This window comes from Streptomyces sp. SID13726 (assembly GCF_010548375.1).
Classification (GTDB): Bacteria; Actinomycetota; Actinomycetes; order Streptomycetales; family Streptomycetaceae; genus Streptomyces.
On the sequence record NZ_JAAGLY010000020.1, the window covers coordinates 1 to 115,343 of the forward strand.

The 115,343-nt window shown below is 67.7% G+C and carries 96 protein-coding genes and 2 pseudogenes; 37 read left to right on the forward strand and 61 right to left on the reverse strand.

What is annotated here, in order from left to right:
• The 4 genes and pseudogenes from G3I78_RS36040 to G3I78_RS36055 form a co-directional block, all read right to left on the reverse strand.
• A pseudogene (locus G3I78_RS36040) lies at window positions 1–1,258 on the reverse strand (hypothetical protein); the annotation flags it as partial.
• A 158-nt stretch (window positions 1,259–1,416) separates the two neighbouring features.
• Window positions 1,417–1,827: a DUF6113 family protein gene (locus tag G3I78_RS36045; RefSeq protein ID WP_164432615.1), complete on the reverse strand. Its 411-nt coding sequence runs from the start codon at window positions 1,825–1,827 to the stop codon at window positions 1,417–1,419.
• A complete protein-coding gene (gene mshB, locus G3I78_RS36050) occupies window positions 1,827–2,681 on the reverse strand; it encodes an N-acetyl-1-D-myo-inositol-2-amino-2-deoxy-alpha-D-glucopyranoside deacetylase (protein ID WP_164432624.1) in 855 nt (284 codons plus the stop codon). Before mshB ends, G3I78_RS36045 begins: the two co-directional genes overlap by 1 nt.
• Window positions 2,682–2,724: 43 nt before the next feature.
• Window positions 2,725–2,919 (reverse strand): hypothetical protein, encoded by a 195-nt coding sequence (locus G3I78_RS36055; RefSeq protein ID WP_164432626.1) that lies wholly within the window; start codon window positions 2,917–2,919, stop codon window positions 2,725–2,727.
• 188 nt (window positions 2,920–3,107) lie between these two features.
• On the opposite strand from G3I78_RS36055, the gene G3I78_RS36060 reads away from it, so the two are divergent.
• Entirely contained in the window at window positions 3,108–5,258 is a 2,151-nt protein-coding gene (locus tag G3I78_RS36060) for a prolyl oligopeptidase family serine peptidase (protein WP_164432628.1), read from the forward strand.
• Between the two features lie 372 nt (window positions 5,259–5,630).
• Here the strand turns inward: G3I78_RS36060 and G3I78_RS36065 are convergent, their stop codons facing one another.
• From G3I78_RS36065 to G3I78_RS36085, 5 genes are all read right to left on the reverse strand, one after another.
• Complete coding sequence (locus G3I78_RS36065; RefSeq protein ID WP_164432630.1) at window positions 5,631–6,668, reverse strand: dipeptide ABC transporter ATP-binding protein; 1,038 nt, start codon at window positions 6,666–6,668, stop codon at window positions 5,631–5,633.
• Window positions 6,661–7,635, reverse strand: a complete 975-nt coding sequence (locus tag G3I78_RS36070; protein ID WP_164432632.1) for an ABC transporter ATP-binding protein — start codon at window positions 7,633–7,635, stop codon at window positions 6,661–6,663. The genes G3I78_RS36065 and G3I78_RS36070 overlap by 8 nt, the downstream gene beginning before the upstream one ends.
• A gap of 151 nt (window positions 7,636–7,786) precedes the next feature.
• Window positions 7,787–8,758, reverse strand: coding sequence for an ABC transporter permease (locus G3I78_RS36075; protein ID WP_164432634.1), 972 nt, complete (start codon window positions 8,756–8,758; stop codon window positions 7,787–7,789).
• Window positions 8,751–9,674 carry an ABC transporter permease gene (locus G3I78_RS36080; protein ID WP_164432636.1) on the reverse strand — a complete coding sequence of 308 codons (924 nt, stop codon included), beginning with the start codon at window positions 9,672–9,674 and terminating at the stop codon, window positions 8,751–8,753. The genes G3I78_RS36075 and G3I78_RS36080 overlap by 8 nt, the downstream gene beginning before the upstream one ends.
• A 7-nt stretch (window positions 9,675–9,681) precedes the next feature.
• The gene (locus tag G3I78_RS36085; protein ID WP_164432638.1) at window positions 9,682–11,319 is read right to left on the reverse strand and encodes an ABC transporter substrate-binding protein; all 1,638 of its coding nucleotides are present in this window, start codon (window positions 11,317–11,319) and stop codon (window positions 9,682–9,684) included.
• Between the two features lie 477 nt (window positions 11,320–11,796).
• On the opposite strand from G3I78_RS36085, the gene G3I78_RS36090 reads away from it, so the two are divergent.
• The 5 genes from G3I78_RS36090 (at window position 11,797) to G3I78_RS36110 (ending at window position 17,902) form a co-directional block, all read left to right on the forward strand.
• Window positions 11,797–12,786, forward strand: coding sequence for an ABC transporter permease (locus tag G3I78_RS36090; protein ID WP_164432640.1), 990 nt, complete (start codon window positions 11,797–11,799; stop codon window positions 12,784–12,786).
• 82 nt (window positions 12,787–12,868) lie between these two features.
• Window positions 12,869–14,635 carry an ABC transporter substrate-binding protein gene (locus G3I78_RS36095; RefSeq protein ID WP_164432642.1) on the forward strand — a complete coding sequence of 589 codons (1,767 nt, stop codon included), beginning with the start codon at window positions 12,869–12,871 and terminating at the stop codon, window positions 14,633–14,635.
• A 123-nt stretch (window positions 14,636–14,758) separates the two neighbouring features.
• Window positions 14,759–15,739, forward strand: a complete 981-nt coding sequence (locus G3I78_RS36100; protein ID WP_164432644.1) for an ABC transporter permease — start codon at window positions 14,759–14,761, stop codon at window positions 15,737–15,739.
• A 52-nt stretch (window positions 15,740–15,791) separates the two neighbouring features.
• The gene (locus G3I78_RS36105; protein WP_164432646.1) at window positions 15,792–16,829 is read left to right on the forward strand and encodes an ABC transporter ATP-binding protein; all 1,038 of its coding nucleotides are present in this window, start codon (window positions 15,792–15,794) and stop codon (window positions 16,827–16,829) included.
• Window positions 16,830–16,855: 26 nt separating this feature from the next.
• Window positions 16,856–17,902, forward strand: a complete 1,047-nt coding sequence (locus G3I78_RS36110) for a dipeptide ABC transporter ATP-binding protein (RefSeq protein WP_164432648.1) — start codon at window positions 16,856–16,858, stop codon at window positions 17,900–17,902.
• A gap of 129 nt (window positions 17,903–18,031) precedes the next feature.
• Here G3I78_RS36110 and G3I78_RS36115 read toward each other — a convergent pair whose 3' ends face one another.
• Window positions 18,032–18,535: a DinB family protein gene (locus G3I78_RS36115; protein WP_164432650.1), complete on the reverse strand. Its 504-nt coding sequence runs from the start codon at window positions 18,533–18,535 to the stop codon at window positions 18,032–18,034.
• Between the two features lie 154 nt (window positions 18,536–18,689).
• Here G3I78_RS36115 and G3I78_RS36120 point away from each other — a divergent pair, with 154 nt between their 5' ends.
• On the forward strand, window positions 18,690–19,421 hold the full coding sequence (locus G3I78_RS36120; protein WP_164432652.1) for a class I SAM-dependent methyltransferase: 732 nt from the start codon (window positions 18,690–18,692) through the stop codon (window positions 19,419–19,421).
• Window positions 19,422–19,494: 73 nt separating this feature from the next.
• Here G3I78_RS36120 and G3I78_RS36125 read toward each other — a convergent pair whose 3' ends face one another.
• The 7 genes from G3I78_RS36125 to G3I78_RS36155 form a co-directional block, all read right to left on the reverse strand.
• Window positions 19,495–20,607: an oligopeptide/dipeptide ABC transporter ATP-binding protein gene (locus tag G3I78_RS36125; protein ID WP_164432654.1), complete on the reverse strand. Its 1,113-nt coding sequence runs from the start codon at window positions 20,605–20,607 to the stop codon at window positions 19,495–19,497.
• A gap of 10 nt (window positions 20,608–20,617) precedes the next feature.
• Complete coding sequence (locus G3I78_RS36130; RefSeq protein ID WP_164432656.1) at window positions 20,618–21,679, reverse strand: ABC transporter ATP-binding protein; 1,062 nt, start codon at window positions 21,677–21,679, stop codon at window positions 20,618–20,620.
• 10 nt (window positions 21,680–21,689) lie between these two features.
• A complete protein-coding gene (locus G3I78_RS36135) occupies window positions 21,690–22,667 on the reverse strand; it encodes an ABC transporter permease (protein WP_164432658.1) in 978 nt (325 codons plus the stop codon).
• 104 nt (window positions 22,668–22,771) lie between these two features.
• Entirely contained in the window at window positions 22,772–24,568 is a 1,797-nt protein-coding gene (locus G3I78_RS36140) for an ABC transporter substrate-binding protein (protein ID WP_164432660.1), read from the reverse strand.
• Window positions 24,569–24,666: 98 nt separating this feature from the next.
• The gene (locus G3I78_RS36145) at window positions 24,667–25,701 is read right to left on the reverse strand and encodes an ABC transporter permease (RefSeq protein WP_343243947.1); all 1,035 of its coding nucleotides are present in this window, start codon (window positions 25,699–25,701) and stop codon (window positions 24,667–24,669) included.
• Window positions 25,702–26,351: 650 nt separating this feature from the next.
• Entirely contained in the window at window positions 26,352–28,259 is a 1,908-nt protein-coding gene (typA, locus tag G3I78_RS36150) for a translational GTPase TypA (protein WP_164432670.1), read from the reverse strand.
• Window positions 28,260–28,387: 128 nt separating this feature from the next.
• On the reverse strand, window positions 28,388–30,622 hold the full coding sequence (locus G3I78_RS36155; protein ID WP_164432672.1) for an ABC transporter family substrate-binding protein: 2,235 nt from the start codon (window positions 30,620–30,622) through the stop codon (window positions 28,388–28,390).
• A 302-nt stretch (window positions 30,623–30,924) separates the two neighbouring features.
• Here G3I78_RS36155 and G3I78_RS36160 point away from each other — a divergent pair, with 302 nt between their 5' ends.
• From G3I78_RS36160 to G3I78_RS36175, 4 genes are read left to right on the forward strand one after another with little or no spacing between them, the layout of a single operon-like run.
• Window positions 30,925–31,212, forward strand: coding sequence for a hypothetical protein (locus G3I78_RS36160; RefSeq protein ID WP_164432875.1), 288 nt, complete (start codon window positions 30,925–30,927; stop codon window positions 31,210–31,212).
• A 19-nt stretch (window positions 31,213–31,231) separates the two neighbouring features.
• The gene (locus G3I78_RS36165) at window positions 31,232–32,068 is read left to right on the forward strand and encodes a hypothetical protein (RefSeq protein WP_164432674.1); all 837 of its coding nucleotides are present in this window, start codon (window positions 31,232–31,234) and stop codon (window positions 32,066–32,068) included.
• Window positions 32,068–33,996, forward strand: coding sequence for a fumarate reductase/succinate dehydrogenase flavoprotein subunit (locus G3I78_RS36170; RefSeq protein WP_164432676.1), 1,929 nt, complete (start codon window positions 32,068–32,070; stop codon window positions 33,994–33,996). Before G3I78_RS36165 ends, G3I78_RS36170 begins: the two co-directional genes overlap by 1 nt.
• Entirely contained in the window at window positions 33,993–34,763 is a 771-nt protein-coding gene (locus G3I78_RS36175) for a succinate dehydrogenase/fumarate reductase iron-sulfur subunit (protein ID WP_164432678.1), read from the forward strand. Before G3I78_RS36170 ends, G3I78_RS36175 begins: the two co-directional genes overlap by 4 nt.
• On the opposite strand, the gene G3I78_RS36180 is transcribed toward G3I78_RS36175, so the two are convergent.
• Complete coding sequence (locus tag G3I78_RS36180; protein ID WP_164432680.1) at window positions 34,744–35,052, reverse strand: hypothetical protein; 309 nt, start codon at window positions 35,050–35,052, stop codon at window positions 34,744–34,746. The genes G3I78_RS36175 and G3I78_RS36180 overlap by 20 nt on opposite strands.
• A gap of 124 nt (window positions 35,053–35,176) precedes the next feature.
• Complete coding sequence (locus G3I78_RS36185) at window positions 35,177–36,247, reverse strand: glycosyl hydrolase family 18 protein (RefSeq protein ID WP_164432682.1); 1,071 nt, start codon at window positions 36,245–36,247, stop codon at window positions 35,177–35,179.
• 79 nt (window positions 36,248–36,326) lie between these two features.
• Here G3I78_RS36185 and G3I78_RS36190 point away from each other — a divergent pair, with 79 nt between their 5' ends.
• Window positions 36,327–37,688, forward strand: coding sequence for a hypothetical protein (locus G3I78_RS36190; protein WP_343243948.1), 1,362 nt, complete (start codon window positions 36,327–36,329; stop codon window positions 37,686–37,688).
• A gap of 16 nt (window positions 37,689–37,704) precedes the next feature.
• Here G3I78_RS36190 and G3I78_RS36195 read toward each other — a convergent pair whose 3' ends face one another.
• The 6 genes from G3I78_RS36195 to G3I78_RS36220 all read right to left on the reverse strand — a co-directional run bounded on the left by G3I78_RS36195 (window position 37,705) and on the right by G3I78_RS36220 (window position 44,179).
• Window positions 37,705–40,329 carry a SpoIIE family protein phosphatase gene (locus G3I78_RS36195; RefSeq protein WP_164432689.1) on the reverse strand — a complete coding sequence of 875 codons (2,625 nt, stop codon included), beginning with the start codon at window positions 40,327–40,329 and terminating at the stop codon, window positions 37,705–37,707.
• A gap of 272 nt (window positions 40,330–40,601) precedes the next feature.
• Window positions 40,602–41,009 (reverse strand): ATP-binding protein, encoded by a 408-nt coding sequence (locus G3I78_RS36200; protein ID WP_343243949.1) that lies wholly within the window; start codon window positions 41,007–41,009, stop codon window positions 40,602–40,604.
• 125 nt (window positions 41,010–41,134) lie between these two features.
• Entirely contained in the window at window positions 41,135–41,527 is a 393-nt protein-coding gene (locus tag G3I78_RS36205) for a (deoxy)nucleoside triphosphate pyrophosphohydrolase (RefSeq protein WP_164432690.1), read from the reverse strand.
• 25 nt (window positions 41,528–41,552) lie between these two features.
• Window positions 41,553–41,744, reverse strand: a complete 192-nt coding sequence (locus tag G3I78_RS36210) for an SPOR domain-containing protein (protein WP_164432691.1) — start codon at window positions 41,742–41,744, stop codon at window positions 41,553–41,555.
• Window positions 41,745–42,058: 314 nt separating this feature from the next.
• Complete coding sequence (locus tag G3I78_RS36215; RefSeq protein WP_164432692.1) at window positions 42,059–42,811, reverse strand: GntR family transcriptional regulator; 753 nt, start codon at window positions 42,809–42,811, stop codon at window positions 42,059–42,061.
• Window positions 42,812–42,958: 147 nt separating this feature from the next.
• The gene (locus G3I78_RS36220) at window positions 42,959–44,179 is read right to left on the reverse strand and encodes a DUF4190 domain-containing protein (RefSeq protein ID WP_164432693.1); all 1,221 of its coding nucleotides are present in this window, start codon (window positions 44,177–44,179) and stop codon (window positions 42,959–42,961) included.
• Window positions 44,180–44,914: 735 nt separating this feature from the next.
• Between G3I78_RS36220 and G3I78_RS36225 the strand changes: the two genes are divergently transcribed.
• Window positions 44,915–46,045, forward strand: coding sequence for a serpin family protein (locus tag G3I78_RS36225; RefSeq protein ID WP_343243954.1), 1,131 nt, complete (start codon window positions 44,915–44,917; stop codon window positions 46,043–46,045).
• Between the two features lie 5 nt (window positions 46,046–46,050).
• Entirely contained in the window at window positions 46,051–47,232 is a 1,182-nt protein-coding gene (locus G3I78_RS36230) for a serpin family protein (protein ID WP_239158276.1), read from the forward strand.
• Between the two features lie 162 nt (window positions 47,233–47,394).
• Here the strand turns inward: G3I78_RS36230 and G3I78_RS53305 are convergent, their stop codons facing one another.
• Both G3I78_RS53305 and G3I78_RS53310 read right to left on the reverse strand, forming a co-directional pair.
• Window positions 47,395–47,784 carry a hypothetical protein gene (locus G3I78_RS53305; RefSeq protein WP_239158289.1) on the reverse strand — a complete coding sequence of 130 codons (390 nt, stop codon included), beginning with the start codon at window positions 47,782–47,784 and terminating at the stop codon, window positions 47,395–47,397.
• A 26-nt stretch (window positions 47,785–47,810) separates the two neighbouring features.
• Window positions 47,811–48,353 carry a heparan-alpha-glucosaminide N-acetyltransferase domain-containing protein gene (locus G3I78_RS53310; RefSeq protein WP_343243950.1) on the reverse strand — a complete coding sequence of 181 codons (543 nt, stop codon included), beginning with the start codon at window positions 48,351–48,353 and terminating at the stop codon, window positions 47,811–47,813.
• A 288-nt stretch (window positions 48,354–48,641) separates the two neighbouring features.
• Between G3I78_RS53310 and G3I78_RS36240 the strand changes: the two genes are divergently transcribed.
• Together G3I78_RS36240 and G3I78_RS36245 are read left to right on the forward strand one after the other, a co-directional pair.
• Window positions 48,642–49,304 carry a response regulator transcription factor gene (locus tag G3I78_RS36240; protein ID WP_164432881.1) on the forward strand — a complete coding sequence of 221 codons (663 nt, stop codon included), beginning with the start codon at window positions 48,642–48,644 and terminating at the stop codon, window positions 49,302–49,304.
• Entirely contained in the window at window positions 49,301–50,425 is a 1,125-nt protein-coding gene (locus G3I78_RS36245) for a histidine kinase (RefSeq protein ID WP_164432697.1), read from the forward strand. Before G3I78_RS36240 ends, G3I78_RS36245 begins: the two co-directional genes overlap by 4 nt.
• A gap of 29 nt (window positions 50,426–50,454) precedes the next feature.
• On the opposite strand, the gene G3I78_RS36250 is transcribed toward G3I78_RS36245, so the two are convergent.
• Window positions 50,455–51,159: a DUF4232 domain-containing protein gene (locus G3I78_RS36250; protein ID WP_164432699.1), complete on the reverse strand. Its 705-nt coding sequence runs from the start codon at window positions 51,157–51,159 to the stop codon at window positions 50,455–50,457.
• Window positions 51,160–51,294: 135 nt separating this feature from the next.
• Complete coding sequence (locus G3I78_RS36255) at window positions 51,295–52,194, reverse strand: PIG-L family deacetylase (RefSeq protein ID WP_164432701.1); 900 nt, start codon at window positions 52,192–52,194, stop codon at window positions 51,295–51,297.
• Between the two features lie 199 nt (window positions 52,195–52,393).
• Between G3I78_RS36255 and G3I78_RS36260 the strand changes: the two genes are divergently transcribed.
• Window positions 52,394–54,826, forward strand: coding sequence for a helix-turn-helix domain-containing protein (locus G3I78_RS36260; protein WP_343243951.1), 2,433 nt, complete (start codon window positions 52,394–52,396; stop codon window positions 54,824–54,826).
• On the opposite strand, the gene G3I78_RS36265 is transcribed toward G3I78_RS36260, so the two are convergent.
• Both G3I78_RS36265 and G3I78_RS36270 read right to left on the reverse strand, forming a co-directional pair.
• Entirely contained in the window at window positions 54,804–55,829 is a 1,026-nt protein-coding gene (locus tag G3I78_RS36265) for a Clp protease N-terminal domain-containing protein (RefSeq protein ID WP_164432703.1), read from the reverse strand. The two genes, G3I78_RS36260 and G3I78_RS36265, sit on opposite strands and share 23 nt — an antisense overlap.
• A gap of 139 nt (window positions 55,830–55,968) precedes the next feature.
• Window positions 55,969–57,705: a histidine kinase gene (locus G3I78_RS36270; protein WP_239158283.1), complete on the reverse strand. Its 1,737-nt coding sequence runs from the start codon at window positions 57,703–57,705 to the stop codon at window positions 55,969–55,971.
• Window positions 57,706–58,644: 939 nt separating this feature from the next.
• Between G3I78_RS36270 and G3I78_RS36275 the strand changes: the two genes are divergently transcribed.
• Window positions 58,645–60,195: an AIPR family protein gene (locus tag G3I78_RS36275; RefSeq protein WP_239158277.1), complete on the forward strand. Its 1,551-nt coding sequence runs from the start codon at window positions 58,645–58,647 to the stop codon at window positions 60,193–60,195.
• Window positions 60,196–60,250: 55 nt separating this feature from the next.
• Here the strand turns inward: G3I78_RS36275 and G3I78_RS36280 are convergent, their stop codons facing one another.
• From G3I78_RS36280 to ychF, 3 genes are all read right to left on the reverse strand, one after another.
• Window positions 60,251–60,505 (reverse strand): Txe/YoeB family addiction module toxin, encoded by a 255-nt coding sequence (locus G3I78_RS36280; protein ID WP_164432706.1) that lies wholly within the window; start codon window positions 60,503–60,505, stop codon window positions 60,251–60,253.
• Window positions 60,502–60,783 carry a type II toxin-antitoxin system prevent-host-death family antitoxin gene (locus tag G3I78_RS36285; RefSeq protein ID WP_164432707.1) on the reverse strand — a complete coding sequence of 94 codons (282 nt, stop codon included), beginning with the start codon at window positions 60,781–60,783 and terminating at the stop codon, window positions 60,502–60,504. Before G3I78_RS36285 ends, G3I78_RS36280 begins: the two co-directional genes overlap by 4 nt.
• A 167-nt stretch (window positions 60,784–60,950) precedes the next feature.
• On the reverse strand, window positions 60,951–62,039 hold the full coding sequence (gene ychF, locus G3I78_RS36290) for a redox-regulated ATPase YchF (protein ID WP_164432708.1): 1,089 nt from the start codon (window positions 62,037–62,039) through the stop codon (window positions 60,951–60,953).
• 197 nt (window positions 62,040–62,236) lie between these two features.
• Here ychF and G3I78_RS36295 point away from each other — a divergent pair, with 197 nt between their 5' ends.
• Window positions 62,237–62,755 (forward strand): DUF6542 domain-containing protein, encoded by a 519-nt coding sequence (locus tag G3I78_RS36295; protein WP_164432709.1) that lies wholly within the window; start codon window positions 62,237–62,239, stop codon window positions 62,753–62,755.
• 15 nt (window positions 62,756–62,770) lie between these two features.
• Here G3I78_RS36295 and G3I78_RS36300 read toward each other — a convergent pair whose 3' ends face one another.
• Window positions 62,771–63,514: an ROK family protein gene (locus G3I78_RS36300; protein WP_164432710.1), complete on the reverse strand. Its 744-nt coding sequence runs from the start codon at window positions 63,512–63,514 to the stop codon at window positions 62,771–62,773.
• Window positions 63,515–63,543: 29 nt separating this feature from the next.
• A complete protein-coding gene (locus G3I78_RS36305) occupies window positions 63,544–64,572 on the reverse strand; it encodes a 4-hydroxy-3-methylbut-2-enyl diphosphate reductase (protein WP_203615993.1) in 1,029 nt (342 codons plus the stop codon).
• A 107-nt stretch (window positions 64,573–64,679) separates the two neighbouring features.
• Here G3I78_RS36305 and G3I78_RS36310 point away from each other — a divergent pair, with 107 nt between their 5' ends.
• The 4 genes from G3I78_RS36310 (at window position 64,680) to G3I78_RS36325 (ending at window position 68,421) form a co-directional block, all read left to right on the forward strand.
• Window positions 64,680–66,053, forward strand: coding sequence for an APC family permease (locus G3I78_RS36310; RefSeq protein WP_164432712.1), 1,374 nt, complete (start codon window positions 64,680–64,682; stop codon window positions 66,051–66,053).
• Window positions 66,054–66,102: 49 nt separating this feature from the next.
• Entirely contained in the window at window positions 66,103–67,311 is a 1,209-nt protein-coding gene (gene xseA, locus G3I78_RS36315; protein ID WP_164432714.1) for an exodeoxyribonuclease VII large subunit, read from the forward strand.
• Between the two features lie 121 nt (window positions 67,312–67,432).
• Window positions 67,433–67,693 (forward strand): exodeoxyribonuclease VII small subunit, encoded by a 261-nt coding sequence (locus G3I78_RS36320; protein ID WP_164432716.1) that lies wholly within the window; start codon window positions 67,433–67,435, stop codon window positions 67,691–67,693.
• Between the two features lie 137 nt (window positions 67,694–67,830).
• Window positions 67,831–68,421, forward strand: a complete 591-nt coding sequence (locus tag G3I78_RS36325; protein WP_164432718.1) for a malonic semialdehyde reductase — start codon at window positions 67,831–67,833, stop codon at window positions 68,419–68,421.
• 61 nt (window positions 68,422–68,482) lie between these two features.
• Here the strand turns inward: G3I78_RS36325 and G3I78_RS36330 are convergent, their stop codons facing one another.
• The gene (locus tag G3I78_RS36330; protein ID WP_164432720.1) at window positions 68,483–69,004 is read right to left on the reverse strand and encodes a DUF4245 domain-containing protein; all 522 of its coding nucleotides are present in this window, start codon (window positions 69,002–69,004) and stop codon (window positions 68,483–68,485) included.
• 126 nt (window positions 69,005–69,130) lie between these two features.
• Between G3I78_RS36330 and glpX the strand changes: the two genes are divergently transcribed.
• Window positions 69,131–70,165, forward strand: a complete 1,035-nt coding sequence (gene glpX, locus G3I78_RS36335; protein WP_164432722.1) for a class II fructose-bisphosphatase — start codon at window positions 69,131–69,133, stop codon at window positions 70,163–70,165.
• A 192-nt stretch (window positions 70,166–70,357) separates the two neighbouring features.
• Here glpX and G3I78_RS36340 read toward each other — a convergent pair whose 3' ends face one another.
• Window positions 70,358–70,732 carry a WhiB family transcriptional regulator gene (locus tag G3I78_RS36340; RefSeq protein ID WP_164432724.1) on the reverse strand — a complete coding sequence of 125 codons (375 nt, stop codon included), beginning with the start codon at window positions 70,730–70,732 and terminating at the stop codon, window positions 70,358–70,360.
• 174 nt (window positions 70,733–70,906) lie between these two features.
• Window positions 70,907–71,608 (reverse strand): DUF1707 and DUF2154 domain-containing protein, encoded by a 702-nt coding sequence (locus G3I78_RS36345; protein ID WP_164432726.1) that lies wholly within the window; start codon window positions 71,606–71,608, stop codon window positions 70,907–70,909.
• A gap of 166 nt (window positions 71,609–71,774) precedes the next feature.
• Here G3I78_RS36345 and G3I78_RS36350 point away from each other — a divergent pair, with 166 nt between their 5' ends.
• From G3I78_RS36350 to G3I78_RS36365, 4 genes are all read left to right on the forward strand, one after another.
• On the forward strand, window positions 71,775–73,442 hold the full coding sequence (locus G3I78_RS36350; RefSeq protein WP_164432728.1) for a fumarate hydratase: 1,668 nt from the start codon (window positions 71,775–71,777) through the stop codon (window positions 73,440–73,442).
• A gap of 410 nt (window positions 73,443–73,852) precedes the next feature.
• A complete protein-coding gene (locus G3I78_RS36355) occupies window positions 73,853–75,244 on the forward strand; it encodes a class II fumarate hydratase (RefSeq protein WP_164432730.1) in 1,392 nt (463 codons plus the stop codon).
• Window positions 75,245–75,316: 72 nt separating this feature from the next.
• Entirely contained in the window at window positions 75,317–76,018 is a 702-nt protein-coding gene (locus tag G3I78_RS36360; protein ID WP_164432732.1) for a DUF402 domain-containing protein, read from the forward strand.
• A gap of 295 nt (window positions 76,019–76,313) precedes the next feature.
• Entirely contained in the window at window positions 76,314–78,362 is a 2,049-nt protein-coding gene (locus G3I78_RS36365) for a SpoIIE family protein phosphatase (protein WP_164432734.1), read from the forward strand.
• A 36-nt stretch (window positions 78,363–78,398) separates the two neighbouring features.
• Here the strand turns inward: G3I78_RS36365 and G3I78_RS36370 are convergent, their stop codons facing one another.
• Both G3I78_RS36370 and G3I78_RS36375 read right to left on the reverse strand, forming a co-directional pair.
• A complete protein-coding gene (locus G3I78_RS36370; protein WP_164432736.1) occupies window positions 78,399–78,755 on the reverse strand; it encodes a hypothetical protein in 357 nt (118 codons plus the stop codon).
• An 86-nt stretch (window positions 78,756–78,841) separates the two neighbouring features.
• Entirely contained in the window at window positions 78,842–81,190 is a 2,349-nt protein-coding gene (locus G3I78_RS36375) for a transglycosylase domain-containing protein (protein ID WP_164432738.1), read from the reverse strand.
• A gap of 239 nt (window positions 81,191–81,429) precedes the next feature.
• Here G3I78_RS36375 and G3I78_RS36380 point away from each other — a divergent pair, with 239 nt between their 5' ends.
• The 4 genes and pseudogenes from G3I78_RS36380 to G3I78_RS36395 all read left to right on the forward strand — a co-directional run.
• A complete protein-coding gene (locus G3I78_RS36380; RefSeq protein WP_164432740.1) occupies window positions 81,430–82,377 on the forward strand; it encodes an SPFH domain-containing protein in 948 nt (315 codons plus the stop codon).
• Window positions 82,374–82,646: a hypothetical protein gene (locus tag G3I78_RS36385; protein ID WP_164432742.1), complete on the forward strand. Its 273-nt coding sequence runs from the start codon at window positions 82,374–82,376 to the stop codon at window positions 82,644–82,646. Before G3I78_RS36380 ends, G3I78_RS36385 begins: the two co-directional genes overlap by 4 nt.
• A gap of 117 nt (window positions 82,647–82,763) precedes the next feature.
• Window positions 82,764–83,288 carry a PadR family transcriptional regulator gene (locus G3I78_RS36390; protein ID WP_164432744.1) on the forward strand — a complete coding sequence of 175 codons (525 nt, stop codon included), beginning with the start codon at window positions 82,764–82,766 and terminating at the stop codon, window positions 83,286–83,288.
• Window positions 83,285–83,419, forward strand: a pseudogene (locus G3I78_RS36395) (ABC transporter ATP-binding protein); the annotation flags it as partial. The gene G3I78_RS36390 and the pseudogene G3I78_RS36395, both read left to right, overlap by 4 nt.
• A gap of 275 nt (window positions 83,420–83,694) precedes the next feature.
• On the opposite strand, the gene G3I78_RS36400 reads toward G3I78_RS36395, so the two are convergent.
• Window positions 83,695–84,108: an ATP-binding protein gene (locus G3I78_RS36400; RefSeq protein ID WP_164432746.1), complete on the reverse strand. Its 414-nt coding sequence runs from the start codon at window positions 84,106–84,108 to the stop codon at window positions 83,695–83,697.
• Window positions 84,109–84,347: 239 nt separating this feature from the next.
• Between G3I78_RS36400 and G3I78_RS36405 the strand changes: the two genes are divergently transcribed.
• Entirely contained in the window at window positions 84,348–85,328 is a 981-nt protein-coding gene (locus tag G3I78_RS36405; RefSeq protein ID WP_164432748.1) for an AraC family transcriptional regulator, read from the forward strand.
• 460 nt (window positions 85,329–85,788) lie between these two features.
• Here G3I78_RS36405 and G3I78_RS36410 read toward each other — a convergent pair whose 3' ends face one another.
• A complete protein-coding gene (locus G3I78_RS36410) occupies window positions 85,789–86,019 on the reverse strand; it encodes a DUF397 domain-containing protein (RefSeq protein WP_164432750.1) in 231 nt (76 codons plus the stop codon).
• 3 nt (window positions 86,020–86,022) lie between these two features.
• Window positions 86,023–86,910: a helix-turn-helix transcriptional regulator gene (locus G3I78_RS36415; RefSeq protein WP_164432752.1), complete on the reverse strand. Its 888-nt coding sequence runs from the start codon at window positions 86,908–86,910 to the stop codon at window positions 86,023–86,025.
• Between the two features lie 204 nt (window positions 86,911–87,114).
• Between G3I78_RS36415 and G3I78_RS36420 the strand changes: the two genes are divergently transcribed.
• From G3I78_RS36420 to G3I78_RS36430, 3 genes are all read left to right on the forward strand, one after another.
• Window positions 87,115–87,528 carry an ATP-binding protein gene (locus G3I78_RS36420; RefSeq protein ID WP_164432754.1) on the forward strand — a complete coding sequence of 138 codons (414 nt, stop codon included), beginning with the start codon at window positions 87,115–87,117 and terminating at the stop codon, window positions 87,526–87,528.
• Between the two features lie 601 nt (window positions 87,529–88,129).
• Window positions 88,130–88,339, forward strand: a complete 210-nt coding sequence (locus G3I78_RS36425; RefSeq protein WP_164432756.1) for a hypothetical protein — start codon at window positions 88,130–88,132, stop codon at window positions 88,337–88,339.
• 254 nt (window positions 88,340–88,593) lie between these two features.
• Window positions 88,594–88,749: a hypothetical protein gene (locus G3I78_RS36430; RefSeq protein WP_164432758.1), complete on the forward strand. Its 156-nt coding sequence runs from the start codon at window positions 88,594–88,596 to the stop codon at window positions 88,747–88,749.
• A 65-nt stretch (window positions 88,750–88,814) separates the two neighbouring features.
• On the opposite strand, the gene G3I78_RS36435 is transcribed toward G3I78_RS36430, so the two are convergent.
• From G3I78_RS36435 to G3I78_RS36520, 17 genes are all read right to left on the reverse strand, one after another.
• Window positions 88,815–89,012 carry a hypothetical protein gene (locus G3I78_RS36435; RefSeq protein WP_164432760.1) on the reverse strand — a complete coding sequence of 66 codons (198 nt, stop codon included), beginning with the start codon at window positions 89,010–89,012 and terminating at the stop codon, window positions 88,815–88,817.
• Entirely contained in the window at window positions 89,009–89,959 is a 951-nt protein-coding gene (locus G3I78_RS53315; protein WP_164432762.1) for a GH25 family lysozyme, read from the reverse strand. The genes G3I78_RS36435 and G3I78_RS53315 overlap by 4 nt, the downstream gene beginning before the upstream one ends.
• Window positions 89,960–90,173: 214 nt before the next feature.
• A complete protein-coding gene (locus G3I78_RS36445; RefSeq protein ID WP_164432764.1) occupies window positions 90,174–90,569 on the reverse strand; it encodes a hypothetical protein in 396 nt (131 codons plus the stop codon).
• Between the two features lie 11 nt (window positions 90,570–90,580).
• Window positions 90,581–93,700 (reverse strand): hypothetical protein, encoded by a 3,120-nt coding sequence (locus G3I78_RS36450; protein ID WP_164432766.1) that lies wholly within the window; start codon window positions 93,698–93,700, stop codon window positions 90,581–90,583.
• Between the two features lie 242 nt (window positions 93,701–93,942).
• Entirely contained in the window at window positions 93,943–97,044 is a 3,102-nt protein-coding gene (locus G3I78_RS36455) for a phage tail tape measure protein (RefSeq protein WP_164432768.1), read from the reverse strand.
• 153 nt (window positions 97,045–97,197) lie between these two features.
• A complete protein-coding gene (locus tag G3I78_RS36460; protein ID WP_164432770.1) occupies window positions 97,198–97,608 on the reverse strand; it encodes a hypothetical protein in 411 nt (136 codons plus the stop codon).
• 510 nt (window positions 97,609–98,118) lie between these two features.
• Complete coding sequence (locus G3I78_RS36465; RefSeq protein WP_164432772.1) at window positions 98,119–98,529, reverse strand: hypothetical protein; 411 nt, start codon at window positions 98,527–98,529, stop codon at window positions 98,119–98,121.
• 13 nt (window positions 98,530–98,542) lie between these two features.
• A complete protein-coding gene (locus G3I78_RS36470; RefSeq protein WP_164432774.1) occupies window positions 98,543–99,283 on the reverse strand; it encodes a hypothetical protein in 741 nt (246 codons plus the stop codon).
• Window positions 99,284–99,727 carry a hypothetical protein gene (locus G3I78_RS36475; protein WP_164432776.1) on the reverse strand — a complete coding sequence of 148 codons (444 nt, stop codon included), beginning with the start codon at window positions 99,725–99,727 and terminating at the stop codon, window positions 99,284–99,286. It lies immediately after the preceding gene.
• Window positions 99,728–99,736: 9 nt separating this feature from the next.
• A complete protein-coding gene (locus tag G3I78_RS36480; protein ID WP_164432778.1) occupies window positions 99,737–100,333 on the reverse strand; it encodes a head-tail connector protein in 597 nt (198 codons plus the stop codon).
• Window positions 100,334–100,996: 663 nt separating this feature from the next.
• Entirely contained in the window at window positions 100,997–102,418 is a 1,422-nt protein-coding gene (locus tag G3I78_RS36485; RefSeq protein WP_164432780.1) for a hypothetical protein, read from the reverse strand.
• A gap of 147 nt (window positions 102,419–102,565) precedes the next feature.
• Window positions 102,566–103,351, reverse strand: coding sequence for an HK97 family phage prohead protease (locus G3I78_RS36490; RefSeq protein ID WP_164432782.1), 786 nt, complete (start codon window positions 103,349–103,351; stop codon window positions 102,566–102,568).
• Window positions 103,348–104,529: a phage portal protein gene (locus G3I78_RS36495; RefSeq protein ID WP_164432785.1), complete on the reverse strand. Its 1,182-nt coding sequence runs from the start codon at window positions 104,527–104,529 to the stop codon at window positions 103,348–103,350. The genes G3I78_RS36490 and G3I78_RS36495 overlap by 4 nt, the downstream gene beginning before the upstream one ends.
• A gap of 171 nt (window positions 104,530–104,700) precedes the next feature.
• A complete protein-coding gene (locus tag G3I78_RS36500; protein WP_239158279.1) occupies window positions 104,701–106,077 on the reverse strand; it encodes a terminase family protein in 1,377 nt (458 codons plus the stop codon).
• 958 nt (window positions 106,078–107,035) lie between these two features.
• Window positions 107,036–107,320, reverse strand: coding sequence for an HNH endonuclease (locus tag G3I78_RS36505; protein ID WP_164432789.1), 285 nt, complete (start codon window positions 107,318–107,320; stop codon window positions 107,036–107,038).
• 1,848 nt (window positions 107,321–109,168) lie between these two features.
• Complete coding sequence (locus tag G3I78_RS36510) at window positions 109,169–110,479, reverse strand: AAA family ATPase (protein WP_164432791.1); 1,311 nt, start codon at window positions 110,477–110,479, stop codon at window positions 109,169–109,171.
• Between the two features lie 2,101 nt (window positions 110,480–112,580).
• A complete protein-coding gene (locus G3I78_RS36520) occupies window positions 112,581–112,787 on the reverse strand; it encodes a hypothetical protein (protein WP_164432795.1) in 207 nt (68 codons plus the stop codon).
• 1,032 nt (window positions 112,788–113,819) lie between these two features.
• On the opposite strand from G3I78_RS36520, the gene G3I78_RS36525 reads away from it, so the two are divergent.
• Window positions 113,820–114,938, forward strand: a complete 1,119-nt coding sequence (locus G3I78_RS36525) for a hypothetical protein (RefSeq protein ID WP_164432804.1) — start codon at window positions 113,820–113,822, stop codon at window positions 114,936–114,938.
• The last annotated feature ends 405 nt before the right edge of the window (window positions 114,939–115,343 follow it).

Below are 115,343 nucleotides of genomic sequence, written 5' to 3' on the forward strand. Positions count from 1 at the left end.
CGCCGGTGACGCCGAGTCCGCCCGGGCCGAGGGAACCGCCCGGGCCACGGGTGGCGCCGGGGCCGCGGGAACCGCCGGGGCCGCCCGGACGGGCCTGGCCGCCAGGTCCGTCGGGTCCACCAGGTCCACCTGGTGCTCCCTGGCCGCCGAAGCCGTCAGGGCCGTTGAAGGGTTCGCCGCCGAAGGACTCGGCCCTGGCGAAGGGGTCGGGGCCCGCGGGCGGTACGACCGGGCCGTCGCCGGTGACCGGGCCGCCGGTCGGGCCCGCGGGACCCTGGGCGCCGGACGGGCCGGGACCCTGCGGTCCGCCGAAGCCGCCGCCGTAGTCGATGCCGCCGCCCTGGCCGCCGTAGTCGATCCCGCCGCTCTGCCCGCCGGGGCCGGGCTGACCACCCGGACCGCCCTGCGTGCCGAAGCCGCTCTGCCCGCCCAGGCCGTCCTGACCGGGGAAGCCGCCCTGGCCGTTCAGGCCGTCGGGACCGCCGCCGTTCTCCGAGAAGTACGGGAGGTCGTCGCGGCGCGGTTCGCCGCCGCGCGGGCCGGCGTTCAGGGCCTCGGTGACGTCGAAGGAGCCGGTGCCGCCGCCGTGACCGGGGGCGACCGGACCGCCGGTGGCCCCGGGGAGCCCGGCGCCGTTGGTGGCACCCGGGCGTGAACCGCCCGGCACGCTCATGGAACCGACCACACCACCGGGCCGGCCGGTACCGGGACGCGCACCACCCGAGGTGGGCGCACCCGAGCCACCGTGCCGGGGACCGGACGCACCGGCGCCACCGGCGCCCCCACCGGCCGCACCCGTGCCCGCACCCGAACCACCCGGCAGACCAGCCCCGTTGGTGGCGCCACCGCCCGGACCGCCCTTGGCGGGGCCGGACTTGCGGGGCGCGAACCAGTCGCTCGTCTTCTCCTCGGCGGCGGGCGGCGCGGGTTCGGCGGGAAGCTCGACGGTGCCCGTGGTCGAGGAGGGACTCGGCGCGGACGGCTCGGCGTCCCTGCCTCTGTCCTCGGAACTCTCCGTCTCCCCCACGGGCTGACGCACGACGACCGGCGGAATGGGCCGGGATCCAGGGATGTTGATCCGGATCCGGGTCGTCAGCGTCGTCTCGGTCTTGCGCTCCTCCGGCTGCGCGCCCGAACGGCCCGCGTCCGGACCGCCGTCGGACACCTGGGGCGTCCCGTACGGCGGCGTACCCGAGGGGTAGGCGGCTCCGCCGCGCCCGTTGGGCCCGGAGGACGGACTGTCAGTTTCACGACTCAAGGCAGGTTCTCCCGATCGGCTCCGCCGCCCGTTTCGACCTCACTGCTTCGGGCGTCGGCGGCGCGCACCACCATACTGGCCACTTCTGGCCCGTATCCCACGACCGCTGGGGAAACCCACACGGGACTCGCACGCACGCGATGCGGAGAAGTGGTACGTCACTTGCCAAGTCGGACGGCGCCGCCGTCCGGTTGCCGCCCCGGTCCAAGGGTGGCGCAGATCACAGCAACCGCCATACCACCGAGCAGGAAGAGGTAGGAGCCGCTTCCCGCGGCGAAGACGAAGTCGCCTTCCGGGCGGCTGGCGGTGAGGAAGATGACGGCGAGCATCCAGCCGCCTGCGGGTGCCACGGCCCCGGCCCGGCTCGCGGCGGCCCGCGCCCCGCCGAGCAGCAGTCCGGCCTCGCCGAGCAGCGCGAGCAGCAGTCCGCCGGGGAACCAGCCGCTCTGCACGAGCGATCCGGCGAGCCCGACGACCGCGCCGAGCACGAGGAGTCCCAGGTAACCGGCGGCCCGGCCGGCGGAGGGGCGCTGGAGGGGCTGGGCCAGCATCGACGTACGGTCGCTCATCACGCGCCCTCGATCCCGGAGAACAGGTCGCTCTCCCTCGCGTCCCCGTGTTCCCCGCCCACCAACTCGTAGTACTCGGTGGTGAAGAGGGGTTGCGCGAGTTCGTTGGAGAGGACGAAGTACGACCCCGACACCTCCAGCTGGGTCGCGTGCGCCGCCATCGCGGCGCTCTTGGCGGCGGCGTACGCCGTGCCGTCGATCTCGGTGGTGATCAGCGCCTCCTCGACCACGCCCGGTACGTCGGCGAGGACGCCGGGCTTGTCGAAGGGAAGGCCGGGCAGTTCGTCGTGGAGACGGGCGAAGGCCTGCTCGCCGACCGGGCGCGGGACGCGGTTCCAGTAGACCTTCTCGATCCGCCAGCCCGCGTCGGCGGCGAGTTCGGCCGCGCGCATGGCGACGCGGTGGGCCTGGATGTGGTCGGGGTGGCCGTATCCGCCGTTGTCGTCGTAGGTGACGAGGACCTGGGGGCGGGTCTCCAGGATCACCTCGACGAGCAGCGCGGCCGCCTCGTCGACGTCGGCCTGCCAGAAGCACGACGGGTCGTCGTTCTCCGGGAGGCCCATCATTCCCGAGTCGTGGTAACGCCCGGCGCCGCCGAGCAGGCGGAAGTCCTCGACGCCGACCGCGCGCATGGCAGCGGTGAGCTCGCCCAGCCGGTGCGCGCCGAGGGCGGCACCGGTGAGATGGCGCAGCCCGGGCGGGATGACCTCGCCGAGCTCACCGAGGGTGCAGGTGACCAGGGTCACCCGGGCACCCTCGGCCGCGTACCTGGCCATGGTCGCGCCGTTGTTGATCGACTCGTCGTCCGGGTGCGCGTGCACCAGGAGGAGGCGTCGGGCGGGCTGTTCCGTCATGGCCCCACCCTACGAGGAGGCACTGACAGTCCCGCGCAGCCGGTCAGAACTTGATACTGCCGATCATGCCCGCGATGTTCGTCGTCAGCTCGCTGATCGTCGGGGCGATCGTCGAGGACGCGAGATAGAAGCCGAGCAGGACGCACACAGCCGCGTGCCCGCCCTTCAGACCTGACTTCTTGATCAGCAGGAAGACGATGATCGCCAGCAGCACCACCGCCGAAATCGAGAGTGCCACGGCGGCTCACCTCCAAAGAACCCAGGGACGTGGGGGGTCGGACGGGAACGGAACTATGGGGGCAGATAAATCCATACAGCAGCCAGCGGATTCTTACCCACTATGCGGTAGTGATCATAACTATCCGTGCCTGCGCATCCGTCGGCGCACGGCCGCACAAGGGGGCGCATGGCCAATATGGTCGGGGCATGACGACCGAGCCTGACTCCTTTCCCCGCCGGCACGCCCGTACCCAGCGCTTCACGCTCGGCGCGCCGCGCGCGTTCACCGTGGCGCCCGACGGGTCGCGTGTCGTGTTCCTGCGCTCGAACTCCGGCTCGGAGCGCGCCGGTTCGCTCTGGGTGCTGGACACCGGGGACGGCGGGGAGCGCGTGGCGGCGGACCCGCGCGCCCTCCTGGGCGGGGCCGTGGAGCACCTCTCGGCACAGGAGCGGGCCCGGCGCGAACGCAGCCGCGAGGGCGGCGCGGGGATCGTCGGCTACGCCACCGACAGCGCGGTCGAGTTGGCCTCTTTCGCGTTGTCAGGACGGCTTTTCACGGCGGAGCTGCGGGCCGGCACGGCACGTGAACTGCCGGTCCCCGGACCGGTGATCGACCCGCGCCCGGCCCCCGACGGGCGGCACGTCGCGTACGTCGTCCAGGGCACCCTCAGGGTCGTCGGGGCCGAGGGCGACGGCGACCGGCCCCTCGCCGCCCCGGAGTCGGATCAAGTCACCTACGGGCTCGCGGAGTTCGTCGCGGCCGAGGAGATGGGCCGGTCACGGGGTTTCTGGTGGGCGCCGGAATCGGACCGGCTGCTGGTCGCGCGCGTGGACGACACGCCGGTGCAGCGCTGGTGGATCTCCGACCCGGCCCGTCCGGAGCGTGATCCACAACACGTCCCGTACCCGGCGGCGGGCACTCCCAACGCGGACGTACGGCTCTTCGTGATCGGCCTCGACGGGACCCGCACGGAGGTCGCGTGGGACCGGCGGCGCTATCCGTATCTGGCGCATGTGCACTGGTCAGCGGCGGGTGCCCCGCTGCTGCTCGTACAGGCGCGCGACCAGCGCAGCCAGCTGTTCCTCGCGGTGGACCCGGAGACCGGCACGACCCGGATGGTGCACGCGGACGAAGATCCAATTTGGCTGGATCTTTTCCCTGGGGTGCCCTGCTGGAGCCCCGCGGGACGGCTCGTGCGGATCGCGGACGAGGGTGGCGCGCGGGTCCTCGCGGTGGGTGAACGCCCGCTGACCGGCCCGCAGTTGCACGTCCGCGCGGTCCTGGACGTCACCGAGGACGACGTGCTGGTCTCGGCGTCGGCCGGTGAGGAGGCCGAGTCCCCCGAGACCGGCGAGGTACACGTCTACCGGGTGAACGAGCTCGGAGTGGAGCGTGTGTCGCAGGAGCCAGGCGTGCACTCGGCGGTGCGCGCCGGGGGCGTGACCGTGCTGGTGTCCGCGAGCCTCGACCGGCCGGGTGCTCGAGCGCGGGTTCTGCGGGACGGGAAGGAGACGGCGACTGTCACGTCGTACGCCGAAGATCCCGGTTTGACCCCGCGCGTGACGCTCACCCAGGGGGGCGCACGGAAGATCCCGTGCGCCGTGCTTATGCCCCAGGACTACGCCGGTGACAGGCCCCTTCCGGTTTTGCTGGACCCGTACGGGGGTCCGCACGGTCAGCGGGTGGTCGCCGCGCACCATCCGCATCTGACCTCGCAGTGGTTCGCCGACCAGGGGTTCGCGGTGCTCGTGGCCGACGGCCGGGGCACCCCGGGGCACTCCCCCGCCTGGGAGAAGGCGGTCCGCGACGACCTCGCGGCGGTGGTCCTGGAGGACCAGGTCGACGCGCTCCACGCGCTCGCCGGGGACTTCCCGCTGGACCTCTCCCGGGTCGCGATCCGCGGCTGGTCCTTCGGCGGCTATCTGGCGGCCCTCGCGGTGCTGCGCCGCCCGGACGTCTTCCACGCGGCGGTGGTCGGCGCCCCGGTCACCGATCTGCGCCTGTACGACACCCACTACCAGGAGCGCTATCTCGGCCTCCCGGCCGAGCAGCCGGACGTCTACCGCCGCAACTCGCTCATCGACGACGAGGGTCTGGTCGACGCGGTCGAGCCGCACCGCCCGATGATGGTCATCCACGGCCTCGCGGACGACAACGTCGTGGTCGCCCACTCCCTGCGCCTCTCCTCGGCCCTGCTGGCCGCCGGCCGCCCGCACGAGGTGCTGCCCCTGTCGGGCGTGACCCACATGACCCCGCAGGAGACGGTCGCGGAGAACCTGCTGCGGCTTCAGCTGGACTTCCTGAAGCGGTCGTTGGGGCTGGGCCAGGGGGTGTCGTTCGGATCAGGCCGGCTGTGAGGAACGGTGCGTCCTGGCGGGCCCGAGCGGGGTCTGGTGCGTGCGGCTGCGAGGCGGAGGAGCCGTGTCGATCAGCCGCTGCCGCGGCGGGCGACGCGATGGGGCCCCTCCCGCGCGAGGTTGGTGCGAGCGTGGGGGAGTCGGCGAGTGACGACAACGCGGCTGGGGGTCCCCCGCGCCCTTGAGGCTGTGGGGGAGTGCGTGCCAGGGCCCGCGACGCCGGACTGATCCAAACGGCACCCCCTGGGGCGGTACGGGCAACGGGCCGGGAGACATGGCGCTCCCGGCCCGTTCACGGCACCCGCACGGCCGTACGTTGCAGAGCCTGGCGTGTCCGTATATCGGAACCGGGTCGGCCAAGTTGCCGCCGTGTTACTCCGTGGCCTCGGGCGGCACGACCTGCTTCTCCTCGGCGAAGTGGCAGGCGGAGTCGTGCGCGGCCGGTCCGCTCACCGAGCGGAACTCCGCCGGTACCGCCAGCAGCGGCACCTCCAGCGCGCAGCGCTCCTGGGCCTTCCAGCAGCGGGTGCGGAAGCGGCACCCGGACGGGACGTTCGTCGGGGACGGCACGTCACCCGCGAGGATGATCCGCTCCCGGTGCTCCCGCGCCTCCGGGTCGGGCACCGGCACGGCGGACAGCAGCGCCTGGGTGTAGGGGTGCGTCGGATGGTCGTAGATCTCGGCGTCCCTGCCGATCTCCACGATCCGCCCGAGGTACATCACCCCGACCCGGTCCGAGATGTGCCGGACGATCGACAGGTCGTGCGCGATGAAGAGGTACGACAGCTCGAACTCGCTCTGGAGCCGGTCCAGGAGGTTGATCACCTGGGCCTGGACGGAGACGTCGAGCGCGGAGACCGGTTCGTCGGCGACGATCACCTCGGGGCGCAGCGCCAACCCGCGCGCGATGCCGATGCGTTGGCGCTGTCCGCCGGAGAACTGGTGCGGATAGCGGTTGATGTACTCGGGGTTGAGGCCGACGACGTCCAGCAGGTCCTGGACCCGCTTGCGGCGGTCGCCCTTGGGGGCCACCTCGGGGTGGATGTCGTACGGCTCCCCGATGATGTCGCCCACCGTCATCCGGGGGTTGAGCGAGGTGTACGGGTCCTGGAAGACCATCTGGATGTTGCGGCGGACCGACTTGAGCGCCTTGCCGGACAGCTTGGTGATGTCCTCGCCCTTGTACCTGATCGACCCCTGCGTGGGCCGCTCCAGATTGACCAGCATCTTGGCGACGGTCGACTTGCCGCAGCCGGACTCCCCGACGATGCCGAGGGTCTCGCCCTTGTTGAGCGCGAAGTCCACGCCGTCGACGGCCTTGACGGCACCGATCTGCTTCTTGAACAGGATGCCCTGCGTCAACGGGTAGTGCTTGACCAGTCCACTCACTTCCAGGATCGGCTCAACCATTGAGGCACTCCGTCCAGAAGTGGCAGGCGCTGGTCCGTGTGTCGTCAACGTCGTACAGAGGTGGTACATCCGTCCGGCACACGTCTTGAGCCATCGGGCACCGGGGGTTGAACGCGCAACCCGGCGGGATGTTCATCAAGTTGGGCGGCAACCCCTTGATCGCGTACAGCTCCTGCCCCTTCTGGTCGAGACGGGGGATGGAGTCGAGGAGTCCGCGCGTGTAGGGGTGGGCGGGCGCCTTGTAGATGTCGTGCACGGGAGCCTGTTCGACGATCCGGCCCGCGTACATGACGGCGATGCGGTCAGCCACGTCCGCGACGACTCCGAGGTCGTGGGTGATGAGGATGAGCCCCATGTTGTACTCGCGCTGCAACTCGGCGAGCAGGTCCATCACCTGGGCCTGGACGGTGACGTCGAGGGCGGTGGTCGGTTCGTCGGCGATGATCAGCGCGGGTTCCAGGGCGAGGGCCATCGCGATCATGATGCGCTGGCGCATACCGCCGGAGAACTGGTGCGGGTAGTCCTTCACCCGCTCCTTGGCGGCCGGGATGCGGACGTGGTCCATCAGCTCGACGGCCTTGGCCCGCGCGTCCTTCTTGGACATCCCCCGGTGCACGACGAACATCTCACCGAGCTGGTCGCCGACGGAGAGCACCGGGTTGAGGGAGGACAGCGCGTCCTGGAAGATCATCGCCATCTCGGCGCCCCTGACCTTCCGCCGCTCCTCCTCCTTGAGCTTCAGCAGGTCCTGCCCCTGGAAGACGATCTCCCCGCCGGTGATCCTCCCGGGCGGCATGTCGAGAATCCCCATGATCGCCTGCGCGGTCACGGACTTCCCCGACCCGGACTCCCCCAGCACCGCGAGCGTCTCCCCCGCGTCCACGCCGTAGGCGACCCCGTTGACCGCCTTGGCTACGCCGTCCCGGGTCCGGAACTCCACGTGCAGGTCACGTACCTCTAGCAGCATGAGGGGGCCCACCTCGGCTTCGGGATTGGGTTGTTGATCGTCTGCTGCGCCGTCGCGGCTGGTCGCGCAGTTCCCCGCGCCCCTGAAAACGCTGCGGACACCGCAACCTGCAAAGCACCCCGTCTCGGCATCCTCGAACAGCTCACCCCGCTCACCTCAGCTTCGGGTCGAGGGCGTCGCGGACCGCGTCGCCGAGCATGATGAAGGCGAGGACCGTGATCGCTAGGGCGCCGGCCGGCCAGAGGAGCATGTGGGGGGCGTTGCGGATGTAGGCGGAGGCCGCCGAGATGTCGATGCCCCAGCTGACGGTGGGTGGTTTCAGGCCCACGCCGAGGTAGGACAGGGTCGCTTCCAGGGAGATGTAGGTGCCGAGGGCGATCGTGGCCACGACGATCACCGGGGCGATCGCGTTCGGGGTGATGTGGCGCAGCAGGAGGCGGGAGTTGGAGGCACCGAGGGCCCGCGCCGCCTGCACGTAGTCGTTCTGTTTGGCGGTGATCACCGAGCCGCGCGCGATCCGGGAGATCTGCGGCCAGCCCAGCAGCACCATGAAGCCGATCACCGGCCAGACCGTGCTGCTGGTGACCACGGAGAGCAGGACCAGGCCGCCCAGGACCACCGGGATCGCGAAGAAGATGTCGGTCACACGGGACAGGAGTGAGTCCCAGAAGCCGCCGAAGAAGCCGGCGAGGCCGCCGAGCACCGACCCGAGGATCGCCACCCCGAGCGTGGCGCAGACGCCGACCGTCACCGACGTACGGGCGCCGTACACGGTGCGCGTGTAGACGTCGCAGCCCTGACCGTCGTAGCCGAAGGGATGGCCCGGCTGGGAGCCCTCCTGGGCCTTGGCGAGGTCGCACTTGAGCGGGTTGCCGGAGGCGATCAGCGACGGCCACAGGGAGATGACGACCAGGAAGAGGATCACCAGTCCCGAGAGGATGAAGACGGGGTTGCGGCGCAGGTCGCGCCAGGCGTCGGACCACAGGGAGCGGGGCCTGCCCGAGGGGCCGGAGCCGTCCGGGCGGCCTCCCTCCAGTGTGGTCGCCTCGCTCACGGCGAGGTCCATCGCGCCGCCCATGCCGGTCGCGGCGATCGCTCCCTCTGGTTCCTGGGGCTCAGGCATAGCGGATCCTGGGGTCGAGGACGGCGTACAGCAGGTCGACGAGCAGGTTGGCCACCAGGAAGACCAGGACGAGGACGGTCACGAAGCCGACCACGGTCTGGGTGTTCTGGCGCAGGATGCCCTGGTAGAGCTGGAAGCCGACACCGTGGATGTTGAAGATCCGCTCGGTGACGATCGCGCCGCCCATCAGGGCGCCGATGTCGGTGCCGATGAAGGTGACCACGGGGATCAGCGAGTTGCGCAGGAGATGCCGGGTGATCACCCGGTGTCTCGGCAGCCCCTTCGCCACGGCCGTGCGGACGTAGTCGGAGCGCCGGTTCTCCGCGATCGACGTCCGGGTCAGCCGGGTCACGTACGCCAGCGACACGGACGCGAGGACCAGGCCCGGCACGATCAGCTCGCCGAACGTGGCGTCCGAGGACACCGACGGCTTGATCCAGCCCCACTCGACACCGAGCAGCAGCTGGAGCAGCAGACCGGTGACGAAGGTGGGGATGGAGATCACCACGAGGGTGAGCAGCAGGACCGTGGTGTCCACCGGCCGCCCGCGCTTGAGGCCGGTGACGACACCGAGGGAGATGCCGACGACGATCTCGATGAGGATCGCGACGATCGTCAGCCGGATGGTCACGGGGAACGCGGTCGACATCAGCTCGGTGACCTTCTGGCCGTTGAACGCGGTGCCGAAGTCGCCGGTGAAGACGTTCCCCATGTAGGTCAGGTATTGCTGCCAGACCGGCTTGTCGAGGCCGAACTCCCGCTTGAGCTGGGCGGCCGTCGCCGCGTCGCACTGCTTGTCGCCGCACAGGCCCGCGATGGGGTCGCCCATCACGTTCACCATGAGGAAGATCAGCAGCGTCGACCCGACGAACACCGGGATCATCTGGAGCAGGCGCCGGACGACGTACCGTCCCATGGCAGGCTCAGCCGACCTTGATCTCGTTGTAGACGGGGACGCTGAACGGGTTGAGCTTCACGTTGGAGAGCCGCTCCGAGTAACCCGCGCTGCCGTTCTGGTACCAGAGCGGGATGGCGCCCATGTTGTCCCGCAGGACCTTCTCGGCGTCCTGGAACTTCTCGACGGCCTTGCCGGTGTCGGTCTCGGCGTTCGCCTCGTCGACGAGCTTGTCGAAGTCCTTGTTGGACCACTTGCCGTCGTTGGAGGAGGCGTTGGTGTAGTAGAGCGGCTGGAGGAAGTTCTGGATGAGCGGGTAGTCCATCTGCCAGCCGGCGCGGAAGGGGCCGCTCATCTTCTTCGCGGTGATCTGGCTGCGGAAGTCGGCGAAGGTGCCGACCGGGTTGCCGACGCAGGCCTTGTCGTTGTCGAGCGCGTTGTTGATGGAGTTGCAGACCGCGTCGACCCACTCCTTGTGGGAGCCGGTGTCCGCGTTGTACGTGATCTTGACCTGGCCGCCGGGGAGCCCGCCGCCCTCCTCGATCAGCTTCTTGGCCGCGTCGGGGTCGTACTCGCAGGCGTCCCCGCACAGGCCGTCCTTGAAGCCGCCCTCCTCGCCGAGGACCGGGGAGGTCCAGTCGGTGGCGGGGGTGCGGGTCTTCTGGAAGATCGTCTCGGTGATCTGCTTGCGGTTGATCGCCCGGGAGAGTCCGGTGCGGACCTTCTCCATCCCGGCCGCGTTCCAGTTCTTGTCGTAGAACGGGAAGGCGAGGGTCTGGATGATGCCGGCGGGGGTGTTGATGTACCGGTCGCCGAGGTCGTTCTTGACGTTCTTGAGCTGGGCCGCCGGGACGTCGTCGACCAGGTCGAGGTTGCCGGCCATGAGGTCGGTGTAGGCGGTGTTGTTGTCGGTGTAGACCTTGAGGGTCACGCCGCCGTTCTGGGCCTTGTCCTCGCCGGGGTAGGCGTCCCACTTCCGCAGGGCCATCTGGGAGCCCTTGGTGTACGACTCGATGGTGTACGGCCCGTTGCCGACCGGCTTCTTCAGCCAGCCCGCGTGGTCGGTGAAGAAGGCCTGCGGGAGCGGGGCGTAGGCGGGGTAGCCGAGGGTGTCGGGGAAGGTCGAGAACTTCTGGTTGAGCTTGACGGTGAAGGTTCTCGGTCCGGTGACCTTCAGTCCGGAGAGGGTGTCGGCGGTCTGCTTGCTGCCGTCCTCGGGGTGCGTCTTGTCGTACCCGTCGATGTAGCCGAAGAAGTACGCGTTCTTCTGGTTGTTCTTGAGGGAGGCGCCGTAGTTCCAGGCGTCCACGAAGGACTTCGCGGTGACCTTCTCGCCGTTGCTGAAGGTCCAGCCGTCCTTGACCGTGATCGTGAAGTTCTGCGAGTCGGTCGTGTCGATCTTCTCGGCGAGCATGTCCTCGGCCTTGCCCGTCTCCGGGTCGTACCGCTTCAGGCTGCGGAAGATCATGTCGAGGACCTTGCCGCCCTGCACCTCGTTGGTGTTGGCCGGCTCCAGCGGGTTCTGCGGGTCGCCCCATGAGGAGCTGAGCACCGCGCTGCTGTCCCCGCTGCCGCCGCTGTCGCTGTCCCCACCGCCGCATGCCGTCGCCGCGAGGGCTACGGCCACCGCGCATGCGGCCCATTTGGCGTGCGTGGCTCCACGCATGGAGTGCCTCCTCAAGACTGATCCGTTAACGGCCAATATCAGCTGAAGAGGCGCATATCGCACATGGGCCCGTCCTTTGGGGGGACGAGCGGGACCCGGTTGGAGTAGATCTTCGTTGTAGGGCGCAATGGATCTTCACCAGCCGATGCCAAACCGTTGGAATAGGTCCTTCCGGTGTACGCATTTCGACACTGGAGCGTCCGCATAACGAACTCATTGACCGATAAGCCCAGTTGGTCCGATGTAAGACACAGCACGATCACGAGGCGCTACACGCGTAGCTACGGAAGGGTCAAGAACAAGCAAAGAAGGTAAAGAGAAACCCAAGCCGGACCAGAATTTATTGACCTTGAATGAATTGCGTTGAAAAAGTCCGGCGTAGCCCGTAGGGGAGTGCCCTGCGGAGTCATCAAGACCCTCCCTTGGGCCAGGAGCACCATGACCCCCCCAACTCCATCGGCGGCTGCCCCGCTTGAGGTGGCTGACGAGAGTGCCGAGAAGTCGATCACTTCTCCCACTCCCAAGGCCAACGAGAGCCGCTCACCCGGGCAGCTCGCATGGCGCCGGTTCAAACGCGACCGTACGGGCGTCATATCCGCGTACATCGTGATCTTCTTCTTCGTGGTCGCGCTGTGCGCGCCGCTGATCGCCAAGCTCTACGGCAAGAACCCGTACACCACGTACGGGCTGAACACGCCAGGACTCCTGGGGGACAACAGCTTCCCGGTGGGGCCCAACGGCGGCATGAGCGGCGAGTTCTGGTTCGGCATCGACCCCCAGCTCGGCCGCGACGTCTTCACCTTCCTGCTCTACGCGATCCGCAACTCGCTGCTCATCGCCACCGCCATCACGGCTCTCGTCGTGATCCTGGGTGTCGTGATCGGCGTGACGGCCGGGTACATCGGCGGCAAGACCGACTGGTTCCTCGGCCGGGTGATCGACATCCTGCTGGCCTTCCCGTCGCAGCTGTTCTTCGTGGCGTTCACGCCCGTGGTCATCGCGCTGTTCGTGTCCTCGGACGAGAACACGCCGACCTGGCTCACGGTCGCCTGCCTCATCGGCCTGCTCACCGCCTTCGGCTGGGCCTCCATCGCGCGACTGCTGCGCGGCCAGGTACTGGCCCTGCGCGAGCGCGAGTTCGTCGAGGCCGCCAAGGTCACCGGCGCCTCCCCGGCACGCATCATCTTCAAGGAGCTGCTGCCGAACCTGTGGACGCCGATCCTCATCCAGGCGACGCTCAACCTCCCGCTCATGGTCACCACCGAGGCGGGCCTCGCCTACCTGGGTGTCGGCCTCCAGGACCCGACCCCCGACTGGGGCGTCATGATCGGTTACGCCGCGCAGTTCTACCAGGACGACATCACCCTCCTGCTCTTCCCCGGCGTGTCCATGGTGGTCTTCGTGCTGGCGTTCAACCTCCTCGGCGACTCGGTGCGGGACGCGCTCGACCCGAAGACCAAGCGCTGACACTCCGGCTTCTCAGGACCACGGCAAAGACGCCGGGGTGCCGGAACCTCTCTCATCAACTCACTTCCTAGGCAGGCTTGCGATGTCCTTCTCGCGCAGAAACTTCCTGATAGCCACCGGCGTCGTCGCCGCGTCGAGCTCCGTGCTCTCCGCGTGCAGCAGCGGTGACACCACCAGCAGCTCCGGCTCCGGCGGGAAGCAGCAGGCCGCCAAGGCCGACGCGACCGTGGTCAAGATCGGTACCGCGGAGGACTCCAAGGGCCCGGCCCCCGAGGTCTCCGGCGCGAAGAAGGGCGGCAAGGTCTCCCTCCTCAACGACGACGACTTCTCGCACCTCGACCCGCAGCGCATCTACTACGCCTGGAACTCGCTGGCGGCGATCGTCCTCTCCCGCACGCTGACCGGTTACAAGATCGCCGACGACGGTTCGATGACCCTCGTCGGCGACCTCGCCACCGACACGGGCACCATGAAGGACGCCGGCAAGACCTGGTCCTTCACCCTGAAGGACGGCGTCAAGTGGGAGGACGGCTCCGACGTCACCGTCGACGACGTCCGCCACGGCTTCGAGCGCGCCTTCGCCAGCTACATCACCGAGGGCGCCATGTACGTCCAGACGTGGCTGACCGGCAGCCAGGACTACCGCAAGTCCTACTCCGGCCCCTACAGCGGCAAGCACCTGAAGTCGATCGAGACCAGCGGCAAGACGATCACGTTCCACCTCGCCGAGGCCCGTCCCGACTTCAACTACGTTCTCGCGATGCAGTCCTACGCGCCGACCCCGGTGAAGAAGGACACGAAGCAGAACTACGACAAGAAGCCGGTCTCCAACGGCCCGTACAAGATCAAGACCCACGTCACCGACAAGTCGATGACGCTGGTCCGCAACGAGCACTGGGACGCGGCGACGGACCCGATCCGCAACGCCTACCCGGACGAGTTCGACTTCACCTTCGGCATCGAGGCCCTGACCGCGGCCGACCGTCTGCTCGCCGACTCGGGCCCGGACCAGTACGCCGTCTCGTGGCGCACGATCCCGGTCGAGCGGGTCGCGAAGGCGCAGGCGCAGGCCAAGGACCGTATCTTCTCGGGTCTGAGCAGCGGCGTCAGCGTCTACTGGATCAACACCACCCGCGTCGCGGACAAGTCGGTCCGTGAGGCCATCATCAAGGCCTGGCCGACCGCCAGCATCCGCCAGCTCCAGGGTGGCGCCAACCGCGGTGACTACGCGACCGGCATCATGAGCCCGCTCGTCGCCGGCTACGAGTCGCAGGACGTCTGGGGCAAGCTGAAGAACCCGGCGGGCGACCCGGCCGCCGCGAAGAAGATCCTGGAGAAGGCCGGCAAGACCGGCACCAAGATCGTCTACGCGTACCAGAACGACCCGACCAACGCCAAGGTCAAGGTCGTCGTCGAGAACGCCCTGAAGGCGGCCGGCTTCGACGTCGTCACCAAGCCCGTCGACTCCACCACCTGGTACGACGAGACCGGCAAGGTCGGCAACCCGTTCGACATCTACTGGGGTGGCTGGTCCTCCGACTGGCCGACCGGTTACTCGGTCTTCCAGCCGCTGTTCGACAGCAAGGCGATCGCCGACGGCGGCTCGAACTACTCGCACCTGAAGGACACCTCGGTCGACGCCGCCATCAAGGCCGCCACCGCCGAGACCGACCAGGACAAGGCCAACAAGATGTGGGCGGCCCTGGACAAGCAGGTCACCGAGACCGCGGCGTTCATCCCCGACGTCTACATGCGCCGGATCTACCTGCACGGCTCCAAGCTCGGCAACGTGAAGATGGACCCGAACTTCGACGGTTGCATGCTCTACAAGATGTACGTCAAGGCCTGATCCATTCCCTGAGCGGTGGGGGCGGCCACAGCCGCCCCCACCCTCGGCTCTCGTCCTCCGTGCCGCCGGCCACCCCGGCCCGGCCCGATCCGCACGACGGCCCTCCCAGGAAAGCCAACCCCCATGCTTCGCTTCCTCGTCCGCCGACTCCTCGGCGCCGTGATCACGCTGCTGATCATCAGTGCGGTCACGTTCATGCTCTTCTACGCGGTGCCGCGCGACCCGGCCCGGATGGCGTGCGGCAAGCTGTGCACGCCGGAGACGCTTGAGCTCATCCGCCACAACATGGGGATCTCGGACTCGCTGCCGGTGCAGTACTGGCACTGGCTGTCGGGCATCTTCCTGGGCCGTGAATACCCTGGCTTCGGGCACTGCAACGCGCCTTGCCTCGGCTACTCGTTCGTGAACCGGGAGCCGGTCCTGTCGACGGTCATGGACCGCTTCCCGACGACCTTCTCGCTGGCCATCGGCGCATCCGTGGTCTTCGTCGTCTTCGGTGTCGGCATGGGCATGCTGGCGGCCGTGAAGCAGGGCCGCGCGACCGACAAGATCGCCTCCAGCGCCTCGCTGGTCGCCTCGTCCATGCAGATCTACTTCGTCGGCACGCTGGCCATGTACCTCTTCGTGTACCAGTGGAAGATCATGGGCCAGCCGTCGTACACGCCCTTCACCGAGAACCCGGGCGCCTGGTTCGGCGGGCTGCTGCTCCCCTGGCTGGTGCTCGCCCTGATCTTCACCGCGAACTACACCCGCATGACGCGCTCCCAGATGGTCGAGACGCTCAGCGAGGACTACGTCCGTACGGCCCGGGCCAAGGGGCTCTCCCGGCGCACGGTCTTCTTCCGGTTCGCCTGGCGCGGCGCGATGGGGCCGATCGTCACGATCTTCGGCATCGACCTGGGCGCCCTCCTCGGCGGCGCGATGATCACCGAGAAGACCTTCAGCGTCCAGGGCGTCGGCCTGCTCGCCGTGAAGTCCGTCTTCACCAGCGACCTGCCGATGCTGCTGGGCATCATGGTCCTCACCGCGTCCTTCGTGGTGATCGCCAACATCGTCGTCGACGCCGTGTACGCCCTGATCGACCCGCGTATCCGCCTCGCGTGACCCAGCCCGCCCCGACCAGCTACCCCGCATCACCCCCCTCTGGAGCGTCCCCGTGACGAGCACCGATCAGCAGCCCTTCCTGTCCGTCAAGGACCTGAAGGTGCACTTCTCGACCGAGGACGGCACCGTCAAGGCCGTCGACGGTCTCTCCTTCGACCTCGCGCGCGGCAAGACGCTGGGCATCGTGGGTGAGTCGGGGTCCGGCAAGTCGGTCACCAACCTGACCATCCTGGGGCTGCACAACCCGGACAGCACCACGGTCGAGGGCACCATCGTCCTCGACGGCGAGGAGCTGAACGGCGCTCCGGAGAAGACCCTGGAGAAGCTCCGCGGCAACAAGATGTCGATGATCTTCCAGGACGCGCTGGCCTCGCTGTCGCCGTACCACACCATCGGCAAGCAGATCGGCGAGACCTACCGCAAGCACACGGGCTGCTCCAAGCAGGAGGCCCGGGCGCGGTCGATCGAGATGCTGAAGCGGGTCGGGATCCCCCAGCCGGAGACCCGGGTGGACGACTACCCGCACCAGTTCTCCGGCGGTATGCGCCAGCGCGCGATGATCGCGATGGCCCTGGTCTGCGACCCCGAGCTGCTGATCGCCGACGAGCCGACCACGGCCCTCGACGTGACGGTCCAGGCGCAGATCATGGACCTGCTGAAGGACCTCCAGAAGGAGTTCGGCACCGCGATCATCTTCATCACCCACGACCTGGGCGTGATCGCGGACATCGCCGACGAGGTGCTGGTGATGTACGGCGGCCGGTGTGTGGAGCGGGGCACCAAGGAGGAGGTGCTGCGCGACCCGCAGCACCCCTACACCTGGGGCCTGCTGAGCTCGATGCCGAGCCTGGACCACCCGGTGGACGTGCCGCTCAACCCGATCCCCGGCTCGCCGCCCTCGCTGCTGAACCCGCCGTCGGGTTGCCGCTTCCACCCGCGCTGCGCGTTCGCGGAGAAGGTCGAGGGGGGTCTCTGCTCCACCGAGCAGCCGATCCTCCAGATCGTGGACGGACGCGGCAACGCCTGCCACCTGACCGCCGAACAGCGCGGTGAGTACTTCTCCGACCTCGCCGGCAGCGCGGCGAACTGACGTACAAGAGACGGGATTTCACCACCATGAGCAGCACCACTCCCCTCCTGGACGTCTCCGGGCTCACCAAACACTTCCCGATCAAGGGCGGGTTCCCGATCCGCCGTACGATCGGGGCCGTGCAGGCGGTCGACGGGCTGGACTTCCAGGTCAGCGAGGGCGAGAGCCTGGGCCTGGTCGGCGAGTCCGGCTGTGGCAAGTCCACGACGGGCCGGCTGATCACGCGTCTGCTGGAGCCGACGGGCGGCAAGATCTCCTACCGCGGCCAGGACATCTCGCACGCGAACCGGCGGCAGCTCGCGCCGATCCGCTCCGAGATCCAGATGATCTTCCAGGACCCGTACGCGTCCCTGAACCCCCGCCAGACGGTCGGCAAGATCATTGCGGGTCCGATGGAGATCAACGACATCAACCCGGAGGGCGGTCGCGAGAAGCGGGTCCGTGAACTCCTGGAGATCGTCGGCCTGAACCCCGAGCACTTCAACCGCTTCCCGCACGAGTTCTCCGGCGGCCAGCGCCAACGCATCGGCGTGGCACGGGCGCTGGCCCTCAACCCCAAGCTGATCGTCGCCGACGAGCCGGTCTCCGCGCTCGACGTCTCCATCCAGGCGCAGGTCGTCAACCTGCTCCAGAAGGTGCAGCGCGAGCTCGGTATCGCGTTCGTCTTCATCGCCCACGACCTGGCCGTAGTGAGGCACTTCTCACAGCGTGTAGCGGTCATGTATCTCGGTAAGATCATGGAGATCGCCGACCGCGACGACCTGTACGAGAACCCGCGCCACCCCTATACGCGGGCCCTGCTGTCCGCCGTACCCGAGGCCACGGTGGACGACGCTCCCGCCCGCGAGCGCATCCGGCTCCAGGGCGATGTGCCGTCCCCGATCAACCCGCCCTCCGGCTGCCGTTTCCGCACGCGCTGCTGGAAGGCGACGGACAAGTGCGCGAGCGAGGCTCCCCCGCTGGTCCAGGTCGAGGGCAACAAGCCCGGCCACCTCACGGCCTGCCACTACCCCGAGACGGCGGACACCGTTCCCGGCCCGCGTCTCTCCAAGGACCCCCGGGCGGCGGCCTGACACACCCCTTTTCGTCAGCCGTCTCCCTCAAGGAGCGGACTTTCTCGGCCCATTGACCCGAGCCCATGAATGTCCGATCCAGGGGAACGAAGGCCCGCACCCTCCCAGGTGCGGGCCTTCTTCATGCGGTTACGCGCCGGTGGTGCCGTCCAGCAGTTCGCGTACGACGTCCAGGTGGCCGTTGTGGCGGGAGGTCTCCTCGACGAGGTGGAGGAGGATCCAGCGCAGGTCGGGCCGGCGCCCATCGCGGATCGGGGTCTTCGCGGGGGTGTCCAGGCCGTGGGCGGCGACCAACTCGCGGTAGCGGGCGGATTGTTCGGCGTACTCGTCGAGCAGCCGCGGGAGCGGGAAGTCCACGGCGACGCGCATCTCGCGGTCGGGGTCCTCGTCGGTCCACGGGCCCTGGTCCTCCTCGCCGAGGAACACCACCTGGAACCAGTAGTACTCGACCCACCGGAGATGGTTGATCAGCCCGCTCATCGTCATCAGCGGTGAGCCCGGCAGGGGTGCCTCGCGGGCGTGTTCGGCGGAGACCCCCTCGCACTTGGCGCGGGCCGTGTCACGGGCGTAGTCGAGGAAGGTGGTCAGCTGGGAGCGCTCGTCCCAGGCGGGAGGAGTATCGGTGCGTGTCATCGCGGGGAGTCTCCCCGGCCGTCCCCGCGGTGTCGACCGAATTACCGGCCCGCAGGACCGCGGTTCCGCGCGGTGCGGCAACTCGCGTTTCTCACATGCTGGTTGATCCAGCGATCCGGGTATCCGGGGCAGTCCCGTGTGACAGACTGCCGCGATGGTCGATCGGTCGTTCGGGGATCCCTCGCTCGCCGCGTTGTACGACGGGTTGCATCCGTGGGGGGCCGGGGACGAGTTCTGTCTCGGCTATGTGCAGGGGGCCGAGTCGGTGCTGGACGTCGGCTGCGGTACCGGGCGGCTGCTGCGGCGGGCCCGCGCGGAAGGGCACCGGGGCCGGCTGACCGGACTCGACCCGGCGGCGGCCATGCTGGTGCGGGCGCGGTGGGGCGAGCCGTCCGTGGAGTGGGTGCTCGGGGATCTGCGCAGCCAGGTGTGGGACCGGGAGTTCGACCTGGTCGTGATGACCGGCCATGTCTTCCAAGTGCTCGTCGGGGAAGAGGAGTTGAAGACCGCCCTGCACGCGGTGCGGGCCGCCCTCGGACCCTGCGGACGCTTCGTGTTCGAGACCCCCAATCCGGCGGCCCGGGTGTGGGAGACCTGGACGCCGGAGCGGGTGCGGGAGGTCCCCGACGTGGACGGGAGCGCCGTACGGACCTGGCGTGAGGTCGACCAGCCGGTCCTCGGCGACCGCGTCACCTTCACCGAGACCTTCCTCAGCCCGCGCTGGTACCGGGTCAGCCGCTCCACCCTGCGCTTCCCCGACGCGGACACCGTCTCCCGGCTCCTCGCCGGAGCGGGCCTCACGGTCGTCGAACGCTACGGCGACTGGGGCCGGGGTCCGTGCACCCACACGAGCCCCGAGATCATCACCGTCGCCGCGCCTGTCTGAGCCCCGGGTCGGCCCTGAGGAAAACCGCCGGGCCGGCCCGCAGGTGCGACAAGTCGCCCTGACTCCGGCTCTCCTACCCCACGCCCTCTTCCAACGCCGCCAGCGCCGGATCCATCACGATGTCCTCGTCCCTGGCCTCGGTCGTCGGGTCCTCCGGAAAGTGGCAAGCAGTGAGATGTCCGTCGCGGTTGCCGGCGAGTTGGACCAGCGGGGGCTCGTCCGTCGCGCACTTGTCCTGCGCCTTCCAGCAGCGGGTGCGGAACCGGCAGCCGGAAGGCGGATGGATGGGCGACGGGACGTCGCCGGACAATCGGATCCGCTCTCTGTCCGCCACGGCGCCCTCGACGGGAACCTCAGGCACCGCGGAGAGAAGGGCGTGCGTGTACGGGTGGCGGGGACGTGCGTAGATGGAGTCCCGATCCCCGACCTCGATCACCTTGCCGAGGTACATGACCGCGACGCGCTGCGAGAAGTGCCGTACGACTGCCAGGTCGTGAGCGATGAAGAGGAAGGCGATGCCCATCTCCTCCTGAACCTTCTGGAGGAGATTCACGACCTGCGCCTGGATCGAGACGTCGAGGGCGGAAACCGGCTCGTCGGCGACGATCAGCTTGGGGCTCAGAGCCAACGCCCGTGCCACGCCGATACGTTGACGCTGACCGCCGGAGAACTCGTGCGGAAAGCGGTTGAAGTGCTCGGGATTGAGCCCGACCAGCTCCAGCAGCTCCCTGACCTTCCTCTCACGGCCGCCCTCCGGGTTGATCCCGTTGACCTCCATCGGCGACTTGATGATGGTGCCGACGGTCTGTCGTGGATTCAGGGACGAGTACGGGTCCTGGAAGATCATCTGGATCTCGGAGCGCACTGGGGCCAGTTGCCGACGCGAGGCGTGGCTGATGTCCCGGTCCTGGTAGACGACCTTCCCGCTGGTCGGCTCCAGCAGCCGCGTGATCAGTCGTCCGGTGGTCGACTTACCGCACCCGGACTCGCCCACCAGGCCGACGCTCTCCCCCACGCCGACAGTCAGGTCGATGCCGTCCACGGCCTGAACGGCACCGACCCTGCGTTTGATGGGGAATCCGCCGTAGATCGGGAAGTGCTTCGTCAGACCCTCGACCTTGAGAAGCGTCTCAGCCGGCGTGTCCGAGGCGTTCTGCTGTGCGGGCAGGGTGAGGTTGTCACTCATGTCTCGGTTCCTAGCGCAGCCGGGGCTGGATCTGGTCGACAAAGATGGACTGCTTCTGTTCCGCAGTCAGATGGCAAGCCGCCGCGCGTCCCTGGGGAAGCGACGGACGCTCCGTGACGCAGCGCTCGCCGCCCACCTCACCGGTGAAGGCACAGCGCGGATGAAAGGGACAGCCCGAGGGCGGGTTGAGCAGACTGGGCGGGGATCCGGCAATCGGTGTGAGTGCCTGGCTGGTGTCGCCGCCGAGTCGCGGCATGGAGCTCAACAGGCCCCAGGTGTAGGGGTGTCGGGGCCTATGCAGCACCTCGTCGACACTGCCGCGTTCCACGGCCCGGCCCGAGTACATCACCAGCAGGTCGTCGGCCATGTCCGCGATGACACCCAGGTCGTGGGTGATGAAGATGATCGCGGAGCCGAACTCCCGCTGGAGATCCTTGAGCAGGTCGAGAATCTGCGCCTGGACGGTCACGTCGAGAGCGGTCGTCGGCTCGTCCGCGATCAGCAGATCAGGGTCGCAGATCAGCGCCATGGCGATCATCGCGCGCTGGCGCATACCGCCGGAGAACTGGTGGGGGTAGTCGTCCACGCGTCGCTCGGGTTGCGGGATACCGACCTTGGCCAGCATCTCGATCGCCCGATTCTTCGCCGCCTTCTTGGAGGCACCGGTGTGCTTCATGAACGGCTCGGCGATCTGCCGGCCCACTGTGTAGTAAGGCGAAAGCGCCGTCAGGGGGTCCTGGAAAATCATGGCGACCTTATTGCCTCGGAGTTTCTCCATCTCCTTCTCGGTCGCGGTGACGAGCTCCTGCCCCTCCAGGACGATCTCACCGTCGACGGTGGTGGTCATGGGGTTGTGCAGGCCGAGGACGGTCAGGTTGGTCACGGATTTCCCGGACCCCGATTCGCCCACTATGCCCAGGGTCTTGCCTCGCTCGACATCGAAGGACAGCCCGTCGACCGCCTTCACGATGCCATCCTCGGTCGAGAACTGCACCCGCAGATCGCGGACCGAGAGGAAGGCCTGTGGCCCGGTCGTGGGCCTTTCACCTTCGGTCTTGGCCAGTGTGCTCACGGTTGTTCTCCTAGCTGAGGCGTACGCGGGGGTCGATATAGGCATAAGCGATGTCCACAACGATGTTCAGGAGCAAGATGAAGAAGGCTCCGAACAACATCACGCCCATGGTCAGCGGCAGGTCCTTGGACAGTGAGGAGTTCACCGCCAGTCGGCCGAGACCGGCCAGGTCGAAGGTGAACTCGGTGACCACCGCACCCGACAGGAGCGCGCTGAGGTCCATTCCGATGATGGTCACGATCGGGATCAACGAACCTCGCCAGGCGTAGCGGAAGAACACGTACCGCTGCGCCATGCCCTTCGCACGGGCGGTACGCACATGCTCCTCCTGGAGCTGCTCGATCATGGTGGAACGAGCCATACGCGTGTACTGCGCGGTGAAGATCGTGGCCATCACCGCCCAGGGCAGCAGAAGCCCGATGAACCAGCCGCCCGGATCCTCGGTGAACGGTACGTACTTGGGGTTCTCCATCCAGCCGGTGCTGTAGACGAAGAGCCCGAGGACGATCGGTCCGAGCAGGTAGATCTGGAAGGAGCTGATCACCACGGAGGCGCCGGTGACGGTCTTGTCGACCGCGCTCCCGCGCTTCCAGGCCGCGATCATGCCGGTACCCAGGCCGAACAGAAGGAAGATGACCAGACCGCCGATGGTCAGCGAGAGCGTCAGCGGGAACCGGTCGATGATGGAATCCCAGACGAAGTCGCCGGACTCGAAGGAGACACCGAGACAGGGCGCCGAGCAGTGTCCGACGGGAAAGTCCCGGCCGACGACGATGCCGCTCATGAACTGCCAGAACTGCGTACTGATGGGCTTGTCGAGCCCCAGGTTCTCCCGGATGACCGCGAGGTTCTCCGGGGAGCAGTTCTTGCCACAGGACAGCGCGGCGAAGTCCTGTGGGACTGTGTAGAACAGGAAGAACGTGAAGGCACCGATCAGGAACATGATCACGGCGGCGCCTGTCAGCCTGCGAACGAGGAACTGAAGCATGGCGGGTCGGATGCTCTCTTCGAGGAACGGCGGCAGGAGGGGGCGACGTGGCGGGGGTGCGCTCCGCCTGACGCGCACCCCCGCTGCTCAGCCGAGACGCGGTGTTACGGCTTGACCAGGTACAGACGGTTGATGTCGAGGTAGTTCGAGTTGGTGCTGTACCGCGCGCCACCGATGTTCGACCCGTACAGCTGGATCTGCTTGGAGTAGTAGACCGGAGCAGCCGGGTTGATCTCCTCCACGAGACGGTGGTGGGCCTCTTCCCACTTCGCCGCGGCCTGCTCGGGCTGCAGCTTCAGAGCCTCCTGGATCAGGGCGTCGACCTTGGCGTCCTTGACGTGCGAGTAGTTCGACCCGCCGTCCGAGACCAGGCTGCCGTCATACACCGGAGTGACGACCGTGGACGGGGAGGCCCAGTCCTGACCCCAGCCGGTCATGTAGAGGTCGTACGGGTTGTTCAGCTTGCCGATCTGCTCGTAGAAGCTGGCGCGGTCGATCTCCTTCGACTGGACGTCGAAGCCGAGCTTCTCCAGAGCGTCCTTGATGATGACGGCCTGGGCCTGGCCACGCGGGCTGTTGGAGTAGGCGTAAGTGATCTTGGTGCCGTCCTTGAAGCCCGCCTCCTTCAGTAGTTCCTTGGCCTTGGCCGGGTTGCCGTTCGGGGTCTTCTTCTTGCCGAACGGGTCGTAGCTGTCGTCGTAGCCCGGCAGGGTCGGGGCGAACAGGCCGCCAGCCAGCTCACCGCCGTACTTGCCGCCGTCGGCCTGGATCATGGCCTGGTTCGGGATCGCGTACGTGATGGCGTCGCGAATCTTCTTGTCCTTCATCCGGTCCAGGTTGAAGGACATCTGCCAGACGTACGGCTGGTAGCCCTTGATCGTGCGCTTGTTGGTCGCCGGGTTGCCCACGACGTCCTGGATCTGCGCGGGGTCCACACTGTCGGTGAACTGGATGGCGTTCTTGGCTTCGCCCTGGTCGGCGATCAGGCGCTTGGTCTGGCTGGCCTGGTCGATCGTCAGGCTGAAGTTGAACCCGTCGGCGTACTGGTGACGCACGGCGTCGGTCTTCGGGTCCCACTGGTCGTTCTTGACCAGGGTCAGCGACTTGCCGGCCTTGTATTCGGCGATCTTGTACGGCCCGAGCGCCTTCGGTGCCTTGTCGTACTTCTCCTTCGTGTCGTCCTTGGCCGGCACGATGGCGTATCCCGCCATGGCCAGGGCCTGCGGGAGGTCCGGCCGCGGGGTGTCGAATTTGAAGATGACGGTCTTCGCGTCCGGGGTCTGCAACACCGAGTCGGGCAGGTGCTTGCCCTTGTACGGGCCGTCCGGGAGCGCCTTGCGGTAGTCGGAGCCGGAGAGCCAGCTCTGCACGAAGCTGGGGCCGTCGAAGATGACCTTCGAGTACAGCCGCTCGATGGAATGGCGGACGTCGGACGAGGTGACGGGGTTGCCGTCCTGGTCCTTGATGCCGTCCTTGAGGGTGTACTTCCAGGTCTTGCCGCCGTCGGTCGTCTGACCGGCGTCGGTGGCGACGTCACCGACGACCGTGAGGTTGCCCTTGTCGTCCTCCTGATAGTCCGTGAGTCCACGGTGTATCAGGTTGGAGAACTGGCCTGCGTCGCTGACGTAGATCTGGCCCGGATCCATGTGCGTCAGGTCCGACTGCATGTAGACGTTGATGACGCCGCCCGACTTGGCACCGGGCACCTCCGCCGCCGGTCCGGTCGAAGTGGCCGCGTTGGCGTACGCAACCGGCTTCGACTGCTCCGCAGCGTCACCCTTGCTCTTCGACTCGTCCTTGGCGTTTCCCCCACCGTTGTCGGAACAGCCGGTCAGGGCCAGGGCGCCAGCCGCTATCGCGACCACCATGGCACGCGCTCTGCGCGATCGGATGGGCTTCATGATGCTTGATGCACCTACCTGTCGGTTGTGATCCATATGAACTGACTGACGCGCACGGTGTACCGGCGCGGGGGTCAGTGCCCCCCATGGGTGGACGGTCAGCGTCCGGTCTTTGGGTCGAAGGCATCCCGCACCGAGTCACCGAGAAGGTTGAAGGCGAGGACGAAAATGACCAGCGCGGCTCCGGGGAAGAGCAGGTAGGCCGGATCCTGTTCGTAGATCCGGGCACCGGTCGCGAACATCCTTCCCCAGTCCGGTGTCGGCTCCACGAAGCCGACACCGACGAACGAGAGGAAGGCGATGGTCAGGATGGTGCTGGGCAGGATGTAGGTCGTCTGCACCAGAATCGGCGTGACGATGTTCGGCAGGATCTCCTTGCGGACGATCCGCCAGGACGAGGCGCCGGACACTTTCGCCGCCTCGACGAACTCCCGCTCCCGCAGGGAGAGTGCCGAGCTCCGCACCAGACGGGCCATGCCCATCCACCCGAGAACCCACATCACCAGGATGATGGCGACGGCCCGCAGATACGTCGGGGTCTCGTCCCTCGGATCGACGAACAGGGCGGTGACCACAGGCATGAAGGCGATGAAGAACAACTGGCTCGGAAAGGCCAGGAAGAAGTCCGTGACCCGGCCGAGCCAGTAATCGACCCGCCCACCGAAATACCCGCTGACCACGCCGATAAGCACACCGGTGACCACACTCAGCAACGTCACCAGGACGGCCATGTAGAGCGAGGTACGCATGCCGTACAGGAGCTGGGTGAACACGTCGCGGCCGAGCTGCGGCTCGACGCCGAACCAAAAGTCACCGGAGACTCCGCCGAACCCGCCCGAGGGCATGGCGAAGTCGTCCAGCAGGAAGGGGTACTCGGGCTCCTGCGCATAGAGCGTGTACGGGTTCTTGCCGTACAGCTTCGCGATCACCGGGGCCAGCGCCGCCACAGCGAAGAAGAAGATCACCACGCAGGCCGAGGCGACTCCGGTGCGGTCGCGTTTGAAACGCAGCCACATCAACTGCCCCGGAGATCGGCCCTCAAGAGCCTCGGGCTTCTTCTTCGGCTCCGGGTCGCCGTCTCCGTCGACGACGGCCCGAGCGTCGCCGCCCTCGATGTCGATAGGACTTGTCACAGTTCGCCCATTTCACAGGTGTGGGTGCGCCGAGCCGGCGGCCCGCACGGGTGTGCGCGGTCGCGGACCGGATCATCCGGATCATGAAGATGCGTCAGGGAAACCCGCAGCCGGACGCGCGTAGGCGGCAGCCCGCACTACACGGTCGACGGATTCCGTGGAGTCAATCTCCGTACGCGGTACGACTGTTGCCTGTATCGGACGCTGTGACCCACCTGGTGCTTGTGACACCGCGCATGGGACTCCTCCTCATGACTCCACGTGTTCACCAACAGGAGGGGGTTCCCGCCTATCCTCCGACACCCCTGACGGAGGATCAGGCACCCCCTGGTGCTCGTGAGTCGGCGCCGTCCCCACGGCGCGAGACCCATTGACCCGAGCGCTACGCGGCTAACTATCTGCCATGAGCCAAGTGCCGACCACAGTCTTTAAATCTCAATTCAGTCACAGCTGCCGTATAGATCTTCCAAAATCTGGACAAACTGTCTGGCGCGAGAAGGCCGCGAAACGGACGTGTTACATGGGTATCGGGCGACGCGTTCCGCATTTCGGACACATCCGACCCGATGGCGGCCTGAAAATGAGTTGCAAAAAGCCCGGGCGCCCCAATGATGGGGCGCCCGGGCTTCGAGCTGTGCGGTTACTGTGTGTCAGCCGTGCTTGGCGCGGCTCGCGGCGCGGGCGCGCTCACGGGCGTCCAGGTTGACCTTGCGGATGCGAACCGCCTCGGGAGTCACCTCGACGCACTCGTCGTCACGGCAGAACTCGAGGGACTGCTCCAGGGAGAGCTTGCGCGGCGGGACGATCGCCTCGAACGAGTCGGCCGAGGACGACCGCATGTTCGTGAGCTTCTTCTCCTTGGTGATGTTGACGTCCATGTCGTCGGAGCGGGAGTTCTCGCCGACGATCATGCCCTCGTACACCTCGGTGCCCGGGTCCGTGAACAGCACGCCGCGCTCCTGGAGGTTCGTCATCGCGAAGGCGGTGACGGCACCGGCGCGGTCGGCGACCAGCGAGCCGTTGTTACGGGTCTGGAGGGCACCGAACCAGGGCTCGTGGCCCTCGTGGATCGAGTGGCCGATGCCGGTGCCGCGGGTCTGCGTCAGGAACTCGGTCCGGAAGCCGATGAGACCGCGCGAGGGCACCACGAACTCCATGCGGACCCAGCCGGAGCCGTGGTTCGACATGTTGTCCATCCGGCCCTTGCGGACGCCCATGAGCTGCGTGACCGCGCCCATGTGCTCCTCGGGCACGTCGATCGTCATGCGCTCGACGGGCTCGTACGTCTTGCCGTCGACCTCCTTGGTGACGACCTGGGGCTTGCCGATGGTCAGCTCGAAGCCCTCGCGGCGCATCTGCTCGACCAGGATGGCGAGCGCCAGCTCACCACGGCCCTGGACCTCCCAGGCGTCCGGGCGCTCGGTGTCGAGCACGCGGAGGGAGACGTTACCGATCAGCTCGCGGTCGAGGCGGTCCTTGACCTGGCGGGCGGTGACCTTGCGGTCCTTGACCGCGGCCTTGTTGTCGGCGCCCTTGCCGGTGCCGCCCCGGCCGACCAGCGGCGAGGTGTTGGTGCCGATGGTCATGGAGATCGCCGGCTCATCGACGGTGATCAGCGGCAGCGGGATCGGGTTCTCGGGGTCGGCGAGGGTCTCGCCGATCATGATGTCCGAGATACCGGCGACCGCGCAGATGTCACCGGGGCCCGCCACCTCGGCCGGCTTGCGGGTGAGCGCCTCGGTCATCAGCAGCTCGGTGATGCGCACGTTGGACATGGTGCCGTCGCGCTTGATCCACGTGACGGTCTGGCCCTTGCGCAGCTCGCCCTGCTCGACGCGGAGCAGCGCGATACGGCCGAGGAAGTTGTCGGCGTCCAGGTTGGTGACGTGCGCCTGGAGCGGGGCCTCCGCGTCGTACTCGGGGGCCGGGACGTGGGACAGGATCGTGGAGAAGAAGGGCTCCAGGCTGTCGCTGTCCTGCGGGACGGTGCCGTCCTCGGGCTTGGTCAGCGAGGCCACGCCGTCCCGCGCACACGCGTAGACGATGGGGAACTCGATCTGGTCCTCGTCGGCGTCGAGGTCGAGGAAGAGGTCGTAGGCCTCGTTGACGACCTCGTCGATGCGCGAGTCGGGGCGGTCCGTCTTGTTGATGCACAGGATGACGGGCAGGCGGGCCTGGAGGGCCTTGCGCAGTACGAAGCGGGTCTGCGGCAGCGGGCCCTCGGAGGCGTCGACGAGCAGGACCACCGCGTCCACCATCGACAGACCGCGCTCGACCTCGCCACCGAAGTCGGCGTGGCCCGGGGTGTCGATGATGTTGATGGTGATGACGTCGCCGCCATCCTTCGGGTGGTACTTCACGGCCGTGTTCTTGGCCAGGATCGTGATGCCCTTCTCACGCTCCAGGTCGTTCGAGTCCATCATGCGGTCGTCGAGCGACTCGGCGGCGTGCGCTGCGAAGGCACCGGCCTGCTTCAGCATGGCGTCGACAAGAGTCGTCTTGCCGTGGTCGACGTGGGCGACGATAGCGACGTTGCGGATGTCGTGGCGCGTGGCCATAGTGCGGCGTACTCCCAAGTGGTGAGAAGGCCCTGCTGCGTACGTCCGTGTGACGCGGGCCTGCCGGGCTTGACACGCCACGGCCTCACCCCATCGTACGTTGCCTCCGCACCCGGGGCTCGCCGGGCTCAGTCGGCGGCGGGCGGAGCGGGGACCTTCGCGCCCTTCTTCAGGAAGCCCATGTCCTCGTAGACGGGGGTCTGGAAGCCGAAGGCACCCGCGTTCACCACGTCCTTCCTCGCGGCCGTCAGCTGGGGCCGCTGGTACAGCGGGATGGACCCGGCGGCCGCCCAGATCCGGGAGTCGGCCTTGCGGATCAGGCCCCGGCTCTCGCTCGCGTCCAGCGTCGAGACGGCCTGGTCGAACAGCTGGTCCACCTGGTCGGTGCCGACCCGGGTGTAGTTCTGCTCCACGTTCAGCGAGCCGTCCGCGGCCGGTACCGGCTTGGCGAAGATGGGCCGGGCGTCGGTCGCCGGGAAGGCGGACGCGGGCCAGGAGTACAGGGCGAGGTCGTACTGCCCGGACGCGATGTGGTCCTTGAAGTAGCTCTCGTCGGAGACCTTGGTGATCTCGGTGCGGACACCGATCTTCGCCAGCATCGAGGAGATCCGCCCGGCCACGGTCCGCAGCGTCTCGGAGCCCGGCCCCGACGGCAGGACGAACCGCAGGGTGAGCGCCTTGCCGTCCTTGGCCAGCACCTCGGTCGCGGCGCCGGCCGGAGCGGGCGTGCCCTTGGGGGCGTACGCCCCCGGCGCGCCGCCCTGCTTCAGCTTGTTCGCGTACTGCTTGCCGTCCTGGGCGAGGTGGTGCGAGCCGCTGTCGCCCTTCTTCGCGTGGCCCTTGGGGTCCTTGTCGTCGCCCGACTTGTCGTCCTCGCCGACGATGTACGTCCCGTCTCCCCCGTCCTCGGAGTTCTCGGAGTCCTCGTCGGCCTTCCTGCCCTTGGCCCCGGCCGCCTTCTCCTCCTTGTCCCCCTTCTTCTTCTCGACCGGCCCCCCGGGCACCCAGCCGGCGTCGGCGAGCAGCGCCCGCGCCTCCTTGGTGTCCTGGCCGCCGAGCGCGCCGCTGTTGTCGGCGTAGGCGTCCTGCCCCGAAAGGGCGAGGTGGCTGCCGACGGGCTCGGCGGGCAGTCCGAGCGGGCTGAGGACGAGGCCGGCCAGCGCCTTGCGGTCGAGGGCGCGGGCCACGGCCCGGCGGACCCGCTCGTCGGCGAGGGGGCCACTGGCGCCGTTGAGGGCGAGCTGGGTGTAGGCGGGCTCAAGGGACCGGCGGACCTCGAAGCCCTTCAGGGCCGTCTCCTCGCGCTCGCGCGCCGCGACCGCCTCGCTCTTCTTCTCGCGGGCCTCGGTCTCCTCCCCGGCGGCCTCCTCGTCCTCGCCGTGGGCGACGGCCCAGGAGCGCAGGGCGTCGGCGGCGCCGAGGTTGCTGCCGGGGCCGTGGGCGGGAAGCCCGCCGGGGCCCGCGTGACCGGCCTTGCCGCCGGCGCGGGCGGCGCTGGTGATCCGGCCGAGGGCGTCCGGGTCGATCTCCGCGAGGTCCAGCTTGCCGGCGGCGAGCGCGGCGGCCCGCTCGTCGTGGGGTACGGCCCGCAGCACGATCTCGTCCAGTTTGGCGGGGTGGCCCCACCAGCGGGTACTGCGGGTGAGGGTGACCTCGTCGTCCTTGCGGTCGACCTTCTTCAACTGGAAGGGACCCGCGGTGACCTTGAGCTTCTTGCGCGCGGAGTCGTTGAAGGAGTCCGGGGTGCCCATGACGTCCTTCGGGTACAGCGGCGAGAACAGCGAGCGCCAGTCGGCGTACGGCCGCGCGAAGGTGACCCGGACCTCCAGGTCGTTGGCGCCGCGCTCGATCCTCTCGATGCGCTCGTAGCCGGAGTTGCGGGCGGTCCAGTACGCGGAGTCCTTGCCGGACAGGGCGCGCCACTGGGCGGCGAAGTCGGCGGCGCCGATCTCCCGGCCGTCGCTCCACACGGCCTGCTGGTTCAGCTTGTACAGCACGACCTGCCTGGGCTCGGTCTCGACGACCTTCGCGGACTCCAGGTAGTCCGGGTCGAGCTGCGGCTGCCCGTCGGCGTCCAGCCGGTACATCGACGGCAGGACCGCCTGGGCGACGGTGGTGGTGGTCGCGTCCGCGTCCGACTGGAACGTGTTCAGGGTCTCCGGTACGGCGTCCACGGCCCAGCGCAGGGTGCCGCCGTCGGCGACCAGGTGCCGGGGGGCGGGCGCGATGTCCTGCTCGGCGAGCGGCTTGCTCGGCTTCTCCCCGGAACTGCACCCGGCGAGCGCGGGCACCGCGAGCGCACCCGCGGCGAGGAAGGCGACCGAGCGCATGACCGCGCGCAGCGTGACGGCGTGGTGGGACATGCCGGTTACCTCCGGGGGTGTGCCGCCTGGTTCTGATCACGTTTGGCGGAGTATGGAGCTGATCAGATGTATGCGGCCCACTGAAGAGGAAAGGGTTCAGCAGCCGGCGGCGACACGGCGGAAACGGCGCGGAAGCCCACCCGTGCGGCGCAATGGGCGGCGCTCGGGGGGCGCGCGCGGAGGGTCACGATCCGCCAATCCATGCACACGGCTTCCCACCGGCAGGTGTGACGCGCAACACTCGCAGGCGCATGACCGTTCCCGTCCAGGGCGATGGCGCCCGCGGAAGTGAGGTCACCGTCATGTCCGTGAACGACGAACTGGCATCGGCACAGCGCGCGCTCGACGAAGTGCTCAGGTACGTCAAGCGCCTGGAGCAGCAGCTGGGCAGCGGCGGCCTGGAGATGCGCCGGGTCCGGATGGACGCCGACCGGCTGCGCGAGAGCCTCGCCCTGCTCAAGGAGGGATCGAGCCCGGCGGCGCCCAAGAAACCGCAGCTCGTCCCGATCCCCGACACCCCTTACGACAACACCCTGTGGACGGACTCGGACGACGAGGGACTCGGCGCCCGCGACCGCAGGGCCCCCTGAACCCGACCGGAGTCAAGAGTTGGCCACTGGTACGGAACCCCCCGACACCGAATCCCATCCCGAGAGCGGCGGCGTACGCACCCGTACGCGCGCCGCGATCGCCGCCCCGCACCTGCGCACCGACCGCTGGTGGCTCGCCCCCGCGGGCACCGCCGCCGGGCTGTTCGCCTTCATCGTGTACTCGACGTGGCGGGCCTTCGCCAACACGGACTACTACGCGGCCCCGTACGTCTCGCCGTTCTACTCCCCCTGTCTCGCCGAGCGCTGCGAGCCCATGCGCCACGGGCCCAACTGGGAGCTGTTCGGCAGCTGGTGGGGCATCTCCCCCGCGATCATCATCCTGATCTTCCCGCTCGGCTTCCGCCTGACCTGCTACTACTACCGCAAGGCCTACTACCGGGGCTTCTGGGCGTCCCCGCCGGCCTGCGCGGTGGCCGAGCCGCACAAGAAGTACACCGGTGAGACCCGCTTCCCGCTGATCCTGCAGAACATCCACCGGTACTTCTTCTACGCCGCGATCGTGGTCGCCGGGATCCTGACCTACGACACCGTGCTGTCCTTCAGGAACGAGAAGTACGAGTGGGGCCACATGGGCCTCGGCTCCCTGGTGTTCCTGGCCAACATCGTGCTGATCTGGGCGTACACCCTCTCCTGCCACTCCTGCCGGCACATCGTCGGCGGCAAGCTGAAGCACTTCTCCAGGCATCCCGTGCGCTACAAGGCCTGGCAGTTCGTCGGGAAGCTCAACGCCCGTCACATGCAGCTGGCCTGGGCCTCCCTGGTGAGCGTGGCGCTCGCCGACTTCTACGTCTTCCTGGTCGCCTCCGGCGCTTTCGACGATCCGAGGTTTTTCTGATGTCCGTGGTCGATCGACAGGAATGGGACGTCGTAGTAGTCGGCGCCGGGGGCGCTGGACTACGGGCCGCCATCGACGCCCGCGAGCGAGGCGCCCGTACGGCCGTGATCTGCAAGTCGCTGTTCGGCAAGGCGCACACGGTGATGGCCGAGGGCGGCATCGCGGCCAGCATGGGCAACGCCAACTCGAACGACAACTGGCAGGTCCACTTCCGCGACACCATGCGCGGCGGCAAGTTCCTCAACCAGTGGCGGATGGCCGAGCTGCACGCACGTGAAGCCCCGGACCGCGTCTGGGAGTTGGAGACCTGGGGCGCCCTCTTCGACCGTACGAAGGACGGCCGGATCTCGCAGCGCAACTTCGGCGGCCACGAGTACCCGCGCCTCGCCCACGTCGGCGACCGTACGGGCCTCGAACTGATCCGCACGCTCCAGCAGAAGATCGTGTCGCTCCAGCAGGAGGACAAGAAGGAGACCGGCGACTACGAGTCGCGCCTGAAGGTCTATCAGGAGTGCACGGTAACCCGGGTGTTGAAGGACGGCTCGCGGGTCTCCGGTGTCTTCGCCTACGACCGCGAGACCGGCCGTTTCTTCGTCCTCGAAGCGCCTGCCGTGGTCATCGCCACCGGTGGCATCGGCAAGTCCTTCAAGGTCACGTCGAACTCGTGGGAGTACACGGGCGACGGCCACGCGCTGGCCCTCCTCGCGGGCGCACCGCTGTTGAACATGGAGTTCGTGCAGTTCCACCCGACGGGCATGGTCTGGCCGCCCTCGGTGAAAGGCATCCTCGTCACGGAGTCCGTCCGCGGTGACGGCGGGGTGCTGCGCAACTCCGAGGGCAAGCGGTTCATGTTCGACTACGTCCCGGACGTCTTCAAGGAGAAGTACGCCGAGTCGGAGGAGGAGGGCGACCGCTGGTACGAGGACCCGGACCACAACCGCCGTCCTCCCGAGCTGCTGCCCCGCGACGAGGTGGCGAGGGCCATCAACTCCGAGGTGAAGGCGGGCCGGGGCTCACCCCACGGCGGAGTCTTCCTGGACGTCTCGACCCGTATGCCCGCCGAGGTGATCCGGCGCCGACTCCCCTCCATGTACCACCAGTTCAAGGAGCTGGCGGACGTCGACATCACGGCCGAGCCGATGGAGGTCGGGCCGACCTGTCACTACGTGATGGGCGGGATCGCGGTCGACTCGGACACGGCGGCGGCGCGCGGGGTGCCGGGGCTGTTCGCGGCCGGTGAGGTGGCCGGCGGTATGCACGGCTCGAACCGGCTGGGCGGCAACTCCCTTTCCGACCTGCTGGTGTTCGGGCGCCGGGCGGGCTGGCACGCGGCGGAGTACGCGAACTCGACGCAGCGGCCGCCCTTGGACGAGGTCCAGGTCGACGCGGCGGCGGCGGAAGCGCTGCGGCCGTTCTCGGCGGAGGGCACCGAGCCGGACGTAGGGCCGCCGGAGAACCCGTACACCCTGCACCAGGAGCTCCAGCAGGCCATGAACGACCTCGTCGGCATCATCCGCCGGGAGGGCGAGATGGAGCAGGCGCTGGAGAAGCTCGCGGATCTTCGGGTACGGGCGCGCAGGGCCGGGGTCGAGGGGCACCGGCAGTTCAACCCGGGCTGGCACCTCGCCCTCGACCTCAGGAACATGCTGCTGGTCAGCGAGTGCGTGGCGCGGGCCGCGCTGGAGCGGACCGAGTCGCGGGGCGGGCACACCCGTGAGGACCATCCGACGATGGAGCGCAAGTGGCGTCGGGTGAATCTGCTCTGCCAACTGGCCGACCCGACGGGCGGGTTGGCGGCCACGGACCCGGTCCGGGGCCAGATCAACCTGACCCGTGAGACCACTGACCCCATCCGCGCCGACCTGCTCGCCCTGTTCGACAAGGAGGAGCTGGTCAAGTACCTCGCCGAAGAGGAGCTGTACGAATGAGCGGCTACACGGCCCACTTCAAGGTGTGGCGGGGGGATGTGAAGGGCGGTGACCTGGAGGACTTCAAGGTCGAGGTGAACGAGGGCGAGGTCGTCCTCGACATCATCCACCGCCTCCAGGCCACCCAGGCGCCGGATCTCGCGGTCCGCTGGAACTGCAAGGCGGGCAAGTGCGGTTCGTGCTCGGCGGAGGTCAACGGGCGGCCCCGGCTGATGTGCATGACCCGGATGTCGGTCTTCACCCAGGACGAGACGATCACCGTCACCCCCCTCCGCGCCTTCCCGGTCGTCCGGGACCTGGTCACGAACGTCGGCTTCAACTACCAGAAGGCACGCGAGGTCCCGGCGTTCGTGCCACCGGCCGATCTCGGTCCCGGCGAGTACCGGATGATGCAGGAGGACGTGGACCGCTCGCAGGAGTTCCGCAAGTGCATCGAGTGCTTCCTGTGCCAGGACACCTGCCATGTGGTCCGCGACCACGAGGAGAACAAGACGGCGTTCGCGGGCCCCCGGTTCCTCATGCGGGTCGCCGAGCTGGACATGCACCCGCTGGACGCGGCCGAGTCCGAGGGCCTGGACCGCAAGAAGACCGCCCAGGACGAACACGGCCTCGGCTACTGCAACATCACCAAGTGCTGCACGGAGGTCTGCCCCGAGGGCATCAAGATCACCGACAACGCCCTGATCCCCTTGAAGGAACGAGCCGTCGACCGCAAGTACGACCCGCTGGTGTGGCTGGGCTCGAAGATCAGGAGACGGACCTCATAGGAGCCGGACGCCGGGCGAGCCTCTGGAAGAGGCTCGTGCCGACGCCGGTCGCCATCAGACCGAGCAACGGAATGTAAAGGTGCCGGTCGGACACCCCGCCCAGGGGCCCCAGGAAGACGAACACCCCGAGACCGGCCGCGCTCACCAGGGTCCCAACGCCCGAGAGCCTCGGCCGCAGGATCGTGTCGCGGACCCAGGGCGGCGCCCAGCCCGTCACCACCTGCACCACGCCGAGCACCAGCAGAGCACCCACCAGCACGGAAGTCGCGACCACCAGCACCCAGTTCACGCGCTCACTGTCCCACGAGCTCCAGCACCCTGACGAGGCTGTGCTCCACGATCTCCCGCATCCCCTCCGGGCGCGGGAGGTCGCCCTCGGTGAGGTGCTTCCCCACCCGGCCGTAGCTGCCTTGCTAGCGGACCCAGTCCCTCTCGTACGCCGCCCAGTCCCCCTCCGTCGCCGCGAAGTCCACGTACAGCGCCACCCCGAAGTTGGCCCGGTCCGCGTCCGTGCGGGAGAGCCCGAGGCGTACGCCCCGGACGGCGGCGGGGACGGTCTCGGCGAAGGCCCAGTGGTCGAAGTTGTTCTCGCGGTAGAAGGGCAGGCCCATCAGCAGGTCGGTGGATTCGGGGGTGACCTCCAGGGCCAGCGAGGTCTGCTGGGCCACGTATCCGCCGTACAGGCTCTCCAGCGGTGTCGCCGTGTCGTACGACATCACCGCGATCTGGTCCACCCGCCGCGCGACCTGTCCGAAGTACGCCTGCGACCACCACTTGGGGTGCCCGGTGAGCGTCCCCGCGACGGAGTGCAGCGCGGGCAGCGGGTCGATCTGGTGGGCGGCGACGGAGAGCGGGACGCCCTTCGCGCGCGTGACCTCGTGGAGGGTGTCGAGGAGGTCGAGGTAGTGCTCGTCGCCGGAGTGCAGCGGCTCCAGGTCGAAGTGGGTGCCGTCGAAGCCGGTGTCGAGGATCTGCCGGGTGGACCGGACGATCGCGGCTCGGGTGTCCGCGTCGGCGAGGCGCATGCCGTCGGGGGACTCGGTGGCCAGCTCGTCCCCCAGCCAGGCCTGCACCCGGATGCCGGGCGCCGCCCGGTGCAGGGCGCCGATCAGCCGACGCGCCTTCGGATACGACGACTCGGGCAGCGTTCCGTCGTGTTCCAGGGGGCCCGCGTGGACGTACAGATCCCGGATACCGGTCTTCCGGAGGCGAGCCGCGAGAGCGGTGACGTCGGCGTCGGTCTTACGGCCGTCCACCCAGGCGTGGCCGAGCCAGATCGCGTCCTTGTCCCGGGTGCGGGTGCCGTCGGCGGGGTCGCCGGTGTAGTTGAGCCGGAGGGCGGCGGCGACGGAGAGCACCGGCACGAGGACGACGAGCGCGAGCCCGAGAACACTCCGGCGGATCCAGCGCCGGCGTCTCGCCTTCGGTGCCGGTGGGACCTTCCCGCCGTTCCCGTCCGCCTGTATGTCCTGCCCGTCCGGCATCCGCTCCCCGCCCCTCGTCGTACCCCCGCCCACCCCACCCCGCTCGCGCCCCCGCATTCCGCCCCATACGCTCCGAAATGTGACGTCATCCCTGATACGCGGCCGCCCCCGGCGGAGCCGCTCGCACATATCCGTGCGGGTGGCGCACGCCCTGCTGGGCGTGGTCGCCGGGGTGGTGTGGCTGATGCTGCCGTGGATGACGATCAACGACGACGCTCCGGTTGCAGCCGCGCGCGTGAGCGCCGCCGCACCTGAGTCGGACGGCTCCTCCGCCGCCGACCTGGTCCTGCCGGTCGCCGCGCTCGCCGTGGTGGTGGCCCTCGCCGCCTACGGCTCCCTGCGTCGGATACGCCGCACCCGCGGCCGTACGACACCCCCCGCCCCCGGCACGACCCACGTCGGCGCGTACGCCTCCCCCGCCGCCCCTCCCCCGCTCGCCGACCTGGACGACCGCTCCCGCACCGCGCTGGTCGAGGCGGACAACCACCTGCGCGCCTTCCGGGACGAACTCTCCTTCGCCGGAGCCGAGTCGGGGCCCGACGCGATGGCCCCGTTCGTGCGGGCGGCCGAGGCGGCGGAGGCGGAGCTGGCGGCCGCGTGTGCGATCCGGCGGCGGTACGACGAGGGCGTACCGGAGGAGGCGGCGGCCCTCGCCGGGGTGGTGGGCCGGTGCGAGGAGGCCGAGCGGCGGCTGACCGCCGGGGAGGCGGACCTGCGCGGCCTGCGGGAGCGGGACCCCGCCGGGGCCCTGGCGGCGGCCGAGGCCCGCTTCCGCGAGCTGACCGCCCGCACGGGCGGCACCGTCCCCGTGGGTGACTCGGTCACCGGGTACGTCGAGCTGGCCAAGGACAGCCTGGTCAGCGCCACCGTCCACCTCAACCAGACCCATCAGGCGACCGCCGCCGAGCGCCCGGACGAGGCGGCCCTGCATCTCAGGGCGGCGGAGACCGCGATCTCCCGGGCGGACGTGCTGGTGACGGCCGTGGCCCGGGTGGACACCGCACGCGCCGAGGCGGCCCGGCTGGTCCCGTCCGCCCTCACCGGCGCGGAGGCGGAACTGGCCCCTCTCCGGGACGGCCCCGAGGGCGAGGCCTACGCACGGCTCCAGCACGCCGACGCGGTCCTGACCGCCGTACGCCAGGAGACGACGTCCGGGCAGCCGTACGACCCGCTCGGCGTCCTGCGCCGGATCGTGCGCGCGACCGCGCCCCTCGCGACCGGCCGGTCCGGGGTGCTCACGGCCGCCGCGCGGCTGGTCGCCCGGGAGTCGCTGGCCGGGGCGGAGGACTGTGTCGCCGTCCACCGCGAGGCGGTCGGCGCGGCGCCACGCGTGCTGCTGGCCGAGGCGCGGCGAGCCGACGACCTCCCGCAGGACACCCTGGCCCGCGAGGCCCGCGACCTGGCCGAACGGGACGTACGGCTGCGCGGGCACACCGACTAGGGCCGGCCGGAGCCGGTCAGAACAGGCTCAGCAGGGCCTCCGCCGGGTCCACCATGCCGTTCTCCCCGTCCGGCAGCGGGAGTTCGAACCACACCGTCTTGCCGCGTGGCGTACGGCGGGAGCCCCAGGCCGCGCTGAGGAGGCCGACCAGTTGCAGTCCGCGACCGCCCTCGTCGGTGTCGCGGGCGCGCCGGCGGCGGGGCTGGACCAGGCCGGAGTCCCAGACCTCGCAGACCAGGGTGCGGTCCAGGAGGAGGCGGAGCCGGATCTCGCCCTCGCCGTACCTGAGGGCGTTGGTGACGAGTTCGCTGACCAGCAACTCCGTGGTGTCGACCAGGGGTTCGAGGTCCCAGCTCAGCAACCGGCCGCGCGCGTACTCACGGGCCCGGCCCACGCTGCGCGGCTCGCGCGGCAGCGTCCAGTCGCCGACCGAGTCGGCGGGCAGGCCCTGGACACGTGCCATCAGGAGCGCGATGTCGTCCTCGCCGTGGTGGGTGTCGAGGGTGTTGAGGACGTGGTCGCAGACGTCCTCCAGGGGCGCGGAGGGGTCGGTGAGGGCACCCACGAACGCCTGGAGACCTTCGTCGAGGGGGTGGTCGCGGCTTTCGACCAGTCCATCCGTGTAGAGCGCGAGCAGGGCGCCTTCGGGCAGTTCGACCTCCACCTCCTCGAAGGGCTCGCCGCCGACGCCGAGCGGCATGCCGGGCGGCACGTCGAGCATCAGCGCGTCCTCGCCGGGCTCGACCAGGACGGGCGGCAGATGGCCCGCGTTGGCGAAGGTGCAGCGCCTGGTCACCGAGTCGTAGACGGCGTACACGCAGGTCGCGAGGTACACCTCGGAGAGGTCCGCCTCGCGGGGGCGGCGGGCCGCGCGGGTGGCCTGCTGAACCCCGCCGGGGGCGCCGAGGCCGCGCGCGATCTCGTCCAACGCGCTGAGCACTTCGGCGGGTTCGAGGTCCAGGAGGGCGAGGGTCCTGACGGCCGAGCGGAGTTCGCCCATCGCCACGGCCGCGCGCAGGCCCCGTCCCATCACGTCGCCGACCACCAACGCCGTACGGTGTCCCGGCAGTTCGATGACGTCGAACCAGTCGCCGCCGACCTCGCTGGGCCGGTCCGCGGAGGAGTTGCCGGGCAGATAGCGGCAGGCGATGTCCAGGCCGGAGGCGACCGGGTCGCCGGGCGGCAGCAGGGACCGTTGCAGTATCAGCGCCCGTTCGTGCTCGCGCCGGTACAGGCGCGCGTTGTCGATACAGACCGCGGCACGGGCCGCCAGCTCCACCGCCAGGTCCCGGTCCCGGTCCCCGAACGGCTCGCTGCCCTTGGTCCTGGCGAACTGCGCGAGTCCTACGACGGTGTCGTGGGCGACCATCGGCACGGCCAGCGTGGACTGGACGAGGGCGCCCTCCTCGGCCGGGATGTACTGCGGGCGGGCGGTGCGCAGGGCGTCCGCGCAGGGCGAGTTGAAGGGGTAGTGGTGGACGGCGCCGACCGAGACGGGGGCGCCGGAGCCGATGAAGGGGGCGTCGGAGACCGCGCTGGCGAAGGCGACCCGGCGCAGTTCGGCGCTGCCGTCGGCGAGCCCGGGCGGGGTCTCGTCGCCGGCCAGGAGGCCCTGGTAGAGGTCGACGGTGGCCAGGTCGCAGAAGCCGGGGACGACCACGTCGAGGAGTTCGCGGGCCGTGGTCTCCAGGTCGAGGGAGTTGCCTATGCGGGCGCCCGCCTCGTTCAGAAGGGCGAGATTGCGCCGGGCAGCGGCTGCCTCGCGGGCGGCGGCCCGGCGGGCGGTGATGTCGGTTCCCAGCCAGGCGATCCCGATGGGCCGCCCGGAGCCGCTGCGCACCCGGTACAGGTTGATGGACCAGTGCCGGCGCTCGTCGGAGCCCGGCAGAAAGCCCGTGACGTGCATGTCCGTGATGGAGTCACCGGTCTCCAGGACCCGGCGCAGGGTCGCGGTGACCCGCTCGGCCTCGGGGCGCGGGAGGTAGTCGTGGACGCCCTTGCCCCGGTGGTCGTCGGGGCTGCCGCCGAACAGGGAGGCGAAACGGTAGTTGACGCGGCGAACCCGCAGGTCGGGGTCGATCAGCAGGAATCCGAAGGGAGATTGACCGAAAATCGCCTGCGATGCGGCGAGGTCGGTCTCGATGCTGCGCAGGGTGCGCACGTCCACGACGATGCAGACGGCGGCCCGCTCGCCCTCCTCGGTCCGGGTCGGCATCACATAGACCTCGGCGAGGCCCTCCCGGGCGCGCTCGCCGTCCACCGTGGCGGGGCTGCGGAAGGGGACCACTCCGGTCCACTCGCGGCCGTCCAGGATCTCGGCCATCTTGCGCTGGCCCTGCTCGCGCAGGTCGGGGTCGATGAACGCCTCGATGGGGTCCATGCCGACCGCGCGCCCGGCCGGGATGCCGAAGAGCTGCTCGGCGCGCAGGCTCCACTGGTCGACCAGGCCGTCGGGGCCTATCGAGAAGGACGCGACCTTGATGTAGTCGTAGATGGAGCCGGGCGGGCTGCTCTGCCACATGGCGTCACCGGACGACGCGTCGCCGGGACGGACATGCGCCGCGGCATCATCCGCGGCCTCCGCCCTCGCGCCGTCCGACGGGTCCTTCGACTCCGTGGCCTTCGCTGGTATCTCGCTCACGCGAACCGTCCCCTCCAGCTCACCGCGTCCGGTACCGGTCACCGGGGGCGGCTGCCCGCAGTATCCAGCACTACGGCGCCGCACAACACGGTGTTCACGATCACAGCACGATCCCGACGGTTTTCGGTCCGGGCTGCGACAACACTTCCAGTCTTCTAACCAGCGGACACTGCGTCGAATCACGTCTGTCCACAACCGCCACTGGCCTGAACCAGTCGCTGGACAACGGCAGGGCTGTCGTACAGGTGTTCTTCACCGCGATCAGGCCCTGTTCATCCCGGTACGGCGAGTTCGAACCAGACCGTTTTGCCCGTCGTGCCGGGCCGGGTGCCCCAGCGGTGGGCGGCGTGGGCGACCAGCTGGAGTCCGCGTCCGCTCTCGTCGTCCAGGTCGGCGACGCGTTCGCGGGGCGGGTCGGGGAGGGGGTCGGAGACCTCGACCAGGAGGACACCGGGGACTCCGCCGGGGCGGACGAGACGGACGCCGATGGGGCCGGTGGCGTGCCGCAGGGAGTTGGTGACCAGCTCGCTGACCAGCAGGGCCGCGATATCGGCGAGACCGTCGAGATTCCAGGCGGTCAGCCGGTTCCTGACGGCCGTGCGGGCGGCGCGCACGGCGCCGGGGTCCGCGGGGAAGGTCCACTCGGCGCAGTCGCCTTCGGTGTCGATCACGCCGATCACATCCCGGGCCAGCCCATGTCCGCTTTCGTGGGGTTAAGGGGGGCATACCCGATATTGGGAGTGCAGTACCGCAGCGAATGGGGTAAGCGAGGCACCCAAGAGCCCGGGGGACGTCTTCCGCGCCCCTAAAGGGCCTTCAGTGCGCCAATCGCCTCTACATCCTGGTCGAGCCAGTCGACGTCCCAGAGCTCATCCGGGGCCAGCCAGCGCAGTTCGTCGTGGTCCTGAAGCGGTTCAGGGGCGGGGGAACCCGGAAGCAGGCGGGCCGTCCACGCCTGGAGGACGTACGGGGGGCTCAACGGCCACTCGCCCGGGACGCGCTCCAGCGCTTCCGCCTCCACACCCAGCTCCTCGCGCAGTTCGCGGGACAACGCCTTCTCCGGTGTCTCGCCCTGCTCCACCTTGCCGCCCGGCAGCTCCCACCGGCCGGCAAGTTCCGGAGGTGCGCTGCGGCGGGCCGCGAGGAGGCGGTCGCCGTCGTAGAGGGCGGCGGCCACCACCACGATCCGTTCCGTCATGCGCCGGAGCCTACGGGAGGCGGGGTCAGTCGGCGGAGCCGGAGCCGTTCTGGCTGACGCGCTCGACCCAGTAGAGCTGCTTGTGGCCGCGGGAGTCGAGGCTGTCCGCAATCTTCTGGGCTTCCGCCCTGGTCGCGTACCTGCCCACGCGGTAGCGATTGCCGTTGTCGTCCTGTCGTATGACGAGCCAGGGAAGAGTGATCGTGCCGTCGTTCATTGCGCCCCACCGCCCCTTCCCGACCTGCGTCGAGCCCCACCCGATAAGGAAACCGCAATCCGCATATGCCCGAGCCTACGCCCAACCTTTACGCAGCGAACACGCGTTTTCACAAAGAGGTACGCAACCAGCCAGGACGGACTCCCCGGTCGCGGGGCGCACATCGGTGAACGCGCCCCCGGTGGACGCGCGTACCTCCGCTCGGGAAGGTGCCCGGAACAGCGGTGTCCACCTGCTAGAACGGCCGAATTCGAACGGCGCTCGACCGCGGGCCCGTTGAGTGTTCGCCCGGGGCAACCTCCCCGGGGCGCGCGCTACTTCACCGGAAGGTGGTACGCGACCTGGTAGCGGTCGGCCGGAACGACCACGTCGGCCGTCTCCACCGGGCGCCCCGAGGCGTAGTAGGTGCGGTGCACCACGAGGACGACATGGCCCGGGACACCGCCCAGCGCGAGCAGTTCCTCGGCGAGGCCGGGGCGGGCGCCGACCTCCTCGGTGACGTTGTCCACGACCACGTCGATGGCGGCCATGCGCTCGACCACGCCCATGCCGCCGAGGGGCCCCTCCTCGGGGAGCATCACGGGGGTGCGCCCGGTGACCGCGAGGGGCTCCCAGGAGGTGGAGAGCATGATCGGCTCACCGGCCTCCCTGAAGACGTACTTGGTGCACATCACGCGGTCGCCGGGCCGGACGGCGAGCCGCTCGGCGATGGCGACGCTCGCCTCGGTCTGCTCGCTGCTGGACTCCCAGGTGCCACGCCCCTCCCCGTCGGCCTGCTCCTGCCGGAAGGGCGTGGCACCGGAGGCCGGGCGGTAGCCGGAGCGGGCGATGCGGCGGGGCACCGGCCGCTCCCTGACGTACGTCCCGGAGCCGGAGCGGCCCTCGACCAGGCCCTCCGCCATCAGCACCTTGCGCGCCTCCAGGGCGACGGTGTCCGAGACGCCGTACTCCTCGCGGATCCTCGCCTGGGACGGCAGACGGGTGTGCGGTGGCAGCGAACCGTCGGCGATCTTCTTGCGGAGATCACCCGCGACACGCAGATACGCCGGCTGCTCACCGAATGTCACTGGCCGCTCCCATCAGGTTGTACAGACAGCAACAGCCTGGCAACCGTGGGTTGGGCCATGCAAGCAAAGGCCAGAGAATCACTCGATGTGATGACATGTTCCGGTGGCGGGCTTTACGCAGGCACTTTCTCCCCGGTATAGCCGCGATCACACATCGAGCTCGCCACTGTCCGAGCCGCCGCCCCCGCTGCCGGAGTCCTCGTCGTAGGACGGCGGGTCGGTGGCGAGCCCCAGAGCCTTGCGTGCGGTGACCGTGCTGGGGCCGTCCACGAACGCGTAGCCCTTGTCGTAGTGCGTGTAGAAGGTGTCCACGTCCTTGTCGTCGGCGGCCGCGACCGCCTTCTCCCACTCGCCGCGGGCGGTCTCCATGTCCTTGAGCAGGGCCGCGACGGGCTTGTCGGCCCTGGCCGACCAGGAATGCCCCTCCAGGGTCCCGATCTGCTCGTCGAGGCTGTCGTGGACGTCCTGCGACCAGTCCCGGTAGCCGGGCAGATCGTCCTCGGGGTAGTCCTCGGGCTCCTGCCACAGCACGGTGTCGAGGGCGTTGAGGGACTTCAGGAGGGCGACCTGGTCGGCGTCGAGCGTGCTCTCGTCGGCGCGCAGCGAGCCGGTCAGGGTGGCCGACGCGTCCGTGTTGCCGAAGATGCAGCTGACCTCGCGGTCGCCGAGGCGCCAGCTCTGCCGGGTCGGGCCGAAGTAGTACACGTCGACGTCCTGGGGCAGCGACCAGGTGTCCAGGACGTAGCTGTCCTGGAGCGGGTAGCACCGCTCGTCGGCGGCGTCGGAGACCGCGCCGTCACCCGGGAAGGCGGACCCGGTCATCTCGAACTCGCCGAACACCTCGCCGTCGTGCTCACCCGCGCAGGGGACCGCGTCGACGTCGTAGGTAAGACCGTCGAGGTTCTCCCCCGGCGCATCGAAGCACTGGCCCTTCACCACGGAGAAGGCCGCGCCCTCGGTCGCGCCCTTCTTGAACCCCTCCCACGCCTGCGAGAGCCCTCCCGTGGCCAGCACCGTCACCCACAGGGCGAGGCCGAGCGACGACAGGATCGACCCGGCGATCGCCAGGCCCTTGCCGGACTGCCCCTTCTTCCTGATCTGCACCAACGCGATCACACCGAGCACCAGCCCCACGGCCGGGAAGCAGCACAGGACACCGAGCACCAGGGAGGCGACCGCGAGACCGTTGACGCCGACGGGGCGGGTGTAGGGGCTGTAGCCCTGTCCCCAGCCAGGGTACTGCGGCCCATAGGGTTGCCCGTACGGCTGCCCGTAAGGCTGTTGCCCGTACGGCTGCGGTCCCTGCGGCGGCGGCCGGTACGGGTCCGGGGCGGGGGACGGCGGCCCGGGGGGCGGGGGTATGGACACGGGTACCGTGCTCCTGGTTCAGGCTGTGGTGGGGAACTGACGTACGACAGGGCGCATGGTATGCGTGGGGCGGGCGGGGGTGGAATGCCGATTTCGAGTACGACGATCCGCGCGGTGAACGGGCTCACGGCGCGGTGGGCGGGGGTTTCTTCCGAGGGGACGGGGATTTCGGGGGGTGCGCGCTCGGCTGCGGGGGTTCCGGCGGGCGGTGGGGTCGGGGGTTCGGCTGCGGGGGCGCGTACGGGCGGCGGGAACGGGGGTTCGGCCACCGGATCGCCGCTGGGCGGCGGCACCGGCGACTCGGCTGCCGGGGCGCCTACGGGCGGCGGGACCGGAGGCTCGGCCACGGGATCGCCCACGGCCGGCGGGACCGAGCGCGTGATCCCCGGATTGCCGATGCCCGGTGGGTGTGAGGGTGCGGCCACCGGATCGCCCGGAGGGGCCCGGGGATCGGCCACAGGGGTGCCGACGGCCGCCGCGAGCGAGGGCTCGGCCACGGGATCGCCCACGGCCGGCGGGACCGAGCGCGTGATCCCCGGATTGCCGATGCCCGGTGGGTGTGAGGGTGCGGCCACAGGCTTTCCGGTGGGCCGTGAGTCCGAAGGTGCGGCCACCGGATCGGCCGGCGGGGCCCGGGGATCGGCCACAGGGGTGCCGACGGCCGACGCGAGCGAGGGCTCGGCCACGGGATCGCCCACGGTCGGCGGGACCGAGCGTGCGGCCTCCGGCGGGACCGTGTTCTCGGCCGCCGGTGTGTGGCCGTTGCTGGCCTTTCTGGCTGACGGGGCGGCGGGGGCGGCGCGGGACGAGCTGGCCGGGGCCGTGGGGCTGCCGGCGGGCGAAGCGGCGGGGGCGGCGCGGGAGTTGTCGCGCGGGATGGCGAGGGTGCGCGGGGTGTGCTCGGCACTCGGGCTGTGGACCGGGCGGACCTTGGAGTTGCGGGAGGAGTGGGCGGCCGGGCTGCCCGTCGGCGCGCACGGGGTGCTCAGTGGTGATCCGGCCGCCGACCAGCGGGAGTTGGACGCCTGGGCCGCCAGGCGGACGGGCGGGCTGATCGAGCGGATGCCGGTGCCGGTGCGGCACGACACCGAACTGGTGCTGGCCGGCGCCCTGGCAGTGCGCACGGACTGGCTCCAGCGCTTCCTGGACCTCCCGTTGCTGCCGGAGACCGGCCCCTGGGCGGACCGCGCGCTCCTGGGCCTGCACCGCACGAGCAGCCTGCTGGACCGGGTCGGGGTGGCGGACACCCCGGACGGCCATGTCACCGAGCTGAAGGTGCTGGGCGACACCGCGGTCGACGTCCATCTCCTGCTGGGCGAGGAGCACATGACGGCCGGTCAGGTGCTGGGCGCCGGGGTCGGTGTCCTGGCCCGCAGCCGGCCCGTGCTGTCCGGCTTCCAACTCCCCTACGGGGAACCGGGACCGGGGCTGCGGGTGGTCAGAAGGCGCACCGCCCGCCGCGAGCCGCCGACGCTCAGTGTGACGACCCCGGCGTTCGGCCTGCGGGCCCACCACGATCTGCTGACACTGCACCGGCTGTTCGGCCTCACCGCGGCACGGGACGCGAGCGAGGGCCACTTCCCGGGCATCAGCGGCGTCCCGCCGGCCGTCGGATCGGCCCAGCAGTCGACCATGGCGGAGTTCGGCGCCACCGGCTTCCGCGCCGCCGCCGTGACCGCCCCCGGCGCCACCGCCACCGGTGTGCCCGTCCTGCGCTGGACCACCACCAGGATCGAGGCCGTCCTGGACCGTCCCTTCGGCTTCCTCGCCGTCCACCGTCACTCGCGGCTCGTGCTCGCGGCCGGATGGGTCACCCATCCCCGGCCGTACCCCGACGACAGCGCCCTGTTCTCCGAGGAGTTCTGATCAAGTTGAACACGTACGACGACACGGTCCGTGCGGTGAACGGGCTGACCGCGCGCTGGGCGGGGGCGTCCTCCGGCGGCTCCGCGTGCTCCGGGGCCGGGGTCTGGCCGCTGCTGGCCCTCCTCGCGGACGGGGCGCACGGCCCGGCCCGGGCGGAGCTGGCCCGGGCGCTCGGCGTGCCCGCGGAGCACGCGGCCCAGGTGGCACGGGAGTTGCTCGGCCTCATGGCGGGCATCGAAGGACTGGACTCGGCGATCGGCCTGTGGACCGGCCGCACACTGGAGCCGCGCGAGGAGTGGACGGCCCGGCTGCCCGCCGACACGCACCACGCCCTCACCGGTGATCCCGCCATCGACCAGGGCGAGTTGGACGCCTGGGCGGCGAAGCGGACGGGCGGGCTGATCGAGCGGATGCCGGTGGAGGTGCGCGAGACCACGCAGTTGGTGCTGGCGAGCGCGCTGGCGCTGCGCACGACGTGGCTGCGGCCCTTCGAGGAGCGTCCGGTACGGCCGTCCGCGGGCCCCTGGCGGGGCAGGACCCTGCGCGGGCTGCACCGGCGCAGCGTACGGCTGGACCGGGTCGGGGTGGCGGCGCTGCCGGACGGCCGGGTCACCGAGGTGAAGGTGCGCGGCGGCAACGGCATCGACGTCCATCTCCTGCTCGGCGACGAGCACATGACGCCGGGTCAGGTGGTGGGCGCGGGGACGGCCGTACTCGCCGGCGGGCTCCCGGTGGTGAGGGGCGCGCTGCTTCCGCACGGGCCCGCGGGACCGGGTCTTCGCGTCGAGGAGCGCCCCTGCGCCACCCCTCAGCAGCCGACGCTGGAGCTGACCACGACGGCGTTCGAGGTACGGGCCCACCACGATCTCCTGCGCCCGCACAGCCTGTTCGGCCTCACCACGGCCCGGGACACCCGCCAGGGCCACTTCCCCGGCATCTCCCCCGCCCCCCTCGCGGTGGGCGCCGCCCAGCAGTCCGTGCTGGCCCGCTTCGACGCCCTGGGCTTCGAGTCGGCGGCCGTGACGGCGGTCGCCGCGGCTCCGGGAGGCGCCCCGCCCGCACCCCGGTACATGGCCACCGTGGTCACCGCCACCTTCGACCGCCCCTTCGGATTCCTCGCCGTGCACCGGGAGTCGGGGCTGGTGCTGACGGCCGGGTGGGTGACGGAACCGGCGCCCGCGCGATGACGATTCGCCCGCGTGGAGCGTGAGTTCGCCGGACTCGTGGTTCACCGCACCCGCTCGGCGACCTTCGTGGACTTGCCCAGGAGCCATTCCAGCGGTCCCCTGTGGCGGGCAGTTCCTCGATGCCGAGGAGGTGGATGCCGGGGATGTGGGGGATGTAGGCGGTCAGGGACATGGAGCCGACGGCGATGAGGGGGCGGGTGAGGCGGTGGAAGCGGGGGGAGGCGTCGAGGGCGGCGAGGCAGGCCGCCAGGACTGTGATCGCCACGCCGGTGTTGGCGAGGGCGGAGAGGGTGGTCTCGCTGTGGGGTGAGGCGAGCAGGAGGCGCCGGCCGGGGTGCCGGCGTCGGGGTAGCCCCAGGTGTCGGAGCACCAGGCGGAGGCGGCCGGTCCGGACTCGCCCCGGCCGCCGGCGCTCAGCTTCGCCAGGGCGCCCGGGACCAGGTGCGGGGCCGGCCAGGAGCCGCCGTACCCGAGGACGGCGAGGCCCACGCCGGTGAGCGCGAGGCGGGCGCGGACCGCGGTGGCGGTCAGGTCGAGGCGGGCCACCGCCATGCCGGCGACGACGAAGGGGATCCAGGTCAGGGCCGGGTAGCTGCCGGTGAACAGAGCGGGCCGGTGCCGTCGGCGCCGGTGGGCCAGGCCCAGAGGCCGCTCACGCCGTCCTCGGGGAGCGCGTGCTGGACGGCGTAGAGGATCTGGGGCAGGACCAGGGCGCCGGCCGCGGCGATGGCTGCGAGGGGGCGGGCGCCGAGCCGGTGCAGGGGCAGGACGAGCAGGAAGTAGAGGCCGTAGAAGGCGAGGATCACCTCGACCGGGGTGCCGGTCAGGGTGATCAGGGTGCCCAGCACCAGCAGGACCAGCGCCCGGACCACCTTGGCGACCGCCTGCCGGCCGGCCCGGCCCGTCTTGGGGACGCGGCGGCCGGTGATCGGCATGATCGAGAAGCCGGCCAGGAAGGCGAAGGGCGCGGAGGCGCGGCCGTGCGTGAGTTCCATGAGGTGTCCGGTGATGCCGCCCTGTGCCGGGTCGGGGCCGAGGTGGGCCGCGTACATCCCGAGGACCGCGAGCCCGCGGGCCAGGTCCACGCCGATCAGGCGGCCGAGCGGGACCGGTGCGGTCACGGGTGGCGTGAGCGTGGTGTCGGGAGCGTGGTGTCGGGTGCGTGGTGTCGGGTGCGTTGGGGGTCATGGAATCCACGCTGTCGGCCGGCCCGGCCCCGGGGTATCCGGCGACCGTCCCCTCGCTCCCCCACCCGGCCGGACCTCTCCCCCCGACCGGCGGGAAGGTTCCGCCGCCTCCCCTGTGCCGGTGTGTCCCGGTCTACGGTCGCAACGGTGACAATCGACATCCACGCGCGGCCGGAGCCGTGCGCAGAGGAACGGCGAGGCGGGACGCGCGTGATCCGGGTCATGGTGGTGGACGACGAGGCGCTGGTGCGCTCCGGCTTCGAGCTCATCCTGAGCGCGGCCGACGACATCGAGGTCGTCGCGACCGCGACCGGCGCCGAGGCCGTCGACGCCGTGCGCGGGACCGGCCCCGACGTCGTCCTCCTCGACATCCGGATGCCGGACGTGGACGGACTGACCGTGCTGGGCCGACTGCGTGCCCTGCCTGAGCCGCCGGTGGTGGCGATGTTGACGACCTTCGACGCCGACGAGTACATCCTCACCGCGCTGCGCTCCGGAGCGGCCGGGTTCCTGCTCAAGGACACCGAGCCGGACCAACTCGCCCAGCTGGTGCGTACGTTGGCCGCAGGAGGAGTCGTGATGTCGCCGAAGGCGTCCCGGGCCGTCTGGCAGAGCCACCCGGGGGCGACGGCGGCCGACGACGAGGAGGCGGCCCGGGTCGGACGGCTCAGCGAACGCGAGCGCGAGGTGCTCGTGCTGATCGCGGAGGGCCTGTCCAACGCCGAGATCGGCACCCGCGTCCATCTCAGCGCGGGCACCGTCAAGGACCACGTCAGCGCGATCCTGACCAAGCTGCGGGTGGGCGGCCGAGTACAGGCGGCGCTGCTCGCCCAGCGCGCGGGACTGCTCGACGCGAGCCGGCGGCGCCCGGAGTCGGGGCGATGAGCGCTCCCGCGGCTCGATGGGCACGGATTCCCGAGCCGGTCGTCGACGCCCTGGTCGTGGCGGTCGCCGTCGTGGACGTCCTGCTCAACCTGGAGGACGCGGGCCGCCCGGAGCAGGTGGCCGCCGTCCTCGCCTGCACTGCGCTCGCCCTGCGACGGCGCTTCCCGCTCCCGGTGTTCCTGCTGACCCTTCCCGCCAGCCTCATGCTGGACATCGTCTTCGCCCCGTTCGCCGCCCTGTTCACGCTGGCCGAACGCTCCCGCAACCGCCGCCTGCTCGTCGGGTGCGCCGTCCTGTTCGCCCTCGCCTCCGCCGCGCCCTGGCCGCTGGACGAGTTCACCGCGCACGAGCGCACCTGGACCGTCGTCTACTTCTTCTACACGCTCGCCACCGCCGCCGCCCCCGTGCTGCTGGGCCAACTGGTCCAAGCCCGCCGGGACCTGGCCCGCAGGCTGGTCGAGATCGAGGAGGCCCGTGAGCACGAACGGCTGCTGCACTCCCAGGCCGTCCTCGCCCGCGAACGCGCCCAGCTCGCCCGGGAGATGCACGACGTCGTCTCCCACCAGGTCAGCCTGATCGCCGTCCAGGCGGGCGCCCTCCAAGTCGCGGCCACCGAACCGCACTTCAGGGAGGGCGCGCGCACGATCCGTTCCCTCAGCGTGGACACCCTCGACGAACTCCGGCACATGGTCACCCTGTTGCGGGCGTCCGGCGGCCGGTCCACCGAGCTCACCCCGCAGCCCACCCTCGCCGACCTCCACAAGCTCGTCACGACCAGCGGCATCGACGCCGAACTCACCGGCGAACTGCCCTCCGAGGTCAGCACCACCGCCCAACGGGCTGTCTACCGCACGGTCCAGGAAGCCCTCACCAACGTCCGCAAACACGCGCCGGGGGCGTCGGCGGCCGTACGGCTGTGGCGGGCCGAGGACGGTACGGCGTTCGGGGTGACGGTCACCAACACCCCGCCGACCAGGCCCTCCCTGCCGCTTCCCGGCTCCCGTCAGGGGCTGGTCGGGCTCCGGGAGCGGGCCGAACTCCTGGGCGGTGCCTTCGAGTCCGGGCCCACCGCGGAGGGCGGCTACGAGGTGGAGCTGCGGATTCCCGGTCGGGCCGGGTGAGGGGGACGCCGTAGCGGCGCCCGGAGGACTCAGAAGTCGTCCGCGCCGTTGCGGAGTTCGGGGGTCCAGTAGCCGGTGAGGGCCTTCGCCGGGTCGACGGCGATGCCTTCGGCGCCGGGCGCGGTGACGGTGATGACCGTGTCGTCGCCGTCGAGGGTGACGGCGAACGCGGAGACGGGCTCGTTGTCCTCGTCGACCCCGCCGTCGGACAGCTTCACCGCGGCGTAGGCCGGGGCTCCCGCCGTGAGCACGACCGGGGAGGCGGGCTTGCTCTTGGCGACGGCCGGGACGTCCTGCTTGTGGCTCTCCAGGAACTGGATGTGCGGGAAGCCCGTCAGTCGGCAGGTGTGGCGGGAGGTGTTGCGCGCGGTGAGGACGAGGTGGGTGTAGGGCGGGCCGTCCTGCCTGGCGGCGGTGACGGAGAGGTCGTGCGAGGTGCAGAGCGGGGTGGCGGCGGTGGCCTGCTTGCCGGCCGTGACGGAGGCGACGGTCGCGCGGGGCGAGTAGGGCGTGGTGCCGCGGTCGCCGTCCGCCGTATTCCCGGAGTCCGTGGACTTCCCGGAGTTCGTCGTCTTCCCGGAGTTCGTCGTCTTCCCGGAGACCGAGGCGGTGGTGGCCGCGGTGGTCGGCGCGGCCGACCTGACTCCCCCTGCGCTCTGGCAGGCGCTGAGGGACAGGACGAGGGCGGTGCCGGTGGCGGCGAGCAGGGCGGTGCGGTGGAGCGGGGTGTTCATCGGAGAGTTTCCCTGTGAGGTCGGAGCGGGGCCGCGGCGAGGTGCCGTCGGCCTGGGTCGTTCAGGTGCCGGAGCAGCCGGCGTACGGGCGTACGGACGTAGAGGCGTACGGGCGTAACGGCCTTGCGGGGACGGTCAGTTGCCCTTGCCCGGCCGGTAGCCGGACGGCAGCGTGTACACGAACTCGCGCGGGTCCGCGTGCGCGGCCTCCATCAGCTCGGGGACGCTGTGGTAGCCCAGCGCGTACAGGTTCCGGCCCGGGTCCCAGGTGTTGTACGCGTAGATCGCGGCGCGCTTGGTCTTCATGTGGGAGCCCGGGATGTTCAGCACGTACGCCGCCCCGTCCGCGCGCCGGTCCTCGGGACGGGCGTAGGCGTAGACGTGGTTGAAGCGGACGTCGGAGATCGTGCCGTCGTTCATCAGGCGGTAGGCGACATCGCTGCACGCCTTGTGGGTCTCGGTGCGCTCCAGCCAGCCCGCGGTGAACTTGTGCGAGGCGCCCGGGTACTGGGCGGCCAGCGCCCTGACCTTCGCGTCGATCCGGTCGACGAGCTTGTTGTAGGCGGACACGCTGTCGAAACCGTCGTCCACGATCTTGAAGTTGATGACCTTGTCGACGCCCAGCGCCTTCGCGGAGGCCATGAACTCGGCGGTCCGGCCGGCGACGATCTTGTTCGTCCCGTCGGTCGGCCAGGACAGGTTGTGCCGGCCGCCCGCGGCACACGGGTGCGGGCTGGACCAGGTGGTCAGTGGGCAGGGGTCGGTGTTCATGAGCGTGGCCAGGTCGGGGTTGCGGCCGTTGCTCACCAGGACGAGGTGGACGGGCCGGCCCGCCGCCTTGTGCTCCAGGATCGAGCCGGCCAGGCCGATCGCGTCGTCGTCCTGGTGCGGGGCGTAGAAGATGGCGGGCTTGGCGGCGGCCGAGGCGGCGGGCGCCCGGCCCGTCTGCCAGGCCACCGCGGCGGCGGTCAGCGCGCCGGCGGCCAGCACGCTCCGCCTGGACATCCCGGTGGCCCGGTCGTCGCTGCTGTGCATGTGGAATCTCCCCGTTCGGTGATCGTGACGGCCCTACGACGACGGGTGGTCCACGCCTCCCAAGAGGCGCCCCGCGTCACCTTCAGTCGATCACTCGCCGGGTGCCGTTCCCAGGCGGTTCTCCCGGCAGAAATGCCGTCGGCCATACTTCTACCGGGGGCTCGCAGTCGTACGGGCCGGACGATCGGAGACCTCGACGGTGCGTGAAGGCACGTCTGCCACCTGCGATTTCGGGCAGCGGCTGCGCCGTCTGCGGGCCGACGCCGGGCTGAGCCAGGAGGCGCTGTCCCACACGGCCGGGGTGAGTGTCCGGGCCCTCGCGGACATGGAGCGCGGACGGACCCGCGGGCCCCAGCGCCGTACGGTCGAGGCGCTGGCCGAGGCGCTCGGGCTGGACGCCGGCACGGCGGCGGAGCTGGAGCGGTCCGCCGCCGAGGGCCGCCCCCGCCCCCGCGCCGACCTCGGCCCCGCCGCGCCCACCGCGCTGGCCCTGCCGCGCGACATCCAGGACTTCACCGCGCGCGGCCCGGCCCTGGCCCGGCTGCTGGAGCTGGTGGGCGACGCCGGTCCCGGCCGGCCGGTGGTCAGCGTGGTCGCCGGTCAACCCGGCCTGGGCAAGACGGCGTTCGCGGTGCACGCGGCTCATCGCCTCGCCCCGCACTTCCCGGACGGGCAGTTCGCGCTCGACCTGCACGGCATGGACCCCGAGCCGACCACACCCCGGGACGCGCTGGCCCGGCTGCTGGGCGCGCTGGGCGTGGCCGACGGCGCGATACCGGCGGGCACCGACGACCGGGCCGGGCTGTGGCGGTCCCTGTCCGGCGACCGGCGGATCCTGCTGCTCCTGGACAACGCCGTCGACGAGTCCCAGGTCGGCCCCCTGCTGCCCGGGACAGGGCCGTCCCTGACCCTCGTCACCAGCCGGCACACCCTGGCGGGGCTGGAGTCCGTGCACCGCAGCGATCTGGCCCTGCTGCGGCGCGAGGAGGCCGTGGAGCTGCTGACCCGGATCATCGGCCAGGACCGGGTCCGGGCGGAGGCGCAGGCCGCGCGCGACCTCGCCGACCTGTGCGGACATCTGCCGCTGGCCGTCCGGATCGCCGGGCAACGGCTGCTCGGCCGGCCGCACGAACGCCTGGGCAAGCTCGTCGCCCGGCTCGCCGCGGAGGGGCGGCGGCTGGACGGGCTCCAGGCCGGGAGCCTGCGGGTGCGGGCCGCGTTCGCGCTGTCGTACCGGCAACTGCCGCCGGAGTCACGGACGTTCCTGCGGCGCGCCGCGCTGGCCGCCGGGGCGGACTTCAGCCCCGAGACCGGTGCGCTGCTGGCCGGCCTGTCCTACGACGACGCGGTCGCCTGCGCCGAGGAACTGACCGACGCCGGGCTGCTCCAGAGCGACCCCGTCACCGAGCGCTACCGCTTCCACGACCTGCTCCGGCTGTACGCGGCCGAGCTGGTCGAGGAGGAGGACGGGACCGTCGTACGGGATGCGGCGCTGGACCGGGTCGAGGGGTGGATGCTGCGGCGGGCCACCGCGGCGGCGCTGTACTTCGATGTGGAGCATGAGCGGGATGAGGTGGGTGGGGGTGGAGTCGGCGGGTCGGGGGTGGTCGGTGGCTCAGGGGTGGTCGGTGGCTCGGCCTTCGGCCGCGATCCGGTCGTGGCCCTCGATCCCGACCCGGACACCGCGCCCGTAGGCCAGGAGGAGGCGCGGGCCTGGCTGGAGGCCGAGCGGGCGCAGTGGCTCGCGGCGCTGCGGCGGGCGCATGAGGGCGGGCGGTATCGGGAGGTGCTGGACACGGCGAAGGCGATGCACTGGTTCTCCGACCGCAACCAGCACTGGGAGCAGTGGGTGGAGGTGTTCCGGCGGTCCGCCGACTCCGCGCGGCTGTCGGGGAGCCGGCAGGAGGAGGCGGTCCACCTCAACTACCTCGCCTGGGCCTACAACCTGTGCGTCCACGACCCGCACGCCGCCCTGACCGCCGCCGACTCCGCGCTCGCGGCGGCCCGGGACAGCGCGGACGGGCTCCAGGAGGGCTGGGCCCTCGGCTACGGCGCGGGCGCGCTGCACCGGCTGGGCCGTCCCGAGGAGGCCCACGGCCGGCTGCGCGACGCGGCCCGGTGTCTCGCCGCGCAGGAGTCCCCGCAGGCCCGGCTGGCCGAGCTGACGATCCTCAACACCCTGGGCACCCTGCTGCGTCACACCGGCCGGGCGGCGGAGGCCCTGGACGTCCACCGCCGCAGCGAACGGATCTGCCGTACGGGGATCCCGGGCCGTACCGCCGAGTTGATCGCCCTGTACCACGCGGTCGCCCGCCAGCAGATCGGCAACGACCTGGCCGCCCTGGAACGCTGGCCCGAGGCCGAGCAGCCGCTCCGGCAGGCCCTCGCCGCCTTCGAGTCGGCCCGTATGACGGCCTGGTCCGAGCAGGCCCGGCTCGACCTGGGCCAGGTGCTGAGCGCCCTGGACCACCCCGAGACCCACGAGACCCTGCTCGCCGCCCGCGACGGCCTCGCCGCCCTGCGCAGCCCCCGTCAGGCGGAGGCGGCCGAGGCTCTCGCGGCGCTGGGCCGGAGCGCCGAGGACGAACGGGAATCAGCGTCATGCCAAGTCACGCAGGGCCGGTCCCGCTGATCAGTACGTCGATCAGCTGCCGGGCGCGGGTCTCCTCGCGCAGGAGGGTGTCGACCAGGGGTCCGGTGCCCGCCGTACTCATCAGGTTCTGGCCGGTGGCCTCGTCGACGTACTCCGCGACGGGCCGGACGTCGGCCGTCAGCGGCGCGCGGCCGGCGGCGGTCAGCACACGGTGGACCGAGACGTAGTCGACGCCCAGGCGGGCCAGTTGCTCGCCGCCCGCGTACCGGGTGTCCTCGCCCGCGGTGTTCTCCCCCAGCAGGTGCGGGTGGCGGAGGGCGACCTCGTGGGTGGCCAGGAGGGCGAGCAGCACGTGCTCGGTGCCCACCGCCCGGTCGCCGAGCCGACGGGCCTGCTCGTAGGTCTCCTGCTTGACCCAACCAGCGGGCATGGTCGCCCAGTTGACCCCGCCGAGCTTGGTCAGCCACCGCATCCACACGGGCATACGGCGGTAATGGCCACGGCCGAGAAGCACGTCACGGGTGGCGTGCAGCAGGGGGTCGAGACCGTCGTCCCGGCGCCCGGAGCCCCCGTCGAGGCGGGCGAGCACGCCCTGGGCCGGGATTCCGCACACGCCCAGCAGCTCCACGGCCCGGTTGTCCTCGGCCAGCAGCCCCCGCAGCAGGTGCACGGCACCGAACTTCCCCGCGTCCTCCCGCCGCGCGTGCTCCATCGCCGAGGTCAGTGCCCTGGCCGCGGCGCCGGTGAAGGAGGTCCGGCGGTCGCCGTCCTCCCCCAGGACGTCCGCCGAGACCACACGGTGCTCCGCGTCGTCGTCGGCGCTCCACACCCCGTCCTTCTCCAGCCGGTCCCGCAACACCGCCAGCAGCGCGGTCTTGGTCGCCCCTTCCCCCACGAGCGCTTCCCGCGCCGGGCCCCTGGAGGTGGCGACGCCGGCCAGGAGGTGCTCGGTCCCCATGGCTCCGTCCGCATCCGCACGCGCGCCCCGGGCGGCGCCCAGGACGCCTGCGATGTTCCAGTCGGGGGACTTGATCGCTTCCATACGGCCCTTCCTCTTCCCACCGTTCCTGCGGAGCAGCCTCGCCGACGGGGGCGGGCGGGCGCGTCGGTCGGGAGGGGGATCCGCGCGTGCACCTTTGGATAGAGCCGAGGGGTGAGCTTCGGTGTGTCGGGGACCTGGCTCAGCCTTCCGGGGTGGGCGTGGGTGCCGCATCGGCCGGGGTGCCGTCGCGCAGGCTGCCCAGGAGTTCACGCATCGCCGCGAGCGCCTCGCGGGCGGCCGGGGCCACGTCCTCAAGACGCCCGGCCTCCGCGACGGTGACCACTTCGGCGGTCCGGTCCAGTACGGCGGTCCGCAGCCCGGCGGCGATCCGCTGCCGCTCCAGGTGCGCCGCGAGGAGCGTCTCGTGGACGACCGCGCTCAGTTCACCGCCCTCGCGGCGGACGATGCGCCCGCGCCGGGACCGTACGAGAAAGCCCGTCAGCCACGCGCAGCCGAACACCGGCACCAGCAGCACGGTGAGGGCGAACACGCAGATCCCCACGGCGACGACACCGGCCGGCTCGCCGTCGATCAGGCCGTCGCGCGCCGCCGTCATGGACACCGCTCCGGCGAGTACGGGCGCGGCCAGCGGCACCGACGCCCAAGTCGCCCACGGATCACGGCCGTAGGCGGCCACCGCGTACACCCCGCCGGTGAACGCGCAGGCGCCCGCGGCCAGCGCCGGCCAGGGATCGGCGACGGAGCCGGGTGCCAGCGGCCACAGCCAGGCCGCCGTGAGCAGGGCGGCCAGCGCGGGCCAGGGTGCCGCCCGCCGCCACAGCAGGGGCAGCAGCTGTACGACCGACAGGGCGCCCAGCAGGGTCAGTTCGAACGCGCCGCGGTCCTCGGTGAGCAGGAACACCGCGGGGAGGATTCCGGCGGCCGGCAACAGGGCGTGCGAGGCGAGACGCCAGTCCAGCACCCTGGACCGCCCGGCCGGGGGACGTACGCCACGACCCGGCTGAACCGGCAGTTCCGCCCGCACCGACCATCCGCCGCCCGGCCCCGGCCCTGGCCTCGGCCCCGCGGTCACGGTGCCGCCGACCGCCTGGGCCCGTTCCCGCATGCCGGTCATCCCGCGCCCCGACCCGAGCCCGGCCCGCCCACCGGCGCGGGCCTGCCCATCGGCGCCTGCCGGTCCGTCGGCGCCTGCCGGTCCGTCGTCGTCGACGGTGAGAGCGAGCCACCCCTCCCCCAGGTCCCGCAGCCCGATCCGTACGACCGCCCCCGGGGCATACCGCAAGGTGTTCGTGAGAGCCTCCCGGGCGATCCCGAACACCGCCTCCGCCACCCGGGCACCCACCGCCGGACCGCCCTCGACCCCCGTCACCTCCACCCGCTGCCCGAGCCGCACGAACCCACCGGCGAGTTCCTCGATCCGGGTGCCCAGGGGAACGTCGTCGCTCCCCTCCGCGGCCCCCAGGGAACTGACGAGGCGCTGCACGGTCACGAGGGTCTCGCGACCGGTACGGGCGGCGAAGTCGAGTGCCTCGGCGGCGAGTTCGGGCCGACCGACGGCAAGATGTCGAGCGGCCTCGACGGTGACGACCACGGAGGTGAGATGGTGAGCGCTGACGTCGTGCAACTCCCGCGCCAGCCTGCGCCGTTCACCGGCCCCCGCCAGCCGCGCCTCCTCCCGCGCCCCGGCCAGCCGAGCGGCGGCCCGCTCCCGCGCGGCCGTCCGATGGGCCTGCCCCCGGCCGACCCCCACGACAGCGAGATGCAGCGCGGCAGAGACGGCGATCCCGATCCCGACGGTGACACTCGCACCGTCCACGGCGAGATCGACCAGTCCCTGCCAGCACACGAGCGCCCCGACGGCCCGCAGCGTCACCGCCAGACCGGTACGGACGGCCACCGAGTAGACGGCCACCATGTCCCCCACGAACACGAACACCTGCACCGAATCCGGTGCCCCGCCCCCCACGGCCACCCCGTAACAAACGGCAACCCCACCCAACGCCACCAACGGCAGCCACCGCCGCACCCCCAACACCAAGGTCCCCCCGACCGCCACCCCCACCCCCCCCCCGCTCCCCTCCCTGATCCCGCCGTACCCACCGTCCACCAACTCCGGCCCGGGCCACACGAGAAGCAGGACACCGAGGGTGAGCGGCAGCAGCCAGTTCCGGAGTGATTCCATGAGGGGTCGAGCGTACGGTGCGCCTGCCTGGTCCAGCGGACACCAATGGCATCCGTCTCGGCCGTATCGCCTCCCCCCCCTGCGCGTCCCCACCGGTTTTCACATGTCTTCTTGATCAGCAGGATGAGCCAATCCCTAGCAGGGAGGCGTCCGGGGATTCAGCAACGGCGACGGCCGCCCAAGATGCCGACAGAGGCGGCAGACGATCCCGCTCCGAGCAAGCAGCCCTTCCTCCAAGCTCCGCAGTAGGTGGGCAGCTCGAGGTCGGTGACACGCATCAGTGGAGGGCCTTGGGGAATCCCCCAGCTGCCAACTTCGCGGGCCCGTGGACACCTCAGCCTGGCACAGCAGCAAGGCCGGCAACGGAGCTGAAGTTGATTCTGCATGGCAACCGCACCCCCTCTACCACCCGCCAACGAGGCACCAGCACGTTGGATCATGATGGACAGGGCTACGACTGGCGCCTCAGCTTCGGATCTGACCGGCCGAGACCTCCGAGCGATGGTTCGAGAACTCGGTAGCTTCACCACCCCTCGACGAAAAGGCCGAGGCCCAGCCATTCTCAAAGGTTAGGCTGAATCCCTTGGTTCACAGGACAGCGAGGGGCGGGACCTCTGTGCGCGCACTGCACGTACACCATGTCAAGGTTCACTCAGCCAGGACTTCACAGACTTGATCGACTTAAGCGATCTGAAGGGAAACCAACACGCCCAATCCGAAACCGACGGGTTCCACGACAACGGCATCGACGCTCTTGCCATCGACGAAGAAAACCGCCGGATCGTCATCGTCCAGTCAAAACTAGACGGTTCAGGCAACTCTGGACTCTCCCAGGCCGATGCACTCAAGATTCGGAACGGCTGCAGCGACCTCTTCAACATGAAGTTCGACCGCTTCTCCCCCACACTGCAAGCACGTCGTACAGAAATCACCGCGGCTTTGAGCGATGCCTCGGTCACCTTCATCGTTGTCGTCGCCACTACAGGTCGAAGTACCCTGCCGGCAGAGGCCCAACATGTATTCAACGACTTCCTCGCGGAAGTCAACGAAAATGACCCGGTGGTCACCTTGGAAGTACTCGGCCTGCGGGAATTTCATTCCATGGTGGTCGAAGGGACGGCAGGACCACGGATCGAGTTGACCGTGCCCATCGAGCAATGGGGCAAGGTCGACCTCCCTTACCAGGCGTACTACGGGCTCGTTCAGGCAACGGAAATTGCCTCCTGGTTCGAACAGCACGGTGATCGCCTCTTCTCGCAGAATCTACGAAAGTCACTCGGCAACACAGAGGTGAACGAGGGACTGACCCACACGCTGCTGACTCAGGGCGAGAACTTCTGGTACTTCAACAACGGAATCACGGCGCTCTGCGAGTCCATCAAGAAGACACCCCGCGGCGGCTCAACCCACACATACGGGGACTTCGAAATCGAAGGCGTGAGCGTAGTCAACGGGGCGCAGACCGTGGCGAGTATCCATCGAGCCGCAAAGAGGGAAGAGAAATCCCTTGAGGAGGCCCGTGTTTGGGTTCGATTCATCTCGCTCGAAGGATGTCCGCCTGATTTCGCCACAGACGTGACGCGAGCAACAAACACGCAGAACAGTGTTGAGAGTCGCGACTTCGTCGCCCTTGACCAACAGCAGGAGCGCATTCGCCGGGACATGCTCTTGTCATTGCACAAGCAGTACTCCGTGAAGCGAGGAGAGAACGCACCCGCCGAGAGCGACGGCTGCACCGTCGAGGATGCAATCGTCGCCCTCGCCTGCGCACACAACAATCCGTACTACACAGTTCTGGCGAAGAGCGCAGTCGGCCGCTTGTCCGAAAATACCGAGCGGGCGCCATACACAAATCTCTTCAACAACGGAACCAGCGCGCACAGAGTATGGCGCTGCGTCCAGGTGATGCGAGCAGTCGAGGCAGACCTGGCCAATCGCCGGAAGAGCCTCGTCGACAGGGAATTCGCTGTGGCCGCGCACGGGAATCGGCTCGTGCTGCAGCTGGTCTTCAACCAACTCAGATTGGATAAGATCAACGATGCGAAGTACGACTGGGACAAGGAGATCAAGCGGATCCACAAGGTGACAGACACCACCCTCAAGCACCTGGGCGAAGCCATTGAAAGTACCTACGCGAACAACTACCTTGCACCGCTCTTCAAGAACACCACGAAGTGCCGCGACCTGGTCACTCAGGTCGAGGCGAAGTTGAAGTCAAACTGAGCAACAGCACCCGGCGGATCGACTCTCCGTCGGGTGCGCGAACCGGCACGGACGCTCAGTAGTGATAGCGAGCGGCAAGGATGACGATCTCTTTGTCCGTGACCAGGTAGACCAGACGATGCTCGTCATCGATGCGCCTCGACCACACCCCGGGCAAGTGGTACTTAAGCGGCTCGGGCTTGCCGATCCCCGTGAATGGGTCCCGCCTGACGTCCTCAATGAGCTTGTTGATTCGAGCGAGCATCTTGCGGTCGTTCTTGAGCCACGAGGTGTAGTCCTCCCAGCCCTGATCCTCGAAGACAAGCCTCACGCAGCACCCTCAGCAGGATCGGCCGCATCGGGATCAATCAGCTCGCGCTCCGAGATGTTGACGTACCCCAGAGCGTTCTCGTACGCCTTGAGCAGGCGGCGCGCGTTCGCAGGCGAGCGCAGCAGGTACGAGCCCTCACGTAGCGCCGCGTAGTCCTCAGCCGAGACGAGCACCGCGTTGCCGTGCTTGGAGACAATCTCGATGGCCTCGTGATCGTCATTGACCTTCTTGATCAGCGGAAAGAGGGCTTTGCGCGCTTCGCTCGCAGTTATCGACATGACCTGCCTCCCTCTAACCAGTGGTACCTAATAACGTACCACTAGGGAAGGCGTGGAGCGACGCTGAACGAGTGACAACCCATCAGGTTCCCGGCACAGGAACGAGCAAGGGGCCCGGCCCCGAAGAGCCGGACCCCATAGGTCTGTCCGAGTGTCGCCGCATCTGGTCAGACGTTGAACCGGAACTCCACCACATCCCCGTCCTGCATCACATACTCCTTGCCCTCCATCCGCGCCTTCCCCTTCGCCCGCGCCTCCGCCACCGACCCCGTCTCCACCAGGTCGGTGAAGGAGATGACCTCCGCCTTGATGAAGCCCTTCTGGAAGTCGGTGTGGATGACTCCGGCCGCTTCGGGGGCCGTGGCGCCCTTCTTGATGGTCCAGGCGCGGGATTCCTTGGGGCCGGCGGTGAGGTAGGTCTGGAGGCCGAGGGTGTTGAAGCCGACTCGGGCGAGGGTGGCCAGGCCGGGCTCCTCGGCGCCTACCGACTCCAGGAGTTCGAGGGCGTCCTCCTCGTCCAGCTCCGCCAGGTCCTGCTCCAGCTTGGCGTTGAGGAAGATCGCCTCGGCCGGGGCGACCAGGGCGCGCTGCTCGGCCTTGAAGCCGTCGTCGACCAGTTCGTCCTCGTCGACGTTGAAGACGTAGAGGAAGGGCTTGGTCGTGAGGAGGTGCAGGTCGTGCAGGAGCTCTTCGTTGCCGGAGCCCTGGACGATGCCCGCCGAGAACAGGGTGTCGCCCTTCTCCAGGATCTCCTTCGCCGCCTCGACGGCCGCCACCTTGGGCGCGATGTCCTTCTTGATCCGCGACTCCTTCTGGAGGCGGGGCAGGACCTTCTCGATGGTCTGGAGGTCGGCGAGGATCAGCTCGGTGTTGATCGTCTCGATGTCGTCCTTGGGCGAGACCTTGCCGTCGACGTGGACGACGTTCTCGTCCTTGAAGGCGCGGATGACCTGGCAGATCGCGTCCGACTCGCGGATGTTCGCGAGGAACTTGTTGCCGAGGCCCTCACCCTCCGAAGCGCCGCGCACGATGCCCGCGATGTCCACGAAGTCGACGGTCGCCGGGAGGACCTTCTGGGAGGAGAAGATCTCGGCCAGTTTCGCGAGGCGCGGGTCCGGGACGCCCACCACGCCGACGTTCGGCTCGATCGTGGCGAACGGGTAGTTGGCCGCCAGCACGTCGTTCTTGGTCAGGGCGTTGAACAGGGTCGACTTGCCGACATTCGGCAGACCGACGATTCCGATCGTGAGCGACACGTTGCGACTTCCCGTAGTGAGAGGGCCAGGGGGCCGGGACCCGTACTGGGCGGACCAGGGGCCGGCGGGCCGGCCGATCCCCCAGTTTACGGGCTGTCCGGCCCCGCTCCGGCTGACCTCTCGAACGCATGGCCAAGGTCTTTCCTACGGCGTGTCTGAAGGCCGATTCCGCACATAAGCAGACCTAAGTTGGACCAGTGGAGCAACACAGGACCCGTCCCCCGCACAACGGAACACGACGCCCGGCCCCGGGAGCACCGCTGCCCGCGCAGGCGCGCGGCGGGCGCCGGCCCCCGCTGTCCCGGCGCCCGGCACCGCCCGTGGTCCGGCAGCTGCGGAGACTGCCCAACCCCCGCCTGACCGGGCTCGGCGGGGGGCTGTTCTGCACCGTGCTGATGCTCCTGCTCGGCTGTCTGATCTCGCTGCTGTTCGGTTCGGCGCTGACCGCGTACGGCGTGCTGTATCTGCCGGTGTGCGTGCTGACGGCGGTCTGGATCCGCAAGGCGGACCTGCTGACCGCCCCCATCGTGGTCCCGATCGCCTTCGCCGTGGGCCTCCTCGCGGTGGCCGACACCAGCAAGGGCGCCTCGGGCCATCTGATGGGGCTGTTCACCGCCCTCGCCACCCAGGCGGGCTGGCTCTACGCCGGCACGCTGACCGCCGGTGTCATCACGCTGGTCCGCAGAATCCGCCTGGTGCGCGAGCGCTCGCGCTGACCCGGACGGGCCGGCCTACTCCTTCGCCGCCCGCATCGCCGCCCCCACGATCCCCGCGTTGTTCTGGAGCTCGGCCGGGACGATCTCGGCCTTGATGCCCTCGATGTGGGGCAGGAACTTCGCGGACTTGCGGCTGACGCCGCCGCCGATGATGAACAGCTCGGGCGAGAAGAGCATCTCGACGTGGGCGAGGTACTTCTGGACGCGGTGGGCCCAGTGCTCCCAGGTGAGCTCCTCGTCCTCCCTGGCCTTGCTGGAGGCCTTCTTCTCGGCGTCGTGGCCGTGCAGCTCCAGGTGGCCCAGCTCGGTGTTGGGGACCAGGACGCCGTCGACGAAGAGCGCGCTGCCGATGCCGGTGCCGAAGGTGAGCAGGATGACGGTGCCCTTGCGGTCCTTGCCCGCGCCGAAGTTCATCTCGGCGACGCCCGCCGCGTCCGCGTCGTTGACCACGGTCACCGGGAGGCCGCCGAGCCGCTCGCTGAACAACGCGCGCGCGTCGGTGTCGATCCAGCTCTTGTCGACGTTGGCCGCCGTACGAATGTGTGAGCCGCCGGTGACCACGCCCGGGAAGGTGAGCCCGACCGGGCCCGTCCACCCGAAGTGGTCCACGACCTGCTTCACCCCGTCGGCCACGCCGTCGGGCGTGGCCGGGTGCGGGGTGAGCACTTTGTGGCGCTCCAGGGCCAGGTCGCCCTTGTCCAGGTCCACCGGGGCGCCCTTGATCCCGGATCCGCCGATGTCCAAGCCGAAGATCTGCATGGCCCTACGTTACGACGGACGACTGACAGTCACTCCCCGGAGGTCCCCGAAACCGGGTCTGACCCCGTACGCTCCGCGACCAGCGCCGCGGCCTCCTCGCGCAGATCCCGGCGCAGCTCCTTCGGCAGCGAGAAGGTGATGGACTCCTCGGCCGCCTTCACCAGCTCGACGTCGCCGTAGCCGCGCTGCGACAGCCACTCCAGGACCTCCTCGACGAGCACCTCCGGGACGGACGCGCCCGACGTCACGCCGACCGTGGTGACGCCCTCCAGCCAGGCCTCGTCGATCTCGCTGGCGAAGTCCACGAGGTAGGCCTCGCGGGACCCCGCGAGCTTGGCGACCTCGACGAGCCGCACGGAGTTGGAGGAGTTGCGGGAGCCGACCACGATGACCAGCTCGGCCTCGGCGCCCATCTGCTTCACCGCGAGCTGGCGGTTCTGCGTGGCGTAGCAGATGTCGTCGCTGGGCGGGGAGATGAGCTGCGGGAACTTCTCCTTGAGGGCGTCGACGGTCTCCATGGTCTCGTCGACGGAGAGCGTGGTCTGGGAGAGCCAGACAATCTTCGACTCGTCGCGGACCTCGACCTTGGCGACGTCCTCGGGGCCGTCGACGATCGTGATGTGGTCGGGGGCCTCGCCGGAGGTGCCGATGACCTCTTCGTGCCCCTCGTGACCGATCAGGAGGATGTCGTAGTCCTCCTTGGCGAAGCGGACGGCTTCCTTGTGGACCTTGGTGACCAGCGGGCAGGTCGCGTCGATGGTGGCGAGCCGCCCGCGCGCGGCCTCCTCGTGGACGACGGGTGCGACGCCGTGCGCGGAGAACATCACGATGTTCCCCTCGGGGACCTCCTCCGTCCGCTCGACGAAGATGGCGCCCTTCCTCTCCAGGGTCTGCACGACGTACTTGTTGTGGACGATCTCGTGCCGGACGTACACCGGAGCGCCGTACTGCTCCAGGGCTTTCTCGACGGCGATCACGGCGCGGTCCACGCCCGCGCAGTAGCCCCGGGGGGCGGCGAGCAGGACACGGCGGCCAGGCGAAGCAGTCATACGTCCCATCGTAAGGCCGCGTTCGGCCGGTCAAAGATCGCGTGCCCGTGACCTTCCTGGGGAGACTGACCTGGAGATGTGAGGGGCGGGGCGGACGAGGCACTGGCGGAGGCACGATGTCCGGAACCGGCACGGCGGACCGTACGACCGAGGAGGAGAGCGGCGACCTGCGGCGCAGTCTCGGCTTCCGGGACCTCGTCGTCTACGGGCTGCTGTTCATCGCGCCCATGGCGCCCGTCGGCGTCTACGGCACCCTGGACGCCAAGTCGCACGGGGCGGTGGCGCTCGTCTACGTGGTCGCCACCGTCGCGATGGCGTTCACGGCGTTCAGTTACGCGCAGATGGTGCGAGTCGTCCCCCTGGCGGGGTCTGTGTTCGCCTACGCGCGCGCGGGGCTCGGCAAGGAGGCCGGGTTCGTCGCGGGCTGGATGGCGATGCTGGACTATCTGCTGATCCCGGCGGTGGCGTACCTCTTCTCGGGCATCGCGATGAACTCCCTGGTCCCGGAGGTCTCGCGCTGGGTGTGGACGGCGCTCGCGGTGCTCGTCACGACCCTGCTGAACCTGTGGGGCGTCCGCGCGGCGGCCCGGGTGGGCTTCCTGGTGCTGGCGATGGAGATCGTGGTCCTGCTGGTCTTCGTGGTGTCCGCGATCGTCGTCCTCGCGCGCGACGGCGCCGAACGCGGCTGGCTGTCGCCGCTGTCGGGGGACGGCACCCAGGGCGCGTTCGCGCTGTCGGCGGTGCTCGGCGCGGTGTCGGTCGCCGTGCTGTCGTATCTGGGCTTCGACGCGATCGCCTCCTTCGCGGAGGAGGTCACCGGCGGTTCGGAGAAGGTCGCGCGCGCGGTGCTGTTCTGTCTGGCCCTGGCGGGTGTGCTGTTCGTGGCGCAGACCTATCTGGTGGCCCTCCTGGACCCGACGACCTCGGCCGAGTTCGCGGCGGACCCGGGCAAGCAGGGTTCCGCGTTCTACGACGCCGTCGACTCCGCGGTCGGCACCTGGCTGCACGACCTGGTCGCCGTCAGCAAGGCGATCGGCGCGGCCTTCGCGGCGCTGGCCGGGCAGGCGGCGGCCGGGCGGCTGCTGTTCGCGATGGGCCGCGAACGGCGGCTGCCGCGCGCGCTGTCGAGGACCGACTCGGGTGTGCCCCGGGTGGCATTGCTGTGCGCGGCCGTCATCACCCTGGTCGCGGCGGTGTGGGCGGCGAGCCGGGACGACGGCATGGACCACCTGGTCTCCGTGGTCGACATCGGCGCGCTGACGGCCTTCACGCTGCTGCACGCGAGCGTGGTGGGCTGGTTCGCGGTACGGCGGCGGGGCGGGCCGGTGATCTGGTGGCGGCACGTGCTGCTGCCGGTGGCCGGGGCGGCGATCACGGTCGCGGTGATCGTGGAGGCGTCCGGGGCGGCGCAGGTGGTGGGCGCGGTGTGGCTGGTCGTGGGGCTGGCGGTCCTGGTGGGACAGCGCAGGAGGCCGGAAGTCCCCTCGTAGTCACGGCCGGTGACGGTGCGTTGTCGTACCCGGACGTTACGCTCGCGGCATGGCTGTGAACTCGACTCCGGAAGCGCCCTTGCCCGTCGGCGAGGTGTCGCGGCTCATCGGCGGCTGGATCGACCGCCTCGGCGCCGTGTGGGTCGAGGGGCAGATCACCCAGCTCTCCCGGCGTCCGGGCGCGGGGGTGGTGTTCCTGACGCTGCGCGATCCGTCGTACGACATCTCGGTGAGCGTGACCTGCTTCCGCCAGGTCTTCGACGACGTGGCCGACGTGGTGAGCGAGGGCGCGCGGGTCGTCGTACTGGCGAAGCCGGAGTGGTACGCGCCGCGGGGGCAGCTCTCGCTGCGGGCCACCGAGATAAGGCCGGTCGGGGTCGGTGAGCTGCTGGCGCGGCTGGAGCAGCTGAAGAAGTCGCTGGCCGCCGAGGGGCTGTTCGCGGCGGAGCGCAAGAAGCCGCTGCCGTTCCTGCCGCAGCTGATCGGGCTGGTGTGCGGGCGGGCCTCGGCGGCCGAGCGGGACGTCCTGGAGAACGCCCGGCATCGCTGGCCTGCCGTCCGCTTCGAGGTGCGCAACGTGCCGGTGCAGGGGGTGCACGCGGTTCCGCAGGTCGTGCAGGCGGTCAAGGAGCTGGACGCGCTGGACGGCGTGGACGTGATCATCGTGGCGCGCGGGGGTGGCAGCGTGGAGGATCTGCTGCCGTTCTCCGACGAGCAGGTGGTGCGGGCGGTGGCGTCCTGTCGTACGCCGGTGGTGTCGGCGATCGGGCACGAGCCGGACACCCCGCTGCTCGACTACGTCGCCGACCTGCGGGCCTCCACACCGACGGACGCCGCGAAGAAGGTCGTACCGGATGTCGGGGAGGAGTACGACCGGGTGCGGGCGCTGCGGGACCGAGCGCGGCGGTGTGTGGAGTCGTTCCTCCAGCGGGAGGAGCGGGGGCTCGCGCACGCGCTCGCGAGGCCGTCGATAGAGGACCCGCACCGGATGATCGACGAACGCGCCGACCATGTGGCCTCGCTGGCCGACCGGGGCCGTCGCACCCTGGGTCATCTGCTCGACCGCGCCGACTCCGAGCTGACGCACACGCACGCGCGCGTGGTGGCCCTCTCCCCCGCCGCGACCCTCCAGCGCGGGTACGCCGTCCTCCAGAAGGCGGACGGGCATGTGGTGCGGACGCCGGACGAGGTGGCGGCGGCGGAGACGTTGCGGGCGCGGGTGGCCGACGGGGAGTTCACGGTGGCCCGGGTGGAGTGAGGGCACCCGAGGCCGGCGAAGGGCCCGGCGGGCCGGAGCGGCAGGAGGCGGCCGGAGAGCCGTCGGCCGGGCCGCCCCGCGGCAGCACAGCAGTGGTCGAGTCGATGCATAGGGTGGGCGGATGAGCAGCAAGGTGGCGGAAGAGGCGCTCGGGTACGAGCAGGCGCGGGACGAGCTGATCGAGGTCGTACGGCGGCTGGAGGCGGGCGGTACGACGCTGGAGGAGTCCCTCGCGCTGTGGGAGCGCGGTGAGGAGCTGGCGAAGGTGTGCCGGCGCTGGCTGGACGGCGCGCGGGCCCGGCTGGACGCGGCGCTGGCCGAGGAGGACGAGGCCGGGGGCGAGAGCGGGACCGGGGGCGATTCCGAGGGCGGCTCCGAGTAAAAAGCCTGGGTGACTGTGAAGCGGATCACCACGCCCCGCTTTTTGTTGAACATTGAACTTAGCTCGCGTACCGTCGGAGACGCCAACCGGTCCACGGTCCGTTTCCGGGACCAACGTACCTCCTCAGAAGGTTCTCCATGTCTCTCGTTCTTGACCCCGCCGCCCAGGACCTGCTGTTCCGCGAGGCCCGCACCGCGAACACCTTCACCGACGAGCCGGTGACCGACGAGCAGATCCAGGCCATCTACGACCTGGTCAAGTACGGTCCGACCGCCTTCAACCAGAGCCCGCTGCGCATCACCCTGGTCCGCTCCGCCGAGGCCCGTGAGCGCCTGGTCCAGCACATGGCCGAGGGCAACCAGCCGAAGACCGCCACCGCCCCGCTGGTCGCGATCCTCTCCGCGGACAACGAGTTCCACGAGGAGCTGCCCGAGCTCTTCCCGCACTTCCCGCAGGCCAAGGACCTCTTCTTCGCCGAGCGCCCCGCCCGCGAGGGTGCCGCCGGGCTGAACGCCGCCCTTCAGGCCGCGTACTTCATCATCGGCGTCCGTGCCGCCGGCCTCGCCGCCGGCCCGATGACCGGTCTCGACTTCGCCGGCGTCCAGAAGGAGTTCCTGGACGGCGACCACACCCCGCTGATGGTCGTCAACATCGGCAAGCCCGGCGACGACGCCTGGTTCCCGCGCTCCCCGCGCCTGGAGTACGACGACGTCGTCACCACCGTGTGAGACATCCGACAGACATGACGAAGGGCCCCGCTGCCGAGCAGCGGGGCCCTTCGTCATGTCCTCACGCCGTCTTGAGCGCCTTCGCCATCTCGGTCAGCTGGGCCGGCGAACCCGTGCCCGCGACCACCGTCGTCGCACCGTCGCCCTGGTGCACGAGGGCGTCGTAACGGCCGCCCGTGTACCGCGTCCAGGTCCGGCCCGCGATCTCCTCGGTCTGCTTCGTCGCCTCGGCGCCCTGGCTGGCCTCGTCGATGAACGTCGACGCCTTCTGAGTCGACTGCTCGATCTGGACGTACTCCCCACCGGGGGCCTGGAAGCCCAGGTGCCAGGCGTCGAACTCGTCGCCCTGGAAGCGCACCGAGGTCGCCTTCCAGCCGGCGGACAGGCCTTCGGGCGCGGCCACCGGGTACGAGGCCGCCCGGCGGGCCGTGAGCAGCTCGACGCGGTAGTCGACCTTCTGGACGTCCGGAGCGGAGTCGTCGTGCGGGATGAAGACGTAGATGACCGCCGCCGCGATACCGATGAGGCCCAGGGAGAGAATCATGTCCCGGACCGTCTTCTGCTTGCCGTTCGAACCTGCCACGTCCCTATCGTCGCAGGTGCCCTGGTCCGCTCATCCGTGGGGCCCCCTGCTCATTTTGTCTGCCCGGCGATAGAGTCGGGCGAACACCCTCATCCGGCCGTCGTCGTATCAGAAAGGTGCGCTCCGATGACCGAGCATCATCATCTGCCCTCCGAACTCGAAGTCCCCTCCGAGGCTCCCGACCGCAACCTCGCCCTGGAACTCGTCCGGGTGACCGAAGCCGCCGCCATGGCCGCGGGCCGCTGGGTCGGGCGCGGCGAAAAGAACGGCGCCGACGGTGCCGCGGTGCGCGCCATGCGGACCCTCGTCTCCACCGTGTCGATGAACGGCGTGGTCGTCATCGGCGAGGGCGAGAAGGACGAGGCCCCGATGCTCTTCAACGGGGAGCGCGTGGGCGACGGGACCGGGCCCGAGTGCGACATCGCCGTCGACCCGATCGACGGCACCACGCTGACGGCCAAGGGCATGCCGAACGCGATCGCCGTGCTGGCCGCGGCGGACCGGGGGTCGATGTTCGACCCGTCCGCCGTGTTCTACATGGACAAGCTGGTCACCGGCCCCGAGGCGGCGGACTTCGTCGACATCGACGCGCCGGTGTCGGTGAACATCCGGCGGGTCGCCAAGGCGAAGCGGGTCACCCCGGAGGACGTGACCGTGGTCATCCTCGACCGGCCGCGGCACGAGGGGATCATCAAGGAGATCCGGGAGGCGGGGGCGCGGATCAAGCTGATCTCCGACGGCGATGTCGCGGGGTCGATCTACGCGCTGCGCGAGGGCACCGGCGTCGACCTGCTGCTGGGGATCGGCGGAACCCCGGAGGGCATCATCTCCGCCTGTGCCGTGAAGTGCCTCGGGGGGACCATCCAGGGCAAGCTGTGGCCCAAGGACGACGAGGAGCGGGCCCGGGCGATGGACGCCGGGCACGATCTGGACCGGGTGCTCACGACCGACGACCTGGTGTCCGGGGAGAACGTGTTCTTCGTCGCCACCGGGATCACCGACGGTGAGCTGCTGCGGGGTGTGCGGTACCGGTCGGAGACGGCCACGACCGACTCGATCGTGATGCGGTCGAAGTCGGGGACGGTGCGGCGGATCGACTCGGAGCACCGGCTGAGCAAGCTGCGGGCGTACAGCGCGGTGGACTTCGATCGCGCCAAGTAGCGCCTGTGGCGCCCTTTGGCGCCTGCCGGCTCGGGCGGCTCGGGGCTCAGGCGGGTCGGAGCGTTGGCGGCCGCGGGTGCGTCGTGGCTTGTCGCGCCCACGCGGCGGTAGCCGGACATCGAGACAGCCCCGCGCCCCTACGGAAACGGGCGCCCCGGTGCGGAGGGGGCGCCCTTTCCGCTGTCCTTGCGCTCAGCCCGCCTGGGCTATGCGGGCCGCCCTGGCCGCGTTCTTCAGTTCCATGTCGCGGCGCCTGCGCCGGGCCAGGACCACCCGGCGCTCCGCGGCGGTCAGGCCGCCCCAGACGCCGTAGGGCTCGGGCTGGAGGAGGGCGTGTTCGCGGCACTCGACCATGACCGGACAGCGGGCGCAGACGCGCTTCGCGGCCTCCTCGCGGGAGAGCCTGGCGGCGGTGGGTTCCTTGGAGGGGGCGAAGAACAGGCCGGCCTCGTCGCGCCGGCACACCGCCTCGGTGTGCCATGGAGCGTCTTGGTCCCTGTCCCGCACCGGCACCCGCTGGGCCGGAACGGCAGCGACCTGCAGGGACGAATGCGGCGGTTGCAGCACGGTCTACTCCTGACGACGGCTTCGCGAGCGAGAGACGATGCAGCAAGCCCTACCCGCTGTGCGCGCGCCTATGCACTGAGTCCCGAAGCGCTGGATTCCGGGCGGTCCTGTGCGCCGTCGGCGCTCGGCCGGGGGCGGATCCGTCGGTTTCGGACACGCCCGGATTCACGACCGTCAACGATCCAGGTGTTTGCGCAAACCCCTGTCGACCTTGCGGTCCACCACCCGCTGCACCCGGTCGAGGATGTCCGCGACGAGCTTGCCGCGCTTGGGGCGGCCCTCGATGTTGCCGAGCACGGCCCAGCCGTCGACGTAGACCACGGGGGCGTCCGGCTCGGTCGAGTCGAGGGTGTCGACCTCGAAGTTGCCGAGGATTCCGCCGCCGGTGCCGCGCAGCGAGACGTTCTCCGGGACGCGGACCTCGACGTTGCCGAAGACCGAGAAGGCCTTGATCACGACCTGGCGGTACTCGAAGATCGCCTCGCTGAGGTCTATCTCCACGCTGCCGAAGATCGCGTACGCGTGGATGCGGCGGCCCGCGCGCCAGCGGCCCTTGCGGACGGCGGCGCTGAACACCGCCACCACGTTGTCGTCCGGGTCGTGGGGGATCGCCTCGGTCGGGCGGTTGGACGCCGGGGTCCAGGCCGGGGTCGTACGGCGCTCATGGGCCGCGGGCAGGTCCCGGATGAAGACCTCCAGCTCGCCCACCGTCTTGGCGCTCAGCACCCCCTCGACCCGCTCGGCGTGCTCGTCCGCGGTCAGGCGCCCCTCGGCGAGGGCCTCGCGCAGGATGTCGGCGACACGGTCGCGGTCGGCGTCCGAGGCGCGCAGCTCCGCCGGGGTGGGTGCGGGGTCGGTGTGCTTCTGAAGGTCCACGGCAGCAGCGTACCGAAACGCGATAGATCGCGACTAGGGCTGTGGACAAGTCTTGAACAACCAACTGAGCCTTACCTCACAAGCTTCCGTGCTTGGACAGGTTCTAGGCTGGTGAGGCCCGCCAACGGAGGCGGGTGGCCGTCTTTCGAGTGAGGAATGGGCTGAGATGCCTGAGTTCGCGTACACCGATCTGCTCCCGATGGGAGAGGACACCACCCCCTACCGGCTGGTGACCTCCGAGGGTGTCTCCACCTTCGAGGCCGACGGGCGGACGTTCCTCAAGGTGGAGCCGGAGGCGCTGCGCAAGCTCGCCGAGGAGGCCATCCACGACATCCAGCACTACCTGCGGCCCGCGCACCTCGCCCAGCTGCGCCGGATCATCGACGACCCCGAGGCGTCGGGCAACGACAAGTTCGTCGCCCTGGACCTGCTGAAGAACGCGAACATCGCGGCCGCCGGTGTGCTCCCGATGTGCCAGGACACCGGTACGGCGATCGTCATGGGCAAGCGCGGGCAGAACGTGCTGACCGAGGGCGGTGACGAGTCGGCCCTGTCGAAGGGCATCTACGACGCCTATCTGAACCTCAACCTGCGCTACTCGCAGATGGCCCCGCTGACCATGTGGGACGAGAAGAACACTGGCTCCAACCTCCCCGCGCAGATCGAGCTGTACGCCACCGACGGCGGCGCGTACAAGTTCCTGTTCATGGCGAAGGGCGGCGGCTCGGCCAACAAGTCGTTCCTCTACCAGGAGACCAAGGCGGTCCTCAACGAGGGCTCCATGATGAAGTTCCTGGAGGAGAAGATCCGTTCGCTCGGTACGGCCGCCTGTCCGCCGTACCACCTGGCGATCGTGGTCGGCGGCACCTCCGCCGAGTACGCGCTGAAGACCGCCAAGTACGCCTCCGCGCACTACCTGGACGAGATCCCGGCCGAGGGTTCGGAGCTGGGGCACGGCTTCCGGGACAAGGAGCTGGAGCAGAAGGTCTTCGAGCTGACGCAGAGGATCGGGATCGGCGCGCAGTTCGGCGGCAAGTACTTCTGCCACGACGTGCGGGTCGTACGGCTGCCCCGGCACGGCGCGTCCTGCCCGGTCGCCATCGCGGTGTCCTGCTCGGCCGACCGGCAGGCCGTCGCGAAGATCACCGCGGAGGGCGTGTTCCTGGAGCAGCTGGAGACGGACCCGGCGCGGTTCCTGCCGGAGACGACGGACGAGCACCTCGACGAGGCCTCCGACGTGGTCCGGATCGACCTCAACCAGCCGATGGACGACATCCTCGCCGAGCTGACCAAGTACCCGGTGAAGACCCGGCTCTCGCTCACCGGCCCGCTGGTCGTGGCCCGTGACATCGCGCACGCCAAGATCAAGGAGCGGCTCGACGCGGGTGAGGAGATGCCGCAGTACCTGAAGGACCACCCGGTGTACTACGCGGGCCCGGCGAAGACGCCCGAGGGCTACGCGTCCGGCTCCTTCGGCCCCACCACGGCCGGCCGCATGGACTCCTACGTCGAGCAGTTCCAGGCGGCGGGCGGCTCCAAGGTGATGCTCGCCAAGGGCAACCGCAGCAAGCAGGTCACCGACGCGTGCGACAGCCACGGCGGCTTCTACCTCGGCTCCATCGGCGGCCCGGCCGCCCGCCTCGCCCAGGACTGCATCAAGAAGGTCGAGGTCGTCGAGTACGAGGAGCTCGGCATGGAAGCCGTCTGGAAGATCGAGGTCGAGGACTTCCCCGCCTTCATCGTCGTCGACGACAAGGGCAACGACTTCTTCCAAGATCCCGCGCCCGCGCCGACGTTCACCTCGATCCCCGTGCGGGGCCCCGGGCAGGCGTAGCTCGTCCGGTGCGGCGGGAATGGATTCGCCCCCGCCGCCCCTACCCGTCCCGTCCCCAGGGGCTGCCGCCCCTTCGACCCCGCCTCTTGGACCCCCATCGGCCCGAAGGGCCCGTCCTCAAACGCCGGACGGGCTGGGTGGTGCCGTCGGACGAACAAGTCGAACGACTTCTTTCAGGACCCGGCTCCGGCACCGACCTTCACCTCGATCCCGGTCCGGGGCCCCGGGCTGGCGTAGCGCCTCTGGTGCGGCGACTTCCTCCAGGACCCGGCACCCGCGCCCGCGTGCACGCCGATTCCGGTGCGGGCGCCGGGGTCGGCGCGGCGACGACGACGTAGGGGGAGGCGAGAAAGGTCCGGTACGGGGCACCCGGCCGGAACATATGCCTCCCCCCGATCGCTGTACCGGGTATGAGTGACTACCGCATCGAGCACGACTCCATGGGCGAGGTCCGGGTCCCCGTGGACGCCAAGTGGCGGGCGCAGACGCAGCGGGCCGTGGAGAACTTTCCCGTCTCGGGGCAGCGGATCGAGCGGGCGCACATCGAGGCGCTCGCTCGGATCAAGGGGGCGGCCGCGAAGGTGAACGCGCGGCTGGGGGTGCTCGACAAGGACGTGGCGGAGGCGATCCAGGAGGCGGCCGAGGAGGTGGCCCGGGGGGACTGGGACGCGCACTTCCCGATCGACGTGTTCCAGACCGGGTCCGGGACCTCGTCCAACATGAACGCCAACGAGGTCATCGCGACCCTGGCGAGCGAGCGGCTCGGGGGCGGGGCCGCGGTGCACCCCAATGACCATGTGAACGCCTCACAGTCGTCCAACGACGTCTTTCCCTCCTCCATCCACATCGCCGCCACCGCCGCCGTCACCCGGGACCTGATCCCCGCGCTGCGGCACCTCGCCGACAGCCTCGGCCGCAAGTCCGAGGAGTTCGCCGACGTCGTGAAGTCCGGGCGGACCCATCTCATGGACGCCACCCCGGTGACCCTGGGGCAGGAGTTCGGCGGCTACGCGGCCCAGGTGCGGTACGGGATCGAGCGCCTCGAGGCGTCGCTGCCCCGGCTCGCCGAGCTGCCGCTGGGCGGTACCGCCGTCGGGACCGGGATCAACACCCCGCCCGGGTTCTCGGCCGCCGTCATCGAGGAGGTCGCCCGGGCCACCGGGCTGCCGCTGACCGAGGCGCGGGACCACTTCGAGGCGCAGGGCGCACGAGACGGGATCGTCGAGACCAGCGGGCAGCTCAGGACCATCGCGGTCGGGCTGACGAAGATCGCCAACGATCTGCGGTGGATGTCCTCGGGGCCCAGGACCGGGCTGGCCGAGATCTCGCTCCCCGACCTCCAGCCCGGTTCGTCGATCATGCCCGGCAAGGTCAACCCGGTGATCCCGGAGGCAGTGCTGATGGTCGCCGCCCAGGTCGTCGGCAACGACGCCACCGTCGCGACGGCGGGCGCGGCCGGCAACTTCGAGCTGAACGTGATGCTGCCGGTCATCGCCCGCAACGTCCTGGAGTCGGTGCGGCTGCTCGCCAACGTCTCGCGGCTGCTGGCCGACCGGACCGTCGACGGCATCGTGGCCCACCGCGAACGGGCCCGGGAGTACGCCGAGTCCTCGCCCTCCGTGGTCACCCCGCTCAACAAGTACATCGGCTACGAGGAGGCCGCCAAGGTCGCCAAGAAGTCGCTGGCCGAGCGGCGGACGATCCGCGAGGTCGTCCTGGCGGGCGGCTACGTCGAGCGCGGCGACCTCACGGTGGAGCAGCTGGACGAGGCGCTGGATGTCCTGCGGATGACACGGCCGTAACCTTTCCCGTCCCGGGCGTGAACCGTGACGGGAACCGCAGCGTCGTATGCCTATGGCACCTAATATCTGTTCATGGCAGACGGTGGAGCGGTGAGCGCGGTGAGAGCGGCGGAAGCGGGTACGGCGACTTCCTTCTGGGCGCCCGGGAGTCAGATCCTGTGGCGCTACCGGGAGAACGCCGGCGCGCGCTTCCACATCGTGCGTCCGGTCACCGTCGTACGCGACGACGCGGATCTGCTCGCCGTGTGGCTGGCGCCCGGCACCGAGTGTGTGAAGCCGGTGCTCGCCGACGGCACGGCCGTGCACACGGAGCCGCTGGAGTCCCGTTACACCAAGCCGCGGACCGTGCAGCGGGACCGCTGGTTCGGCACCGGGGTGCTGAAGCTGGCGCGGCCGGGGCTGCCGTGGTCGGTGTGGCTGTTCTGGGAGCCCGGCTGGCAGTTCAAGAACTGGTACGTCAACCTCGAGGAGCCGCTGGTGCGTTGGGACGGCGGCGTGGACTCCGAGGACCACTTCCTGGACATCACCGTGGAACCGGACCGCAGTTGGCAGTGGCGGGACGAGGACGAGTTCGCGCAGGCCCAGCAGGACGGTCTGATGGGCCCGGAACTGGCCGGACAGGTCCGTCGGGCCGGGCGGTCCGCGGTGGAGGTGATCCGCGCCTGGGGCCCGCCGTTCTCGGACGGCTGGCCCGACTGGCGGCCCGATCCGTCCTGGACTGTGCCGTTCCTTCCGGAAGACTGGGACCGTACGCCCGCGCACTTGTCCTCATGAGACCCTTGATGCGCCCCCGGGCTGCAAACGTAGGATCGTCCTCCGCAAGAGCGCGCAGCGGCAACTACCGGAGCGGGCACTGGGCTTGACCGATCGTCACCGAGGGGCGGCAGGACGTGAGCGTGGGGTACGAGGGGAACACCGGTACTGTCCGCAGACGGTTCAGCATGCACACAGGAACATGCCCTGACCACGCGGGAATTCCGTTCCTGGGACACCCATTCCGGGTATCGGGATTTCGGCGGGACCAACTGCGCGTACTTCGCGCAGCCCCGGACGGACGGATTCGACACGCGTGACGGAGCACCCGACCTCCTTCGAACGCCCCCAGCCGGGCGTCGACCCCACGGACCCCCGCGGGGCGCTCCTGCATTCCCCGGCGCCCGTCGTCCAGAGCAGCAACAGCACGACCGGGAAGACCGGCGCCACCGGCAACCACAAGGACATGGGCATGAACCCCGCCGGTACCGGCTCCGAGCACTCCCAGCCGGCCGCCGCCGAACAGGACACCCACCGCCCGCGCCCGGTCGCCGAGGGCGTACCGATCCAGCCCGCCGGTGCGGACGGGCCGGCCCAGAGCGGCGACGAGCGCCGGACCGGACAGGGCGTGCCCCCGGGCCGGCCCACGCCGATGCGGCGGGACGGTGACCGGCTGCGCTTCGTGGGCGCGGCGACTCGCCGGATCGCCCGCGGCATCGACCTGGACGAGATCGTCATGGGCCTGTGCCGGGCCACCGTGCCGACGTTCTCGGACGCGATCCTCGTCTATCTGCGCGACCCGCTGCCCGTCGGCGACGAACGGCCCACCGGCCCGCTCGTGCTCCGGCTGCGGCGCAGCGACCGCATCCCGCAGCAGGAGCGGGACCTGGAGGACGGCATCCTGCCGGTGCCGGTCCCGGAGAACCCGACCGAGCTGGACGCGCTCGGCACCGAACTGTGCGAGGTGCAGCCCGGCAGCGCGCTCGCCGAGGTGCTGCGCGGGGTGCGGCCGGTGTTCACGGACACGCCCGCGGCCCGCGCGGCGCTGCCGGAACTGCTCGGCGAGGGCTGCGAGTTCGCCGTACCGACCGGGCGGCGCGCGATCCTCGCCCCGCTGCGCGGCCGGCGCCGGGTCATCGGCGCCGCGCTGTTCCTGCGCCGCCCCGACCGCATCCCCTTCGACCCGGACGACCTCCTCGTCGCCGCCCAACTGGCCACGCACAGCGCGCTGGGCATCGACAAGGCGGTCCTCTACGGCCGTGAGGCGTACATCGCCGACGAGTTGCAGCGGACCATGCTCCCGGAGACGCTCCCGCGCCCGACCGGCGTCCGGCTGGCCTCGCGCTATCTGCCGGCCGCCGAGACGGCCCGGGTGGGCGGCGACTGGTACGACGCGATCCCGCTGCCGGGCAGCCGGGTCGCGCTGGTCGTCGGTGACGTCATGGGTCACTCCATGACGTCCGCGGCGATCATGGGCCAGCTGCGCACCACGGCCCAGACGCTGGCCGGACTCGACCTGCCTCCGCAGGAGGTGCTGCACCATCTCGACGAGCAGGCGCAGCGGCTCGGTACGGACCGCATGGCGACCTGCCTCTACGCCGTCTACGACCCGGTCTCGCACCGCATCACCATCGCCAACGCCGGGCATCCGCCACCGGTGCTGCTGCACCTGGGCGGCCGTGCGGAGGTGCTGCGGGTGCCGCCGGGCGCGCCGATCGGTGTCGGGGGCGTCGACTTCGAGGCCGTGGAACTGGACGCGCCCGCCGGAGCCACGCTGCTGCTGTACACCGACGGGCTCGTCGAGTCGCGGCTGCGGGACGTGTGGACCGGGATAGAGCAGCTGCGGGAGAAGCTGGCCGCCACCGCGCAACTGACCGGGCCGGATCACCCGCCGCCGCTGGAGGCGCTGTGCGACGAGGTGCTCGACATGCTCGGCCCCGGCGACCGGGACGACGACATCGCGCTGCTCGCGGCCCGCTTCGACGGGATCGCGCCGAGCGACGTCGCGTACTGGTTCCTTGAGCCGGAGGACGCGGCACCCGGCCGTGCCCGGCGGCTCGCGCGGCGGGCGTTGTCCCGTTGGGGCATGGAGGATCTCACCGACTCCGTCGAGCTGTTGGTGAGCGAGGTCGTCACCAACGCGGTGCGGTACGCGACCCGGCCGGTCACTTTGCGGCTACTGCGGACCGATGTGCTGCGGTGCGAAGTGGGCGACGACGTGCCACAGTTGCCGCGTCTCCGGCAGGCCCGCGCGACGGACGAAGGCGGGCGGGGACTCTACCTCGTCAACCGGCTCGCTCGTCGGTGGGGGGCCACTCGGCTGAGTACCGGGAAGGTCGTGTGGTTCGAGCTCAATCGGGGGTAGTCGGTCCGCCGTCGGCCGGTGGGGGCTTGTCGCTCCCTACCGGGTCGGGGGCGGTACGACGTCGCTCTCGGACGAGTTCCTTCGTCGTCGCACGGTCGCGCGCACGGCCAGGACCGAACAGAGGGCTGTGCCGGCCAGACAGGCGTAGAGCAAGGGGTTGATCGCGGCGGGCACCAGGTCGACCGTGGTGCCGTCGCTCCAACGGCAGACGTGAGACAGCGGGAACGCGCTCTCGGTGATCGACTGCGGCCGGTTCGACGGGCCCTTCCCCGCCTGGATCGCACAGATCGTCTCGCTCCGCGTGAATCCGGACAGGACGCCGACGGCGTAGACGAGCGGGAACACCACTCCCAGCAGGGCGGCGCTCGCCCATGCCCACGTCCTTCTCTCCACGCCGCTCCCTCCGGCAGTACTCCATCGGCTCGGCCAGCGCTGAGGGCGCCCGGTGAGCACCGGGCGCCCTCAGCGTTTCTGGTCGGCTACTGGTCGCCGTTCGGGTCGAACGGGTTCTCCGGAGTGGTGGTGCTTTCCTCCGGAGTTGTGGGGGCGCCTGTCGTCGGGGTTTCCGACGGGGTTTCCTCGGGGGTGGTCGGGGCGCCCGTCGTCGGGGTTTCCGACGGGGTTTCCGACGGCTTGTCCGTGGTGGGGGTCTCCGACGGGGTTTCCGAGGGGGTTTCGCTGGGCTTGGGGGTGAAGGTGGGCTGGACCGCCGCGCCCTGGTCGGTCTCCAGGTCGAACTTGGAGTCCGAGTCGGCCACCCCGAAGGTGTACTCCGCCCAGATCTGGGCCGGGAAGCCACCGCCGTTGACGCGCGGGAGGCCCGCGGTCTTGTACATCTTGCTCTGCGCGTGGGTCTTGTAGTCCTCACCGAACAGGCCGACCGAGGTGACCAGGTCCGGGGTGTAGCCGGTGAACCAGGCCGAGAGGTTGTCGTCGGAGGTACCGGTCTTGCCGGCCACCTTGCGGCCGTCGCGGGCCGGGTTCTCCTGCACCGACACCTTGGCCGTACCGTCGTCGACCACGCCGGTCAGGACCGAGGTGACCGTGTCGGCGGCCTCGCGGCTGATGACCTGCTCGCCGATCGGGTCCGGCATCTGGTACTCGCTGCCGCCCTGCTCCGCCGAGCCGATGATGGTCGGCGTGACCTGCTTGCCGTGGTTGTCGAGCGTGGCGTACACGCCGGCCATCTGGATCGGGCTCGCGCCCATGGTGCCCAGCGTGTAGGCGGGCAGCGCCTTCAGCTTGCCGGTGTCCATGCCGAGCTTGGTGGCCGTCGCCAGCACCTTGTCCATGCCGACGTCGACGCCCATCTGCGCGAAGACGGAGTTGATGGACTGGTTCATGGCCGTCTGGACGGTGACCTGCTTGCCGTAGCTGTGGTCGTCCTCGTTCTCGGGGGCGAACCCGACCTTGTTGCCGCCGGCGTCCACGACCTGGCGCTTGCTGGTGCCGTCGTAGACCGTGTTCGCGCCGATCGGCTTGCCGGACTGCGTCTCGGAGCCGTTCTCCAGGGCGGCGGCGAGGATGACCGGCTTGAAGGTCGACGCGGGCTGGTAGTCGGTGCGGTTGGCGTTGCTGATGAAGTGCTTGGTGTAGTCCGAGCCGCCGTACAGGGCGACGATCTTGCCCGTCTTGGGGTCCACGGAGGCGGCGCCGGCCTGGACGTTTCTGTCGACCGTCCGCTTCTTCGGGTCCAGCTGGCTGGTCAGCTGGTTCTTGACGGACTTCTCCAGCTGGGCCTGCTTCTTCTTGTCGATGTTCAGGGTGATGGTCCAGCCGGAGTTCTCGACCCGGGCCTCCGCCTCGTCCTGGGTGATCCCGTCCTTCTTCACCATCTGCGCCTCGAGCTGCTGCTTGGCCAGCTTGACGAAGTAGCCCTTCTGGCCTTCGAGACCGGGGGCGGCCTTGGGCTCCTTGGGCACCGGGAACGTCATGGACGCGCGCTTGGTCTTGTCCAGCCAGCCCATGTCGACCATGTTGTCGAGGACGTAGTTCCAGCGCGCCTGCACGAGCTTTCTGCCGGTCGGGGTGGCGACCGCCCAGTCGTACTGGCTCGGCGCCTGGAGCAGCGCGGCCAGATAGGCACCCTGCTCGACGGTGAGCTTCTTCGCGTCGACCCGGTAGTAGTCCTGGGCGGCGGCCTGGATGCCGTAGGCGCCGCGGCCGTAGTAGCTGGTGTTGATGTACCCGGCGAGGATGTCGTCCTTGGACGTGTTGCGGTCGACCTTGAGCGAGATGACCAGTTCCTTCAGCTTGCGCGTGACGGTCTGGTCCTGGTCGAGGTAGAAGTTCTTGACGTACTGCTGGGTGATGGTCGAACCACCCTGCTTGCCCTTGCCGGAGAGGGTGTTGAGGAGACCGCGGGCGGTGCCCTTGAGGTCGATGCCCGCGTCCGTGTAGAAGGTCTTGTTCTCCGCCGCGACGAAGGTGTGCTGGACCTCCTTGGGCACCTCGGAGAGGTCGACGATCTCGCGGTTGGTGTCGCCCTCGCGGGCCATGACCGAGCCGTCGCTGTACTTGTAGATGTTGCTCTGCTTCTGAGCGTCCGCGTTGCCCTTGGGGACGCCGACCATCATGTACAGCACGATGAACGCCCCGATGCCGAGCAGGCAGAGGCCGAAGAACGTGCCGAGGATCTTCTTCCAGGTGAAGAGCCTGCGTATGCGACTCTTACCGTTCTTGGTGTTCTTCTTGCCCCGGGCGGCCTTGCGCGCGGCGGCGCGGCCGCCCTCGGCGACACCCTCGCTCGGTGTGCCGGACGAGCGCGTGGGCGGCGCCGCGCGGCGGCCACCGCGCTGACGTGCTCGTCTCTCTTCCGCTCGTCCCATGGGTCGACTCGCTCCGCTTCCTCATCGGCGGCCACACAGGTTCGTGGCTCAGGTCAGCTCAGAAAGCTAACACCGCTCTATATGACAAAGGACCTTCGATCCGGTCTTCGGGGGGCGTGAGAATCAGCACCCGCCTCCTCGGAACCAGACCGCCGGGAGGGCGTGAAGGTTGCCGGAGCAGGGTAAAGTGATATCAGTTAGTAAGCGCATCGATAGATGTCGACAGATGGGGGACCGCCATGTCCATGGACGACTCGACTCCTGAGGCGCCCGAAGCGCCCGAGGTGCCCGAAATGCCCGCCCCGCGCGTACGGGAGACCCCCGCGCACAGCATCGGCGGCGGGCTCGCGCTGCTGCTCGGGCTGCTCGGCCTGGGCGGCGGGGCCGCCCTGCTCGCCGTCGCGGCGGCCTCGACCTCGACCGGCGTCAAGGGCGCGCTGATCCCGGCCGGGATCCTGGTGCTTCTCGCCTCGTTCATCTCACTGCGCGGCCTCAACACCGTCGCACCGGGCGAGGCCCGGGTCGTCCAGCTCTTCGGGCGCTACCGGGGCACGATCCGCCAGGACGGCCTGCGCTGGGTGAACCCCTTCACCTCGCGCACGAAGATCTCCACCCGGGTCCGCAACCACGAGACCGCGGTCCTCAAGGTCAACGACGCCTACGGCAACCCGATCGAGCTGGCCGCGGTCGTGGTGTGGAAGGTCCAGGACACCGCGCAGGCGACCTTCGAGGTCGACAACTTCGTGAAGTTCGTCGCCACCCAGACCGAGACGGCCGTACGGCACATCGCCATCGAGTACCCCTACGACGCCCACGACGAGGACGGGCTCTCGCTGCGCGGCAACGCCGACGAGATCACCCAGAAGCTCGCGACCGAACTGCACGCGCGCGTGGAGTCGGCCGGCGTCCAGATCATCGAGTCCCGCTTCACGCACCTCGCCTACGCGCCCGAGATCGCCTCGGCGATGCTCCAGCGGCAGCAGGCGGGGGCGGTCGTCGCGGCCCGGCGGCAGATCGTGGAGGGCGCGGTCGGCATGGTCGAGGAGGCGCTGGCCCGGATCTCCGAGCGGGACATCGTCGAGCTGGACGAGGAGCGCAAGGCGGCGATGGTGTCCAACCTGATGGTGGTGCTGTGCGGTGACCGCGCCCCGCAGCCGGTCCTCAACACCGGGACGCTCTACCAGTGACGGCACCTTCCGAGAGGGACTCCCCCGGGCGGCGGCCCCAGCAGCGCAAGCAGGTGCTGCTGAGGCTGGACCCGCAGGTGTACGAGGCGCTGGCGCGGTGGGCCGGGGAGGAACTGCGCTCCGCCAACGCCCAGATCGAGTTCCTGCTGCGCAGGGCCCTCAAGGAAGCGGGACGGCTGCCCGGCGACACCGGGCCGCTGCCCCGCCGGGGACGGCCTCCAAAGGACGCCGGGAACCCCGAGGACGCCAGGAGCCCCGGCGACGCCTAGAGCGCACGTAGCAGAACCGTGACAATCAGCCCCCACCTGCGGCTGCTCACCCCCTGACACCCACCTACACACTCCGCGTATACATGGTGGGTATACACCGCATGTACAGTCCTCCCCATGTCCATCGGTCACACTCTTCTGGGACTCCTGGAGTCCGGACCCCGCCACGGTTACGACCTCAAGCGGGCCTTCGACGAGAAGTTCGGTCACGACCGGCCGCTGCACTACGGCCAGGTCTACTCGACGATGTCCCGCCTGCTGAAGAACGGGCTCGTCGAGGTCGACGGCATCGAGCCCGGCGGCGGCCCCGAGCGCAAGCGGTACGCCATCACGGACGCCGGCATCACCGACGTACAGAAGTGGCTCGCGACGCCGGAGAAGCCGGAGCCGTATCTCCAGTCCACGCTGTACACGAAGGTCGTCCTCGCGCTGCTCACGCACCGGGACGCCGGCGACATCCTCGACACCCAGCGTGCCGAGCACCTGCGGATGATGCGCATCCTCACCGACCGGAAGCGGAAGGGGGACCTCGCCGACCAGTTGATCTGCGACCACGCCCTGTTCCATCTGGAAGCCGACCTGCGCTGGCTGGAGCTGACCGCCGCGCGTCTCGAGAAGCTCGCGGAGGTGGTGGTCAAGTGACCCCGGCCGGTTCCCTGCTCGTCGCCGACGCACTGCGCAAGGCGTACGGTCCGACCGTCGCGCTCGACGGCGCCGACTTCTCCATCCACCCCGGCGAGGTCGTCGCCGTCATGGGCCCCTCCGGGTCCGGCAACCCCATCCATGACCTGTGTGCCCAATTCTTCCACACGTTGGCAACCGCGTGTAGTCACACGCTACAGCTCGTGCGTCTCAGGGCTTCCGCCCAGGTCGAGCCAGCACCGACAGGCGCTCACGCTGAGACTCACTGAGGGGTGGCCACGTGTCGACCTGAGCGCGAACGACTGCCGCTAGGTCCATGGTCCGCTCCGCGGAGGCGCACTCTTCAACTGCACTGCCTTGCTCGGGGGGTTGGTCACCGCCCGTAGCCTCATGCTCGATGCCGCCGTTAGTGAGCATCTGCGCCACACTCGATGAGCGCGGACATCGTCTTGCCGTCCGGCCCTGCATCGCAGTGCAGTTCACTGCAAAGGCACTTGACGATGAACAACCCTCGCCCGTGTGTGGCGGATGGTCCTGCGTCCTCCCATTCCGGGAGGTGCGCCGAGTCATCATCGGATACCTCAATACTCAAACCATGGTCGGTGGATATCAACTCCACTGTCACTGTTGACGTTTCGGCGTGAACAACCGCGTTGGTCACTAGCTCACTGACCACGAGTGCCGCCGTGTCTTGCTGATCCTTGCCGAGTGCGCGCGTAAGGGCGCGCGCTTGCGGCACGGCATCCGGGATGGCTGCGAACGTTTCCGTGACTGCCATAAGTCCGCCGCTGGGCGGACAGGTGAGCGGAGGTGCGGTCATCGCCCTCAACTCCCTCCAATGTCGCGTGCGGTCGATGCATGCGACGGTAAGAACCAAGTAAGGCCAAAGTGAACATTGCAGAGTGCATCACCACACATGCGTTGAAGTTACCTGCGCGTACGTTGACATTGCGCACATTGCGCGGTCGAGCGACTACGCAAGGTCGCACTTGACAGGTGCTTTACCTGGGCGCTCACTGGTAACACCTGCAAGTTTGCACGTCCGTGGAGGTGACGGGGATGGACAGCCGCCACGCCTACCAGGCATCCAACCTGCACGCCGATGAGGCAACAGAGAAAGGGCGACGCGAATACTGGGCGCACTACGCGGAAACTCACGTACTCCGGGCCCATCACACGTACGTCGACCCGCAGCCGTGCAGGGTTCGCGCAGTGCGCCAACAGTCGGACCGCTACAGCCTGCACGCCTTCCATATAGAGGGAGAGAAGGAGATACGGCGTACGGCCCTTGATTGCAAGCGGCATCCCGATGACGACTACCGCTTGATTGTGGTCACCAAAGGTGAACCCCTCCTAGTCCGGCAAGGCGAGGCAGAGGCAGTGATCAGCCCAGGCATGGCGGCTATGGCCACACCGGCAGAGCCGTTCGAGATTCGCCACGGCGCACACTCCGCCTTTGTGCTGCAACTGCCCAACAGGGAGATCAATGAGCGCATCAACAGCAAATCGCCGCTAGCGCTCGGGTTCGACACCAGTAAGGGCCTGGGCAGACTCACCGTGGATATGCTCCGGGGCTTGTGCGAGCAACGAGACAACCTCACGGAGCTAGAGTTCAACGCGGTATGCGACAGGCTAGCCGACCTCTTGTGCATGCTCATGGTCGGAGACGACAGCCCCGACCCCGGGCACCTCCGCGAGATCGACAGCGCGATACGCAGATACGTGCATGAGCACGCAGGCGACAGGACACTTTCTCTCCCCGCGGTAGCGGCGGCGCTGGGCTGGTCGCCCAGGCGGCTGCAAGAGGTCATGGCCCAAGCGGGTACTACATACCGGGATTTGGTCCGGGAAGAGCGCCTAACGGCGGCTAGGCGAATGCTTAGGGATTCAGCCGGCCGACCAATCGGCGAGGTTGCCGCACGGTGCGGTTTCGCCTCCGCCAACGTGTTGAGCATGCTCTTTAGGGAGCGGTACGGAGAATCACCGCGCGACTACCGGCACCGCGTAGGCGTAGGCGTGGCGGTTGGCGTGCGCTCATGACATCCGTACCGCTCCCGAGGGAGTTGACCGCTACCTGTGCCCACTCGCTCACCGCAAGCGCCATGTCCTAGCGATCCACCCGTGACAGTCTGGAAAAGGGCACACAGCTACTTCACGTCGTCGTAGGCGTTGAAGCGCTGCCTGGGGGTCCCTTAACGGCTCTTCCAACGGGGCCAAGCTATTCGGGAGTTACGAGCGGAGTGCGATGCTCCGCCCGTGGTCCTCAACCTTGAATCGGACAGATCGGACTGTCAAGCGGTGACCCCGAGTGAAATGAGTGCCCATGATCGATGGCGGGGCAACTCCGCCTAGAGACTGCACAGTTGAACGGAAAAAATCTTGAGGGTGTAGGGGACAACGCCCCTTTGCCTATTTCCGCGGGTGCTAAAAGAGATGCGCCCCCCGCCCAGGTGACTGGACAGGGGGCGCCTCGCCCTCATGGGTGCGCTACGACGTACGGCTACGCCTCGCGCGTGTAGGAGTCGAACTCACCCGCGCGCGCTCCGTCGACCCATGCAGCAATCTCGGAGGCCGTGAAGATGAGTGCGGGACCCGTTGGCGCCTTTGAGTGACGCACGGCCACCCTGTCGCCCACCTGGGCGAATTCGACGCAATCGCCATTTGCCCCAGACTTACGCGCCTTCTGCCACTGCGCGCCCAGGGTCGATGCGTCCTCGACGATGTGTTGCATTACCTATCCCTTGCTGTAGGTGTCTCGGTAATTCTTGATCAGCTCGAACGATTCCGCCCCCGTGAGCGAATCCGTCATGAGCCGCTTGTAGAACCGCGAGTAAGCCTGTACCTCGCTCGGCTCTTCGAGGAACCTATTAGCCGTCAACCCTTCCAAATACGTGATGTCAGGTTCCCAGCGTTCCGGGAATGACAGGATTACGAACGGCCCGAATAGGACTGCATGGCTTGCAGCCTCTTCCGGTAGGACCTGAATGTTTATTGCGTGCGGGTACGTCTCACACATTTCCAAAAGGTGTCCAAGTTGCTCCGCCATGATTTCCCGTGAACCGATGACATGGCGGAACACTGATTCAGAGATCACACCCCAGAAAACCAATGGATTGGGGCGCTTGAAAATCTCTTGGCGCTTGGCCCTGATAGCTAGCCGTTCCTCGCGTTCCTCCTCCGCGATATCCGGCATGTGTTGGTCGATTACCGCACCCGCATAGCGGGACGTTTGCAACAGGCCAGGGATCACGATTGCTTGCGCCGCATAAGCATCCGACGCGTCATCTTCGTATCCAATGAGGTCTGCATACGCGGTCGAGACAATGTCTCGAACTTTGGTTTCCCAACCTCGTTCATTTCCGCGTTTCTTGAGGTGCGAGATGTACGCCCGTAGGCCACGGTCCGTGACCTTGTAGTAGGCGAGCAACGCGGTTAGGTCGTCTTCACTGATACCGATGCGCGCAGATTCAATGCGGTTGACCTTGGACTCAGACCAACTCAGGGCGCGAGCAACGTCCCGCTTGGTCTGCCCCGTCCCGTCGCGCAGGCTCGCAAGGACATGGCCCAAGCGCACCTGCCTCGCCGTTGGCTCCGCATGGCGTCCGTACGTTCGAGCAGTCATGGCAACCTCACCTCCCCTCTCTGACCTGGGCTTTAGCCCCAACACCCGTAGCCGGCCAAGCTAGCTGACGCGCCCTCAATTGGGCGAATCTCATTGACAGACTTGCACGCGCATGGCCTGAGCGTGCAGGCTTGCATCCAGCACGCCACCGGGTAACCGGCTGCGTGCCGTCCGTAGCACCACCAACCCCCTGGGGGGTGAGCTATGCCCGTACAGAACCAGCGACGCCAGTATCCCACCCAACCGGCGTCGGTTGCTCTAGCCCGCACACAGGTGCGTGAGTTCTTAGAGGGGTGGGAGATCAAAGAGAAAGACAGCGAGGAAGCCCAAAACGCAATCCTTGTTGTCAGCGAATTGACCACTAACGCGGTACTGCACGGCAATGCCGGAGGGCAGTTCTCGGTATTGGTCGCCCTCGACGGAGACGCACTCACAATCTCCGTGCGCGACTCCGGTCAAGCGGCGCCGCTCAAAAGGGCGCCCCAGGAAGGCGAGACGAACGGACGGGGCTTGTTCCTCGTTGACATGATCGCACGCGACTGGGGTTGGCGCACGGAAGTCGTCGGCAAGACGGTATGGGCGGAACTCCCCATCAAGGTTCCGTCATGTGCCGCATGACACGTGACAATCGGTATCCCGTCTCGCGACACGTCCTCCGTGCGCGCGACGGGCTAGAGGCTCCCCACACTCCCCGTCCCGTGGGTCGAGTCTCCGCAGGGCGCCCAGACGTGGGCTCGTCTGGGCGCCCCGTGTAGTCGCGCGCTGGCAGGCGCGCGAATGTCCGCAACCAGTGCAAGGGAGATTGCAGACAGTGAAAGAGCTTATCGGGTTCGCGTGCGTCGCTGTGAGCGTCGCAGGTGCCCTGTTGCTCATCCGGCCACCGCGGAGGCGTCCGGGCAAGCATAGGCGCCCCATCGAGCCGCAGGCCATGACGCAGGCGCCCAGGGAACCGGACCCCTACGTGTGGCGCAAACCGACCCCACATGACGCCCGTTGGCGTCGCTGGTCACGTCGGGCGCAGGCAGCCATCTGGACAGGTGAGGGCGACGTGCCGCCCCCTCTGCCGACAGAGGATGTCTGGGCTTCCGTGACCGTTGAACCCCGAACATGGGCGCCCCCCAGTGGCGTTGAGCGTGCTGCGCGTCGCCTCGCCCCTTTCGAGGACTCTGCCGCCTTAGTCCGGCGGTACGTCGACCACTAGACCTCAGAGAGGTAACTGATGAGCGAGGCAACCGAGTTGGAGACGACTCCACTCCTTCTCAAGTTCGGCGCATGGATGGAGCACTGCGTTCCGCACGAGGGGAAGAACTGCGCTGAGTGCCTTGCGGGTAAGTCGCCTCGCCAAGGGTGCGACGTAGGCGTTGCCCTTTACGAGGAGTACCGCGCCGAGAAACAGCGCGCGTTCGAGGCCAGCAAGGAAGACAAGTAGAACACCCGAGGCTGCCGCCATCCGGAGTGCCGCCCGAAATCGGGGAGACCCGAAAGTAGGGCGGAGGCGCGCACCCCTTGCGCTGGGCAGGAAGTACCCAAGGGGAACCCACAGACGCCCACCGCGGGAAATCTTCGATGGTTCCCACCCGCGGTGAGGCGCCCCGTACAGAAATCGGGGCAACGCAAAGAGGCCCCCTCGCCCGATCAAGGGCGGGGGGGCCGGTTTATGCAACGGTCCAATGAGAGGCAGCGATGACGAACACCCCCGCGGAAGACGATGACGAACTCTTTGCTGACATCGTCCTTACCGGCAGCGCGATTAACGCGGCCCGTGAGTCCGGTGATCCGGATGACCAGGAAGTTGCGGATATCGCAGCCGCAGCCCTGAGCAACAAGCACAAGGGCTAGCCGGTAACGCAGAAAGCGCCCCCCTCGCCTGAGCATGGCGAGGGGGGCGCTTTGCTGTGTCTGGACTACTTCACCGCGCTGGGCGACTCCTTGTCGCCAACCGGCTGCACGATCATGCCGTACACGGCCCGCAGTCCGCCCGCTACGGCTGCGCCAAGCGCAGCCCGGGACAGGTCGTTGCCGGAGGCCGCCCAGGCTGCCAGGAAGCCGCCCAGGGCCGTGGCCCCGACCTGTTCCGCGAGGCGTACGAGATATCTGCTCATGTCCTTACCTCCCCTGCGTGCAGGGTTACTTGCGTGTTGTTGATGGCTGCCTGTAGGGCGCCCAGGGCGCCGGACACGTCGAGCTGCGCGAGCGTGGACGTGAGGGCGTCGAGCTTGGCCAGTGCAGCCGACAGGGCCGCGCCGTTGGCTTCTGCCTGGGCGCGCACTGCCGCTAGTTCTCCCTCAAGGGCCCGGACACGGTTGCCTGTGTCCTTGAGCCACGATTGGGGTTGCCACGTGGGGTTCGTGGCCCTGTCCGGCGCCGTGTCGGGCGCGGTGATTTGATCCGTCTTCCAGACGGCATCGAACGTCTGTTGAGCGGTGAGAGTCACCGTCTGACCTCCGCTGTTCGCGCCTTCCGCGCTCGCCGGCCGCAGCCCGTTTGCCCATTTCGCGAGCGCCTCGCGGGTGGGGAAGTTGGCAACGTTGCGGTCAATCCCGCCACTGATCGAATACTGGTGATACAGCCACGCGTGTTTGACCCGCGGATTTCCTTCCGGGGCGCTTGGGTCAGCAATCCACAGGCCATCACCCGCGTAACTCGTAACGTCGTGGTCGAGCCAGAACGACCGATTGCAGTAGAGGATGACTCTGTGTTCCGGGGCGAGCCGCTTGCACTCACGGATGAACCTGTCTTTTTCCGCGCTGCTGGGATACGTGCCGTCATTCGGCGCTGTCTCCCAATCGCACGCGAGGATTTCACCCGCACGCGCCCCTGCCTTGCTCACAAAATAGGCAGCCTGGGCCTCCGGGTTTCCCTTCCGTAGGAAGTGATAGAAGCCTGTGACTAGCCCAGCGTCCCGCGCTCGCTTGGTCTGTTCAGGCATCTTCGGGTTGACATAGGCCGTGCCCTCCGTGGCCTTGACGAACACAAAGTCAAGCCCTTTGAGGTCGTACGTAGTTGATTGATAGGACGCCACATCAACGCCCTTGATTTGATCTGCCATCGAGTCACCCGCCCCTGATGAGGGAGAAAACAGCCGTGGCCGATGAGGCGAGGCTCAGCAATGCCGCTGTCGGCAACGCGTAGCGCCATCTTTCGAGGGCGCGGATACGCCCCTCATGGTCCTGTTGCTGAGTCAGAGCAATGTCTAGCTTGGTCTCGATGCGGACCAGCAAAAGTGCCGTTTCTGTGGAATCCTGCATGCGCCGGCCTCCGGTTTAGTCCACGATGAATTCAAGGTGCATGCGAAGGTTGGTTCCGCTGACGATGTTGCCGCCCGCGGAACGGAGCGTGCATATGCCGTCCGTGCCGCACACGAACCCGCCCGACACGGAGCCGTTATCCCAACTGCCGTTGATTGTCTGACTGGTTGGACGCCACCCGCTTGGGAGCGTGCAGCACGCCGTATCCGTGATGTTGCCGCTCGATGCGGTTATGTCGGCACCCGACCTGTTCATGAACATGTCGACGATGACGACATTGCCCGCGCGATAACCGCTAAAGGTGCTAACGGTGAATCCGGTTGAGGCGGTCAACCCGCTTGTTGTCGTGGTGGGGGTGTCATCGGCCAAGCGTGCCGCCGTTACCAACATCCCTGATTTCCACGTGGTCATCAGTCACCCCCTTAGAGGTACGGCACGTAATAGGGAGTCCAGAGACTCACCGCCGAATCCGCGCTTTGTGCCTTTGTGACGCCGTTGACGGAGCGAGTTACCGTCATCGCCTGGGGGAGGATGTTCCTGAAATCGTCGTAGCGAATAACAGGATTTGTGTTCGTGTTGGCGCTCGCCGAAATCGACCGGAGACCTTGAAAGCTCGACGCCGTGAGTGCGCTGTCGAATGTCTCTCGGTCCCAGGCCAATGGCTCATCTGCGGAGGCTAGCCACAACTTTGCCTTGAGGAATATTCCTATCCCTTGGAAACGCATTCGGTAGAAGGTGCCTGCCACGTGCGTAAGGGCCGGAATAGAAAGCGCCTCTAGCTCTGTCTCTACACCCGCCAATCTCTTGCGGATGCTGAGTGTTATTCCCTGGTCTTGATTGAAGGCCGCCCTAGCCGTATAGAGGTTGTCAGAGTCGACGTGTCGTCCCGTAATGCCTCCGGACAGGAATCCGCCTGTGGCTAGAGCGCTAGTGGCTATAGACACGTAGATGTCAAAGTCAGTGAAAGTCGTACTCAGGAACGTTCGACGCGACGTGTTCACAGTGGCCAAGGTGTGGGTTCCGATTCCGGAGCCAACGGCGTAATCGGCGGTAGTTCCTCCGCCTGTTCCGTATGTGCCTCCGACGTCCGCTGTCCCCCACCCGTTGGAAACGGTCCGGCCGAATGTGTCTGCCCCGTTTCCGCGGCATGCACTAACCGTCATGCGCTCGCCGGCCACGCGAATGTCAAAGGGAAAGTCGGATGCGCTGTCGCTGGAGTCGACCCATTCCGGACCGGTTTCCGTGGTGACGTAGATGGTTGTTGCGCTCGACGTTGCAGGGTCGGACAGGTGCGAGCCTGCCGTGTCCGCTCTCGCCGTTCCTACCTGCGCAATTGATGACCACGGGGCCCCTGGGGTGCAGTTGAAAGTGACGTCCCAGGCGTATTGCTGGATCACCTCCGAGTAGCCCTGTATCAACAGGTCGATGGCGTCGGGCGGCAGCCATGAGGGCGGGTTGGACACCGTGGCCCTGTCGCCCACGTCCGCCGCCGTGACGTCGTCGATGAGCGAGGGTCCGGCTGCAAGGTCGACGTGCAGTGTCGGGTACCGCGCCTCATCCCAGGTGCCCAGGTGCAGCAACCATTCCGCAGCCTGGGCGGGTTGCGTGTCGTCGTACAGGTTGAGATCTCGGGAGTCCTGATAGCGGCCAACTCCGTTAGGGGGCGCCTGAGTTGACAACGCACCGGAGGTGAGTTCAGACACGGCGGAGGCGCCATCCCTGCGACTGACCGTGATGTCGTTCTTGATGAGCTGGTCATCGTCGACCGGTTGGAAGGGTGGGGCGACGTGACCCGCGGTCGTGTAGTTGAGGGCGAGGCGGACCCGTTGGTTGTAGAGAGAGGATGCGTCCCGGTACATGAGTCCGGCTGCCTGCCGTTGCTCGTACAGGATTCCGCCGTCTGCCTCCGCGGAGTCCCTGAGTATGTCGAGCAAGGCCGCAGGCTTCTGAGGCCCTAGCTGAGCCTGTATGCCCGGATCACCGCAGACGGACATGGGTATGGCTTCCTCGCCTGCAAGGCGGGCGAGGCGAGCGCCTGCGCGCTCCCCGTTCTGCCCTGTGTCGACGTTGCTATAGGCGCTCGACTGCGAGGGGTAGAACACTCCGATATGACCTATGGCCATGCTGCCAAGCTCAGATGAGTAACCATCGGGGGGGGACATGAGGCTTTGAACTCGGCCAACCGACCCCGAATAGCTACCGCTCGCGCTACCTCCGGCACCACCTACATTGATCCAAGTGGTTTGATAACTGACTGTTCCGGCACTCTCGCTAATGATGTGCCGCCACCTATTCCAACGGCCATCGGATATGTCAGATCCAACAACGCGCGCGTCACTGACAACCAAGTTGTTGTCATCGTCGTAGCCCAGGACCCGAGCCAAGGTGCTACCGCTGACTTGCAGATACCAATTCTTCACGGTGCCCGTAGATTGGATTTTGAGAATCGTGCGGTAATTGGAGGTGATTGCATCGAGGTTGAAAACAAACTCGACTTGCCACGATGTGGGGTCGGCAGGGTCCTGCGGCGGAATAGATGCGCTGATCTGTGCTCCCGCACTGATGGTTGGCAGCGCGCTCGACCCTGCCAACGTGTCGTTCGCGGCGAACGCAAGCCCAGACGTCGTCATGTCGTCGACTCCGTCAACGGCGGAGTAAGCGACGGTTGAGGTAGCCCCGTCTTCCATGGGCCAGTACGCGACCGGACCCAGGGAGGGGATACGGCGGGTAAGCGTCGACTTGATGGGCGAGTTGCCCTGAGACAGGCGCCGCAGGATGCCGGACGCCGTGACCTGCGTATAGACGTCCTTGCCTGAGACGTCCCATTCAGCCGGCCACTCACTCACCTCGCCCACGAACCGCACTTTCCGAGTCGTGAGTGAGGTGTTACCTGCGAGGGTCCAAGTACGTCCGGCAGAGTCGGCGAACGTCGTTGCGCCTGCCGTCTGGGCGCTGAAATCCGGGTTGGCCACGATGGTTCCGGCGATGCCGTTCCGCACCTGGGCGGCATGGATGAGCCCCGCCGCTCGACCGAACCCGAACGATGACGCGTCGCCAACACGGAGCGCAGCCGTTGTGTTGGCGATTGAGGTTGTACCGGCCTGCGTCACAGGGTCGCCAAGCTGCACCCAAGTGCCGCTCAGCGTGTCCGCCGTGTAGAACGTCACCGTATTGCCGGACGCCCCGTTGTCGACATCGAGCGTGAACCGCACTGCCATGCGTGTATCCGGCCCCGCAGGCAGGGGAACGGTAGAAGACGCACTCAGCACGTTGGTACCGTCCGCGGACCACTCGACGTAAAGGGCGTAGTCCCGGACGGCAAACATCCATGACTTGTTTGGCGAGCCAGCATGCTTGGCGATTAGCTCGACGGTATCGAATCCGGTTGTGTCCGATTGCGTGTCGAGCCAGTTGTTCAACGTCGCATCAATGCGAACGTCGATATCCCCCGTGACGTCGAGAGCGGCAGCGTCCGGAGTTGAGGCGTAGTCGCCCGTATCGCCCGGACAAGAGAGCGCCACACTTCCCGCCATCACAGACACCCGCAGGGGCGTATTACGGCCCAACTGACCGTAGTACGCCCCCACGGGATTTCGGGGTGAGAACTTCCCCGACGTGTTGTTCAGCGTGAGCGTGCAACGAGACGGGTCAACGTCGTCCCCTTGTGCCGTTCGCCCCCTCGTAATGGTGATCGGATCACGGTGATAGACGTCATTCGTAATGTCTGTCCACGTGTTGTTTAGGAATAGCTCAATGAGCGTGGCTAGGGGCGTCTGAGGGAATGTCACGCGTTCCCCCTTCCTAGGGCTTTCTGCACGTTGCCCCCGGATATGCGCTGTATCTCGCCGCGCAACGGGTCGATGAGGACGGACGCCAACGTCTTTGCGTCGACACAGAGGTTGGCGACGATGGGGCGCCCAGGTGCGGAAGTGCCGTTGCCGCCCATGACGGGCGTTGTGCCGCCGCTCGACGTCACGGCCGTTCCCTCGCGGACTGGCCTGACAAGGTCGACCGCCCAACGGCGTAGGTCCGTTTCGAGCTTGGGCGACTTGCGCTTAATGCCTTGCCAGACTCCGGAGGGCACGTGGGCGCCAACCTCGTTGGCCATGAGGGTTGATGGCGAATGTATTCCAAGAGCCTTACGAATAGCTTTCGCCATGCTCTTGGCTATGGTCTCCATTTGCTTGTCTATCTGCTTCTGCTGTTTCTGGAGACCCTTTACGAGACCCTGTGCAGCCTTGATGCCAGAGTCGTACATTGCGGAGCCTGCCGCGTTACCGGCCTTGCTCGCCGCATCGGTGAGTATCTGCTGTTGCTTGTTGATGTCCTTTATCTGTTTGGCGCTTGCCGTCGACAGGGCTTGGGCGGAAGCCATGCCGCCTTCAACGCCTGCGTTGGCTATGTCCGAGACAAGGTCTGCGGCAACGCCTTTCTTCTTAAGCGCGTTGAGTAGAGAGGTGAACTTGAGTGCGTCCGTTGCCTTTTTCTTCAGGCCGTCGAGGATGTTCATTGCACCCATGCCGCGCGCTGAGTCCTCGCCCACCATGGACGTGATGTCAGCGCCTTGCAGGATGTTCGACTTCACGTTGGCCGCGAGCGTGTCACGTGCCTTGATGAGGTCTGCCACCTTCTTTTGGGCAGTCTTGAGCTTGGCTGCAACGCTCGCTTGTTTGTTGGCGAGGGACGTGAGTTTCCGTGTGTCGTCTGCGATCAGGTCGAGTAGCTTGCTCTTTTTTCTGCTCTTTGGCATCGAGTCACGGACAATGTCCGCCACCTTGGTTGCGGCTGCCTTGACCTGTTTCGCACTGCCCGTCAGTCCGTCGACCAAGCCGCGGGCAATCCAACGACCCTGGGCTTTCGTCACTTTCGAGGGCGAGGAAATACCGAGAGCCTTTGCGACGGGACCAGGGATCACAGACTTAGCCCAACCCATGATCTGTGACTTGATCCAACCACCCATGGACTTAATGCCGTTCCACAGGCCCTGAACAACGGCAGTTCCCTTTGAATACAGGAGACTTCCCAGACTTCCTATGCCGCTAGAGATTCGCCCCGGTAGACCCCTGACCCAGGCAACAAGCTGCGAGGCAACTTGAATACTGCCGCTCTTGATCCGGCCCCAATGCTTGATGATCAGGCCCGGAAGAGTCCAGTTGAGGAAGAACGAAACTAGCTTCCCGGGGATGCCCTTGACCCATCCAACTACCGCATTCCAGACGGCAATGGTTCCCGACTTGATGGAACCCCAATGCTTGATGATCAGGCCAGGCAGCGTGAAGTTGAGGAAGATCGAAACTAGCTTCCCTGCAACAGACTTGATGAAAGACCAGACGTAGCCCCAGATTTGCAGGGTCCACGCTTTGATCTTGTCCCAGTTGGCAATGATCAGCACCGCTAGGGCGACAACGGCAGCGACGATCAGAGCGATAGGCCAGAATGCAATTAGCCACTGTGCCGCCATGATTGCCCCCCATATGACCGCGCGAGCGGCCATGCGGGCGTACTGCATGAGAACAGAAAGGGACGCACGCAGAACGGCCATGGTGAACGTGCCGACGGCAGCAAGAGCGGACCCCACCCATGCGGCGGCAGTCGTGGCCGCGGAGGCGACCGCTCCCGCAGCCGTCCGGGCCATGGCCATAAGGCCAACTCCCATGAGCCGCAGGTAGCCGGCCACCGACCTATAGAGCGCACTTTGGCGTACCGTCTCGGCAGCCGTGGCAACGGCCGTATAAGCCGCGTACACCTTCTGTGCCGCAGTCACGGTGATGACCGCTCCGGCGACCACGCCCAGGACCACGGCGAGCACCTTGAAGGCGCCCGTGTGTTTCATGGCGAAAGACGCCACGGCCCCGCCCGCTTCCGCGAGTTGGGTTGTCACTGCGCGCTTGAACGCCTCCATCGAGGACGCCGGACTACTACCAAGGGTTTTCGCTGCTTTCTCGGCTGCGCCCTTGACCTTGTCCATCCCTGTAGCGGCGGCAGCGCTCGCAGGGTCGAGCGCGTACAGCGCGTCACCCATCACGTTGGCGGGGTCACCGAACAGGGCTGCCGCAGCGTTGAGTCTGACCTGTTCGTCTTTGGTTCCGCGGAGGGAATCGAGGGTGATCTGTAGAGCCTTCTTTGCGGAGTCCCCACCCTTGCCCAGCATCTTGGCCACGTCGCCCGCGTTGAGTCCGATGGACTTATACGCAGCGTCGACCGCCGAGCCACCCGCTAGCGCGCGCTCGCCGAACTGCCCTAGGGCGTCGGCTACTTGGTCTGCGTCTCGGGCCCCACCCTTGAGGCCCTGTGCAAGTAGCCCGGTCGCTGTCTGCGCGTCGAGCCCAACGCGCTTCCACTGAACTGAATATTCATTTAGGGTTTCGAGGAAATCCCCTGCTTTGTCAGCGCCGGATTGCAGACCCTTGGCGACGATGTCTAGAGCTTGGTCCGCGTCCTTGGCAAGCCCTGTTCGGAGCAACTGACCAACGGCGGCAGTGGTCATTCCAAGCTCAGCGTCGAACGCCTCAGAGAGCGCCATTACCTTTGTCGTTACGCCCTCAAGTCCGCCTTTCGCTCCGGACACATTGCCGATGTTTTGATAGACACCCTTGATTGCCTCGTTGACATCCGCCGTAGACTCGCCCCATGCGTTGGCGTAAACGCGTGCGGATACCTTTGCGAGGTTGGCAGCCTCAGCGTTCCCAATGCCGAGTTGGGTTTGCAGCTTGGCGTTAGCCGCACTCATGTCCATTGCCTGAGCTACGCCCACCCCCAGGGCGCCGGCCACCCCTGCGCCAATGGCCGCGGATGCCGTCGACAGGCGCTCTTGCATGGATTGCAGTTCGGGTGATGCCTCATCACGCGCAATCAGCCGGAAGATAAGGGAGGTATCCGAAGACACGGATTCACCTCCGTTTCAATTGGGCCTCCGCCTCATCGAGTTGCTTGCCGTATTCGTCGAGCCAATCAAGCAAGGCGTCCGCTTCCTCGACGCTGAGTAGGTCCCATTCCCAGGGCCGCACGTGCAAGAGGTGTGCGGCGTTGCCGAGTTGGCCTAGCCTGCGATCGGCAGATCCGCTTTTCCCTCTTCCTCGCTCTCATCGATGGCGGTTGCTATCTGCTCATCGAGGCTCGCGAGGGTGGCCGCGCGTTCGTCGCCCGTGGTGTTCTCTGAGACTGCCTCTCGCATCTTCAACAGCTCTTGTTTGCTGTATTCCAACTTGAGTTCATCCCAGGCGAAATCCACATCGTCCCAACGGATGCCGGGGTGTTCCCGCTTGAGGAACATGTAAAGGAGTGCACGGCGGCACAGACTGTTTCCCGAGAGAACGGCACTCGTGAAGTCTGAGAAATCCCGGTCCGTCTTCCGCTCCAACATTTCCCGTTCGGGAGACATGAGCTTGCGCGGGTTGTACTTGAACCGCTTCGGTTCCTCAGAACCTTCCGGCTGATACACGAGATACATAGGCTCAATCGCTCCGTACTCGACTCGCAATGCGGTTGGCCATTTCGTTGATAGCGTCAGTTACTGCACGCTTCGCCTCCGGGGCAACACCCCTCATGGCGTCATCGAACCAACCGATTTTTCCGAACTGGACACGCCAACGGTCATTGCCCCATGACTGCGTGCGGAATCCCTTACGGGAGTTCATCCGCTTGGGGGCGTTGGCGAAATCACGAATGCGGGGTGTGCGCCTCGCGCGAATGCTCGCGCCTGCCCCTCGCATCGTCATGTTGACTCGCGGCTGAATGCTTCGGGCGATAGCCGGCCTGAGTTGTGGGCGCGTCGCTGCGCCCCCGCTTGGAATAGCTAGCGCGCCGTTCCTGGCACGGTCCGCATGGGGCCTGAGTTCGTCTCTCAGCGTCTTAGCTAGTTCCTTGCGGAGTTCTCTACCATCTGCCTCCGCGCGCATAGCGCGGATGAGGTCACGCAAGCCGTTCTGCGTGACCTCAACGCCAACCGGTCCGTCAGCCATCAGGCGGTTGCGCGGGTGACTGCGCCGCTCGTTGGGAAGCTGACGGATTGCGAGGCTTCGTCACCGACCCCGCCCTGAATGGGCTTCAGCTCCTTTATCAAAACGGAGCCTGTCCACTTGGGGTTTGAGGTGCCGACTACCGCGGAGGTAGGTCGTACCTCAAACGTGACCACCGTTCCGAACAGGGGCCAAAGGATGCTATCGAGGGCGGCGGCGGCATAGTCATTCTTGAACTCGATTGCGAGTCCTCCGCTCTTAAGTCCGCCGATGACTTGCTTCCATCCGGCGCTGCCGTAGGTGGTGACGTCCTTTTCGTCAACCTCTACGGTCAGTTCCGCTTTGTTTGCGTAGGCGCTCAGGTCTGTTCCGCTGAGCGCTACATACTCAGATGTGAGGACCATAAAGGCCATGAGGATGCACCCCTTACGCCTGTATGCCGAATGCCACGGCGAAAAGAAAAGAGGGAGTTGTGCCGCCGATGGTCCACTTAACGCGGTGCCAATCGTCGGTAATGGCAGTGCCATCCGTGCGCAGGATTTCGCCGCCAATGGCATTCGCCTGCGTGAAGGTGAGTTGAGTAACGGGGGAAGGGAAGCTGTTGGAGTTGTCCGACTCGACGACGACGTTGAGAGTCGGGGTCGTACCGCTCGCGCCCAGGACGTGAAGGGCGGCATAGAGGCGCCTGCCGGAGGCCACGGCGCCTAGCTGTACGCCTGTGCCCGTACCGCTCGACGTGCGCGCCGTGCCGGGCGGGTGGCCGAACTGTCCGCGGACCAGGGGCCACGTGGAAGACGCCTTTCCCTTCCACGGGGCAAGGTCGCCCACCTGTCCGCCAAAGTTGTAGTCCGCCCTGAGCGCCTTGAGGAAGTAGGCGAGATCTCCCACAGAGGCGCCGACCGGTCCCGCCGACCATGGGCCTGTGCCTCCAAGCGCAGCCCATGAGGCGTTGTCGACGTAACTGTTGTCGGCCCCTGCTTCCCAGAACCCTTCGCCTGTAAGTTCCGCGGAGCCGAGTCCGGCCGTGACTTCTTTCCAGCCGTTTGACCCGTAGGTTGTTCGGTCCTTTTCCTCGAACTCACCAGAGATCTCAACCTTGTTTGAGGCGCCCGTGAGGTCTGTCCCTACGGCAAACAGACGGACGCCCGTAAGTGTGATGAATGACATTTACGCACTCCCGTCGCCAATGACCAGGATGGAAATTTCGGCGCCTAGGTACTGGACTCCGTTGTGTTCGTAGAGCCGTAGGCCCTGCACGCGCGTGACTCGGAAGTCGTGCGCATAGCCGTTAAGGGCAGGAGTACCGGGGGCGCCTCGCGCTGCCTCTAGGGCGACCTTTAGCGAGGCGGGACCGGACCCGGACAACATGGCATCGAGCAACGCTTGCCCCGCCAAGTCATCGGCTCGCCCGACCAAAACGCGCGCCGTAAAGTCGATGTGGTCGAGCGCGCGGTTCATGGCTTTGTCGTACTCAATGGTGTAATCCGCGATGAAAAAGCAGGGCGTTGTAACACCATCGGGCATGTATCCAGTGCAGACGAGTGACGCCCCAGGCAAGGTCACCGCGGAGGCGGCAACAGCTAGTTGCGCTCGCACGTTCGTGATATCCATGCGCCCCCCTTAGAATCCCGGAAGAACGAATGGCTCAATGAGGTTCCAAACGTCCGGGTCCCTGCGGGACAGGCGAACGGCTCCCCATTCCGCGGACCCTAGGACACCTTCCGGTGAATCCTTGCGCTTGAAGAATCGGGATGCCTGAATGAGCGTCGCAGTCTCGATGGCTTCCGGAATTTCCGGCCACCCCCAACGCGCGGTCACGCGCACGCGCATGCGACTGCCATTCCCCCATGTCCACAGTGACGACGTGCGCAACAGGCCCGTGACTGGAACGCCATTCGCAAGGGCGTTGTCCGGGTATGTTTCGTAATCCGTGACCGCGGACCAGGAGCTACCGGAGCCAATCTCAACAACCAGTCCGGCGAGGCTGCCGATTGGCTCGACTAGAAGCATGTCGCCCGACTCATCCGAATAGATGCGACGGGTCGGGTTGTAGATGCGCGCCGTTGCGCTCGCGTCGAGATAGAAGCGCTGCCCGCATGCACGGTCAATGCTCCGAGACCCGGAGGCAAGGGCCTGGTTTAGTAGGTCATCGCGCGTGGCGTCAGATATCCCGAGATACGTTTTGAACAGGTCGAGGGTCGCGTATTCATTCGCCATCGCTTATCGCCTTGCGGGGACTTCCACCCGCATTCTTCCGGACGGGTCCCGCGTCGACCTCCGCGGGTATTTCGGTACCGTCCTCAACGGGGGCACCGTAGTGCGCTAGCTGTTCGTCCACCTGTCGCACGCGGTCCGTCAGACCACGGGCAACGTAACCGGCGCGCTCGCGCTTGAGAGCGGCAATCATGTTGCTGGACACGGAGCCTCCCTAGAACAAGGTCACATCTGCCGTGTTCGTGACGTTGGTATTTGCCGAGTAGGTGAGCCGCACATATCGCCATGGCTGATCGGCTCGCAGAATCTTGTGTGTAGTCCCTGCCGTGGTAATGGCGAATGTGGCGACCGCCCCCGTGTCTGGGGTAGCTACGTCCGCGTAGGAAATCGCGAACCAATTGCTTCCGTCCGCGCTGCCCTCAATCGCGTAAGTGCACGTCGGTGTGGCGCCCACGGTGGTTGTAATGGTGAGCAGTGCTGGGCGCTCCGTTACCGCTCCACGGTCGGCAACGTTTGTTGAGACACCGTTTCCCGCTTGCGCTGCTGACAGGCGTGCGGCATTGGGTAGCCGGTCGCCGGCCAGGGCCTGAATTGTCGCCATCTTCTAACCCTCCATCAGTGAGGAAGCGGGGCCCGGAATACAATTCCGGGCCCCGCTAGGAATGGTCAGAATGTAGGCGTGATGAGGCCGGTACCGGCAATCTTGCTCGTGCCGTTCGTGTACCGCCCGAACGTGTACGCAAAGTAGGAGTAGGCGACAAGCAGAACGCCCAGGGAGGCGGCGGCAGGCTGTTCCGCACGAATGAACAGCGGGGCCGCAGGGTCCTCCCAAAGGTGGCACTCGGATGAGGGCACGATGTAAACCTCATCCTCGTTCGTACCGGCGCCCAGGTTCGTGGCAATGTTGTTATCCACGATGACCTCAAGGCCACAGGGAAGAACACCACGGGGACCGGAGTTGTAAGAACTCTGAGAATTCGCCGCGCCCGCGGACTGCACCGGGAACCCACCCCAGTTGATCATGGGCCACGTGGAACTCATCTGGCTGGAAAGCCAGTACCAACGGCGAGAGTGCATTACCGCATGGGTCGGGCGACCCATCGCCAGTAGCGCCGCCTCAACGTTGGCCGCAGCCCCAAGAATCTTGGGGTACATTTCCGCGCCCGTGGGTGATGCGTCGGTGTAGGCAGTCGACTGAGCCACGTTCGTGAGCCCGTTCGTGGCCTGATTCAGAAGGGTGTTGTCCAGCACCGTGGCCACGCGGTTGAAAAGGTCCTGCATGGTCACGTCTTCGATACCGCTTCCGCGGTCGATTGCCTGCCGAGAAACGGTCTGCTGTCCCGCGGCAGTCTGAATAGGCACCGTCAGAAGGGTGTCATCCATGTTGGTTTCCTGCACGGCGGAATTCTCCGCGGACTGAAGAGCCGCACCGGATGCCGTGGTGATTCGGGAAATGTTGACACTCATTCCCGACTCGGGCAGGGGGTGAGTGTTGCAGACGTCTGCGAAGGGACGCAGGGCGGCAGTCGCAGGGGCGTACATGTCCGTGAGGTACTGCGGCACCGTGAGGCCGGTAAAGGCCCCAGTGCCCACGGCGCGCGTGAGGTATTCGGAGCGCTCTACCCGCTCTTCCTGCATGTGACGAGAAAGGCGCGATGCTGCCTCAACGTCCTGGAAGAGGAACTGACGAGAGACATCCATAAGGAAACCCTTGCCGTACGGGTCCATGTCCTTGCGGTATGTGCGCTCATCCATGCCGACGCGCGCGACCTGGTCATAAGCAGGCTTGCGCGTCTCCGTCTGCTTTACCTTGGCCTGTTCCGCCGAGCGCTCCATTTCCTCGGCCTTGATCTTTTCGGCCGTGGCGCGCTTGTTCTCGATACCGGCGATGTCCGCCTTTGCCTGGTCCCGCGCTACGAAAAGCTCTGCAACCCGCTCGTCTTCCTCGGGCGTGAGGTTAGAGCGTCCGTCCTGCTGAGCTTTGTCAAGGATCAGCTTTACTTCTGCGTCCGCCTTCTTACGGCGCTTCTGCGCCGCTTCAAACTCGACCTCAATTGAGGCAATGAGGTCATCGATGGTTCCGGGCATTGCCCACACCTCTTAGCCCTTTCGGGCAAGTGTCTTTCTGGGGGATTACTGCGAGGCGTCAACGGGGCATCTGCCGTGCCGCTGGGAACCGCGCCTCCGGGGCGTCTGCCGGAAATGCGGGTGTTGCTGCGAGGCGCGTAGCCTCGCCTACTCAGCATCCTCCGCAGCGTCAATCAGAAGACGCGTGCGGAGCATCTGAATTGAACGACCCTCAGGCGCCGGCCTGGGCGCGAGGGGCGTTGGTATAGGGGCCATGTCTGCCCGCGCAGAAAGGCGCGCGAGCGCTTCACGTGCGACTAGCGGAGAGAGGTTGGGGATGAGCGACAGGAACTCTCCGCTACGCGCCGATACGGTCGTGTGCGGGTTGGCTCCGTAGGTCACTGGTCCGACGTCACCGCGCGCAAGGTCAAAGCTGTTGATGCGGTATTCCGCATAGTCGGGCGACCATTGCCCGGACGTGATCCGGAACATAAACGACTGTTCCCTTACGTCCTGGTCCTCAATGGCTTGCACGAGTAGTTGAACGTCAGAGCGCTTGGGGTTGAGCCATGCGCGCTGCCCTAGTCCGTGGTCATCCGCCCAAAGCTGTAGGCGTCCGTTGCGGGTTGAGGCCATGGGAGTGCCACCATGATTGAACCGATAGACAACTTCCGGGTCTTCATTCAGCGTCTTGTCCGCGGCGCCCAAGGAAACAATCTCGGTATAGGGCCCGAACATATCCCACATTTCGTAGCCCTGTTCAAAGGCGCTCGCGTAACCCTCAACCTCGTACCATTCCATGTCATCGCGCGTGACTTTCTTGGCGCGCAATTCGGAAGTGAACCGAACCGCGGCTGACTCGGGTCTGTCGCGAGGAACCGCCATCGCTGCGCTTCCGCCTGCGGCACTCCGGGCGGCAGCCGCTTCCGCCCGGAGGGTGGCCATGTCTGTCATGTCATCACTCCCGATGGTGCAGCGCCCCCGAAACTTGGGGCCGCATTCTTGTTTCCGAACAGTCGATCAAACTCCGCGAGTTGGCTTTCGGTGAAGGGGGCTCGGTCATCCAATTCGCGCGCCTCCGATGGGGCGAGCACGCGGGAATCAATCTGCGTTTTCACCGTTGCTGCCCTGGTCTGCGGGTCCATTCGCAATAGGGCGTCCGTGTTCAACTTGACGAAACGCGGTTGCGGGGTGAGCGAGGTGAGCGCATCTTCCCGACGCACCACGGCGGGACCGAGATTCATGATGAGGAACTGCAAATTCCGCTGAGAGATATTGGCGTAGGTGACGGAGGACCCGGAAACCATGGCGTCGATTAGATCCCCTGGGGTGTCGAAGAATCGAGCAACGTCCCCGATGCCAAAACGTTTCGCCTCAATCCACTCAGCGCCGGCCGCCTCCGCCTGAATGGGGTTGTACTCCCAGTCAGAACCCGTAACGAAAAGATCGTTGTTGGCTATGGAAGCCTTAAACCTGCGCTTAGTCTCGTCCGCAAATTCGGGCGTGATGGTGCGTCCCGTGTTCTTGAGGTGAGCCGCGGGGACACTGCCGTTGCCGAACCAGTCCAGTGCAAATTCCTGAATGCTCAGATACTCACCAATGGATAGTGCAGCGTAGGCGACAGGTGACAGGCCAACCGGCATTCCCGGTAGCGTGTATTGCTTTTCGTGCCACACCTCGGAAGGGTCGTATTCCTTGCCTGCGATGAGGTACTTAAGGACGCCCTTGCGCACGCGCACGGTGACATCACACAGGGGAACTAGCTCGATGCGCGCAGGTAGCCCGAAACCGTCAACGGCAGTGATGAGGCCAAAGCAGTTGCCCGCCCTGTCTAGGTCCATCTGTGACGAGTAAAGCCACTCGATCATTCGCACTCCGGGTCCGCCCGGAGTGACCAGGACCGGAGGCTTGGGCACCTCAACCTGAATGCCGCCGACCCGTCGATAGATGTCAACGGGCATGGTCGATACGAGGTTGGCGCGCAGCCTGAGACACGCCCAGACTGCGCTATGGCGGAGTGCGGTTTCATTGGTTACGGACGTCGTTCCCGCCCGTTGTGCGGGCCGTGGCGGGATTACCTGATCTGCTGTCTGTCCGGGATATGCCCGCTTAGCCGCTGAGAATAGGCTCACGTCTCACCCCTCCGCGCAGCCAATATGGAGCCTGCGAGCACGACCACACCCGCGGCTACCGTTGCCCCTAGGGAAAGCCACGGGTAGAGAAAGGCAGCAACTCCGAAAGCAACCAGCAACAGGCCCAGGACGTCAAGGAACGTAGTAACGCGCTCGCGCATGGGGGCACTCCTAGAAGATTGATGCCGTTAGGTCGTACTCCTGCACCAATGGCAGTCGGACCATGAGCGCCCAGCGTGCGAACGTGACCGCGCACAACGGGGCGATATCCACGGGGGAATTGGTCCTGTCGAGCGTCCACGCGTCGCCTTGCCGTCGAGTGCGCGCGGCGTTAACGGCGCCCGTTAGTTCGCGTTGGTCAATGTGCCTCGCGCCACCCTGAATCAACGTGTCCGTGATTTGCCCGCACGCCTCCGTGAGGTCATGCACTCGCAATATGGACAGGTCGCCCCGTGCTGGGCGCTCAGGGTTCTTGGGCACCTCAATACCGGCGGCAACTAGGTCATCGATTAGAGAGGCGGCAGGGGCGCCGTAGGACGCAACGGCCACGGCCACAGGGTCATGGATCTCGCGGAGTCGAGTGATAGCCGGTACGACCCAATCAGTACCGGGGCGCCTGTCGACCAACTCAAGGTGAAAGAGTCCATCCGGACGGAGCGAGGCAACCCCTATGCTCGCGTGCTTCCGGTCCTGGGCTACGTCGATAGCAAAAGCTAGGTCAGTACCGGGGCAAGACTCCCTGTCGACCGCCACGGCCCAAGCCTCGCGCGGAATGTTCGGGTCACTGGGCGGAACCGCCTTACGGGTGCGGTTCAAATAGGCCCGATCGAACGCACTCGGGTCGCCGGCCATCTTGTCCAACTCAGACCGAATGATGTCTTCCGAGACCGTATAGCCCAGGGCAGGAAGGCAAAAGCGCCACGTTTCCGGATCGTCCCGCGGCATGTCCTCCGGAGCGAACCATTCGAAATACGCGACGCTCGGATACTCGCCCGTGGCCCACATCTGCTCAATGAGCGCGCGCCCTTGCTCGCGTTTCTTATTGAGCCACACGCTACGGTCCGTGCCGCCCGCGCTCGCCCACCAAAGCTGAGCCATGGGCTTTGTCAACATGGCCGGACTAAAGGCTTGCTCTAGGCGGTCATCCTCGTGTGCGAATGCCTCATCGATTACGCCCAGGTCGAGCGCGGGGCCGTGACCCGCCTTTTCGGTATTCGCGGTAATACCAAGCTTGGACCGCGTCTTACTCCAGATGATCGCCTCATGGCCGTTGGTCTTTCGGACCCGGTAGCGCCCAGCGATGGAGGAATCATCCATCGTCGCCAGGAACTCATCCTCCCAACGGGTCCGCGCCATGCCGCGAGTCTGCGCCGCATAGATCACGGTCTGACGCTGCCAAGCGGCAATCCGATGGACCATGAGCGCCAAGATTTGCTGTGTCTTCCCTTGCTGCCGAGAGACGCTTAGCCCAACCTCGCGATGCACGAACGTGCCGGTTACCGGGTCAATCTCAAGGGCAACGTCCAACACGTATTTCTGCCACGGCATAGGCGGATATCCGAGCGCTTCCATAACGCGCCATGCCGCGGGGCCCAGGCTCTTGAATCCGGGTCGCCTGGGGGTGCCCCACAAGGGCGGACAGGTGAGCCCGTAGCGCTCTCTCAGGTCATCGGCAAACTCACTCGGGGGACGCCAAGTCACCAAAGGGGTCATCGTCATCTGTTGCCGTCCGCCCCTCTGTTAGCTGGGCGACCGTTTGCCGCAACTCCCTGGTCAGTTGCACGAACACGCGCCTATCCCCGTCCGCGGTGAACGCGTCGACCTCACCCGCCAAGCGGACTGCGAGCGCAGCCAATAGGGGCTCGAAACCGGTTAGGTCCCCGAGCTCACGCACGTCAGATCGAACGGCTTTCTCAACCGGTCCCACGCGTCCACCCCTTCTGACCTGCGCATTCCCCTGCGCGGTTCGGCCGGCCTGCGCCTCTCGCGGCGCGCTTTCGGGCCCCAATTCGGGCGCCCTGGGCGGGTGTCACTGGGGCCCCGGGGAGAAAAATCCGAGTTTGGGCCGGGGCTGGGAAGGGGCCGGAATCCTAAAAAACGCGCAGGTCAGAGCCGGTCTGAGATGCAAACATGCAGGTCAGAGGCTTAGAGCCTTGGTCCTGGTCCTCATCGGTCCAGCTGTCGCACCCTGTTTGACCTGGGCTTTTGTCCGCCGAGTTGCCCCATGGGAGCATCGGGGCGCCTTCCGTGGGGATGGAAGGTGCTTGGGGCGCCCACCCTGTTGGCGGGGTGGGCGCTCATCCATGTGTGGTCGAGCTGCGCCGCGTTGCTTGTGTGTCGTCGAGCTGCGTGCGCTGTGCTCTGTCTCGCCCTGGTCCTGGTCCTGGTCCTGGTCCTGGTCCTGGTCCCTGCCCTGGGTAGCGCACGCGCCCCCAGGCGTGGCCTGGTTGTGTGGTCGGGCGGACCTGGGCGTGTGGTCGGGCCTGGGTAGCAGGGACCAGGACGTCTATGCGTACCAATCGATGGACGTACGCAGCCGCTCATACTCGCTGGGTAGCTTGTCGCCCTTGTCGTTGTTGCACTTGCGCCCGCATGATGCGCAGCCCTTGACCCCGTGGATTGGGCCTAGGTTGTCGAGCGCGTACGGGTCCCCGCCTTTGCTCACGGGGATGATGTGGTCTGCACTGTCCGCCCCGGGGTGTCCGCACCATATGCAGGTGTCTGACTCGGCTAGCACCTGGGCGCGTGCTTGGCGGTATCGGTACTCAGTGAGTTCCTTGCGTCCGGTCATACGCCTTCCCCTCTGGGCATGGGTAAGGCCCCTGTTCCCGTGGGGACTCAGGGGCCTTATGCCTGGGGTGTTTCGGGCATGCCGAACACGGGTCAATCTTCGGTCCTGTTCAGGTCATCGTCAAGGGGTGTTCGGGGTCGGTGTGTGTCTGCAATCCGAATGGCCTGTGTGCGGGCAATCCATCCTGTGTCTAGGCCACACGTGCAGGTGACTCGGGAGTGTGGTCCGCGCTCGAATTGGCGCCATCCGTTCACGGGTGGTCGCTCGGTTACCTCGTTCTCATAAGCCACGACGTGGTCAATGGGTGTCCTGGGGCGAGGGAAGCGGATTGGAGGCGGGGGCGGTATGGGTGGGCATTCCTCGCCATCAAGGCATGCGGGGGTGCACAGGTGTCGATAGGGCGGCAATTCGTCTAGGTCCCAGAGGGCGCCTTTAGCGGTTGGCTTTCCGTAGTTGCGTATTCGCCCCTCGCTCGCCCACCTATGCAATGTGCCCCGTGGCCTATGGGTCCATGTCATTGCCGCCTCAGTGTCAACGAGCCTCCGCTTAATCGCCACGTTCATCTAGGCCCCTCATGTAGTCCTCAATCTCTTGCCACGTGTATTTCATGCCGCATGGCGGAGTCTCGCCAATGCAGCCGATACAGACAGCCTCGCCATTGTGGAGCTTGAGGGCGCCTGCGCATCGTCCGCATACAGCGCCTCGCACAATGGATGAGGGCGGCACGTCATACCCAAGCAATTGGCGCGCTCGCCTCACGTGCGCCTGTAGCGAGCGCTTGATTTCATCTATGAGCGCGAGCGCTTCAAAGTTCCCAGGGAACGGGCTATCGACCCTCGTTGCGGAGCGTCCTCCGTGATCGTCCCTAGATGCCGGCCCCTCGATAGCTGCGCCGAGTTGGGCGATGAGCGGCGCGTGACGAATCGTCTTGACGCGCCTTTCCAAGGTGTACGGGCAGGGGCAGTCACCCCAACCGTTCGCCCCTCGCAGACAGTCTTTCGTGTGCGTCATGACTCGCAAGTCATACTCAACGCGTTCATCAAAGCCGCGCGTGAGTTGGTCTGCGAGCGAGGCGCAGTATTCGGTGTCAGTAGCCATTACCTCTCGACTTCCGGGCACGCGTCATGCAAGGCCCATATGTACGTGCCGCATTCAATGCCCCAGTAAGGCTCATGCGGGTTGATGGTCTGTCGGCATGCGTCGCACCTCACCGGCCTAGAACGGCGGAGGGTCGCAGGTGGCGCAGGAACGTGTTTCCTCGCCCCCTGTGAGGCAGAGGGGAACGCTGGGCGCCCAGTAGCGCTCACAGGGGGTCGGCAAGGGTCCGCGGCAGCCTCCGTAAACGCCTGGGCGTCCATGGGGTGGCCTGCGCACACGTGAGGCCCCAGGACAGGCGTTCCGGCCCGCACGTCGCCCAGTGAGGCCACGGTGAGCGCTCGGGGGCATCCTGCCGCCATGCGGAGCCTGTAGGGGCGTCCTCCGCTCAGGAGTAGCGCGCGCAGCTCGACCGCACCGAGGGGGGTTGTGTCGACACCCGCCCAGGTTCCTGAGACAAGCGCGGTGAGGACCCAAGCCCCGCACCTCTTGCAGGTGCCCAGCTTGGGCGGGGTGTCTAGTAGGTGCTGCATTTGATCATTACTCACTGCTCACAATCTGTGTCCTCTGTCCTACCTGTCCGCCCCTAAAGGGGGGCGGACAGAGGACAGGTCAGTGAGGACAGGTTTTAGGTACCTGTCCGGACAGGTCTGACCTGGGGAAATAGGCGTTGGACAGGAAACCTGTCCGGACAGGCGGAGGCTCGACCTGTCCGGACAGGTCTCGATTACTGGGCGTAGTTTTTTCAGGGTTTCAGGCATCGAACAGACCCTCTGATTCCTCATCCTTGATTTCAGGGGGTTTCAGTGCCTCGCGTTTCTTCCGGTGACTTATTGCCTCCGCCAATACGGATGTCCCTAGCGTGAGGTCACGTTCCGCGAGCCACTTTCGGAGCCTGTCTCTGCCTAGCGCGATGGGCGCTCCGTGTTTGTCGAGCAACGCCACGGCGGCACTCACCGCAGGGTCAAGCCCCGCCATGGCGAATACGGCCGTGCGCTCCGGGACCAGGACCACGGAGGTTTCAGGCTGTCCGTTGCGCCGTGTCATGCCCTGCACGGCCACGATGCGGGGCAACAGGCGAACCTCTGCCGTGTCGTCGTCATCCTTTGTCTTGTCGATGCGGACGGTTATGACGCGCTCCGCTCCCTTCCCTTCTTTCTTAACGAGTAGTTCCGTCTGCACGGCGCCCAGTACGTTAGAGGCGCCTCGCCCGTGTTCCCCTACGTGTCCCGTGTGGTGCACGAGTAGCGCGCACGCTTCCGATTCCCTCGCTAGACGCTCGATGCGTTGGAAGATCACTGACATGCGCTCGTTGGACGATTCCTCAATGCCGACCGTTGAGCGCGCCTGCGTGTCGACGACGACAAGCGCAGGTCGGAGGCGCTTACAGGCTTCCTCCAACACCATCCATTCGATGCCGGCCACCTGAATTGGGCGAGGTAGGAAGTACACCCCGGACATGCGGCAGCCGGTTTCTTGCTCCCATGCGCGGACCCGTTTTTTGATGCCCCCTGCGCCCTCCGCAACGAGATAGATCACGTCACCCTTGACGACGTCCCGCCCCGCCCAGGGGCGACCGTTGGCGACGCATCCGGCCATGTCGAGCGCCACAAACGATTTCATAGCCCCAGGCTTTCCGTTGATGCGCGCAACGGTGCCGCGGTACAAGAGTCCGTCGACTACCGGAGACAGTTCCTCAATGTCGTCTAGGGCGTCTGTCGTCAGAGTCTCGGCTAGTAGCGCGTCCACCATTTCCGCTACGCGCGCACGCTGGGTTTCTTCCTCGATAGTCACCGCGCGCTCTTTGGCGCGGTTGAATGACGCTATCTCCTTTGCTTTCTCGATCTCGGCTGCCTCGCGCCTGTGGTCCTCTATGAGGGTCTGTGTTCTGTCGTCAACTCCCAGTGATGGGAGTTTGCTCGACAGGACGGAGACGATGCGTTGCACGTCGTCATTGAAGCTCTCTAGAGGTGCAGCCTGCGGATTGAGTAGCCAGTAGAGCGCGAGGCGTGCATTTATCTCCGATTGGGGCAACTCGGCATTGCCCTGCGGTTCAATCGTCACGCGTTCACCCCTGCCCCTGCGCCTAGACGTATGAGGCAGGGATGATTTCCACTCCAGTAAATGACCAGTGGTCCGCCTCTACGTGGCGAGCCATGAGCTTGTGTGTCCTGGTCCACCGGAAACGGGCGCCCAGGAAATCGCGGTCAATGCATTTCCACAGGGCGTAGCGCTGGGCAGCGTCCGCGGTTGTAGCAATGGCCATTACCTTGCCGTTTGATGAGATCACAAATGCGCGGGTGCCTTCCATGTCGCAGCGTCCTCCGTGGGCTTTGTGCGCCTCCGTCGATATCGGTTCCGTGTCTGCGGAACGTGGCGTGATGTGAGGCGCCCTGCGGCCCATAGCACGCTCACCGCGTGCGCCTCCGTCCAAGACATGAGCGGGTCGAGCGTCTGCCATATCCGGGCAGCGTGCGCCTTATGCGGCAGCCGCTCACCGCGGACCAGGGCGCGGACGTCCTCAACGGCTGCCCTGGGCACGCGAGCGGGCAGACGTCGAGCCGTGACCCTGTCCGCCTTGAGGACGCCTCGCTTGAGGCCCTGCGCCACGGCTGCCGCGTTGCTCGACACTCCGTATTTGATGCGCGCCTCGCCCAGGCCGTTATGGACCGTGTTGAGGGTGACGTTTTCCCGTTCGGCTATCTCGTCCAACGTGAGTCCGTCTGCCAACCCTTGGAGGTAGAGCACCTGTTGGGCCGAGACCTTGTAAGCGATGGGATGTCCGTTGACCTTGTAATTTTGGGCGGACCGCTTCCGCCGGCGCGTCCTTTTCCAGGGGTTGTCAGCCCTGTGCGGTCCGGTCCATTCGAGCTGTTCCCACCACGGCCGGACGCGTGCCATACGGGCGCGCGCCTCTGCCTGTCTCTGGTAATACTTGCGCTTCCTCGCGAGCGCGCAGGGGCGGCAACGGCGCTGCCATCTGCCGCGGTCCTTGTTGAAAACCATCCATACGTTGTCGGGGTCATCGAAGCTATGGCCCCGCGGGCAGTGAGTCATTCGTGGTCGGCCCATCGTCGCCCCTTTCTTTGGGCCTGGGCGCAGGAAGGCGGAGGGACCCTATACAGGTCACCTCCGCCCATCCGGAGCCCATATGTGTGGTGTGTGGCGCGAGGCGCCCCGAAGGGCGCAACTCAACATCCCTACGGCAGTGCGGGCAGTAGCCCCAATGAACGTCTGACAGATCACCCCTGCGTTTCAGGTTCATAGTCGTTTGCTCCGTCCGGAAGACACACATCGTCGCCCTTGAAAAGGGTCTCCGCGTGAAACTTCCTGCCGCCCGGTTTGGGCCACGTAACGGCAACGGAGTGTCCGCAATCGCGACACGTCCATATCTCAATTACGCCGTAACTATTGGAGGGTGACAGCCTGTGCATGCCTGCCGCTCTCATCCGGAGTTGCCATCGGCCATTCGCGCTCGCCCCATGCGAGGGGAACGACGTCACACGTAAACAGCCCTGTCCGGCCGTGCCGCCAAGCGTCCGGGGCAAACTCGGGGTCGCCCGCAGGCCACCCCTTAACGATCCATTGCTTGCAGTGCTGACACCTCATGGGGCCCTGTCCTTATGTCTGTCGACCAATCCCCCAGGGCACACCTCGCGTATGTGCGCCCCAGGGTCACCGAGGATTGCGGTAAGGGCAGAAGACAAAAAATGCGGTTCAACGTGGCTTCCCACGATGACCGCAACATGTTTGTCTCGACTTGCCCCCGCTACCTGTCCGCACTCCGGGCAGTAATAGCGGTCACTCATCCTCGCGCGCCTCCGCCCAGGCGATGAGTTCCCGGTAGAACGTGGCCATTTGGCGGACGCGCTTGCGCTCCCAATAGCGGCTTGATGCTGCGCGCGAGGCAGGCTCACCCGGTATCGGTGCAAGGCGTTCGGACCGCAACTCAAGGTCTGCCGCTCGCTTCCGCAGCTCTGCAAGGACCAAGGGGTGAGCACTCATAGCCGCACCCGCCTTCCGCAGTTGCCGCACTTGCCCTCAGGCGCTCCGCCGGTCCGGTTGGCCGTGGCGAACACCTCGCGCCAATCGAACGAGTGCAGACGGAGCACGTTGCAGCGCAGCCATTTGCGTGTCCGGAGGTAGCCGGCCAACAGTGTTCCGCTCATGATTCCTCGCATTGCTTCCCGTAGTCCTGGGCTATTTTCTCGACCTTTCCGGCTGCCTCGCGGAGGGCGGAGGCGCGGTTCATGTACCAAATCTCGCGCACCTCCGCCTCTTTCTTCTTCTGTCGCCAGTAGTCCGCTTCACTGTCGAACGTGAAGGCAAGAGCACGGATGCGGCTGACTGCCTTGAGGGTGTCTTCACTCACTGGGCTTTCTCCTGTACTGCCGCCGTGGCGTTCGACTACTCCGCGGGTCCGGGTCGGGTACCTCGCCACGTAGGTAAGCGCCGTAAGAGCGGGCACCCTCAATTGCCTTGAGTAGTTCGGTTGTTGCATCGAATGCCTCGCGTACGTTCATGACGCACAGTTCGTTGCCGATGGTGACGACGACGTGTTCGCCATCGTGGTCAATTTTCATTGCACCTCCCACGCAAACAGGTGGGTGCGGTCGTGATGAATTGGCGTACCGCAGTCGAGCAATCGGGGCAGAGCTGCGCTTTAACGTCCGGCTCCGCGTATGGGTCATGGCCCATGGCAAGGCGCTTCCAATTCATGGGCATTGGCGCCCATTGCTCGCCTGTGCGGAACCCTCCGCCTGCCGAGACGGGGCATATGGCCCCGCATCGGTCGCACTTGATTTGGTAGCTCACTGACCCTCGCCCCCTAGGCCAAAGAGCTTTTCGTGAGTGAACGTCCGCCATTGGACGGAGAGTTGTTGGGCGATGAGTCCGCCCAGGGCGTGACGTAGGTGTGACTTGAGGGAGTCACGCGCTTCCGGGTTGTTCCATATCTCCGCGGGCACGATTTGCCGCGCGGTGACTTCCTGTCCGCCCCATTGGGTTACGGCGCGCACTTCAACGAATCCAGGGATGTTGACCACTAGAACCGCCCCCCAGTCATGCAATAGGCGGCAAGCCATGCCGCGAACAGGAGTAGGAACGTGCGCCGGAACGCCACGAATCCCGCATGTCTCCCGTCTTTCAGGGCAACCCATTTCCAGACGTGTTCGCTGAGTGTGTCGCCCTCTTGCTTATTGAGGAGTGCACCTAGCTCGACCAACGCCATGCCGAACAGGGCGCACAACCATGCCCACGACCAAAAGACCATCTGATTTCCCTTCCGACTTGTAACGGTCAAGCGACAGTTGACCCGTAAGGGTGACGTGCAAGCTTGCACGTGCGCGAAATGCGCGCTAGCTTGGGCACACAACGACGGCAACACCCTTGGGAGGGACCGCAGATGAACGCCATGGTTTGGCGCAACACCCGCAGCAACGAACTCAACTTCCACGCTTTCGCGGAGGGCGTTGCCCTGTGCAACAGGCGCATCACCCCTAATGAGGGCGGGTTCGTCACCGCGGCCCAGGCCAAAGCGCAGCCCATGTCTCACCTGTGCGAGCGGTGCGAAAAGAAGGTGGCTGCGGTTGAGGCCCAGGCGGAGCGCGAGGCGTACAAGCCGCAGGCGCTCACCCCCGCGGAAGCGGGCGAGGTTGCCGACGCGCAGGGTCGGGTGTTGTTCGAGGGGAACGCGAACACGCACAAGCGTCCGCAGGGCTTCCCGGAGGTCATCACGATTGAGGACCAGGGCAAGGGCATGTTTGCCCTCAAGGACGAACAGGGCGACGTGATCAAGCGCGTCCGCTCGACCACCCGCCTTTGGGTCCGGCGCTGCCCCGCCAACATCGATGAGATTCGCGCGGAGGCGCACGCCCAGGCGGAGGCCGTTGCCGAGTCGTTCGAGCTGACGGAAGTTCACCTCACGCCCCAGGACATTGCGGACGCTGAGCTTGGCGCCTGCGAGTGGACGCCTGAGCAGATCGAGGACGCTGCCCGCGCGGCTGCGGGTGTGGTCGGGGCCGCGGAGGCGCTGACCAAGGAAGCCGCTGAGTCGGGGATGAGGGTTGTCCCTGCCGAAGCACGACAGCTCAGGGAAGCGCTCGACGGCATCCTGAGCGATGTTGGCGGCGCAGGGCTCGACGACTCACGCGAGGCTGCCGCCGCGCGCTATGACGCCCTGCGCAATCCGGTTGAGGTTGAGGCCGAGAACACGTTTCCGGGTTTCAACCGGAACCAGACCTATCACCAGACGATGGCGCAGAACGAAAAGCAGCGCGCGTCTTGGAAGCGCGTTGCCACAGCTTCCATGTTCGCCCACTACATCAAGGATCACGCCCAGGCGAATGCCGCCAACGGTTGGGACGTCATCCTTGAAGGCTGGTCCGATGGTGAACTCAACGTGATGATGCTGGAATGCGTCCCGCAGTCGAGGGAAGAGGCGATTGCCTACGCGCGCACTAAGTACGTCGACCCTCACCGCGAGCGCGAGGCGCAGGCCCTTGCCGCCGCTTGGGGATTCTGATCACACCACCATTCCGGCGCCCTCACCGAATGTGCATCATGGGTGAGGGCGTCTGCCTATCCAAGAGAGGTGATCACATGGGAACGACTTCCGGTAAGGGCGGGGCGCCCAAGGGGAAGCCTGCCGTCCCGCCCCCGATGGTGAGCAACACGGTTCGGGACTGGCTACTCTCGCGTCCCCTGAGCGAGGCTGCGCGCGCCGTTGTCGAGGGCGCGGAATGGGTCGAGGGTCGTAACGCCTGGGCGCTCGACCTGAGCCCGGAGACTGCCGACGAACTAGGCATGGCCACCCTGTCCCGACTCGACGCGTAGCCGCAGCTCGACGTGTAGCGCCCCCGCCCTTGAGGCAGGGGCGCTTTGCTATGCCTTCCGCCCCTGTAGCCGGTAGGCGCTCCGTATGGTCGCC

Excerpts from the sequence above, each read along its gene's own strand:
- G3I78_RS36045 (WP_164432615.1), bottom strand. The coding sequence starts at position 1,827 with ATGAGCGACCGTACGTCGATGCTGGCCCAGCCCCTCCAGCGCCCCTCC.
- mshB (WP_164432624.1), bottom strand. The coding sequence starts at position 2,681 with ATGACGGAACAGCCCGCCCGACGCCTCCTCCTGGTGCACGCGCACCCG.
- G3I78_RS36060 (WP_164432628.1), top strand. The coding sequence starts at position 3,108 with ATGACGACCGAGCCTGACTCCTTTCCCCGCCGGCACGCCCGTACCCAG.
- G3I78_RS36065 (WP_164432630.1), bottom strand. The coding sequence starts at position 6,668 with ATGGTTGAGCCGATCCTGGAAGTGAGTGGACTGGTCAAGCACTACCCG.
- G3I78_RS36070 (WP_164432632.1), bottom strand. The coding sequence starts at position 7,635 with ATGCTGCTAGAGGTACGTGACCTGCACGTGGAGTTCCGGACCCGGGAC.
- G3I78_RS36075 (WP_164432634.1), bottom strand. The coding sequence starts at position 8,758 with ATGCCTGAGCCCCAGGAACCAGAGGGAGCGATCGCCGCGACCGGCATG.
- G3I78_RS36080 (WP_164432636.1), bottom strand. The coding sequence starts at position 9,674 with ATGGGACGGTACGTCGTCCGGCGCCTGCTCCAGATGATCCCGGTGTTC.
- G3I78_RS36085 (WP_164432638.1), bottom strand. The coding sequence starts at position 11,319 with ATGCGTGGAGCCACGCACGCCAAATGGGCCGCATGCGCGGTGGCCGTA.
- G3I78_RS36095 (WP_164432642.1), top strand. The coding sequence starts at position 12,869 with ATGTCCTTCTCGCGCAGAAACTTCCTGATAGCCACCGGCGTCGTCGCC.
- G3I78_RS36100 (WP_164432644.1), top strand. The coding sequence starts at position 14,759 with ATGCTTCGCTTCCTCGTCCGCCGACTCCTCGGCGCCGTGATCACGCTG.
- G3I78_RS36110 (WP_164432648.1), top strand. The coding sequence starts at position 16,856 with ATGAGCAGCACCACTCCCCTCCTGGACGTCTCCGGGCTCACCAAACAC.
- G3I78_RS36115 (WP_164432650.1), bottom strand. The coding sequence starts at position 18,535 with ATGACACGCACCGATACTCCTCCCGCCTGGGACGAGCGCTCCCAGCTG.
- G3I78_RS36120 (WP_164432652.1), top strand. The coding sequence starts at position 18,690 with ATGGTCGATCGGTCGTTCGGGGATCCCTCGCTCGCCGCGTTGTACGAC.
- G3I78_RS36125 (WP_164432654.1), bottom strand. The coding sequence starts at position 20,607 with ATGAGTGACAACCTCACCCTGCCCGCACAGCAGAACGCCTCGGACACG.
- G3I78_RS36135 (WP_164432658.1), bottom strand. The coding sequence starts at position 22,667 with ATGCTTCAGTTCCTCGTTCGCAGGCTGACAGGCGCCGCCGTGATCATG.
- G3I78_RS36140 (WP_164432660.1), bottom strand. The coding sequence starts at position 24,568 with ATGAAGCCCATCCGATCGCGCAGAGCGCGTGCCATGGTGGTCGCGATA.
- typA (WP_164432670.1), bottom strand. The coding sequence starts at position 28,259 with ATGGCCACGCGCCACGACATCCGCAACGTCGCTATCGTCGCCCACGTC.
- G3I78_RS36155 (WP_164432672.1), bottom strand. The coding sequence starts at position 30,622 with ATGTCCCACCACGCCGTCACGCTGCGCGCGGTCATGCGCTCGGTCGCC.
- G3I78_RS36160 (WP_164432875.1), top strand. The coding sequence starts at position 30,925 with ATGTCCGTGAACGACGAACTGGCATCGGCACAGCGCGCGCTCGACGAA.
- G3I78_RS36170 (WP_164432676.1), top strand. The coding sequence starts at position 32,068 with ATGTCCGTGGTCGATCGACAGGAATGGGACGTCGTAGTAGTCGGCGCC.
- G3I78_RS36175 (WP_164432678.1), top strand. The coding sequence starts at position 33,993 with ATGAGCGGCTACACGGCCCACTTCAAGGTGTGGCGGGGGGATGTGAAG.
- G3I78_RS36185 (WP_164432682.1), bottom strand. The coding sequence starts at position 36,247 with ATGCCGGACGGGCAGGACATACAGGCGGACGGGAACGGCGGGAAGGTC.
- G3I78_RS36205 (WP_164432690.1), bottom strand. The coding sequence starts at position 41,527 with ATGACGGAACGGATCGTGGTGGTGGCCGCCGCCCTCTACGACGGCGAC.
- G3I78_RS36210 (WP_164432691.1), bottom strand. The coding sequence starts at position 41,744 with ATGAACGACGGCACGATCACTCTTCCCTGGCTCGTCATACGACAGGAC.
- G3I78_RS53305 (WP_239158289.1), bottom strand. The coding sequence starts at position 47,784 with ATGGCGGTGGCCCGCCTCGACCTGACCGCCACCGCGGTCCGCGCCCGC.
- G3I78_RS36240 (WP_164432881.1), top strand. The coding sequence starts at position 48,642 with ATGGTGGTGGACGACGAGGCGCTGGTGCGCTCCGGCTTCGAGCTCATC.
- G3I78_RS36245 (WP_164432697.1), top strand. The coding sequence starts at position 49,301 with ATGAGCGCTCCCGCGGCTCGATGGGCACGGATTCCCGAGCCGGTCGTC.
- G3I78_RS36250 (WP_164432699.1), bottom strand. The coding sequence starts at position 51,159 with ATGAACACCCCGCTCCACCGCACCGCCCTGCTCGCCGCCACCGGCACC.
- G3I78_RS36255 (WP_164432701.1), bottom strand. The coding sequence starts at position 52,194 with ATGCACAGCAGCGACGACCGGGCCACCGGGATGTCCAGGCGGAGCGTG.
- G3I78_RS36265 (WP_164432703.1), bottom strand. The coding sequence starts at position 55,829 with ATGGAAGCGATCAAGTCCCCCGACTGGAACATCGCAGGCGTCCTGGGC.
- G3I78_RS36270 (WP_239158283.1), bottom strand. The coding sequence starts at position 57,705 with ATGGTGGCCGTCTACTCGGTGGCCGTCCGTACCGGTCTGGCGGTGACG.
- G3I78_RS36285 (WP_164432707.1), bottom strand. The coding sequence starts at position 60,783 with ATGTCGATAACTGCGAGCGAAGCGCGCAAAGCCCTCTTTCCGCTGATC.
- G3I78_RS36300 (WP_164432710.1), bottom strand. The coding sequence starts at position 63,514 with ATGCAGATCTTCGGCTTGGACATCGGCGGATCCGGGATCAAGGGCGCC.
- G3I78_RS36305 (WP_203615993.1), bottom strand. The coding sequence starts at position 64,572 with ATGGGACGTATGACTGCTTCGCCTGGCCGCCGTGTCCTGCTCGCCGCC.
- G3I78_RS36310 (WP_164432712.1), top strand. The coding sequence starts at position 64,680 with ATGTCCGGAACCGGCACGGCGGACCGTACGACCGAGGAGGAGAGCGGC.
- xseA (WP_164432714.1), top strand. The coding sequence starts at position 66,103 with ATGGCTGTGAACTCGACTCCGGAAGCGCCCTTGCCCGTCGGCGAGGTG.
- G3I78_RS36320 (WP_164432716.1), top strand. The coding sequence starts at position 67,433 with ATGAGCAGCAAGGTGGCGGAAGAGGCGCTCGGGTACGAGCAGGCGCGG.
- G3I78_RS36325 (WP_164432718.1), top strand. The coding sequence starts at position 67,831 with ATGTCTCTCGTTCTTGACCCCGCCGCCCAGGACCTGCTGTTCCGCGAG.
- glpX (WP_164432722.1), top strand. The coding sequence starts at position 69,131 with ATGACCGAGCATCATCATCTGCCCTCCGAACTCGAAGTCCCCTCCGAG.
- G3I78_RS36350 (WP_164432728.1), top strand. The coding sequence starts at position 71,775 with ATGCCTGAGTTCGCGTACACCGATCTGCTCCCGATGGGAGAGGACACC.
- G3I78_RS36355 (WP_164432730.1), top strand. The coding sequence starts at position 73,853 with ATGAGTGACTACCGCATCGAGCACGACTCCATGGGCGAGGTCCGGGTC.
- G3I78_RS36360 (WP_164432732.1), top strand. The coding sequence starts at position 75,317 with ATGGCAGACGGTGGAGCGGTGAGCGCGGTGAGAGCGGCGGAAGCGGGT.
- G3I78_RS36375 (WP_164432738.1), bottom strand. The coding sequence starts at position 81,190 with ATGGGACGAGCGGAAGAGAGACGAGCACGTCAGCGCGGTGGCCGCCGC.
- G3I78_RS36380 (WP_164432740.1), top strand. The coding sequence starts at position 81,430 with ATGTCCATGGACGACTCGACTCCTGAGGCGCCCGAAGCGCCCGAGGTG.
- G3I78_RS36390 (WP_164432744.1), top strand. The coding sequence starts at position 82,764 with ATGTCCATCGGTCACACTCTTCTGGGACTCCTGGAGTCCGGACCCCGC.
- G3I78_RS36400 (WP_164432746.1), bottom strand. The coding sequence starts at position 84,108 with ATGACCGCACCTCCGCTCACCTGTCCGCCCAGCGGCGGACTTATGGCA.
- G3I78_RS36405 (WP_164432748.1), top strand. The coding sequence starts at position 84,348 with ATGGACAGCCGCCACGCCTACCAGGCATCCAACCTGCACGCCGATGAG.
- G3I78_RS36410 (WP_164432750.1), bottom strand. The coding sequence starts at position 86,019 with ATGCAACACATCGTCGAGGACGCATCGACCCTGGGCGCGCAGTGGCAG.
- G3I78_RS36415 (WP_164432752.1), bottom strand. The coding sequence starts at position 86,910 with ATGACTGCTCGAACGTACGGACGCCATGCGGAGCCAACGGCGAGGCAG.
- G3I78_RS36420 (WP_164432754.1), top strand. The coding sequence starts at position 87,115 with ATGCCCGTACAGAACCAGCGACGCCAGTATCCCACCCAACCGGCGTCG.
- G3I78_RS36425 (WP_164432756.1), top strand. The coding sequence starts at position 88,130 with ATGAGCGAGGCAACCGAGTTGGAGACGACTCCACTCCTTCTCAAGTTC.
- G3I78_RS36430 (WP_164432758.1), top strand. The coding sequence starts at position 88,594 with ATGACGAACACCCCCGCGGAAGACGATGACGAACTCTTTGCTGACATC.
- G3I78_RS36435 (WP_164432760.1), bottom strand. The coding sequence starts at position 89,012 with ATGAGCAGATATCTCGTACGCCTCGCGGAACAGGTCGGGGCCACGGCC.
- G3I78_RS53315 (WP_164432762.1), bottom strand. The coding sequence starts at position 89,959 with ATGGCAGATCAAATCAAGGGCGTTGATGTGGCGTCCTATCAATCAACT.
- G3I78_RS36445 (WP_164432764.1), bottom strand. The coding sequence starts at position 90,569 with ATGACCACGTGGAAATCAGGGATGTTGGTAACGGCGGCACGCTTGGCC.
- G3I78_RS36460 (WP_164432770.1), bottom strand. The coding sequence starts at position 97,608 with ATGTATCTCGTGTATCAGCCGGAAGGTTCTGAGGAACCGAAGCGGTTC.
- G3I78_RS36465 (WP_164432772.1), bottom strand. The coding sequence starts at position 98,529 with ATGGCCTTTATGGTCCTCACATCTGAGTATGTAGCGCTCAGCGGAACA.
- G3I78_RS36470 (WP_164432774.1), bottom strand. The coding sequence starts at position 99,283 with ATGTCATTCATCACACTTACGGGCGTCCGTCTGTTTGCCGTAGGGACA.
- G3I78_RS36475 (WP_164432776.1), bottom strand. The coding sequence starts at position 99,727 with ATGGATATCACGAACGTGCGAGCGCAACTAGCTGTTGCCGCCTCCGCG.
- G3I78_RS36480 (WP_164432778.1), bottom strand. The coding sequence starts at position 100,333 with ATGGCGAATGAATACGCGACCCTCGACCTGTTCAAAACGTATCTCGGG.
- G3I78_RS36485 (WP_164432780.1), bottom strand. The coding sequence starts at position 102,418 with ATGCCCGGAACCATCGATGACCTCATTGCCTCAATTGAGGTCGAGTTT.
- G3I78_RS36490 (WP_164432782.1), bottom strand. The coding sequence starts at position 103,351 with ATGACAGACATGGCCACCCTCCGGGCGGAAGCGGCTGCCGCCCGGAGT.
- G3I78_RS36500 (WP_239158279.1), bottom strand. The coding sequence starts at position 106,077 with ATGCCGTGGCAGAAATACGTGTTGGACGTTGCCCTTGAGATTGACCCG.
- G3I78_RS36505 (WP_164432789.1), bottom strand. The coding sequence starts at position 107,320 with ATGACCGGACGCAAGGAACTCACTGAGTACCGATACCGCCAAGCACGC.
- G3I78_RS36525 (WP_164432804.1), top strand. The coding sequence starts at position 113,820 with ATGAACGCCATGGTTTGGCGCAACACCCGCAGCAACGAACTCAACTTC.